This is a genomic window from Streptomyces sp. NPDC048057 (assembly GCF_040653095.1).
Taxonomy (GTDB): Bacteria; Actinomycetota; Actinomycetes; order Streptomycetales; family Streptomycetaceae; genus Streptomyces.
Window position 1 is genome coordinate 57,672 of record NZ_JBEZNF010000018.1, and the last position, 115,343, is coordinate 173,014.

Annotated in this window: 90 protein-coding genes, 1 pseudogene and 2 riboswitches (2 of these 93 cut by a window edge); of the genes and pseudogenes, 45 read left to right on the plus strand and 46 right to left on the minus strand. The window is 73.8% G+C overall.

Translation table 11 applies throughout. The features are described 5' to 3' along the window. On the plus strand, window positions 1-167 hold the 3' end of the coding sequence (locus AB0E05_RS21855; RefSeq protein ID WP_361965917.1) for a streptophobe family protein. Its footprint begins 1,123 nt before the window's first position; the window shows 167 of its 1,290 coding nt (coding positions 1,124-1,290); its start codon lies off the left edge, out of view; the stop codon is at window positions 165-167. Window positions 168-330: 163 nt separating this feature from the next. Here AB0E05_RS21855 and AB0E05_RS21860 read toward each other — a convergent pair whose 3' ends face one another. The 8 genes from AB0E05_RS21860 to AB0E05_RS21895 all read right to left on the minus strand — a co-directional run bounded on the left by AB0E05_RS21860 (window position 331) and on the right by AB0E05_RS21895 (window position 11,695). Continuing rightward, the gene (locus AB0E05_RS21860) at window positions 331-1,371 is read right to left on the minus strand and encodes a serine/threonine-protein kinase (RefSeq protein ID WP_361965919.1); all 1,041 of its coding nucleotides are present in this window, start codon (window positions 1,369-1,371) and stop codon (window positions 331-333) included. Continuing rightward, window positions 1,371-2,180 carry a hypothetical protein gene (locus AB0E05_RS21865; RefSeq protein WP_361965921.1) on the minus strand — a complete coding sequence of 270 codons (810 nt, stop codon included), beginning with the start codon at window positions 2,178-2,180 and terminating at the stop codon, window positions 1,371-1,373. The genes AB0E05_RS21860 and AB0E05_RS21865 overlap by 1 nt, the downstream gene beginning before the upstream one ends. A gap of 4 nt (window positions 2,181-2,184) precedes the next feature. After that, a complete protein-coding gene (locus tag AB0E05_RS21870) occupies window positions 2,185-4,524 on the minus strand; it encodes an FHA domain-containing protein (protein WP_361965923.1) in 2,340 nt (779 codons plus the stop codon). Between the two features lie 69 nt (window positions 4,525-4,593). After that, window positions 4,594-5,937 carry a 6-phospho-beta-glucosidase gene (locus AB0E05_RS21875; protein WP_361965925.1) on the minus strand — a complete coding sequence of 448 codons (1,344 nt, stop codon included), beginning with the start codon at window positions 5,935-5,937 and terminating at the stop codon, window positions 4,594-4,596. 15 nt (window positions 5,938-5,952) lie between these two features. After that, the gene (locus AB0E05_RS21880) at window positions 5,953-6,570 is read right to left on the minus strand and encodes a putative glycolipid-binding domain-containing protein (protein ID WP_361965927.1); all 618 of its coding nucleotides are present in this window, start codon (window positions 6,568-6,570) and stop codon (window positions 5,953-5,955) included. A 39-nt stretch (window positions 6,571-6,609) separates the two neighbouring features. After that, window positions 6,610-7,608 carry a methylmalonyl Co-A mutase-associated GTPase MeaB gene (gene meaB, locus AB0E05_RS21885; RefSeq protein WP_361965929.1) on the minus strand — a complete coding sequence of 333 codons (999 nt, stop codon included), beginning with the start codon at window positions 7,606-7,608 and terminating at the stop codon, window positions 6,610-6,612. Between the two features lie 11 nt (window positions 7,609-7,619). After that, window positions 7,620-9,818, minus strand: a complete 2,199-nt coding sequence (gene scpA, locus AB0E05_RS21890; RefSeq protein WP_361965931.1) for a methylmalonyl-CoA mutase — start codon at window positions 9,816-9,818, stop codon at window positions 7,620-7,622. After that, on the minus strand, window positions 9,818-11,695 hold the full coding sequence (locus tag AB0E05_RS21895; protein WP_361965933.1) for a methylmalonyl-CoA mutase subunit beta: 1,878 nt from the start codon (window positions 11,693-11,695) through the stop codon (window positions 9,818-9,820). Before AB0E05_RS21895 ends, scpA begins: the two co-directional genes overlap by 1 nt. Window positions 11,696-12,076: 381 nt before the next feature. Here AB0E05_RS21895 and AB0E05_RS21900 point away from each other — a divergent pair, with 381 nt between their 5' ends. The 5 genes from AB0E05_RS21900 to AB0E05_RS21920 all read left to right on the plus strand — a co-directional run bounded on the left by AB0E05_RS21900 (window position 12,077) and on the right by AB0E05_RS21920 (window position 18,383). After that, the gene (locus tag AB0E05_RS21900) at window positions 12,077-12,853 is read left to right on the plus strand and encodes a hypothetical protein (protein ID WP_361965935.1); all 777 of its coding nucleotides are present in this window, start codon (window positions 12,077-12,079) and stop codon (window positions 12,851-12,853) included. 148 nt (window positions 12,854-13,001) lie between these two features. After that, window positions 13,002-13,796 (plus strand): carbon-nitrogen hydrolase family protein, encoded by a 795-nt coding sequence (locus tag AB0E05_RS21905; RefSeq protein ID WP_361965937.1) that lies wholly within the window; start codon window positions 13,002-13,004, stop codon window positions 13,794-13,796. A 158-nt stretch (window positions 13,797-13,954) separates the two neighbouring features. Beyond that, a complete protein-coding gene (locus tag AB0E05_RS21910; RefSeq protein WP_361965939.1) occupies window positions 13,955-14,329 on the plus strand; it encodes a hypothetical protein in 375 nt (124 codons plus the stop codon). A gap of 206 nt (window positions 14,330-14,535) precedes the next feature. Then, window positions 14,536-15,927 carry an NADP-dependent succinic semialdehyde dehydrogenase gene (locus AB0E05_RS21915; RefSeq protein WP_361965941.1) on the plus strand — a complete coding sequence of 464 codons (1,392 nt, stop codon included), beginning with the start codon at window positions 14,536-14,538 and terminating at the stop codon, window positions 15,925-15,927. A 47-nt stretch (window positions 15,928-15,974) separates the two neighbouring features. Beyond that, window positions 15,975-18,383 (plus strand): phosphoketolase family protein, encoded by a 2,409-nt coding sequence (locus tag AB0E05_RS21920; protein WP_361965943.1) that lies wholly within the window; start codon window positions 15,975-15,977, stop codon window positions 18,381-18,383. Between the two features lie 32 nt (window positions 18,384-18,415). On the opposite strand, the gene AB0E05_RS21925 is transcribed toward AB0E05_RS21920, so the two are convergent. The 4 genes from AB0E05_RS21925 to AB0E05_RS21940 all read right to left on the minus strand — a co-directional run bounded on the left by AB0E05_RS21925 (window position 18,416) and on the right by AB0E05_RS21940 (window position 22,698). After that, a complete protein-coding gene (locus AB0E05_RS21925; protein WP_361965945.1) occupies window positions 18,416-19,696 on the minus strand; it encodes a globin domain-containing protein in 1,281 nt (426 codons plus the stop codon). A gap of 179 nt (window positions 19,697-19,875) precedes the next feature. Further along, window positions 19,876-20,658, minus strand: a complete 783-nt coding sequence (nagB, locus tag AB0E05_RS21930) for a glucosamine-6-phosphate deaminase (RefSeq protein ID WP_361965947.1) — start codon at window positions 20,656-20,658, stop codon at window positions 19,876-19,878. A gap of 213 nt (window positions 20,659-20,871) precedes the next feature. Beyond that, window positions 20,872-21,948 carry a hypothetical protein gene (locus tag AB0E05_RS21935; RefSeq protein ID WP_361965949.1) on the minus strand — a complete coding sequence of 359 codons (1,077 nt, stop codon included), beginning with the start codon at window positions 21,946-21,948 and terminating at the stop codon, window positions 20,872-20,874. A gap of 150 nt (window positions 21,949-22,098) precedes the next feature. Beyond that, window positions 22,099-22,698 (minus strand): TetR family transcriptional regulator C-terminal domain-containing protein, encoded by a 600-nt coding sequence (locus AB0E05_RS21940; protein ID WP_361965952.1) that lies wholly within the window; start codon window positions 22,696-22,698, stop codon window positions 22,099-22,101. 102 nt (window positions 22,699-22,800) lie between these two features. Between AB0E05_RS21940 and AB0E05_RS21945 the strand changes: the two genes are divergently transcribed. Further along, a complete protein-coding gene (locus tag AB0E05_RS21945) occupies window positions 22,801-24,291 on the plus strand; it encodes a carboxylesterase family protein (protein ID WP_361965954.1) in 1,491 nt (496 codons plus the stop codon). Window positions 24,292-24,342: 51 nt separating this feature from the next. Here AB0E05_RS21945 and AB0E05_RS21950 read toward each other — a convergent pair whose 3' ends face one another. Both AB0E05_RS21950 and AB0E05_RS21955 read right to left on the minus strand, forming a co-directional pair. Further along, window positions 24,343-24,564, minus strand: a complete 222-nt coding sequence (locus tag AB0E05_RS21950; RefSeq protein ID WP_361965956.1) for a hypothetical protein — start codon at window positions 24,562-24,564, stop codon at window positions 24,343-24,345. Between the two features lie 70 nt (window positions 24,565-24,634). Further along, window positions 24,635-25,546 carry a LysR family transcriptional regulator gene (locus tag AB0E05_RS21955; RefSeq protein WP_361965958.1) on the minus strand — a complete coding sequence of 304 codons (912 nt, stop codon included), beginning with the start codon at window positions 25,544-25,546 and terminating at the stop codon, window positions 24,635-24,637. Between the two features lie 176 nt (window positions 25,547-25,722). Between AB0E05_RS21955 and AB0E05_RS21960 the strand changes: the two genes are divergently transcribed. Next, window positions 25,723-26,394, plus strand: a complete 672-nt coding sequence (locus AB0E05_RS21960; RefSeq protein WP_361965960.1) for a DUF6817 domain-containing protein — start codon at window positions 25,723-25,725, stop codon at window positions 26,392-26,394. A 41-nt stretch (window positions 26,395-26,435) separates the two neighbouring features. On the opposite strand, the gene AB0E05_RS21965 is transcribed toward AB0E05_RS21960, so the two are convergent. The 6 genes from AB0E05_RS21965 to AB0E05_RS21990 all read right to left on the minus strand — a co-directional run bounded on the left by AB0E05_RS21965 (window position 26,436) and on the right by AB0E05_RS21990 (window position 31,493). Next, a complete protein-coding gene (locus tag AB0E05_RS21965) occupies window positions 26,436-27,086 on the minus strand; it encodes a class F sortase (protein WP_361965962.1) in 651 nt (216 codons plus the stop codon). Window positions 27,087-27,141: 55 nt separating this feature from the next. Next, window positions 27,142-27,954, minus strand: coding sequence for a hypothetical protein (locus tag AB0E05_RS21970; protein WP_361965964.1), 813 nt, complete (start codon window positions 27,952-27,954; stop codon window positions 27,142-27,144). Between the two features lie 140 nt (window positions 27,955-28,094). Next, the gene (locus AB0E05_RS21975; RefSeq protein WP_361965966.1) at window positions 28,095-28,505 is read right to left on the minus strand and encodes a PTS fructose transporter subunit IIA; all 411 of its coding nucleotides are present in this window, start codon (window positions 28,503-28,505) and stop codon (window positions 28,095-28,097) included. Next, window positions 28,502-29,110: a dihydroxyacetone kinase subunit DhaL gene (dhaL, locus tag AB0E05_RS21980; RefSeq protein WP_361965968.1), complete on the minus strand. Its 609-nt coding sequence runs from the start codon at window positions 29,108-29,110 to the stop codon at window positions 28,502-28,504. Before dhaL ends, AB0E05_RS21975 begins: the two co-directional genes overlap by 4 nt. Window positions 29,111-29,180: 70 nt before the next feature. After that, window positions 29,181-30,173 (minus strand): dihydroxyacetone kinase subunit DhaK, encoded by a 993-nt coding sequence (dhaK, locus tag AB0E05_RS21985; RefSeq protein ID WP_361965970.1) that lies wholly within the window; start codon window positions 30,171-30,173, stop codon window positions 29,181-29,183. 120 nt (window positions 30,174-30,293) lie between these two features. Then, entirely contained in the window at window positions 30,294-31,493 is a 1,200-nt protein-coding gene (locus tag AB0E05_RS21990) for a CapA family protein (protein ID WP_361965972.1), read from the minus strand. Between the two features lie 131 nt (window positions 31,494-31,624). Between AB0E05_RS21990 and AB0E05_RS21995 the strand changes: the two genes are divergently transcribed. Next, on the plus strand, window positions 31,625-32,923 hold the full coding sequence (locus AB0E05_RS21995) for a phosphoribosyltransferase family protein (RefSeq protein ID WP_361965974.1): 1,299 nt from the start codon (window positions 31,625-31,627) through the stop codon (window positions 32,921-32,923). A gap of 18 nt (window positions 32,924-32,941) precedes the next feature. On the opposite strand, the gene AB0E05_RS22000 is transcribed toward AB0E05_RS21995, so the two are convergent. Both AB0E05_RS22000 and AB0E05_RS22005 read right to left on the minus strand, forming a co-directional pair. After that, window positions 32,942-34,141: an amidohydrolase gene (locus tag AB0E05_RS22000; protein WP_361965976.1), complete on the minus strand. Its 1,200-nt coding sequence runs from the start codon at window positions 34,139-34,141 to the stop codon at window positions 32,942-32,944. 168 nt (window positions 34,142-34,309) lie between these two features. Continuing rightward, complete coding sequence (locus AB0E05_RS22005; protein ID WP_361965978.1) at window positions 34,310-37,498, minus strand: cytochrome P450; 3,189 nt, start codon at window positions 37,496-37,498, stop codon at window positions 34,310-34,312. A gap of 116 nt (window positions 37,499-37,614) precedes the next feature. On the opposite strand from AB0E05_RS22005, the gene AB0E05_RS22010 reads away from it, so the two are divergent. From AB0E05_RS22010 to AB0E05_RS22020, 3 genes are all read left to right on the plus strand, one after another. Further along, a complete protein-coding gene (locus AB0E05_RS22010; protein WP_361965980.1) occupies window positions 37,615-38,238 on the plus strand; it encodes a TetR/AcrR family transcriptional regulator in 624 nt (207 codons plus the stop codon). 91 nt (window positions 38,239-38,329) lie between these two features. Then, window positions 38,330-38,803 (plus strand): Rrf2 family transcriptional regulator, encoded by a 474-nt coding sequence (locus AB0E05_RS22015; RefSeq protein WP_361965982.1) that lies wholly within the window; start codon window positions 38,330-38,332, stop codon window positions 38,801-38,803. Window positions 38,804-38,928: 125 nt separating this feature from the next. After that, window positions 38,929-40,134, plus strand: coding sequence for an MFS transporter (locus tag AB0E05_RS22020; RefSeq protein WP_361965984.1), 1,206 nt, complete (start codon window positions 38,929-38,931; stop codon window positions 40,132-40,134). Window positions 40,135-40,141: 7 nt separating this feature from the next. On the opposite strand, the gene AB0E05_RS22025 is transcribed toward AB0E05_RS22020, so the two are convergent. Beyond that, on the minus strand, window positions 40,142-40,348 hold the full coding sequence (locus AB0E05_RS22025) for a hypothetical protein (RefSeq protein WP_361965986.1): 207 nt from the start codon (window positions 40,346-40,348) through the stop codon (window positions 40,142-40,144). Between the two features lie 996 nt (window positions 40,349-41,344). Here AB0E05_RS22025 and AB0E05_RS22030 point away from each other — a divergent pair. Then, window positions 41,345-42,859: pseudogene (locus AB0E05_RS22030) on the plus strand (SpoIIE family protein phosphatase); the annotation flags it as partial. 95 nt (window positions 42,860-42,954) lie between these two features. Continuing rightward, window positions 42,955-43,809: an SMP-30/gluconolactonase/LRE family protein gene (locus AB0E05_RS22035; RefSeq protein ID WP_361965988.1), complete on the plus strand. Its 855-nt coding sequence runs from the start codon at window positions 42,955-42,957 to the stop codon at window positions 43,807-43,809. Between the two features lie 12 nt (window positions 43,810-43,821). Here AB0E05_RS22035 and AB0E05_RS22040 read toward each other — a convergent pair whose 3' ends face one another. The 10 genes from AB0E05_RS22040 to AB0E05_RS22085 form a co-directional block, all read right to left on the minus strand. Beyond that, entirely contained in the window at window positions 43,822-44,673 is an 852-nt protein-coding gene (locus AB0E05_RS22040) for a fumarylacetoacetate hydrolase family protein (RefSeq protein WP_361965990.1), read from the minus strand. A 73-nt stretch (window positions 44,674-44,746) separates the two neighbouring features. Continuing rightward, window positions 44,747-45,775, minus strand: a complete 1,029-nt coding sequence (locus AB0E05_RS22045) for a hydroxyacid dehydrogenase (RefSeq protein ID WP_361965992.1) — start codon at window positions 45,773-45,775, stop codon at window positions 44,747-44,749. Next, a complete protein-coding gene (locus AB0E05_RS22050) occupies window positions 45,759-46,844 on the minus strand; it encodes a dihydrodipicolinate synthase family protein (protein WP_361965994.1) in 1,086 nt (361 codons plus the stop codon). The genes AB0E05_RS22045 and AB0E05_RS22050 overlap by 17 nt, the downstream gene beginning before the upstream one ends. Before the next feature lie 6 nt (window positions 46,845-46,850). Further along, window positions 46,851-47,921, minus strand: a complete 1,071-nt coding sequence (locus tag AB0E05_RS22055) for an NAD-dependent epimerase/dehydratase family protein (RefSeq protein WP_361965996.1) — start codon at window positions 47,919-47,921, stop codon at window positions 46,851-46,853. Between the two features lie 5 nt (window positions 47,922-47,926). Beyond that, window positions 47,927-48,892: a carbohydrate ABC transporter permease gene (locus tag AB0E05_RS22060; RefSeq protein ID WP_361965998.1), complete on the minus strand. Its 966-nt coding sequence runs from the start codon at window positions 48,890-48,892 to the stop codon at window positions 47,927-47,929. Between the two features lie 2 nt (window positions 48,893-48,894). Then, complete coding sequence (locus AB0E05_RS22065) at window positions 48,895-49,803, minus strand: sugar ABC transporter permease (protein ID WP_361966000.1); 909 nt, start codon at window positions 49,801-49,803, stop codon at window positions 48,895-48,897. Window positions 49,804-49,887: 84 nt separating this feature from the next. Continuing rightward, the gene (locus AB0E05_RS22070; RefSeq protein WP_361966002.1) at window positions 49,888-51,135 is read right to left on the minus strand and encodes an extracellular solute-binding protein; all 1,248 of its coding nucleotides are present in this window, start codon (window positions 51,133-51,135) and stop codon (window positions 49,888-49,890) included. Window positions 51,136-51,191: 56 nt separating this feature from the next. Beyond that, window positions 51,192-52,517, minus strand: coding sequence for a Gfo/Idh/MocA family oxidoreductase (locus tag AB0E05_RS22075; protein ID WP_361966004.1), 1,326 nt, complete (start codon window positions 52,515-52,517; stop codon window positions 51,192-51,194). A gap of 115 nt (window positions 52,518-52,632) precedes the next feature. Continuing rightward, a complete protein-coding gene (locus AB0E05_RS22080) occupies window positions 52,633-54,456 on the minus strand; it encodes a peptidase C14 (RefSeq protein WP_361966134.1) in 1,824 nt (607 codons plus the stop codon). Window positions 54,457-55,652: 1,196 nt separating this feature from the next. Continuing rightward, window positions 55,653-56,498: an IclR family transcriptional regulator gene (locus tag AB0E05_RS22085; RefSeq protein WP_361966006.1), complete on the minus strand. Its 846-nt coding sequence runs from the start codon at window positions 56,496-56,498 to the stop codon at window positions 55,653-55,655. A 312-nt stretch (window positions 56,499-56,810) separates the two neighbouring features. Between AB0E05_RS22085 and AB0E05_RS22090 the strand changes: the two genes are divergently transcribed. From AB0E05_RS22090 to AB0E05_RS22110, 5 genes are all read left to right on the plus strand, one after another. After that, window positions 56,811-58,148: an aspartate aminotransferase family protein gene (locus AB0E05_RS22090; protein ID WP_361966008.1), complete on the plus strand. Its 1,338-nt coding sequence runs from the start codon at window positions 56,811-56,813 to the stop codon at window positions 58,146-58,148. Beyond that, window positions 58,148-59,335, plus strand: coding sequence for a mandelate racemase/muconate lactonizing enzyme family protein (locus AB0E05_RS22095; RefSeq protein ID WP_361966010.1), 1,188 nt, complete (start codon window positions 58,148-58,150; stop codon window positions 59,333-59,335). Before AB0E05_RS22090 ends, AB0E05_RS22095 begins: the two co-directional genes overlap by 1 nt. Next, window positions 59,332-60,174, plus strand: a complete 843-nt coding sequence (locus tag AB0E05_RS22100; RefSeq protein WP_361966012.1) for an amidohydrolase family protein — start codon at window positions 59,332-59,334, stop codon at window positions 60,172-60,174. Before AB0E05_RS22095 ends, AB0E05_RS22100 begins: the two co-directional genes overlap by 4 nt. Before the next feature lie 84 nt (window positions 60,175-60,258). Beyond that, window positions 60,259-61,092, plus strand: coding sequence for an SDR family oxidoreductase (locus AB0E05_RS22105; RefSeq protein ID WP_361966014.1), 834 nt, complete (start codon window positions 60,259-60,261; stop codon window positions 61,090-61,092). Further along, window positions 61,089-62,030, plus strand: coding sequence for a GNAT family N-acetyltransferase (locus AB0E05_RS22110; RefSeq protein ID WP_361966016.1), 942 nt, complete (start codon window positions 61,089-61,091; stop codon window positions 62,028-62,030). Before AB0E05_RS22105 ends, AB0E05_RS22110 begins: the two co-directional genes overlap by 4 nt. 18 nt (window positions 62,031-62,048) lie before the next feature. Here the strand turns inward: AB0E05_RS22110 and AB0E05_RS22115 are convergent, their stop codons facing one another. After that, complete coding sequence (locus tag AB0E05_RS22115) at window positions 62,049-62,990, minus strand: N-acetyltransferase (RefSeq protein WP_361966018.1); 942 nt, start codon at window positions 62,988-62,990, stop codon at window positions 62,049-62,051. A gap of 168 nt (window positions 62,991-63,158) precedes the next feature. Here AB0E05_RS22115 and AB0E05_RS22120 point away from each other — a divergent pair, with 168 nt between their 5' ends. Continuing rightward, window positions 63,159-63,608, plus strand: coding sequence for a PPOX class F420-dependent oxidoreductase (locus AB0E05_RS22120; RefSeq protein ID WP_361966020.1), 450 nt, complete (start codon window positions 63,159-63,161; stop codon window positions 63,606-63,608). Window positions 63,609-63,692: 84 nt separating this feature from the next. Here the strand turns inward: AB0E05_RS22120 and AB0E05_RS22125 are convergent, their stop codons facing one another. Next, window positions 63,693-63,833 carry a hypothetical protein gene (locus tag AB0E05_RS22125; protein WP_361966022.1) on the minus strand — a complete coding sequence of 47 codons (141 nt, stop codon included), beginning with the start codon at window positions 63,831-63,833 and terminating at the stop codon, window positions 63,693-63,695. Beyond that, entirely contained in the window at window positions 63,833-65,089 is a 1,257-nt protein-coding gene (locus AB0E05_RS22130; protein WP_361966024.1) for a hypothetical protein, read from the minus strand. The genes AB0E05_RS22125 and AB0E05_RS22130 overlap by 1 nt, the downstream gene beginning before the upstream one ends. 667 nt (window positions 65,090-65,756) lie before the next feature. Between AB0E05_RS22130 and AB0E05_RS22135 the strand changes: the two genes are divergently transcribed. The 5 genes from AB0E05_RS22135 to AB0E05_RS22155 all read left to right on the plus strand — a co-directional run bounded on the left by AB0E05_RS22135 (window position 65,757) and on the right by AB0E05_RS22155 (window position 72,394). Continuing rightward, window positions 65,757-66,530, plus strand: coding sequence for a DeoR/GlpR family DNA-binding transcription regulator (locus AB0E05_RS22135; RefSeq protein ID WP_361966026.1), 774 nt, complete (start codon window positions 65,757-65,759; stop codon window positions 66,528-66,530). 104 nt (window positions 66,531-66,634) lie between these two features. Further along, entirely contained in the window at window positions 66,635-68,200 is a 1,566-nt protein-coding gene (locus AB0E05_RS22140; RefSeq protein WP_361966028.1) for an APC family permease, read from the plus strand. Continuing rightward, the gene (locus tag AB0E05_RS22145; protein WP_361966030.1) at window positions 68,197-69,630 is read left to right on the plus strand and encodes an FGGY family carbohydrate kinase; all 1,434 of its coding nucleotides are present in this window, start codon (window positions 68,197-68,199) and stop codon (window positions 69,628-69,630) included. The genes AB0E05_RS22140 and AB0E05_RS22145 overlap by 4 nt, the downstream gene beginning before the upstream one ends. Continuing rightward, window positions 69,627-71,084, plus strand: coding sequence for an NAD(P)/FAD-dependent oxidoreductase (locus AB0E05_RS22150; protein WP_361966032.1), 1,458 nt, complete (start codon window positions 69,627-69,629; stop codon window positions 71,082-71,084). The genes AB0E05_RS22145 and AB0E05_RS22150 overlap by 4 nt, the downstream gene beginning before the upstream one ends. After that, entirely contained in the window at window positions 71,084-72,394 is a 1,311-nt protein-coding gene (locus AB0E05_RS22155; RefSeq protein ID WP_361966035.1) for an FAD-dependent oxidoreductase, read from the plus strand. The genes AB0E05_RS22150 and AB0E05_RS22155 overlap by 1 nt, the downstream gene beginning before the upstream one ends. Before the next feature lie 99 nt (window positions 72,395-72,493). Here the strand turns inward: AB0E05_RS22155 and AB0E05_RS22160 are convergent, their stop codons facing one another. After that, window positions 72,494-73,147: a pentapeptide repeat-containing protein gene (locus AB0E05_RS22160; protein WP_361966037.1), complete on the minus strand. Its 654-nt coding sequence runs from the start codon at window positions 73,145-73,147 to the stop codon at window positions 72,494-72,496. 436 nt (window positions 73,148-73,583) lie between these two features. On the opposite strand from AB0E05_RS22160, the gene AB0E05_RS22165 reads away from it, so the two are divergent. Together AB0E05_RS22165 and AB0E05_RS22170 are read left to right on the plus strand one after the other, a co-directional pair. After that, on the plus strand, window positions 73,584-74,474 hold the full coding sequence (locus tag AB0E05_RS22165; RefSeq protein WP_361966039.1) for a universal stress protein: 891 nt from the start codon (window positions 73,584-73,586) through the stop codon (window positions 74,472-74,474). Window positions 74,475-74,836: 362 nt separating this feature from the next. Next, window positions 74,837-75,502: a class E sortase gene (locus tag AB0E05_RS22170; protein WP_361966041.1), complete on the plus strand. Its 666-nt coding sequence runs from the start codon at window positions 74,837-74,839 to the stop codon at window positions 75,500-75,502. A gap of 73 nt (window positions 75,503-75,575) precedes the next feature. Here the strand turns inward: AB0E05_RS22170 and AB0E05_RS22175 are convergent, their stop codons facing one another. Beyond that, complete coding sequence (locus tag AB0E05_RS22175; RefSeq protein WP_361966043.1) at window positions 75,576-76,622, minus strand: PHP domain-containing protein; 1,047 nt, start codon at window positions 76,620-76,622, stop codon at window positions 75,576-75,578. Between the two features lie 256 nt (window positions 76,623-76,878). Here AB0E05_RS22175 and AB0E05_RS22180 point away from each other — a divergent pair, with 256 nt between their 5' ends. Next, complete coding sequence (locus AB0E05_RS22180; RefSeq protein ID WP_361966045.1) at window positions 76,879-78,120, plus strand: aromatic acid exporter family protein; 1,242 nt, start codon at window positions 76,879-76,881, stop codon at window positions 78,118-78,120. 34 nt (window positions 78,121-78,154) lie between these two features. Here the strand turns inward: AB0E05_RS22180 and AB0E05_RS22185 are convergent, their stop codons facing one another. Beyond that, entirely contained in the window at window positions 78,155-78,928 is a 774-nt protein-coding gene (locus AB0E05_RS22185; protein ID WP_361966047.1) for a VOC family protein, read from the minus strand. A 269-nt stretch (window positions 78,929-79,197) separates the two neighbouring features. Between AB0E05_RS22185 and AB0E05_RS22190 the strand changes: the two genes are divergently transcribed. Then, window positions 79,198-79,449: a DUF6158 family protein gene (locus AB0E05_RS22190; protein ID WP_361966049.1), complete on the plus strand. Its 252-nt coding sequence runs from the start codon at window positions 79,198-79,200 to the stop codon at window positions 79,447-79,449. A 46-nt stretch (window positions 79,450-79,495) separates the two neighbouring features. Here AB0E05_RS22190 and AB0E05_RS22195 read toward each other — a convergent pair whose 3' ends face one another. Further along, window positions 79,496-80,518, minus strand: a complete 1,023-nt coding sequence (locus AB0E05_RS22195) for a hypothetical protein (RefSeq protein ID WP_361966135.1) — start codon at window positions 80,516-80,518, stop codon at window positions 79,496-79,498. Window positions 80,519-81,114: 596 nt separating this feature from the next. Here AB0E05_RS22195 and AB0E05_RS22200 point away from each other — a divergent pair. From AB0E05_RS22200 to AB0E05_RS22220, 5 genes are all read left to right on the plus strand, one after another. Continuing rightward, window positions 81,115-84,636, plus strand: a complete 3,522-nt coding sequence (locus tag AB0E05_RS22200) for a phosphodiester glycosidase family protein (protein ID WP_361966137.1) — start codon at window positions 81,115-81,117, stop codon at window positions 84,634-84,636. A 96-nt stretch (window positions 84,637-84,732) separates the two neighbouring features. Beyond that, the gene (locus AB0E05_RS22205) at window positions 84,733-86,862 is read left to right on the plus strand and encodes a SpoIIE family protein phosphatase (RefSeq protein WP_361966051.1); all 2,130 of its coding nucleotides are present in this window, start codon (window positions 84,733-84,735) and stop codon (window positions 86,860-86,862) included. 90 nt (window positions 86,863-86,952) lie between these two features. Next, window positions 86,953-87,867 (plus strand): zinc metalloprotease HtpX, encoded by a 915-nt coding sequence (gene htpX / locus AB0E05_RS22210; RefSeq protein ID WP_361966053.1) that lies wholly within the window; start codon window positions 86,953-86,955, stop codon window positions 87,865-87,867. Between the two features lie 67 nt (window positions 87,868-87,934). Next, window positions 87,935-88,531 carry a hypothetical protein gene (locus AB0E05_RS22215; protein ID WP_361966055.1) on the plus strand — a complete coding sequence of 199 codons (597 nt, stop codon included), beginning with the start codon at window positions 87,935-87,937 and terminating at the stop codon, window positions 88,529-88,531. 96 nt (window positions 88,532-88,627) lie between these two features. Next, a complete protein-coding gene (locus tag AB0E05_RS22220; protein ID WP_361966057.1) occupies window positions 88,628-89,818 on the plus strand; it encodes an acyl-CoA dehydrogenase family protein in 1,191 nt (396 codons plus the stop codon). A gap of 20 nt (window positions 89,819-89,838) precedes the next feature. Here AB0E05_RS22220 and AB0E05_RS22225 read toward each other — a convergent pair whose 3' ends face one another. The 5 genes from AB0E05_RS22225 to AB0E05_RS22245 all read right to left on the minus strand — a co-directional run bounded on the left by AB0E05_RS22225 (window position 89,839) and on the right by AB0E05_RS22245 (window position 97,171). After that, window positions 89,839-90,672: an ECF transporter S component gene (locus AB0E05_RS22225; RefSeq protein WP_361966059.1), complete on the minus strand. Its 834-nt coding sequence runs from the start codon at window positions 90,670-90,672 to the stop codon at window positions 89,839-89,841. Next, the gene (locus AB0E05_RS22230) at window positions 90,669-92,330 is read right to left on the minus strand and encodes an ATP-binding cassette domain-containing protein (RefSeq protein WP_361966061.1); all 1,662 of its coding nucleotides are present in this window, start codon (window positions 92,328-92,330) and stop codon (window positions 90,669-90,671) included. The genes AB0E05_RS22225 and AB0E05_RS22230 overlap by 4 nt, the downstream gene beginning before the upstream one ends. Then, the gene (locus AB0E05_RS22235; protein ID WP_361966139.1) at window positions 92,327-93,472 is read right to left on the minus strand and encodes a CbiQ family ECF transporter T component; all 1,146 of its coding nucleotides are present in this window, start codon (window positions 93,470-93,472) and stop codon (window positions 92,327-92,329) included. Before AB0E05_RS22235 ends, AB0E05_RS22230 begins: the two co-directional genes overlap by 4 nt. 73 nt (window positions 93,473-93,545) lie before the next feature. After that, a complete protein-coding gene (locus AB0E05_RS22240; RefSeq protein ID WP_361966063.1) occupies window positions 93,546-94,475 on the minus strand; it encodes a hypothetical protein in 930 nt (309 codons plus the stop codon). After that, a complete protein-coding gene (locus AB0E05_RS22245; protein ID WP_361966141.1) occupies window positions 94,475-97,171 on the minus strand; it encodes a prenyltransferase/squalene oxidase repeat-containing protein in 2,697 nt (898 codons plus the stop codon). Before AB0E05_RS22245 ends, AB0E05_RS22240 begins: the two co-directional genes overlap by 1 nt. A 205-nt stretch (window positions 97,172-97,376) precedes the next feature. Further along, window positions 97,377-97,506, minus strand: a riboswitch (cobalamin riboswitch). Window positions 97,507-97,629: 123 nt separating this feature from the next. After that, a riboswitch (cobalamin riboswitch) is annotated at window positions 97,630-97,705 on the plus strand. A 182-nt stretch (window positions 97,706-97,887) separates the two neighbouring features. Between AB0E05_RS22245 and AB0E05_RS22250 the strand changes: the two genes are divergently transcribed. The 3 genes from AB0E05_RS22250 to AB0E05_RS22260 all read left to right on the plus strand — a co-directional run bounded on the left by AB0E05_RS22250 (window position 97,888) and on the right by AB0E05_RS22260 (window position 103,323). Continuing rightward, window positions 97,888-99,273 (plus strand): prenyltransferase/squalene oxidase repeat-containing protein, encoded by a 1,386-nt coding sequence (locus tag AB0E05_RS22250; protein ID WP_361966143.1) that lies wholly within the window; start codon window positions 97,888-97,890, stop codon window positions 99,271-99,273. A gap of 190 nt (window positions 99,274-99,463) precedes the next feature. Next, window positions 99,464-101,692, plus strand: a complete 2,229-nt coding sequence (locus tag AB0E05_RS22255; RefSeq protein ID WP_361966065.1) for a serine/threonine-protein kinase — start codon at window positions 99,464-99,466, stop codon at window positions 101,690-101,692. A gap of 98 nt (window positions 101,693-101,790) precedes the next feature. Continuing rightward, the gene (locus tag AB0E05_RS22260; protein WP_361966067.1) at window positions 101,791-103,323 is read left to right on the plus strand and encodes an NAD(P)/FAD-dependent oxidoreductase; all 1,533 of its coding nucleotides are present in this window, start codon (window positions 101,791-101,793) and stop codon (window positions 103,321-103,323) included. A gap of 260 nt (window positions 103,324-103,583) precedes the next feature. Here the strand turns inward: AB0E05_RS22260 and AB0E05_RS22265 are convergent, their stop codons facing one another. Continuing rightward, entirely contained in the window at window positions 103,584-105,446 is a 1,863-nt protein-coding gene (locus AB0E05_RS22265; RefSeq protein WP_361966069.1) for a serine hydrolase, read from the minus strand. A 172-nt stretch (window positions 105,447-105,618) separates the two neighbouring features. Between AB0E05_RS22265 and AB0E05_RS22270 the strand changes: the two genes are divergently transcribed. The 8 genes from AB0E05_RS22270 to AB0E05_RS22305 form a co-directional block, all read left to right on the plus strand. Then, the gene (locus AB0E05_RS22270; protein WP_361966071.1) at window positions 105,619-106,737 is read left to right on the plus strand and encodes a nitronate monooxygenase family protein; all 1,119 of its coding nucleotides are present in this window, start codon (window positions 105,619-105,621) and stop codon (window positions 106,735-106,737) included. A gap of 6 nt (window positions 106,738-106,743) precedes the next feature. Continuing rightward, complete coding sequence (locus AB0E05_RS22275; protein ID WP_361966073.1) at window positions 106,744-108,375, plus strand: acyl-CoA synthetase; 1,632 nt, start codon at window positions 106,744-106,746, stop codon at window positions 108,373-108,375. 87 nt (window positions 108,376-108,462) lie between these two features. Next, window positions 108,463-109,563, plus strand: a complete 1,101-nt coding sequence (locus tag AB0E05_RS22280; RefSeq protein WP_361966075.1) for an ionic transporter y4hA — start codon at window positions 108,463-108,465, stop codon at window positions 109,561-109,563. A gap of 212 nt (window positions 109,564-109,775) precedes the next feature. Further along, window positions 109,776-112,382: a class III lanthionine synthetase LanKC gene (gene lanKC / locus AB0E05_RS22285; RefSeq protein WP_361966077.1), complete on the plus strand. Its 2,607-nt coding sequence runs from the start codon at window positions 109,776-109,778 to the stop codon at window positions 112,380-112,382. A gap of 38 nt (window positions 112,383-112,420) precedes the next feature. After that, a complete protein-coding gene (locus tag AB0E05_RS22290) occupies window positions 112,421-112,555 on the plus strand; it encodes a SapB/AmfS family lanthipeptide (RefSeq protein ID WP_361966079.1) in 135 nt (44 codons plus the stop codon). 136 nt (window positions 112,556-112,691) lie between these two features. Then, window positions 112,692-112,823 (plus strand): SapB/AmfS family lanthipeptide, encoded by a 132-nt coding sequence (locus AB0E05_RS22295; RefSeq protein WP_361966081.1) that lies wholly within the window; start codon window positions 112,692-112,694, stop codon window positions 112,821-112,823. Between the two features lie 136 nt (window positions 112,824-112,959). Then, window positions 112,960-114,714, plus strand: a complete 1,755-nt coding sequence (locus tag AB0E05_RS22300; RefSeq protein WP_361966083.1) for an ABC transporter ATP-binding protein — start codon at window positions 112,960-112,962, stop codon at window positions 114,712-114,714. Next, a protein-coding gene (locus tag AB0E05_RS22305) for an ABC transporter ATP-binding protein (RefSeq protein WP_361966085.1) crosses the window boundary here: on the plus strand, window positions 114,711-115,343 show its 5' portion. It continues 1,122 nt past the right edge of the window; only the first 633 of its 1,755 coding nucleotides appear in the window; the start codon lies at window positions 114,711-114,713; its stop codon lies beyond the right edge, outside the window. The genes AB0E05_RS22300 and AB0E05_RS22305 overlap by 4 nt, the downstream gene beginning before the upstream one ends.

Genomic DNA, 115,343 nt, shown 5'->3' on the forward strand with positions numbered 1-115,343 from the left:
TCGGCCTCGGCGACGTCGGCGGCGCACTCGCCGCCCGGGTGCAACTGCTGCCCCACTGGGGTACGGCGCTGGGCGCGGCGGCCCTGTGGGGACTGGTCACCGGGCTCCTGGCCGGGCTGCTCGTCGGCGCGGTCCGCCGCCGCTCGGCGTCAGGGGACAACGCGTAGGTCGTGGCCGCGTAGCCCCCTCTGCCCTTCGTGCCCTTGATCGCGCGGGAGGAGCCCGCGGGCCCGGGGGCTCCGCGCCTGTGGGCATGGCCGCCGTTGCACTGCGGGGAGCGTTGGGCCCCACTGCCCGGTGGTGGGCTGGTCGAGCAGTTCCCCGCGCCCGTCAAGGCAACGGCGCCCTGAGGCCGGGAAAGACCGGGCGCGCCCAAGCGGGTGGCGCCGGCGGAGCCCCGGGGCGCTCCGGCTCCTCGGCGAGGGGCACCACCCGCGACGGCGTCCGGTCGCCGCGGCTCGCCGCCGCCCGCAGCGCCGCGACGAACCGTCCGCAGGTGTCGTACCGGTCGTCCGGGCTCTTCGCCAACGCCCGTGCCACCACCGCGTCCACCGCGTGCGGCAGGTCCGGGCGGCGCGCCGTCAGCGGAGGAGGCGGATCGAACTGGTGCGCCCACAACAGGGCCATGTCGTCGTCGCGTTGGAACGGCGGCGCCCCGGCCAGGATCTCGTACACCACGCAGGCGAGGCCGTACACGTCGCACCGGCCGTCCACCGGGCGCCCGGAGATCTGCTCCGGCGCCACGTAGTCGAGGGTGCCGACGAACTGACCCACCGTCGTGAACCCGGTCAGCGACAGCGACTTCTTCGTCAGTCCGAAGTCCGTGAGGTACACGTGCTCCGGGTGGTCGCTGTCGGTGCCCTCCGCGACCAGCACGTTCCCCGGCTTCACGTCCCGGTGCACCAGGTCGTGGTCGTGAGCCGCGTCGAGCGCCGAGGCGACCTGGGCGGCGATCCGCATCGCCTTGGGGAAGGGCAGCGGCCCCTCCCGGTTCAGCAGGGCCCGCAGGTCCTGCCCGGGGACGTAGCGCATGGCGATGTACAGCAGGCCCTGCGTCTCGCCCGCTTCGAAGACCGGCACGATGTGCGGGTGGTCGATGGCCGCCGCCACCCGCGACTCATGGGTGAACCGCTTGCGGAACGTGTCGTTGCGGGCGAGTTCGGGCGCCAGCAGCTTCAGCGCGACCGTACGGTCCAGGTGCAGGTCCCGGGCCCGGTACACCACCGCCATGCCGCCGCGCCCGACCTCCTCGTCGATCCGGTAGCCGGCGATGCGCCGCCCGAGCAGCTCCGACGGCCGGCCGGACACCGGGTCGACGTCCCGCTCGGTGTCCCTGCCGACGGCCCTGCCGACGTCCCGGTCCCGGGCCATCAGGGCTCACCGCCCACCCGGGTGGGCGGGTGGCCGTCGGAGTCCGGGCGCCACGGCCGGGTCGGCTCGTCGCCGGCGGGGGAGCCCTCGTCGTCGGAGGACCAGTCGTCCGACCCGCGGTCGTGGTGATGGCGGTGGTCGTGCTCGTGCTCGTGCTCGTGGTCATCCGAGTCGTCGTCGTCCGAGGAGCGCCGCTCCTCCCACGACTGCCGCTCCTCCCACGACTCCTGTTCGTCCCAGGAGTCCTGCTCGTCGGTGGGCTCCCGGTCACGGGTCGGACCGTGCGCGTGCTCGCCCGCCGGTGGCGCCGAGACCGCGAACGTGCTCAGCCGGCTGCCGTCGCCGTACACCCAGCGCTCGTGCTCCGCCTCGTACAGCCAGACCGACTCCCCGTCGACCACCACCCCCACCCGCACCCCCCGGGTGCGGCGCCGGAAGGTCTCGCGGTCGATCCGCCCCTCCGCGAGGTCGTCCACGGCGCTGCGGTAGCGCCCGACGGCCTCGGCGACCTTCGCCAGCTGGGGACGCTGGTCGGCCGTGCGGGTCAACGGGCGACCGGTGGCCGGCGGCGCCTGGGGCACGGAGACGAGCAGCCGCCCGTCGACCCACGCCGACCAGCCGTTCGCACACACGATCCGGCCCCAGTCGCCCCGGCGGTCGGCGAGCCGCACCGGCAGCAGCGGGTCCAGGACGTCCGTGGGCCGGGAGTCGTCCGGGGTCTCCCAGGCGGACATGCCGTCGGGGGGCACCACGTGCGTGGGCTCGAAACCCGGCTCCCGGGCGCTGTGGGCGTGGTCGGCGGCGCACACGGCGCTACTTCCGCATCACCGTCGGCTCCTGACGGCGCAGGAGCACAGCGACCAGCCAGCCGTACAGCACGGCCAGCACCACCATCATGCCCATGTCCAACAGCCAGACCGACACGGAGTGCTCGAAGAGCGGATCCGCCGTCAGGCTCCCCGGCACCAGCCGGGACAGCCCGATCGTGGACGCCATCGCCCCCAGCGCCCACCGCGACGGCACCAGCCACGCCAACTGCTCCGCCACCGGCAGTCCGTCCAGCTTCAACAGCGCACCGCAGAACACCACCTGGACGATCGCGAGGAGCACCAGCAGCGGCATGGTGACCTCCTCCTTGCGCACCAGCGCGGAGATCAGCAGCCCCAGCATCATCGCGGTGAAGGACAGCAGGGCCACCGCGAGCGTGAGTTCCACCAGCGGTGGGAGGAGCACCCCGCTGCCGCCCGGCGCGTTCAGCGACACGCCCGCGAGGCCCACGAGGGTGAGCACCACCGCCTGGACCACGGTCACCGTGCCGAGCACCACCACCTTGGACATCAAGTACGCCGACCGCGACAACCCCACCGCCCGCTCCCGCTGGTAGATCACCCGCTCCTTCACCAACTCCCGCACCGCGTTCGCGGCGCCCGTCAGCACCCCGCCCACGCACAGGATCAACAGCGCGTTGAGCGCGGTCTGCGCCGTGAGCGCACTGCCCGCGAGCGCCCGGGCCATCGCACCCATCACGAACGGCAGCGCGATCATCACGACCAGGAACGTGCGGTCCGCGCTCAGCGCCCGCGCGTAGCGCCGCACCAGCGTCCACAGCTGGGCGCCCCAGCTCTGCGGCTCGATCGGCGGGGGCGGCGGTGCGCCCGACGTCCCGCCGACCGGGCCCCTCGGCTGCGAGGAGGCGTCGGTGACGTACCGGCGGTGGTACGGGGAGGAGCGGTACGCCCCCGCCCAGTCGCGGTCCCGGTCGTTCTCGAACGCCTCGAACGCCTCGGGCCACCGCTCGTGGCCGAAGTAGGCCAGCGCCTCGTCCGGCGGACCGTAGTAAGCGATCCGCCCGCCCGGCGCCAACACCAACAGCCGGTCGCACACGTCCAGGCTCAACACGCTGTGCGTCACGACCACCACGGTCCGCCCGTCGTCGGCGAGCGAGCGCAGCATCTGCATCACCGAGCGGTCCATCCCGGGGTCCAGACCGGACGTGGGCTCGTCCAGGAAGAGCAGCGACGGCTTGGTCAGCAGCTCCAGCGCGACGCTGACGCGCTTGCGCTGGCCGCCGGAGAGCGAGTGGACGTGCTGGTCGGCGCGTTCCTTCAGACCCAGTTCGCGGATCACCTCCAGGACGCGCTCGCGCCGCTCGGCGGGCGCCGCGTCCTGGGGGAAGCGCAACTCGGCCGCGTACCCGAGGGCCGCCCGCACGGTGAGCTGGGTGTGCAGGATGTCGTCCTGCGGGACGAGGCCGATGCGCCGGCGCAACTCCGCGTAGTCGTGGTAGAGGTCCCGGCCGTCGTACCAGACGGTGCCGCGGTCGGCGGGGCGCAGCCCGGTCAACGCGTTGAGCAGGGTCGACTTGCCCGCGCCGCTCGGACCGACCACCGCGAGCAGGCACTTCTCGCCGACTGGGAACGACACCGCGTCGAGCAGGGTCTTGCGGCCCCGGTCGACGGTGACGGTCAGGTCCTGCACGTCGAGGCCGATCTCGCCGGTGTCCACGTACTCCCGCAGCTCGTCACCGACGAGGCAGAAGGCGGAGTGGCCGATGCCGACCACGTCACCGGGGCCCACGGCGGCGACGGAGACGGGCTCGCCGTTGAGGAAGGTGCCGTTGTGCGAGTCGAGGTCGACGATCTCGTAGTTCCCGCCGGGGCGCGCCCGCAACTCGGCGTGGTGGCGCGAGACCGTCAGGTCGTGCACCTGGAGGTCGTTGTCCGTGGAGCGCCCGATCCGGACCGTGCGCGCCGGCAGTGGACGCACCGACGTCGGCGCGCGGAAGGTGCCGGTGGCCCCCGGCACCGCCACCGGCAGCCCGGCCTTGGGCGGGGGACGGCGCACCAGCACCGCGCGCGGGCCGTCGGCCGGGTTGCCGAACCGCAGCTCGCTGCCCGCACCCACCTCCCAGGACCGCACCCGGGCTCCGTCGGCGAACGTGCCGTTGGTGCTCTGCTCGTCCTCGACGGTCCAGTGGCCGTGTTCCGTCCGCAGCACCGCGTGGTGCCAGGAGACCCGGTCGTCGTCGATGACGATGTCGCTCAAGGGGTCGCGCCCGACGTGATAGACCCGACTCGGGCTCATCACCGTGGAACCTTCGTCCGTTTCGATGACGAGCTCGGGGGCGGCGGGCGCGCCGTGGCGCTCAGCCATGCCTCGATTCTATCGGCGCACCCCCCGCAGCGCCTGTGGGCGACCCCGCCGCCCACCGGCGCGGAAGGCTCAGGCCGTGAGGTACGCCAGCGTCGGATGGGCGGCCGTGTACGCGTCCACCAGCCGACGGGCCGCAGCCACCGAGTCGACCAGCGGATGCAGGGCGAACGCGGCCACCGCCCGGGCCCGCGAGCCGGTCTCCGCCGCGGCCAGCACCTCGCGCTCCACCGCCTTCACCGCGCCCACCAGGGCGCCGGCGTGATCGGGCAGCGGGGCCACGGCGAGCGGGTGCGCACCGTTCGCGTCCACCGTGCAGGGCACCTCCACCACCGCGTCCGCGTCCAGCAGCGCCAGGGCGCCCCGGTTGCGCACGTTGAGGATCAAGGAGGTGCGGCGGTCGTGGGCGATGGCGTGCATCAGGGCGAGGGCGACCTGCTCGTACCCCCCGGACTCCAGGTCCGCCCCGTCGCGCTCGCCCGCGCCCGCCGCTTCGCGGTTGTGCGCCATGTACGTGGCCTCGCGTTCGGCGCGGGTGCGGTCCCAGGTCGCCAGCGCCGGGGTGTCGGCGCGCTCCATCGCCGCGTAGAACCGGGCCTGTTGCCCGTCGAGGAAGGCCCCGCGGGTCTGCTCGGCCTCCCGGTAGGCCCGCACCGTCTCCCGGTTGAAGTAGTAGTAGTGCAGGTACTCGTTGGGGACCGCGCCCAGGGTGTGCAGCCACTCGGGGCCGAAGAGCCTGCCCTCCTCGAAGGAGCCGAGCAGCTCGGGATCGGCCAGCAGTCGGGGCAGGACGTCCTCGCCCCCGACGCGCACCCCGCGCAGCCAGCCCAGGTGGTTCAACCCCGCGTAGTCGAAGAACGCGGCGTCCGGGTCGACCCCCAGCACCCGGGCCACCCGCCGCCCCAGCCCCACCGGCGAGTCGCAGATCCCGATCACCCGCCCGCCGAGGTGACGGGCCATCGCCTCGGTCACCAGGCCCGCCGGATTGGTGAAGTTGATGACCCAGGCGTCGGGCGCGAGGGCCGCGATCCGCCGGGCGATCGCGCGGGCCACCGGGACGGTGCGCAGTCCGTACGCGATGCCGCCGGCGCCCACCGTCTCCTGCCCGAGCACCCCCTCCGCGAGCGCGATCCGCTCGTCGGCCGCCCGGCCCGACAACCCCCCGACCCGGATCGCGGAGAACACGAAGTCCGCGCCCCGCAGCGCCTCGTCGAGGTCACGGGTCACCGACACCGCGGGCGCGTCGGGCACCCCGGCCGCCTGGTCGGCGAGGACCCGCGCGACGGCGGAGAGCCGGCCCGCGTCGAGGTCGTGCAGGACCACCTCGGTGACCCGCCCCGCGCCGCGGTCGGCGAGCAGCGCCCCGTACACCAACGGCATTCGGAAACCCCCGCCGCCGAGGACCGTGAGCCTCATGCCGTAACCGCCCTTCTACTGCGCGTCGCCGCGTTCGCTGTGGCCGATGAGATAGGCCAGGTCCGGGTAGTCGACCACGAAACCGTCGCCGTCGACCTCGATGTCACGACGGAAGTCCCCGGAGGCGTACCGCAGCAGCGCGCCGCCGTCCTCCGTGGGCTCCAGCCGGGTGTACGTCTGGGCGGACGGGGAGACCGTCAGATCGGGCACCGACACCCACGCCATGAGGAACTCCCGCTCGACGCCGGACCTTTCGGCGCCGCCCGGACCGTCGACGAGGTGCAGTCCGTGTCGCAGCACGGGCATGGTGTTCGTCAGCGGGCAGAGCCCCAGATCGCAGTCGAGCGCGCCGTCGAGGTCCGGCCGCGGCTCGCCGTCGACGCTCCAGCGGCCGTCGTCGTCGCGCCGCAGCACCACGGTGCGCACCCCGTCCGCGGACTCCGCCGTCACCGTCAGCTCTCGGGTCACGAAGGCGGTTCCGGTGCGCAGCTCGTAGGAGATCCAGTACGGCTCGGGGGAGATGCCGACAGCCCGCCCGCGCGCCGTCAAGGCGCCGTCCGCCACGGTGACCCAGGCGGTCTCGTACCCCTGGTTGTCCACGACTTCCCAGGTCAGCACATGTGAGGTGGTCATGTGCCCAGACTAACGAGCTGGTGGCGGCAGCCGACGGCGTCAGCGGGGGCGCTCGAAGGCATCGAGGATCTGCTGCGCCGCCCGGGTGGCCGTCAGCGTGCCGTCGCGCACGCCGCGCTCCAACTCCGGTACGAGCTCCCGCACGGCGGGATGGCCGTGCAGCCGCTCCGTCAGCTCGTCGTGCACCATCGACCACGCCCAGTCGACCTGCTGGTCACGGCGCTTGGCCGTCAGCCGACCGGTGGACGACAGCAGCGACTGGTGCTGCTCCACCCGCTCCCACACGGCGTCCAGACCGGTGGACGTCCGGGCGCTACAGGACAGCACCGGCACCGTCCAGGCGGCGTCCGCCGGACGCATCAGGCGCAGCGCGCCGGCGAGTTCACGCGCGGCGGAGCGGGCATCGCGCTCGTGCGGACCGTCGGCCTTGTTCACCGCGATCACGTCGGCCAACTCCAGGACGCCCTTCTTGATGCCCTGGAGCTGGTCCCCGGTCCGGGCGAGCGTGAGCAGCAGGAAGGTGTCGACCATGTGGGCGACCGCGGCCTCCGACTGGCCCACGCCGACGGTCTCGACCAGCACCACGTCGTACCCCGCGGCCTCCATCACCACCATCGTCTCGCGGGTCGCCCGCGCCACCCCGCCGAGGGTCCCCGCCGACGGCGAGGGGCGGACGAACGCGGCGGGGTCCGTGGACAGCCGCTCCATCCGCGTCTTGTCGCCGAGGATGGACCCCCCGGTGCGGGTCGACGACGGGTCGACGGCGAGCACGGCGACCCGGTGGCCGAGCCCGGTGAGCATGGTGCCCAGGGCGTCGATGAACGTCGACTTACCGACGCCCGGCACCCCGCTGATGCCGATCCGGCGGGCCGTGCCGGTGTCCGGCAGCAGCTCGGTGAGCAACTCCTGGGCGAGCGCGCGGTGATCGGGGCGGCGGGACTCCACGAGGGTGACGGCCCGCGCCACGTACGCCCGCGACCCGGACCGCACCCCCTTCACGTACGCGTCGAGATCGATCTTCGCCGGCTTCACGGGCACCCCGCCGGCGCCTACGCGCCGTGGCCGAGCGCGACGGCCAGCTTCTCGACCAGGTCGTGCGCGGCGTCCGGGATCACCGTGCCGGGCGGGAACACCGCCGCGGCGCCCGCCTCGTGCAGCGTCGGCACGTCCTGCGGCGGAATCACCCCACCCACGACGATCATGATGTCCTCCCGGCCCTCGGCCGCCAGCTCCGCACGGAGCGCGGGCACCAGCGTGAGGTGACCGGCGGCCAGCGAGGAGACGCCGACGATGTGCACGTCCGCCTCCACCGCCTGCCGCGCCACCTCGCCCGGCGTCTGGAACAGCGGGCCCACGTCCACGTCGAAACCGAGGTCGGCGAAGGCGGTCGCGATCACCTTCTGCCCCCGGTCGTGCCCGTCCTGGCCCATCTTCGCCACCAGGATGCGCGGCCGACGGCCCTCCGACTCCTCGAACCGGTCCACCAGCGCCCGGGTGCGCGTCACCGACGGGGATCCGTCCACTTCGCCTCGATACACACCGGAGATGGTACGGATCTGTCCAGCGTGGCGTCCGTACACGCTCTCCAAGGCGTCCGAGATCTCCCCGACGGTCGCCTTCGCCCGTGCCGCGTCCACCGCGAGCGCCAGCAGGTTGCCCTCCAGACCGGCCCCGCCGCTGCCGGACGCCGCCGCGGTCAGCGCCCGCAGGGCGTCCTGGCACACGGCCTCGTCGCGCTCCGCCCGCAGCCGCCGCAGCTTCTCGATCTGCTGCGCCCGCACCGCGGAGTTGTCGACCTTCAGCACCTCGATCTGCTCGTCGGAGGCGACCCGGTACTTGTTGACGCCCACCACGGGCTGCCGGCCGGAGTCGATCCACGCCTGGGTGCGCGCCGCGGCCTCCTCCACCCGCAGCTTGGGGATGCCCGCGTCGATGGCCCGCGCCATGCCGCCCGCCTGCTCGATCTCCTCGATGTGCTGCCAGGCGCGGCGCGCCAGGTCGTGGGTGAGGCGCTCGACGTACGCGCTGCCGCCCCACGGGTCGATGACCCGGGTCGTTCCGGACTCCTGCTGGAGCAGCAGCTGGGTGTTGCGGGCGATCCGGGCGGAGAAGTCCGTCGGCAGCGCCAGCGCCTCGTCCAGCGCGTTGGTGTGCAGCGACTGGGTGTGCCCCTGGGTCGCCGCCATCGCCTCCACGCAGGTGCGGGTCACGTTGTTGAAGACGTCCTGGGCCGTCAGCGACCAGCCCGAGGTCTGCGAGTGGGTGCGCAGCGACAGCGACTTGGGGTTCTTCGGGTCGAAGGTGCGCACCAGCTTCGCCCACAGCAGGCGCGCGGCCCGCAACTTGGCGACCTCCATGAAGAAGTTCATCCCGATCGCCCAGAAGAACGACAGCCGGGGCGCGAACGCGTCCACGTCCAGCCCGGCGCCGATGCCCGCGCGCAGGTACTCCATGCCGTCCGCGAGGGTGTACGCCAACTCCAGGTCGGCCGTCGCCCCGGCCTCCTGTATGTGGTAGCCGGAGATGGAGATCGAGTTGTAGCGCGGCATCCGCTGGGAGGTGAAGGCGAAGATGTCGGAGATGATCCGCATCGAGGGGCCCGGCGGATAGATGTAGGTGTTGCGGACCATGAACTCCTTGAGGATGTCGTTCTGGATGGTCCCGGCCAGCTTCTCGGGCGGCACGCCCTGTTCCTCGGCGGCGACGATGTACAGCGCCAGCACCGGCAGCACGGCGCCGTTCATCGTCATCGACACGCTCATCCGGTCCAGCGGGATGCCGTCGAAGAGCTGGCGCATGTCGTAGATCGAGTCGATGGCCACCCCCGCCATGCCCACGTCGCCGGTCACCCGCGGGTGGTCGGAGTCGTAGCCGCGGTGGGTCGGCAGGTCGAAGGCGACCGACAGGCCCTTCTGACCGGCCGCCAGATTGCGCCGGTAGAAGGCGTTGGACTCCTCGGCGGTGGAGAACCCGGCGTACTGGCGGATCGTCCACGGCTGGTTGACGTACATCGTCGGGTACGGGCCGCGCAGATACGGCGCGACGCCGGGGAAGGTGCCCAGGAAGTCCAGCCCGGCGAGGTCCTCCTCGGTGTACAGCGGCTTGACCCCGATGCCCTCGGGCGTCTGCCACACCAGGTCGTCGGCGGCCAGGCCGGTGGACTCCTTGACCGCGGAGCGCCACTGGTCCTCGGAGGCGTTCGCGACGCCCGGGCCCAGGGGGATCCGGGTGAAGTCGGGGATGGTCATCACGCCACTCCGATCAGGTTCAGGGCACGGGTGAGGGTGTCGACGGCGTTGCCGCCCAGGGCGACGAACTCGTCCACCCCGGCCTGCTCCAGGGCTTCGCGCAGGTCGCCGGGGCGTCCCGCGAGATAGACCCGGCGGGCGCCGGCGTCCTTCAACGCCCGCGCCACCTCGGCCGCGTGCTCGGCGTACAGCGCGTCGCTGGAGCAGATGCAGGCCAGCTCCGCGCCGCTGGCGGCGAACGCGGCGCCCACGCCGGCCGCGTCCACGGAGACCGGGTCGTGGACGGCCTCCACGCCGCCCGCCTGGAACAGGTTGGCCGCGAACGCGGCGCGCGCGGTGTGCGCGGACGCCGGGCCGAGGGCCGCGAGGAACACCCGGGGCCGGGTGCCGGTGGCGGCCAGGTGCGCGTCCGAGCGGGCGCGCAGCGCTTCGAAGTCCTCGTCGCGCCGCACCCGCGGCAGCCCGCCCGACGCCGGCGCCGGTGCCGGATCGCGCTCCACGGCGGCCTGGTCGAGCAGCGGGAACTCGCTGACGCCCGTGATCGGTTCGCGGCGCTTGGCCAGCTTGCCGCGGCGCTCGCGCCAGGTCGCGTCGATCCGCTCGGCCACCAGCCCGGAGCGGAGCGCGGCGAGTTGGCCGCCGGCGCCCTCGATCTCCTGGAACCACTCCCAGGCGGCGTGCGCGAGTTCGTCGGTGAGCCGCTCCACGTACCAGGAGCCGCCCGCCGGGTCGATGACCCGCGCCACGTGCGACTCCTCCACGAGGACCGTGGAGGTGTTGCGGGCGATCCGACGGGAGAAGGCGTCCGGCAGGCCCAGCGCGTGGTCGAAGGGGAGCACGGTCACCGCGTCCGCGCCGCCCACGCCCGCAGCGAGGGAGGCGACCGTGGTCCGCAGCATGTTCACCCACGGGTCGCGCCGGGTCATCATCACCGTGGAGGTCACCGCGTGCTGCCGCTGGGCGCCCGCCGCCCCGGTCGCCCCGCACGCCTCGGCGACCCGCGCCCAGGTGCGCCGGGCCGCGCGGAGCTTGGCGATGGTCAGGAACTGGTCGGCGGTGGCCGCGTACCGGAACTCCAGCTGATCGAGGGCCGCCGCCACCGGGAGCCCCGCCGCGGTCAGCTCGCGCAGCGCCGTCAGTCCGCCCGCCAGCGAACAGCCCAGCTCCTGGGCGGCGGACGCGCCCGCCTCGTGGTACGGCAGGGCGTCCACGGTCAGGGCGCGCAGACCCGGGTGCCGCTCGTGGCAGCGCCGGGCGAGCGCGCCGGCCGCACCGAAGGCGTCCGGCACCGCGTCGTAATTGCCCGTGCGCGCGGCGTGTCCGAGCGGGTCGGCACCCAGGTTCCCCGCCGCCGGGGTGACGCCCCGCTCGTCGAAGAGCGCCAGCAGCGTTCGCGCGGCGTCGTCGAACGCGTCCCCGGCGTCCAGGACGACGGGCGCGAGGTCCAGCAGCACGCCGTCCAGGGCGGCGGGCAGGGCGGCGACCGGGACGCCGGCCGCCCCGACGGCGAGCCAGAGCGACGTGACGCCGTGCTCCAGGTCGGCGAGGACGGCCTCGTTGGTCGCGGCGGGGTCGGGGCGGTCGTGCCGCTGGCGCACGTCCCACCCGGACGTCGTGCCGCCGTCCGGCGTGCCGCCGCGGGTGAAGGGGGCGAAGCCGGGGAGCCCGGGGCTCGAAGGGCCGTGGTCCGCCGTGTAGAGCGGGCGGGTGGCGAGGTGTTCCTCCACCGTGGTGGCCAGTGCGTCTTCCGCCGCTTCGGGCGGCACGTCCCTGCCCGCCTTGCGCAGCACGCCGGCGACCAACTGCTGCCATTGCGCGTGCGTGGCGTCCGGGAACTCGGAGGCGAGGGCGAACCCGTCGTCGGGAAGCACGGTCATGGTCGGATGCTAGGCCATGGGCCTCAAGCCGCAGGAGGGCGCAAGGCTGTGACCTTGCCCTCTGGGGATACGTCCGCTTGCTCCCCGTTGCACCCCGTTGCGATCGGTGCATTTCTGTGCCTTTGCGTGGCTCGTCCGGTCGTTCCGGCCCCTCGCGGGGCCGCGGAATGGCCGGTTCCGGCGCTCTTTCCAGGGCCCCTGTTCTGCGGGCTGCTGCGCGCTGGAGGGCGCTCGGGCGAACGGCTCTGCCGCCGTCACCTCTTGGGCTGAACCTCCTGCTCCGGCCATTCCCGGCCGCTGACCGTCGGTGCTGTGCTGATCGCGTCCCTCATCGCGGACGGACCGCGAGAGGTCGCGACAGACAGAGGAAAGTAGGTCGTCATGCGTCTGCGAGGACGTGTCAGGGCCTGGTTGGCCGCCGCGGTCGGCGCCCTGGTGCTCGGGCTGCTGCCCGGCCCGGCCCACGCCGGGGCCGCCGCACCCGACCCGGGGCAGAGCGCGGGCCGGCAACAGCCCGAGGCGGTGCGCTATCTGAACCTGCACCAGTGCGTGTACTACGACAGCGGCACCATCCGCGGGCAGTGGCTCACCACCGCCGTGCCCAGCCGTGACGGGCGCTTCCTGGGCGGCACCAACGTCTCCAACACCGCCCAGACCGGCCCCGTCTGCGGCCCCGGGGACGGCCGCTACCTGATCGACACCCCGAACACCCGGATGGCGGCGCTCGACCTGAGCGCGGGGCGGTACCTCAACCTGCACCAGTGCGTGTACTACTCGCAGAGCCTCGACGACCACCTCACCACGATCGTCCCCAAGGGCTTCGACTTCTTCTCCACCGGCACCAACGTCTCCAACACCCCCGACACCGAACCCTGGTGCTACGCGGGGTTCAGCGACTGGCTCCTGGTGGACCTGTTCACGTCCGTGAAGACCATCGACCTGACGGCCGGCCGGTACGTCAACCTCCAGCAGTGCATGTTCTACTCCAGCCGGCAGGCCGACCACTTCACCACCTTCGTCAACAGCCGTGACGGGCGGTTCGCCGCGGGCACCAACATCTCGAACACCCGCGTCACCACCCCCACCTGCGGTCCGGGTGACGGCAACTTCCTCCCCGTACCGATCCTCTCGGGCTCCCTCCCGCTCGACCTCGCCTGACCTCCAACGACGCCCCTCAGCCCGGCCCCGCCCCCACGGGCGGGGCCGACGCCTTCGCCCCACCGGGACGGGGCGGCTCCCCGGCGTGCGGAGCGATGGCGCATCCTGGAGGCGAGACCAGGTCCGTCCGACACCCGTGGGGACGTCCATGCGCATCGCCCTGAGCCAGATCACCAGCGGTCCCGACCCCGTCGCCAACCTCGACCTGGTACGGGAACAGGCACGGCTCGCCGCCGACGCGGGCGCCCGGCTGATCGCCTTCCCCGAAGCCACCATGGCCTGCTTCGGCACCCGACTCGCACCCCTGGCGGAGCCCCTCGACGGGCCCTGGGCCACCGCGGTGCGCCAGATCGCCAAGGAGACCGGGCTCGTCGTGGTCGCCGGGATGTTCACCCCCGCGGCCGACGGGAAGGTCACCAACACCCTGCTGGCGACCGGGCCCGGCGTCGAAGCCTCCTACGACAAGATCCATCTGTACGACGCCTTCGGCTTCGCCGAGTCCGCCACCGTCGCCGCCGGGTCCAGCGTGGTCACCGTCGACCTCGCCGACGTTCGCGTCGGCCTCGCGACCTGCTACGACGTCCGCTTCCCCGAGCTGTTCCGGGCCCACGCCGACGCGGGCGCCCAGCTCACCCTGCTGCCCGCGTCCTGGGGCGCCGGCGAGGGCAAGCGCGAGCAGTGGGAGCTGCTGATCCGGGCCCGCGCCCTGGACGCCACCCTCTGGGTCGCCGCCGTCGACCAGGCGGAGCCCGCCGCACCGGCCCCCGACACGGCCCCGAAGGCGCCCACCGGCATCGGCCACAGCGCCGTCGTCGCCCCCGACGGGACCGTGCGCGACCGGCTCCAGGCCGGCCCCGGCCTGCTGGTCGCCGACGTCGACCTCGCCGAGGTGGCGGCCGTACGCCGTGCCGTTCCGGTCCTCGCCAACCGCAGGCTGCCCTGAGCCCAGGTGGCGCGTCGGTCACCGAGCCCCGGTGGTGGGCCCGGACACGCCCCAGTAGCGGCGCCCGACTCGCATCCGGGGCCGGTGCGGGCCAGCCTGGAGGGGGCGGGCGCCCGGCCGGCGCGCTCCGTGACACACGCCCTAAGCGAGGGATCACCGTGAACAGTGCGGACCAGCACCCCGAGCCCGTCGTGGTGACGATCACCGGCTGCACCAAGGAGGACGCACACGCCGTCTTCGAGGTGCTGCGCCGGTCCTACACCTGTGACCGCGCGGCCGGTGACCGGCCCGAGTACGTCTCCGTGGGCCATCCGACGGTGTGGACGGCGACCTTCGACGTCCAGCCCGCAGCGGCCACGACCGGCCCCGTGCCGCTGACCGACGCCGTGGAGGCGGAGATGCAGGGCGGCTACTGGGCGGTCGACCGGATGACGGAGACCCTGGCCGCCGCGTTCGACGTCCAACGGCAGGGCACGGCCGCCGGCGACCAGGAGAAGGACGTCCAACTGCGGCTGGTGAGCCGCGCCGGCTGAACGGCCCAGCCGCGCAGCGGCCGAATGCCCACCGCGATTGCGGCCCGGGCGGGGGAGGGCGAAGGTCGTAGGGGCGCCGTACGCACCGGGGGGCGCCCGCCGCCCGACGCGCGTATCCGGCCCGCCCCGACGGGCACCCGGTGACCGGGACCGCTCCCCGGCGACCGGGCCGCGCGGGGCGCCCAGGACCCAGGAGGACACGAACCATGCCCATCGCCACGGTGAACCCCGCCACCGGCGAGACGCTGAAGACCTTCGAGGCGATCGGAGGCGACGGGATCGAGGAACGGATCGCGTTGGCCCGCGCCGCCTTCGTCGGCCAGCGCACCACCGGCTTCGCCGACCGGGCCCGTCTGCTGCTGCGGGCCGCCACCCTGCTCGACGAGGACGCCGACCGCATCGCCCGCACCGTCACCACCGAGATGGGCAAGCCCCTCACCCAGGCCCGCGCGGAGGCCGCGAAGTGCGCCCGCGCGATGCGCTGGTACGCCGCCCACGCCGAGCAACTCCTCGCGGACGAGCACCCCGGCCCGGACGACGTCCGCGACGCCGGGGCAGCACGGGTCGTCGTGCGCTACCGGCCCGTCGGCGTGGTGCTCGCCGTCATGCCGTGGAACTTCCCCCTGTGGCAGGTCGTCCGCTTCGCCGCGCCCGCCCTGATGGCCGGCAACACCGCCCTGCTCAAGCACGCGTCGAACGTGCCCCAGACCGCCCTGTACCTGGAGGACCTCTTCCGCCGCGCCGGCTGGCCCGAAGGCTGCTTCGAGACCCTGCTCATCGGATCGGGCGCCGTCGAGGCCGTGCTGCGCGACGACCGGGTGGCCGCGGCCACCCTCACCGGCAGCGAACCCGCCGGCCGGGCCGTCGCCGCCGTCGCCGGCGACGAGGTCAAGAAGACCGTGCTGGAACTCGGCGGCAGCGACCCGTACCTCGTCATGCCCTCCGCCGACCTGGAGCGCGCCGTGGACACCGCCGTCGTCGCCCGGGTGCAGAACAACGGCCAGTCCTGCATCGCCGCCAAGCGGTTCATCGTCCACGCCGACGTGTACGACGCCTTCTGCGAGGGCTTCACCGCCCGGATGCGGGCCCTGGTCGTGGGCGACCCGATGGAGGAGACGACCGAGATCGGCCCGCTCGCCACCGAACAGGGGCGCACCGACCTCGAAGCGCTCGTCGAGGACGCCCTCGCCCACGGCGCCCGCGCCCGCTGCGGCGCCGGCCGGCCCGACGGGCACGACCGCGGCTGGTACTACCTGCCCACCGTCCTCACCGACGTCGACGCCCGCATGCGCATCCACCGCGAGGAAGCCTTCGGGCCCGTCGCCACCGTCTACCGGGCCGCCGGGCTCGACGAGGCGCTGCGGATCGCCAACGACACCCCCTTCGGGCTCAGCTCCAACGTGTGGACCCGCGACGAGCGGGAGATGGCCCGCTGCGTACGGGACCTCGAAGCCGGCGGCGTCTTCTTCAACGGCATGACCGCCTCCCACCCCGCGCTCCCCTTCGGCGGCGTCAAGCGCTCCGGCTACGGCCGGGAGCTGTCCGGACACGGCATCCGGGAGTTCTGCGAGGTCACCACGGTCTGGTACGGCCCCTGACCCGACCGGCCGCCCGGTCCCGCCCAGCACGCGTCGAGGAAACCGCCATGAACGACAGCACCGTGACCCTCCGCAGCCGCATCACCGACACCGAACTCGCCGCCCTCGACGCGCACTGGCGCGCGGCCAACTACCTGGCCGTCGGACAGATCTACCTGATGGCCAACCCCCTGCTCACCGAACCCCTGCGCCCCGAGCACATCAAACCGAGGCTGTTGGGCCACTGGGGCACCTCACCCGGCCTCAACCTCGTCTACACCCACCTCAACCGGGTCATCAGCGGCCGGGGCCTGGACGCGCTGTGCGTCTGGGGACCGGGGCACGGCGGCCCCGCCGTCCTCGCCGGCTCCTGGCTGGAGGGCACATACACCGAGACGTATCCGGACGTCACCCGGGACGCCGCCGGCATGGAGCGGCTGTTCCGGCAGTTCTCCTTCCCCGGCGGGGTGCCCAGCCACGTGGCGCCCGAGACGCCCGGCTCCATCCACGAGGGCGGCGAACTCGGCTACTCCCTCGCCCACGCCTACGGTGCCGCGTTCGACAACCCCCATCTGCTGGTCACCTGCGTGATCGGCGACGGGGAGGCGGAGACCGGGCCGCTCGCCGCGTCCTGGCACGGCACCACCTTCCTCGACCCGGTGCACGACGGCGCCGTCCTGCCGATCCTGCACCTCAACGGCTACAAGATCGCCAACCCGACGGTGCTCGCCCGACTGCCCCGCGGCGAACTCGACGACCTGCTGCGCGGCCACGGCCACGAACCCGTGCACGTCACCGGCGCCGAGCCCCAAGCCGTGCACCGGGCGATGGCGGCGGCCATGGACGCCTGCCTCGACCGCATCGAGGAGATCCAGCGCACCGCCCGCCGCGACGGGGTGCGCGAACGGCCCCGCTGGCCCGTGATCGTCCTGCGCACCCCCAAGGGCTGGACCGGGCCCGCGACCGTCGACGGCGTCCCCGTCGAGGACACCTGGCGCGCCCACCAGGTGCCGCTCGCCGGGGTCCGCGACCGCCCCGAGCACCTGCGGCAGCTGGAGGCGTGGCTGCGCTCGTACCGCCCCGAAGAGCTCTTCGACCCCACCGGCCGACCGGTCGCCCAGGTCCTCGGCTGCGTCCCGACCGGCCAGCGCCGCCTCGGCGCCACCCCGCACGCCAACGGCGGGCTGCTGCTGCGCGAACTGCCCCTGCCGCCGCTGGCCGACCACGCCGTCGACGTGGAGCGCCGCGGTGCCGCGCGCCACGAGCCCACCCGGGTCCTCGGCGACTTCCTCGCCGTCGTGATGGGCGCCACCGCCGAGCGCCGCGACTTCCGCGTCGTCGGCCCCGACGAGACCGCGTCCAACCGGCTCGACGCCCTCTACGGCGCCACCGCCAAGGCGTGGCAGACGCGCACGCTGCCCACCGACGAGCACCTGGCCCACGACGGCCGGGTGATGGAGATCCTCTCCGAGCACGTGTGCCAGGGCTGGTTGGAGGGCTACCTCCTCACCGGCCGGCACGGCCTGTTCTCCTGCTACGAAGCCTTCGCCCACATCGTCGACTCGATGGTGAACCAGCACATCAAATGGCTGCGCACCGCGCGCCGGCTGCCCTGGCGGCGCCCCGTCGCCTCACTGACGTACCTGCTCACCTCGCACGTGTGGCGCCAGGACCACAACGGCTTCTCCCACCAGGACCCCGGCTTCGTCGACCACGTCCTCAACAAGAGCCCCGAGGTCGTCCGGGTCTATCTGCCGCCGGACACCAACACCCTGCTGTCCGTCGCCGACCACGTGCTGCGCAGCCGCGACTACGTGAACGTGGTCGTCGCCGGCAAGCAGCCCTGCTTCGACTGGCTGACCATGGACGAGGCCCGCGCCCACTGCGCGCGCGGCGCCGGGGTGTGGGAGTGGGCCGGCACCGAGCACGGTCCCGCCGCGGCGGACGGAGCGGGCGGCGCCGGGCCCGACGTGGTCCTGGCCTGCGCCGGCGACGTTCCGACCCAGGAGGTCCTGGCGGCGGCCGAACTGCTGCGCCGCCACGCGCCCCGGCTCGCCGTGCGGGTCGTCAACGTCGTCGACATGGCCCGGCTGCTGCCGTACGACGAGCATCCGCACGGCATGACCGACTTCGAGTACGACGCGCTCTTCACCCGCGACAAGCCGGTGATCTTCGCGTACCACGGCTACCCCTGGCTGATCCACCGCCTCGCCTACCGCCGCGCCGGCCACCCCCATCTGCACGTCCGCGGCTACAAGGAGGAGGGGACGACGACCACGCCCTTCGACATGGTCGTCCGCAACGACCTCGACCGCTATCGCCTGGTGATGGACGTCATCGACCGGGTGCCCGGCCTCGGGGTGCGGGCCGCCGCCCTGCGCCAGAGCATGGCCGACGCCCGCTCGCGCCACCACGACTGGATCCGTGAGCACGGCACGGACCTGCCGGAGGTCGCCGACTGGACCTGGGGAGGCTGACGGGGAGACCACCCGGGCCCGGGCCGGGCCGCTCAGACCATGCTGCCCGTGCTCCCCGGCTGGAACGCCGGCGTCCGCAGCGGACGCAGCCGAGCGTCCGGGTCGATCCAGTTCACCCGCTCCGGCCCCAGGAACGACTCCGCGTGCGAGACGTGGGAGCGCCGGCCGCCCGACGGCGGCTGCGGGTCGCGGATCAGCGACTGCGGCGGCAGCCCGCGGGCGAGCAGCAGCTCCGCGGTCTCCTCGACGAACCCGGCGGGGCCGCACAGATAGACGATCTCGCCCGGGCGGTCGGGCCGCTCCCGCAGGTGCGCATGGAGCCGCTCGGCCGCCCGGGTGCGGCTGTCGTCGTGCTCCTGGCACCACCAGTAGGCGCTCAGCCAGGGGTGGTCGCGCAGCAGGTCGTCCAGGTGCGCCCCGTCGTAGAAGTGCGCCCCGGCCTTGGCGACCACGTCGACCCGGACGCGGGGGGTGGGCCTGCGGCGCAGCAGTTCGTCGAGGACGGACTTGACCGGCGCCCAGCCCGTGCCGGCGGCGAGCAGGGTGACGGCCGTGGCGTCGGGCGGCGGCGCGAGGGCCGAGCCGGAGGCGGCGCCCAGCCGCAGCGTCTGCCCCGGGCGGGTCCCGTCGCACAGCACGCCGCTGAGTAACCCGCCCGGCACCCGGCCCACGTGGAACTCCAGCAGGTGCTCGCGCTCGCCGCCCGCGACGGTGCCCGCCAGGGAGTACGGCCGCCACACCCCCGGCAGGTCCTCGTGCTCGACGGTGGCGTACTGCCCCGGGCGCCAGGGGTACGGGGTGCGCACCGCGGCCCGGACCACGGCCGTGTGGTCGCCGTGCAGCCGGTGGCTGACCACGGTGGCCTCCCAGAACGCCGGCTCCTGCGCGGTGATCGACCGGTGGGCGCCGGCCGTCATGAGGGTGGCGACCTCGTCGTACACCCGCCGCCACGCGGTCTCGGTGCGCTCGTCCCAGCTGGCGGGGGAGTAGCGGGCGATCGCCGTCAGCAGGCTGGCACCGACGGCGGCGTAGTCCTCGTCGACGATGCCGAACTTGCGGTGGTCGCGCCCGAGCCGCCGCAGGTGCTCGGGGAGGCCGGGGTGCCCGAGGTGGTCGACGACGTGCACGAGGGCGGTGAACAGCCGCTCGTACTGATCGTCCATCACCGCCGGGAAGAGCGGACGGAGATGGGGGTGGTGCCTGAACAGATGTGCGTAGAAGTGCCGGACCACGTGGCGTGACCGCCGCCTGACGCGTTCCAGGCTCGACCTGACGACGTCGATGTCGCCGGGAGCGGTGCTGTCGTCGTCCATGTCAGTTCCCCCGGTCTGCACGTCCGCACGCCGTCCCGACGCGCGACCGGTGCGCCGGGAGAGCGCACGGTATCAACTCATCGGCGTGGGCGAGCCGTTGCAGGCTGAATTTGTTTCGACCGGGACGGAATGCACCGTCCCGGTCACGGGGCGCAGCGGGCCGCGGTGCGCGGACGCCGTCAGATGCCCTGCCAGGCCGGCTTGGCGGCGTAGGTGGCGCGGAAGTAGTCCGCGAGCTTGAGGCGGGAGGCGGCGGCCTCGTCGACCACGACCGTGGCGTGCGGGTGGAGCTGGAGCGCGGAGGCGGGGACCAGGGCCGCGAGCGGACCCTCGACGGCGAGCGCGACGGCGTCGGCCTTGGCCTCGCCGGTGGCCAGCAGCACCAGGTGGCGGGCCTCCAGGATGGTGCCGATGCCCTGGGTGATCACGTGGTGCGGTACCTCGTCGATGCTGTCGAAGAAGCGCGCGTTGTCCTTGCGGGTCTGCTCGGTCAGCGTCTTGATCCGGGTGCGGGAGGCGAGCGAGGAGCACGGCTCGTTGAAGCCGATGTGTCCGTCGGTGCCGATCCCGAGGAGCTGGAGGTCGACGCCGCCGGCCTCGGTCAGTGCGCGGTCGTACGCGAGGCAGGCGGCGGCCACGTCGTCGGCGGTGCCGTCGGGGCCCATGAAGGCCGCCTCGGTCAGCCCGAGCGGCTCGACGACCTCCCGCAGCACGACCGAGCGGTACGACTCGGGGTGGCCGAAGGGCAGCCCCACGTACTCGTCGAGCTGGCATATCCGCGCCGCGGACGCGTCGACCTCGCCCGCCCGCACCTTCGCCGTCAGCGCCTGGTAGATCGGCAGCGGCGTGGACCCGGTGGCCACTCCGAGGAGTGCCTCCGGCTTGCGCCGCAGCAGGGCGGCCATGGCCTCGGCGATCAGTTCGCCGCCGGCGGCGGCATCCGGAACGATGACAACTTCCACGGGGGCCCCTGTCTGTGTGTGCGCACGCGTATCACGGCCTGCGCAGTGGTGTAGACCAATCTACCGGGTGGGTGGGGGTGCTGTCGCCCGAAGTGGGCAGGTCACCGCGGTGTACTTTGGCAAGCCTCACCAAATGGGGACCGAAGCCACGATGAACGGCTTCTCACCTGGGCGGGTACGTTCCCGCGCCCGGCGCAAGGCCGGGCGCGTGCATCACGATCGCGTGGCCGTGGCGCACTCCTCGTCCCGGGACTCCTTCCGCTCGGCGATCGAGGTGCTGCGGTCGTACGGGTCGACCTCGGGACCGCCTCCCGGCGCGGTCGACCGCGCCGCCGCGAACTGCGGGGTCAGCCGGCCGGTCGTGGGTCCGCAGCCGCCGTTGGTCATGTCGAGGGAGTACGAGACGAGGGAGAAGGTCCCCGGTTCGGTGATCACCTTCTTGGGGTCGTTCCAGTCCACCACGACCTCGCGCCGCACGATGGTCCGCGTGACCTCGTCGCCGCCGCCCGCCGGGGTGACGGGGTAGACGTAGGTGACGTCGGTCGTCACCCGCAGGGCGCCGTCCGCGCCCGCCGCGTAGCTGACGCGGCCCCTGGTCCTGATGTCGTCCCCGACGAGACGGGCCCGCTCGTCGAAGCGGCTGAAGAGCAGCAGCGGGTCGCTCTTCTCGTCGGGTGCGCTGAAGGCGGTCGCCAGGAAGTCCTGGACGTCCCTTTGGTGAGGGTTCATCAGCGCGATGGCCCGGGCGGGACGTTCGCCGCGCAGCACGCCGCGATCGAGGTTGGACGTGACGAGGAAGTCCCGCGTCTGCTGGAGCGCCTGCTGCACCTGCGCCGTGCTCATCCACCCGGTCGCCTTGGTCGCGGGCAGCGTGATCCCGTCCGCGCCGCTGGCCCAGCGCGCCGCGGGGGAGCCGCGGAACGGCTCCTCGCGCGTGGGCCGCGCCGCGACCTCCCGGGGCGGCGCCTGGGCGGGCTGCTCCGACTCCTGGGCGAGCGGCGTCCCGTCCGCGTCGTCGCCGCCGCCGAACCAGCCCGTCACCCGGTCCGGAAACAGCGCCACGACGAGCAGCGCGACCACGACCAGCAGGGCTACCGCGTACCAGCTCCTCCGATTCCGCTTCGGCCGGGCCGCCGGCTCCTTGGGGGCGTTCGCCGTCCCCTCCACCGACTCCTTGAGGAACCGATCCCACTCGTCATCAGGCACGGACGAACCGCCCTGTTCCCCACCCGCGTTCACTTGGCTCCCCGCCTGCTCCGTCACCGCGACGCCCCACGACGTCGAACGCATGATCGTATCGGACGTTCCGGGGGCGAGGGCTCTGCTCCCGGCCCGGTACCGCTCGATCCGCGAGGCTCGCAGGTTCCGTCCAGTGGCGCGGGCGGACCGGGTCTTGTGCGTGCAGACCGTCGCGCGCCCGGCGACTTCGACGGGGGCAGGTCACGCACCACTGAACAGCCGGCCCAGATGCACGTCGATCGCGGCGAGCGCGTCCTGGGGTTCGATCACGTCGAGTTCGATCAGGGCGGTGAAGCCGGTGAGGGCGAGGAGCAGGTTGGTCTCGGTCGCCGGGTCGCGGCCGGGGTCGATGTGCCCGTCGGCGATCGCCTGGCGGACCAACTGCTCGACGAGGGACCGCCCTTGGGCGAGGCCGCGGCGTGCCTGCTCGTGCACGGCCTGGTCGTGCAGCGCCTCCAGGACGTAGGCGGCGCTCATCCGGCTCGTCGCGCGGGCGTCGGCATGCAGGGGGAGCATTTCCGCGAGCGTCAGTCGCAGCACGTCACGGGGGTGCGGACTCTCGCCGAACTCTTCGAGCCCCTGGCGTACGCGCACCGAGGTCTGCTCGGAAGCGAAATCCATGGCGAAGGAGAGCATGGCGCTCCGGGAGGCGAAGTAGTGCTGCAGCTGCCCGAGTGACATGCCCGCCTCCTGCGCCACCACGCGCATCGTCAGCTGTGTGACGCCGCGCTGCTCCACCACCCGCCACAGTGCGCGGGCGATCGCTTCGCGGCGTCCGCGGTGATCCACCTGTTTGGGCATCGCCGACCCCTCCCTCGCATCCCGAGGACCGTTCCAATACAGTCGACATAATACAGCTGACCCATAACCCTGGAATCCACTCGGTCGAGGGAAGGAATCGGCATGTCCGAACAGCCGAAGGTACGGACCACGGAAGGTGTGGTGCAGGGGCGCCTGCGGCAGGGGCACGCGGTGTTCCGCGGCATCCCCTACGCCCGGCCCCCGGTCGGAGCGCTCCGCTTCGCCGCACCCGCGCCGCCGCACCGCTGGGCGGGGACGAGGCAGGCGGTCGAGTTCGGCCCTGTGGTGCCGCTGTCCCTGCCGATCGACGTGCCCCCGCAGGGCACCGACTGGCTGACGCTCAACGTCGGCACTCCGGATCCCGGCGCGGCGGGACTGCCGGTGCTGGTGTGGATCCCCGTGGGCGGCTACCTCTCGGCGGCGTCGAGCGACCCGATGTACGACCCGGCAGCGCTGGCCGAGGCGGGAGTCGTCGTGGTGACCGTCAACTGCCGCGTGGGAGCGGAGGGATTCGCGTTCCTCGACGACGTGCCGCCCAACCGCGGATTCCTCGACCAGATCGCGGCGCTGGAGTGGGTGCAGCGCAACATCGCCGCCTTCGGAGGCGACCCCGGCCGGGTCACCGTGGGCGGGGTGTCCGCCGGGGCGGGCTCGGTCGCCGCCCTGCTGACGATGGAGTCCGCGCGCGGCCTGTTCCGGCGGGCCATCGCCCATTCGGTGCCGGGGTTGCACAGCACCCCCGCGCTGGCGCGGCAGGTCACCGCCGCGTTCGCGGACCGGCTCGGCGCGGCGGCCCCCACCGCCGAGGCCCTGCGCGACATCGACCCGTGGCACCTGGCCGCCGAGCTCACCTCCTTCAACGCCGGCCTCCACGCGCACCGGGAGAGCTGGGGACGCCTCACGGAGGCCGGCACCGCGCTGTGCCCCGTCGTCGACGGCGAGGTCCTGCCAAAAACGCCCTGGCCCGCGCTGACCGGAGCGCGCGCGAGCGGGACCGAACTGCTCGTCGGCCACACCCGGGACGAGTTCCGGTACTTCAGCGTCATGAGCGGACGGTACGGCACCTTCACCGAGGAGGACGCCCACGCAGCCCTGGAACTGCACGCCCCGCAACCGGACGGCGCGCGGGCCTACCGTGCCGCGTTCCCGCAGGCGGGCCCGGAGGAGCTGGTGGAGACGGTGTACTCCGACGCCTTCTTCCGCATGCCGTCCCAGCAGCTGGCCGAGGCGAACGCCGCAGCCGGCGGCACCTCGTACCTGTTCGAACTGTGCTGGGTCGCCCCGGCCCTCGGCGGCATCCTGGGCGCCTGCCACAGCCTCGACGTGCCCCTGGCGTTCGGCACGCCGGACAGCCCCGTCGGCACCCAGCTCATCGGCGCGGAGCCGACTCCCGAGGCCGTCGCGCTCTCGCGCGAACTCCAGGAGGCATGGGTGCGCTTCGTCACCACCGGCGACGCGGGCTGGTCAGCCCACCGGCCCGGCGGGTACCTCACCCGCGTCCTGGACGCCGAGTCGAGGACTCTGCCCTACCCCGAAGAGGCATCCCGCCAGATCTGGGAAGGCCACTACCCCGCCCCCTTCGATCATGCGTGACGGTCCGGGTCGGCTCCTACGACCGCGCCGCCGCCCACGCGCACGCCGGCCTCAGAAGAGGGGCAACTGACCGGGGAAGGGCGGCGCTTCGTAGCCGTCGAGGGACGGCTGACGGGCGGTCTCGTACGGCGCCTGGAGGCGCGAGCCGGGGCAGGAGACCAACTCGACGCCCGTACGGGTGCGGGCGCCGGCCGGGTCGTGGCGGGCGAAGCGGGCCGCGACCACCGCGATCTCACGGCGGCACACCGGACACGTGCGGCGAGGAGCTGACATGCGGACAGTCTGCCCGACGGCACTGACAGGACCCGTAGTACGGCACGGCCCCGGCCCCGTCGGCTCCCGTTCACCGCCCGGCGGCAGCCGCCGCCCGTGCGCAACTCGTCGCCACCGTGTCCGCGAACGCCCGCGCCAGCGGTGGCAGCGCGTCCCAGCGGCGCACGGCCCACCCCACCGACAGCGGCGGCAGCGCGGGGATCGGCACGGTCCGCAAGGCGCCCGCGGTGCCCGGCGCCGGCAGGCCCGGCACCGCCGGCACCACGGCGTGCCCGAGGCCGAGTTCGGCCAGCAGCAGGGCCGTGTCCCAGTCGGCGACGCTGGTGTTCGACCCGGCCCGTACGCCCAACTCGGCGAAGGCCGCGTCCAGTCGACCGCCGGAGGTGGAGTTCGGCGGCAGCCGCACCAGCGGCATCCCCGTGAGATCGGCCACGTCGATGCGCGTGCGGTCGGCGAGCGGATCCCCGGCCCGCACCGCGAGCACCCACGGCAGGTCCACCACGGGCCGCTGCTCGATGCCGCGCTCCGGCCCGCCGATCGTCACCCACGCCAGGTCGAGATCGCTGGAGAGCAGGGCGTCGAAACAGCCGCGGCTGGAGGTCTCCGTACGGAACTCCAGGCTCACCCGCGGATGGCGCCGCCGGAAGACGACGATCGCCTCGGCCATGAAGTGCCGCACGGTCGTGCCGCCCGTGGTGACCCGCACCGCTCCGGAGTCCCCGCTGGCCAGGTCCCGGATGCGGCGCAGCGCCAGCTCCAGTCCGGCGATCCCCTCGGCCGCCGCGTCGCACAGGATCCGGCCCGCCGCCGTGGGCACCACGCCGCGCGGTTGACGCTCCAGCAGACTCACCCCCGCCTCCCGCTCCAGCCGCCGCACGCGCTGGCTCACCGCCGACTGCGTGCACGACAGGTCACGGGCCACGGCACTGAGGCTCCCCGCCCGACACACGGCCACGAACACCCGCAAGTCCTCCAGGGTCATGACCCCCAAGCTACTGCTTGGGGCAAGCGAGGAAATCCCAGGATTGACTGTGACCTGACGGCTCGCGATGATCGTCCCAGGGCCCAGGCGGCAACCCGTCCGGCGGCTCCCGCGGATCCGGACCGGGGGAGGCACCGGACGGGTGCCGACCCCCCGAGCGCCGAGAGGACCGGAACGTGCCTGATTCCCCCACACCCGCCCCCACGCCCGCCGCCACGTCGTTTCCCCGACCAGCCCGCGCCGCATCCCCCGCCCTCGCCGACCCGGTGCCCCACCGCGGGGTCGGCGACGTCGCAGCGGCCGACGGCGCACTCGCCCTGTTGAACGGCCTCGGTGCCGCCGCCATCGCCCACCCCGGCGGCAACCTCGTCGACCACCTCCAACGCGTCCGGTCGCAGCTCGCGACCTGGGGCGCCCGCCCCGCCCTGCAAATCGCCGGGCTCTGCCACTCGCTGTACGGCACCGACGGCTTCCCCGCGGTCCTGCTGCCGCACGAGCGCCGCGCCGAACTGGCGGCGGTCATCGGCGCGGAGGCCGAGGAAGCGGTGTACCTGTACGGCGCCTGCGACCGCGACCCCACCTACCGCGACCTCGCCCGCACCGACGCGCCCTTCCACGACCGCCTCACCGGACGGCCCCGCCCGCTCACCCCCGTGCAGCGCCGGGACCTCACCGAACTGACCGCGGCCAACGAACTCGACCTCGCCCGCAGCGACCTCGCGTTCCGCGAAGAGCGCAGCGCCGGGCTGCTGGAGCTGTTCACCCGCTGCCGCCATCTGCTGAGCGCCGGTGCGTGGCACGACTGCGTCGCCGTCCTCAGCGCCCCGGGGCACCCGGCGCCCAAGTGACTCCGTGGGCCGTACGGGAGGACCAGGGCCCTGAGCCCCCCTCAGCGCACCCCGGTCAGCCGGGCGGAGACGACCACGTTCTCCTCGTACCCCGTCCCGGCCGAGTACCGGCCGCCACAGGTGATCAGCCGCAGCTCGGCGCCGGGCACGTCCCGGTACACCCGGTCGGCCGGGAAGTCGTCGCGCGGGAACGCCTCGACGGCGTGGACGGTGAAGAGCGCCGTCCGGCCGTCCGCGCGCAGGACCTCCACCCGGGTGCCGGGCGTCAGCGAGCCGAGCCGGTAGAAGACCGCCGGCCCGGACCTGGTGTCGACGTGGCCGACGACGACGGAGGTGCCACGTCCGCCGGGGGACGCGGCGCCCGCGTACCAGCCCGCGAGGTTGCCGTCGTCGACGGACGGCGCCGCGATCGAGCCGTCCGAGGCGAGGTGGACCGCGGTGACCGGGGCTGCGACGCGCAGCGCGGGGATGACGATCCGCCGGGGCGGGGAGTGGGGGAGCGGGGCGACGTCAGGCGTACGGGCGACAGGTTCGGCACGGGCCGCCGACGCTGCGGGCCGCGGCGGACCGTCCGAGGTGGCCGCGCCCGCGGTGGCGTCGGCCGCCCCCGACCCCGTACGCAACAGGAACACCCCGAGCAACAGCACGCACAGCAGGGCGAACCAGATGCCGTGCCGCGGGGCGCGGTGCATGGGCGGGGGCACCGGAGGGGGCAGGGGGCCGGGCATCGCTAGCGTCCGCGCCGCTTCACCGCGCCGCGCCGCGCCGACGACGCATCAGCAGCAGTCCCGTGCCGACCGCGCCCGCGACCAGGGCGGAACCGGCCGCCAGTTGCGTCGGGCTGAGCTGGGGGAGGCTGCCGCCCCCGCCGGCCGTCACCCCGCCACCGGGCTTCAGCGCGGAGCCGGGCTCGTGCGCGGCCCCGGTGTCGTGGCCGCCGCCGTCCTGGGTCCCGGCGTCATGGGTGGTGCCGGTGTCGTGGGTGCCGGGCTCGTGCGCGCCGGTGTCACCGCCGTCGCCAGGAGGTACGACGGCCCCGTCCGCCAGTTGACCGGTGCTCTCGTCGACCGTCCCGTCCGCACCGCGGTCCGCCGTGGGACCCGCCCCCTCGACGACGATCTTGGCCGAGCCGCGCTCGCCCTTGCAGTCGAAGGTGACGACGTGTTCGACACCGGGCTCGGCCTCGTCGAAGACCCGTGCCGTGGCGGGCTGCCCGTCCGTGAGCGTCACCGTGTCGAAGACGCCGGACGAGGCGGTCACCGTCGGCACGGCGCACTCGGTCGCGTTCAGCGTCACCGTCCCGCCCGGGGCGACGGTCTGCGGGGTGACCGTGAACCCGAACGACGTCACGTCCGCGCCGGAGTCCTGAGTGAGGCGGTCCACCGGTGCCGTCGCCGGCGCCGGGACCGTGGGGACCTCCTCGTCCACGGGCTCCGGCAGTGGCGCCGACACCGACGCCCCGACCGTCGCCGGCACGGCCGCCGCGGCGACCGGAGCGGTGGCGGTGAGCACGGTCGCGGCACAGATCAGGGCGAGTTCCGCACGTCGTATGGCACGCATGGTCAGCTCTTTCGGTGGGGGACAGGCACCACGTCGAGACCGACGCTAGGAACGGGCCCGGGCCCCCGCCACATCTGCTACGCCGAACAGGCACGCCCCTCGCCCATCGGGACGACCCCGCAGCCCGCGCCCCGCCGGCGTCACTCCTTGCGGTACGCGTACGCCTCCGACGCCGCGTTCGCGACCGCGTCCAGGTCGCCGCCCGCCAGCGCCGTCACCACCGCCGCGACCGCCCCCTCCAGGAAGGGCGCGTCCAGCAGCCGGGCGCCGTCGGGGAGTTCGTCCCCCTCGGCCAGCAGGGACTTCACCGTCAGCACCGCGCTGCCCAGGTCCACCAGGAGCGCCACCCCCGCGCCCCGGTCCACCGCGTGCGCCGCCCGGGCGATGAGCTCGGAACTGGTGCCCACGCCCCCGTCGGGCGTACCGCCCGCGCCGATCACGGGCGCGTCGTCGCCCGCACCGGCGAGCGCCTTCGCCAGCGCGGCGCTCGCGTCCGCGACCTCACGGCTGTGCGACACCAGGACGACCCCCACGGGCTGCCGTCCGCTCATGACGCCACCGCCTGCGCCAGCGCTGCCATCAGCAGCGCCGACGACGCGGCGCCCGGGTCCTCGTGGCCGATGCTCCGCTCGCCCAAATAGCTCGCCCGACCCTTGCGGGCCTGCATCGGCACGGTCTCCAACGTGCCCTGCTCGGCCGCGGCCCGCGCCGCGTCGAACGAGGCGGTCGTGTCGTCGAGGGCGGCGACCGCCGGCTCCAGGGCGTCCAGCATCGTCTTGTCCCCGGTCCGTGCCCCGCCGAGCTGTGCGACGGCCGTGACCCCGGCCCGCAGCGCCACCGCGAACTGCGCGGGCGTCACCTCCGCCGCGTCGCCCAGCTCCTTGCCGGTGCGCCGCAGCAGCGTGCCGTACAGCGGCCCGGACGCCCCGCCCACCTTCGAGATCAGCTGACGGCCGGCCAACACCAGGACCGCCCCCGGGGAACCCGTCTCCTGCTCCGCCAGCGCCTCGGTCACCGCGGTGAACCCGCGCTGCATGTTCGCCCCGTGGTCCGCGTCCCCGATCGCGGAGTCCAGCTCCGTGAGGCGGTGCACCTCCCGGTCGATCAGCGTGGCCGCGTAACTCATCCAGCGGCGGCAGAAGTCGGCGTCGAGCACGTGCCCTCCCTGTGGCGGTGTTCGGTGGTTCGGACGATCAGTCGTGCGGTTGTTCTCCGGGAGTGGTCGCTCACCGGCCCCAGCGCAGCGCCGCGGTCTGCACCGGCGCGTCCCACAGCCGCAGCAGCTCCTCGTCGACCTGGCACAGCGTCACCGAACAGCCCGCCATGTCGAGGGACGTCACGTAGTTGCCGACCAGGGTGCGGGCCACGGTCACGCCCCGCTCGGCGAGCACCTTCTGCACCTCGCCGTTGAAGCCGTACAGCTCCAGCAGCGGGGTCGCCCCCATGCCGTTGACCAGCACCAGCACCGGGCCCGTCGGTGTGCGGTCCTCCAGCAGCGCGTGCACGGTGAAGTCGGCGATCTCCCGGGAGGTCATCATCGACCGCCGCTCCCGCCCCGGCTCGCCGTGGATGCCGATCCCCAACTCCAGCTCCCCGGGCGGCAGGTCGAAGGTCGGGCTGCCCTTCGCGGGCGTCGTGACCGCGCTGAGCGCCACGCCGAAGCTGCGCGAGCCCTCGTTGACCCGGCGGGCGATCGCCTCGACCCGCTCCAGCGGCGCACCGGCCTCCGCCGCCGCGCCGGCGATCTTCTCCACGAACAAGGTGGCGCCCGTGCCCCGGCGCCCCGCCGTGTACAGGCTGTCGGTCACCGCCACGTCGTCGTCGACCAGGACCTTCGCCAGCCGTACGCCCTCGTCCTCGGCGAGTTCGGCCGCCATGTCGAAGTTGAGCACGTCCCCCGTGTAGTTCTTGACGACGAGGAGCACGCCCTCGCCGCTGTCCACGGCCGCCACCGCGCGCACCATCTGGTCCGGCACGGGGCTCGTGAAGACCTCGCCGGGGCACGCGGCGGACAACATGCCGGGCCCGACGAAACCGGCGTGCAGCGGCTCGTGCCCCGAGCCGCCGCCGGACACCAGACCCACCTGCCCGGCCACCGGCGCGTCCCGCCGCACCACGACCCGCTGCTCCACGTCCACGACCAGGTCTGGATGGGCGGCTGCCATGCCGCGCAGGGCATCGGCGACGACGGTTTCCGGGACGTTGATCAACATGCGCAACGTAAATCTCCTGACGGCCGGTCCAGGTGATGCTCGGGCTCCCCGGGCAGGGGCGCATCGCTGCGCACCAGTATCGACGGGGCGCCCGTATCGCGCAGCCCTGGTGCGACGCCGAGCGGCTCACGCGCCATCGCGCCCGCCGTCCCCGCGCGCCGGTGAGCCGCCTTCCCCGCGCCCCTGTGCGGGCCGTGCGCCGGCGCGGTGGGGGCGGGCGGTGAGAACGCCGTCGCGCTCCCGCACCACCTGCACCCCGAAGCGCCCGCTGACCCGGGCCAAGGTGCGCTGGAGCCACGCCGCGTCCTCGTCCGGCGCGTGCTCCAACCGCAGCCGACGGGCGCGCAGCGGCACCATCCGGACCTGCCGGAACCCGCCGTCGGCGCCGAGCGAGACGAGGTGGAGCAGCCGCAGGTCGTCCCGGTACTCCTCGTGCCCCAAGATCCCCTCGTAGTCGTTCACCAGGTCGCCGCACCCGTAGAGGACGAGCGCGCCGCGATACGCCTCCAGGGGGCGGGGGTGGTGCGAGGAGTGCCCGTGCACGACGTCGGCGCCCGCGTCGACGAGGGCGTGCGCGAAGCGCCGCTGCTCGGCCGTGACGCCGTATCCCCAGTTCCCGCCCCAGTGGACCGAGACGACCGCCAGGTCCCCCGGCCGCTTCGCCGCCCGCAGCACGGCGGCGGGCCGGGCCGGATCCAGCGGCTCGTCGACGCGGGCGACCCCCGATCGGTGGGCCGTGGCCGCCCAGTCCTGCGGTACGCCGCTGGACGCCGTGCCGCACGCGAGCACCAGCAGCCGGTGCCCGCCCGGCAGGGGGACGACCGCGGGCGCCCACGCCTCCGTGGCACTCCGGCCGGCGCCCGCCCGGCGCACGCCGGCTCCCGCGGGCGGACCGAGCGCGTCGAGTGCGTCGAGGGTGTCGCTCAGCCCCGACCGCCCGAAGTCGAGGACGTGGTTGTTGGCCAGCGCGCACACGTCGGGGCGCACGGCGGTCAGCGCCGGCAGATTGCCGGGGTGCATCCGGTAGTGGATCCCCTTGCCGACGACGCGCTCCCCGCCCCGGGTCACGGAGGTCTCCAGATTGAGGATCCGCACGTCGGGCGCCGCGGCGTCGAGCACCTCCAGCGCCACCCCCCACGGCCAGGAGTACGGCGCCGGGCGGGGCACCGGGCCGTACGCGGCCTCCGCCAGCCGCACATAGGTGCGGGCGTCGCTGACGTACGCCTCCGCGAGCGCGGGGTCACCGGGGTGCGGCAGGATCTGGTCGATGCCGCGTCCCAGCATGACGTCACCGCAGAGGAACACGGTGACGCGGTCACCGGTCACGGCTCCCAGGGTAGTGCGACGGCTGCGCGTGGTGACCCGGCTCCGTCCGGCCTGGCGATCGCCCGTGCGGGTGGGCGACAATTGATCACATCGGCCCCCGGCGCGACGGCAGCACGAGGGGAGCGGTGGAGATGACGTACGAGCACTACGCGAACCGGGACGCCGCCGGACGGCTCCTGGCGACCCGGCTCGAACACCTCAAGGGACGGGACGTGGTCGTCCTCGGGCTGCCCCGCGGCGGGGTGCCGGTGGCGGCCCGGGTCGCCCGGGCCCTCGACGCCCCCCTCGACGTGTGCCTGGTGCGCAAGCTCGGCGTGCCGTTCCAGCCCGAGCTGGGCATGGGCGCAATCGGTGAGGAGGGCGTACGCGTCGTGAACGACCGGGTGGTGCGGATGTCCGGGGTGCGCGACGACGAGCTGGCCCGCGTCGAGTCCCGCGAGCGCGCCCTGCTCGCCGAGCGCGCCCGGCGCTACCGGGGCGAGCGGACGCCCGAGCCGCTGAAGGGCCGCACGGTCGTCGTGGTCGACGACGGCGTGGCCACCGGCTCGACCGCCCGGGCCGCGTGCCGGATCGCCCGGGCGCGCGGCGCGGCCCGCGTCGTCCTCGCGGTGCCCGTCGCACCGCCGGGCTGGACCGAACTGCTCGCGGCCGAGGCCGACGAGCTGATCTGCCCCGACACGCCGGCCGACTTCAGCGCGGTGGGCCAGTTCTACGTCGACTTCGCGCAGACGGAGGACGACGAGGTGGTGGCGATCCTCAAACGCGCCGCACACCGAACCCCCGCGGACGGGCCGGCCCCGACGGATCGGGAGGTGAGGATCCCGGCCGGCCCGGGCGAGCACCTGGCCGGACACCTCACCGTGCCCCGCGGCGCACGCGGCGTCGTGCTCTTCGCCCACGGCAGCGGCAGCAGCCGGGCGAGCCCCCGCAACCGCCACGTCGCCGACGGACTGCACGCCCACGGCCTCGGCACCCTCCTGTTCGACCTGCTCACCGAGGCGGAGGCGGACGACCGGGCCAACGTCTTCGACACCGGCCTGCTGGCCGGGCGCCTCACCGCCGCCACCGACTGGCTCCGCGCCCGGCCCGAGGCCCGCGGGCTGCGCTTCGGCTACTTCGGCGCGAGCACGGGCGCCGCCGCGGCGCTGTGGGCGGCGGCGGAACCCGAGAACGACTGCGCGGCCGTGGTGTCCCGCGGCGGGCGGCCCGACCTCGCCGACGAACGCCTGCCCGCGGTCACCGCGCCCACCCTGCTGATCGTCGGCGGCGCGGACCTGCTGGTCCTCGACCTCAACCGGCGGGCGCAGCTGCGCGTCGGCGGTGAGTGCGAGCTGGTGGTGATCCCCGGCGCCGGGCACCTCTTCGAGGAGCCGGGCGCCCTGGACGCGGTCACCGACGCGGCGGCCGGCTGGTTCGTGGACCGCTTCTGACGGCTTCGGACCCCGCCGTCACACCAGCTGCCCGTCGCGGGCGATCACCCGACCGCCGCGTACCACGGCGCTCGGCACCGGACGGTCCACGACCGCCGCGGGCAGCGACGGGGCCGCCACGAGGACGAAGTCGGCCGGGTCGCCGACGGCGAGCCGGGAGGCGGGGAGCCCCAGCAGCGCGGCGCCCCCCTGCGCCACCACCTCGTAGCAGGCGGCGAGTTCGGCGTCGGTGCGGGCGTCCGTGCGGTAGGCGAGCAGATGCGCACGGTTGATCATGTTGCCGTCGCCGAAGGGCGACCAGGCGTCGCGCACGCCGTCGGAGCCCGCCGCGACGAGGACCCCGCGCCGGGTGAGCGCGTCGGTGGGCAGGACCGGGTCCGCGCCCAGCGCGCAGGTCGTCAGGTGCACCCCCGCGTCGGCCAGGACGTCCGCCGTCCGCGCCAACGCGTCCCCGGAGAGTTCGGCCAGAGCGAACGCATGGCTCACGGTGACCCGGCCTTCGAGGCCCGCGGCCACCGTGCGCCGGGCGATCTCGGTCACCTGGCGCAGCCCGTCGTGGCCCCCGTCGTGCAGATGGACGTCGAGCGGGACGCCCTGGCGCACCGCGGTGTCGAAGAGCCAGCCCAACTGCCCGTCCAGGTCGCCGTCCACCCCGATCGGGTCGAGTCCGCCGAGGACGTCGACGCCCTCCGCGAGGGACCGTTCGAGGAGTTCGGCCGTGCCGGGCCTGCTGAGCAGCCCGAGTTGGGGGAAGGCGACGATCTGGACGTCGAGGAGGTCGCGCCGGGCGTCGGCGGCCTCGCGCACTCCGTGCACACCGGACAGGCCGTACACCGGGGCGACGTCGACGTGCGCGCGCATGGCGCGGGTGCCGTGCGCGACGGCGTTGTCCATCAGGGCGCCCGCGCGTTCGGCGACCGGGGCGGCGATGCTCGAACGGGTCCGCACGTCGCCCTCGATGAGGTCCTTGAGGGAGTGCGCGGGCTCCCGGCTCAGCCAGGGCCCGCCCCAGGTCGTCTTGTCCGGGTGGATGTGCGCGTCCACGGGCGACGGCAGCGCGAGGGCGCCGTCCGCCGGCACGGTCACGCACCCGGCGGGCAGCTCGGCCGGGTCGTGCGCGGCGATGCGGCCGTCGACGACCAGCAGGTCCCCGAGGCGTCCCCCGTCGGTGCGGACGGAGGTGAACAACACGGGCGGCAAAGGGGTGTCCGGGGCCATGGCCGCGTACTCCTCGGGTGTGTCGATGACGTCGCCCCACCGGTGTGCGGGGCGCCTGCGCCGGCGTCGGGCCGGTCCTCGTGGGGCCGGCCCGGTGGCCCTGGCGATCATCCCAGACGTCCGTACGGGCCCGGCGCGGCGCCCGTGCCGCCCGGCCGGTCGCGGTGCTCAGCCCGCCCAGACGTCCTCCACGTACCGCTCCTCGGCCATCAGCTCCGTCAGCCACGCCTCGGCGGCGGCCTGGTCACCGCCGGTGTGCCGGGTGTGGATGCCCCGCAGGGCGTCCCGCACCGCGGGGGCCATCGCGCGGCCGTCGCCGCAGACCCGCATGTGGGCGCCGGCCGCCAGCAGCTCCCACACCTCGGCGGACTCCCGCAGCAGCCGGTGCTGGACGAACCGGGCGCCGTCCTCGGGGGCCCGGGAGTACGTCGGGCGCAGGCTGACCGCCCCCGCCTCCTGCGCCGCCTCGAACTCGGCTCGGTGCAGGAAGTCGACGTCCGGGTGGTCACAGCCGACGTAGGCCAGCAGCGGGGCCCGGTCGCCCCCGGGAGCGGCGACGCGGTCGGCCACCATGCCGCGGAAGGGCGCGAGGCCGGTGCCCGCGGCGACGAGGACCACGGGGACCGCGGGGTCGACGGGCAGCCGGAAGGCGTCCCGGCAGGGGGAGATCCGGCCGTACACGGTGTCGCCCGGCACCAGGCCCGCCACATAGGCGGCACCGGCGCCGAGGAACGTGCCGTCGCCGTCCCGGTGCGGCACCGGATGGGCGGCCACCATCAGTTCGGCCCGGTCGGGAGCGACGGCGGGGGAGGACGAGATCGAGTAGTAGCGCGGGTTCATCGGGGCGCACACGTCGAGGAGCGCGGGCAGGTCGGGCCGGCAGGAGGGGTGCTGCTCCAGCAGGTCCGGCACGCTCGCCCGACCCGGGGCGAAGGACTGGAGGGCCGCCCGCTCCGGGGGGCACGGCGCGTGCGCGGCGAGCGCGGTCGCCTGCCGGGCCGTCGCCGGCCGGCCGAGGTCCACGAAGTGCGTCAGCAGGGTCCGTACGGTCAGCGGCCGTCCCGTCGGCAGCGGGCCTTGAGCCCCGCCCGCCGCCGTCAGCACGACGACCCGGTCCGGGGTGAGGTCCAACAGCCGCAGGGTGCGGTCCACCAGCGCGGACGGGTTCGTCGGGCGCACCAGCAGATGGTCACCGGTGCGGTACGCCACGCCGTCCGGCAGCGCCAGGCTCAGCCAGCGCTTGGAGCGGCCGAGCGGGTGGGCGAGGTCGACCAACTCGCCGGTGGCGGCCACTGAAAGCGGCACCAGCCCCGCCGCCTCGGGCACGGCGTCCACGAATCCGTCGTCGGCGGCTTCGGCGACCGCGTATCTGCTGGTGGCGGGGGGCGCCGCGGCCGTCTCCTCGACGGCCGTGCCGTAGCGCTCCAGCAGCGCCTGCCACACGCGGGCGCTCCAGCGCGCGACGTCGGCCGCCACGTCCGTGGAGACGTCGACTTCGGCGCGTTCGACGAGGGCCTTCGCCCCGGCGTCCGCGAGCTGCCGGTCGATGAGGGCGGGGACGCGCTGGTACGTCGCCGACCAGTTGCGGTCCCCGATGCCCAGCACCGCGTACGGCAGGCCCGCCGGCACGTCGGGGCCCTGCCCGAGCCACGCCACGAAGCGTCCGGCGTCGTCGGTGGGCCGCCCGTTGTACGACGAGGCGACGATCAGCACCGGCTGCTCGGCGTCGAGCGCTGCGACGGCGTCGTCGAGGGGCGCGACACGGGTGGTGAAGCCGTGCCGGGCGCCTTCGTCGGCGAGGTCGGCCGCGAGGCTGCGGGAGGTGCCGAGGTTGGATCCGTGCAGCACGGTGAGGGCCGTTCCCGGTGCACGCAGGCCGGTCGTCGTCGGCACCGCGGGAGCCTGTTCGCCGGCTGCGGCCGGGCCGGGCAGTGCCGCGGTCCGCCGGCGCTCCTCGGTCCGCCGGCGAACGGGGGTGAGGGTGAGTCCCTCCGGCTTGAGGGTCAGGGTCTCCTTGACGCGCAGCCGGTAGTCGGCGTGGTCGAGCAGCCGGTAGCGGTGGACGATCAGTCCGAGCAGCAGGGTCGCCTCGTGGAGCGCGAACTGCCGGCCGATGCAGGAGCGCTCGCCGTTGCCGAAGGGCTTGAAGAGATGGCCCGGCCGGGCCTCGACGCGCTCGGGGTCGAACCGGCCCGGGTCGAAGAGCTCGGGGTTGTCGCCCCAGCCCGGGTCGCGGTGGAGCATCGGCGTGAGCACGGTGACCGGCTGCCCCCGGCGCACCGGATAGCGCCCGCCGATGACGGTGTCCGCCAGGGGCTCCACCGCGAAGGCGGGTGCGGTCGGCCACAGTCGCAGGCTCTCGTTGAGGACCTGGCGCAGATGGCGCAGCCGGCCCACGTCCTCGTAGGACGGGTCGGGGTCCTCGGACGGCCCCCACAGTGCGTCGGTCTCGGCCTGGGCGGCAGCGAGCACCGCCGGGTTCTTCAGGAGGTAGTGGAGCGCGAAGGAGAGCGCGCCGCTGGTCGTCTCATGGCCGGCGATCATGAAGGTGAGCATCTGGTACCGGATGTTGGTGTCGTCCAGGCGCTCGCCGGTGTCCTTGTCCCGGGCGTGCAGCATCAGGCCGAGCAGGTCGTCCCCGGGTTCGGCGGAGGCGTCGGCGCGGCGGGCGCGCACGATCTCGTCGGCGAGCCGGTTCATGGTGCGGACGTCGGCGCGCTGGCGCTGCTCGGCCTTCGCGTACAGGAAGTCGAGGCCCGGGACGAACCCCGTCTTGCGCTGGGCGTGGTCGAGCGCGCGCACCATCGCGGCGACGAACGGGTGCTCCTCGGCCCGCTCGAAGCAGCCGAAGTCGTAGCCGAAGCCGCACAGGCCGATGGTGTCCAGGGTCAGTCGGGTCATGTCGGCGGTGACGTCGACCGGCGAGCCCGCGCCGGCGTCCCAGGCCGTCAGCAGCCGGCGGGCCACCGTCAGCATCGTCGGGTGGTACGCCTTCAGCGCGTTGAAGGCGAACGCCGGCAGCAGGACGTTGTGCGCCTTGCGCCAGTTGGGCTCGTCGCCGTCCGCGGTGAACAGGCCGTCCCCGGCGAACTCGCGCACGGTGACCAGGGGCTTGGTGGACTTGCGGAAGCGGGACTCGTCGCACACCTCGGCCACCAGGTCGGCGCCCGAGACGATCAGGTTGTCCTCGTCGAAGAAGCGCAGGTTGAAGATGGGGCCCAGCGCCCGGGCCTCGCGCATCGCGTACTGGGTGAAGGCGTCGGCCGGCACGCTCAGGGCGTGCCCCAGCAGCGGGAGCGGGGTGCGCTGCGGTACGGCGCCGGTCCGGGCTGTGCGGCGGAGTGCTGTCGGGTTCATCGACCTGCCCCTCAAGTGACCTCGGTGTCTGACCGTCCGCTCCACCATACGCATGACTTGGTCACCTGACAAAGTCGCATGACATAGCCGTACGACTCGGTCGATATAGTGGGCGCATGGCTCATGTCAGCGCCGCGGAGCGCCGCCCCCAGCTCATCGCCGCGGCCATCGAACTCATGGCGCGCGAAGGGGTCGCGGCCGGCAGCACCCGTGCGATCGCCGCGGAACTGGGCGTCGCCCAGGCGACCGTGCACTACACCTTCGGAACCAAGGCCGATCTGTACCGCGCCGTCCTGGAGACGCTCACCGCCGACCTGGTGGCGCACGTGGGGCCGGCGATCGAAGGCGCCGTCGATCTGGAGGGCGCACTGCATTCCTTCGCCGACGCGGTGTGGGCCGACTTCGGCGACCGCCTCGAACTGAACGTCCTCTGGCTGGAACTGGTCGCCTTCTCGCTGCGCACCCCCGAGCTGCGCGAGGTGGTCGACCGGTACTACCGGGACACCACCGACATCGCGACGGCAGCCCTCGTCGAGATCGCGGAGCGCACCGGCCGCACCTATGCGCGCCCGCCGCAGGAGCTGGCCCGCTTCCTGCTCGCCGGCATGGACGGGTTGTGCCTGCAGCGCGTCGTCGGCGGCGACGATCCGCAGTGGGGGCACATCCGGCGCTCACTGGACCAACTGGTCGTCGCGACCTGCGCCCTGGCCGACGGCGCCGGGGAGGTTGCGCGCGCCTGACCCCGGGCATCCCGCATCGCCCCGCGGTTCGGTGGGGCCCGCGAACAGGGAGGCCCCGGTAATCGGGATGTGTAGTATCTCGATTGTGTTGATGGGTGAAGGCGTCGAGTGGGGTCTGCACTGCTGCTTGGCCCTGGCATGGCTCGAAGACCGGGTGCCGGTCTCCGCCGGGCGGCTGGCCGAGTTCTTCGAACTGCCACCGGCGTATCTGAAGAAGCAGCTCCAGCCGTTGGTGCGGGCGGGGATCCTCTCCTCCACGCCCGGCGCGCGCGGCGGGTACGCACTGGCCCGCCCGCCGGCACAGATCACCCTGATGGACGTGGTGTCCGCGGTCGAGGGGCGGGAGGAGGCGTTCCGCTGCACCGAGATCCGGCAGCAGGGGGCCGGCGCCGAGGCCGCGCCGTCGGAGTTCGGGCGGCCCTGCGGGGTGGCCCGGGCGATGCGGAAGGCGGAGCTGGCGTGGCGGCGGGAGCTGTCCGCGCAGACCGTCGCCGACCTCCTCGCGGTGAGCCCGCCGACGGCCCCGACCCGACTGCGCCGGTTCCACCAACGGCTGTCCGGCTGACCCGCAGCGCTCCGCGCCCCACCCCTGCGCGGGCGCCTCCCGTACGTCCGTCCCGCACGCCCCGCACGAGAAGCGATCCGCTGCGCCCGGCCGCCCGGCCGGGCTTTCTTGAAAGGTAATTCGGGATGTTAAATGTCTCGATAACGTCGAGGCGGTCCGGTGGCCTCGGACGCACCCTGGTGCTGGCGCTCGGCACGTTCGGCGTGGGCACCGACGCGTTCGTCCTGGCCGGGTTCCTCCCGGACATGGCCGCCTCCCTGGACGTGTCGACGGCCGCCGCGGGCCAGGCGGTCACGGTCTTCGCCGTGGCGTACGCGGTGGCCTCGCCCGTGGTGGCGACGCTCACCGCCCGGGTGCCGCGCCGGCTCCTCCTGGTGACCGCGCTCGTGGCGCTGGGCCTGGCGAACGCGGCCTCGGCGCTCGCCCCGAACCTCCCCGTGCTCCTGGTGACCAGGGTCCTCGCGGCCGTCGCAGCCGCCGCCTACACCCCGACCGCCGGCGCGGTCGCCGCCCGACTGGTGCCGCCGGAACAGCGGGCCCGCGCGCTGGCCGTGGTCGTCGGAGGGCTCACGGCGGCGACCGCACTCGGCGTCCCCCTCGGCGACGCGATCGGCGCCCTGCTGGGCTGGCGTGCCGCGCTCTGGCTGGTGGCCGCGCTGTGCCTGGTGACCGCGGTGGCCGTGGCCGCCCTGACACCGCCGCTGCCCGGCGCCGCCCCCGTACCGCTGACCGTACGCCTCGCAGCGCTGCGCCGCCCCGGAGTGCTGGCGGTGCTGCCGCTGACCGTGCTCGGGATGGCCGCCGCGTACACCGGCTACGCCTTCGCCGAACCGGCGCTGGAGACCGTCGGCGTCACCGGCTCGGGCACCGCGTGGATGCTCGCGGCCTACGGACTCGGCGCCATCGCCGGAAACCTGGCCGCCGGCGTCGCCGCCGACCGGATCGGCCCGGCCAAGGTGTTGACCGTCGGTTACGCCGCGATGGCCGCGACCATGACGGCCTTCGCCCTGCTGTCGGCCACCGACGCGCGCTCGCTGCCGACCGTCGCCGCGCTGGCCGCCGCATGGGGCGCCGCCAGTTGGTGCCAGACCCCGCCGCAACAACACCGCCTGATCGGCGCGGCCCCCGACCAGGCCCCGCTGCTCGTCGCCCTGAACTCCTCCGCGATCTACCTCGGCATCGGCGCCGGCACCCTCGTCGGCGGCCTGACGATCCCCACCGGGGCGGGCGCGATGTTCACCGTCGCGGCCGTGCTGGCGCTGGCCGCACTGGCCTGGCTGACCACCACGACCCGTGCGACGACGCCCGACGGCGTACCGCGCGAGACGTGAGCACGGGTCAGGTGCCGACCGCGGCGACGAACACGGCCGCGCCGGTCAGACACACCATCAAGGTGGCCGCCGCCGCACGACCGGCTGCCGCGACGCACTCGGGGGCCGTGGCGCCGCCCCAGCGGGCGACGGCGCCGGCCACGGCAGCGGCGCCGGCCGCGGTCAAGAGCACCAGGGCCAGAGCGAGCAGCAGAATCGCGGTACGGGCGGGCACGGGGGCCTCCTGGGCCGTCGGGGACCGGTGGGCCACCACCATCCGACGGAGCCCGACCCGGGCGGCGGGGCGGGAGATTGTCCCGGGGACAACGTGGGGTTGTCCCCGGACAACCGGACGCCTCCGGGGCCACCGGGATGCCCGTGGGAGGGTGACGGCCCGACGAAGGAGGAACACGTGGGGGGAATGAAGCGGCCGGGGCGGCCGTGGGCGCCGGCACGCGGAACGGACCGGGAGACCAACGAACTGGTGGCCATGGTCCGCGGCTGGCTGGACGGCGCCGGGATCTCGGTGCCCCAACTGCACCGCCGGCTGACGGCCGAACACTTCACCGGCGGACACGTCCCGGAGCTGCGGAAGCTCCGGGACCGGCTCTCCGGACCGGGGCTGACGTGGGACCTCGTCGAGGCGATCGCCGACGTGTGCCTGCCGGACGAGGCGAAGGCCGCGGAGTGTCGCGGGGAGGCACGTCGCCTGTGGGACGCGGCGCGCGCCGCGCCCACGCCCCTGCTGCCCCAAGACGCCGTCCCTGCCCGCGATCTCGTGGCGGTCCAACAGCGCACCATCGCCGCGCTGGAGGAACTGTCCCGGGTGCGCCAGGCGTACGAGACCAGTGAACGGGCGCGCGCCCAGGCCCTCCAGATGGCCATGCTCCTCTTCGGCATGCTGGGACAGGCCCAGGAGCGCGTTGCCGAGCTGACCCGCCGACTCGACGCGCTCGCGGCGACCGTGCCGCAGCCCGCGGAGCTCGCCACCACCCGCAACCAACTCGGCCGCGCCCAGGGCCAGGAGGCCGATCTGCGCGGGCAGCTCGAACGCGCCGAGGCGGAACGCGACCGCGCCCAGCGCCTCGCCGACCACGCCGCGCGCCGCATCCAGGAGTTGGAGGCACAACTGCGCGCCGGTCGCGGCGCACCGACCCAGTCGAGCGGCACCCTCGCCCTGCCGGACGTCGCCGACGGCAGCGGCGACGAAGCGCTCGACGAGGTCGACCAGGTGCTGGAGAAGGCCAGGGAGGTCCTGGACCGCCAGCACGAGGCGGTGCAGAACGCCGCGGACGACCTAGGGTGGCAGGGCACGGCTGGGGCTGTGGGCGACGGGGCGACCCGCGTCATCCGCGACGGACGCGTGGAAGCGGGGTTGTCCCGGACAACGCCGGACAACTCGCTGACCGCCGGGGCGACGTCCGACACCGTCAGGTTCCTGGGGTCGGCAACGAGGCGGATCTCCCGTGGGATCGACCTCGACGAGATCGTGCTGGGCCTGTGCCGGGCCACGGTGCCGACCTTCTCGGACGCGATCCTGGTCTATCTGCGCGACCCCCTGCCGGTGGGCGACGAGCGCCCTGTCTCGCCGTTCCTGCTGCGCCTGCGCCGCACCGACCGGCGGCGTGCCACGGCGGAGAAGCGGGGGTCCGTCGGGACGGACCTGCTCCCCTTCGTCGAGCAGCAGGAGGACGAGTTCGTCCCCCTGATCGAGCAGTGCGAGGTCCGTTCCGGGAGCGCGCTCTCGGAGGTGCTGCGCGGGGTGCGGCCCGTCTTCGGCGACGGCGCTTCGGTGCGGGACCGTGATGCCCTGGTGGAACTGGCCGGCTCGGGACCGGACGTGCGGAACCGGCACCGCGTGATCCTGGCACCGCTGCGCGGGCGGCGCCGGGTGATCGGTGCTGCCGTCTTCCTGCGCCGCCCCGACCGGCCCGCGTTCGAGCCGAACGACCTGCTCGTGGCGGCCCAACTCGCCACGCACACGGCCCTGGGCATCGACAAGGCGGTGCTGTACGGGCGCGAGGCGTACGTTGCGGACGAACTCCAGCGCACCATGCTGCCGGACTCCCTGCCGCAGCCGACCGGGGTCAAGCTGGCCTCGCGCTATCTGGCCGCGTCGGAGACGGCGCGGGTCGGCGGCGACTGGTACGACGCGATCCCGCTGCCCGGCAGCCGCGTCGCCCTCGTCGTCGGCGACGTCATGGGCCACTCCATGACCTCCGCCGCGATCATGGGCCAGCTTGGCACCACGGCGCAGACGCTCGCCGGGCTCGACCTGCCGCCGCAGGAGGTCCTGCACCGCCTGGACGAGCAGGCCCAGCGCCTGGGCACGGACCGGATGGCGACCTGCATGTACGCGGTGTACGACCCGGTCTCGCACCGGATCACCATCGCCAACGCCGGCCACCCGCCGCCCATCCTGCTCCACCTCGGCGGCCGGGCAGAAGTCCTGCGCGTACCGCCCGGTGCCCCGATCGGCGTCGGCGGCGTGGACTTCGAGGCCGTCGAACTCGACGCCCCGGCCGGCGCCACCCTCCTGCTCTACACGGACGGGCTGGTGGAGTCCCGGCTGCGGGACGTGTGGACCGGCATCGAGCAGGTGCGGAAGGTCATGCACGTCCTCGGCCGGCTGAGCGGCGCCGACCAAGCGCCGCCGCTGGAAGCGCTGTGCGACACCGTCCTCGACGAACTGCTCGGCGCCGGCGACCGGGACGACGACGTCGCGCTCCTCGGGGCCCGCTTCGAGGCGTGAACGGGCTCCGCACCGTCGCCCGGCCATTCGATACGATCGCGCCACCGTGGCGGAAACGGCCCAGACGGGCCCGTGGGAAAGGGGCGGCCGTGCGGGCCGAGCAGTGGAGCGGGGTCGTCACCCACCACGGGGAGGGCCCGGGCTGGGACCCGTGCGCCGGGCGGCTGCGGGTCGTCGACCAGATCGCCGGGGACCTCGTGACCTTCGCCGGCGACGGCACCGTGGCCGAGCGCCGGCACGTCGGGGACGTCCTCGCGGCCTGGCGGCCCCGCAGCGCCGGCGGACTCGTCGTCGCGGTGGAACGCGGCTTCGCCGTACTCGCGCCGGACGGCGCGGTCACGGCCGGTCCCGAGCTGTGGCGCGACCCCACCGTGCGGATGAACGACGGTGCGTGCGGCCCCGACGGCGCGTTCTACTGCGGCAGCATGGCCTACGACGCCCGGCCCGGCGCCGCCGACGTGCACCGGCTCGCGCCCGACGGGACCACCTCCGTCGTCCACACCGGCGCCACCATCTCCAACGGTCTCGTCTGGGCGGCCGACGGCGCCTTCGCGTACTACGTCGACACCGCCACCGGCTGCGTCGCCAAGGTCACCGTCGAGCCGTCGACGGGACGCTTCGACGCCGTGGCGCCGTGGGTCACGATCGCGGCGCACCACGGCGCCCCCGACGGCATCGCGCTCGATGCCGAAGGGGGCGTGTGGGTCGCGCTCTGGGGCGGCTCGGCCGTCCACCGCTACACGGCGGACGGCCGCTTGGACGCCGTCGTCGAGGTGAACGCCCGTCAGGTCACCGCCTGCGCCTTCGGCGGTGCCGACGGCTCCACGCTGTACGTCACCACGTCCCGGCAGGGGCTTCCCGACGACCAGGACCCGGCGGCGGGCGCGGTGTTCACCGTGCGCCCGGGCGTCACCGGCCGTCCGCTGCTGCCGTACGCGGGCTGAGACGGCCCGGGCTCAGGCGTCCACGAGACGGTTGCGGTGGCGGCCCAGGCCCTCGATCTCCAGCTCCATCACGTCACCCGCGCGCAGATAGGGGAAGCGGCCGGAGAGCGCGACGCCCTGCGGGGTGCCGGTGTTCACCAGGTCGCCCGGGTCCAGGGCGACGTACTGCGACAGATGGCGCACGATCTCGGCGACCGTGAAGATCATGTCCGCGGAGGTGGAGTCCTGCCGCGGCTCCCCGTTCACCCAGGACCGCAGCCGCAGCGCTTGCGGGTCGCCGACCTCGTCCGCCGTGACCAGCCAGGGGCCGAGCGGATTGAACGTGGGGGAGATCTTCCCCTTGGACCACTGGCCGCCGGCGGCGCCGAGTTGCACCGCCCGCTCCGAGACGTCGTTGCTCAGGACGTAACCAGCGACGTACGCGAGGGGGTCCTCGTCCGGGGTCAGCCGGTGCGCCCGACACCCGATCACCACCCCCAACTCGACCTCCCAGTCCGTCTGCTCGAAGCCCGCCGGGATCAGGACGTCGTCCTCGGGCCCGGCCAGCGAGTTCGGCCCCTTGTAGAAGAGGATCGGCTCGGCCGGCGGCTCGGCGCCCGACTCGGCCGCGTGGGCCGCGTAGTTCTGGCCGATGCACAGCACCGCGCCGGGGCGGGCGATCGGCGGCGCCACCCGCACTCCGCCCACCTCGATCGGCGGCAGGGCGCCGGCGCGGTGCGCCGCCGCCACCCGGGCCGGGCCGTCCGCGGCGAAGAACTCGGGGGTGAGGTCGTCGGTCAGCGCGGACAGGTCGTAGTGCCGGCCGTCCGCGTCGCGCAGGACGGGCCGTTCGCTGCCGGCCGCGCCGACACGCATCAATCGCATGGTGTTCCGTTCGTTCCACTCGGGGATGTGCAGGAAGGCAGGAAGCCAGGAATGCAGGAAGGGGAGGGGCCGGTCACTCGACCCGGGTCAGCGACTCGGGGCCGACCGCGTGCAGAAGGCGCCGCCCGCCGAGGAAGCGCTCGACCTCGTCGACGGTGCTGTCGCCGAGCGCCCACCGGCCCTGGACCGTGGCCGCCGCCTGGTGGGGCGTGAGCAGGACGTTCGCAAGACCCCGCCACGGGTGGTCCAGCGGCAGCGGCTCCTGGTCGAACACGTCGAGCGCCGCGTCGAGCCGCCCGCTGCGCACCTCGGCGAGGAGCGCGGACTCGTCGACCAGCCAGGAGCGGGCGGTGTTCACCAGCCCCGCGCCGTCGGGCATCAGGGCCAGTTCACGGGCGCCCAGCAGATGCCGGGTCTCCGGCAGCGCCGGAGCGTGCACCGCGACGATCCGACTGGTGCGCACCACCTCGGCCAGCGGCGCGACGGACACGCCCAGTCGGCGGGCCTCGTCCGCCGTGAGGTACGGGTCGTACGCCGACACCCGCGCGCCCAGGGCCCGTACCAGTGCGATGTACGCCCGGCCGGTCCGGGACGCGCCGATCACCCCGATCGGACAGGCGCGGATCTCGTGCCGCGGCGGGGCCTCGCTCGCCACGGCCCACTCCGCCCCGCCACGCAGGGCGTGGTCGAAGCGGTGCACCCGGTGCAGCAGGCTGAGGGTGAAGGTCAGTGCGACCTCGGCGACCGGCGGGCCCATCGCCGCACCCGCCTGGGTGACCTGGACGCCGCGGTCGAAGACGTCCCGGGTGACGAACCGGCTGACCGCGCCGCCGGTGTGCGCGACGAGCCCCAACGCATCGGCCGACGCGAGTAGTTCGGCGTCCAGGACGGGCGCGCCCCACGCCGTCACCAGCACGTGGGCGCCGTCCAGCGCGGCGGCCACGGCCGCCCGGTCGTCGTGCGCGTCCACCACGGTGACCTGCGCGAGCGAGCTCAGCCGGCGCCAGGCGTCCGCGGTGAAGAACTCCGCCCGCAGCCGCGGCGGCACCGCGACCACGATCCGCCGCGCCCCGGGCGCCGACCTGTCAGCGGAGCCAGTCATCGAGGTGCTCCCGCACGAAGTCGTCGTCGGTGAGCCAGGGGTACGCGGCGCCGACGCGCGCGATCTCCTCGGCCTGGCCGGGCGAGAGCCGCTCGTCGGGGCTCAGGCACCAGGTCCCCGCGAGCAGCCCCTGCGCCCGCAGCACCTCGTGGACGCCGGCGATGCAGCCGCGGAAGGCGTTGGCGACGTCGAACACGGCCGCGTTCGCCTCGCTGAGTTGGGGCGCGCGCCGCAGCAGGTCCGTGGTGAGGGCGTGGTCACCGGCGCGGGCGGCCCGCACCTCGTCGAAGAGGTGCACCGCGGCCCGGGTCCACACCGCCCACTGGCCGAGCAGCCCGCCGGCGAACCAGCGCAGCCCGCGCGCGGTGCGGTAGGGGGTGAGCAGGTCCTGGATGATGGCGTCGTCGTTGCCGGTGTAGAGCGCGACCTCCTCCGCCCGGTCGGAGGCGGCGACGGCCGCGATGACCTCGGCGGTGCGGTAGCGGTCGAAGGGCGCCGTCTTGATGGCGACCACGGAGGGGATGTCGGCGAGCGCCCGCCAGTAGTCGGGGGACAGATGGCGGCCCCCGACGGCGTCCTGGAGGTAGAAGCCGATCACCGGCAGCACCTCGCCGACCGCGCGGGTGCGCTCCAGCAGCCCGGCCTCGTCCGCGCCGGGGACGGCGGGGCTCAGCAGGACGGCGTCGTATCCGAGGGACGCGGCGAGTTCGGCCTCGGCGACCGCCTGCGCGGTGTAGCCGCAGGCACCGGCGACCTTGACGACCGGCCGGCCGCCGGGCTCCGCCGCGCCGTGGGCGCCGATCTCCTCGGCGGCCAACTCCAGCACCGGGCGCAGCAGTCCGACGGCGGGTTCGCGGATCTCGAACTGGGTGGTGTGCACGCCGACCGCGATGCCACCGGCGCCCGAGGCGAGGTAGTAGCGGGTCAGGGCGCGCTGCCGGCGCTCGTCGAGGCGGCGCTCGGCGTCCAGCGCCAGCGGATGGGCGGGGACGACCGTGCCCGCGGCGAGCACGTCGAGCGGGCCGGGGGCGGCGGGCGCGGACGTGGGGGAGGACGTGGGGGTGGACACGGTGCGTCAGAACCTTCCGTCGCGGACCTGGAACTTGGTGGGCTTGCCGGATAGTGGATGGCCGCGCCGGATCCACTCCGCCTGCCAGGACACCAGGGTCCGCAGCGACAGGGCGGGGTAGCCGAACAGGGCGTGGCACAGGGAGGAGTCGGACAGCAGAGCGGTGCCCGACTCCTCGCCCGCGAACAGCGCCGGGCGGTCGAACTCCGCGGCGAAGAGCTGCGCCAGCCGGCGTACGGACGCGGTCTCGGGGCCGCTGAGGTTCAGCGTGAAGGGGGTCTCCCCACCGGACGCGTGGGCGAGCGCGCGCAGCGCGACCTCGTTGGCGTACCCCTGCCACACCGCGTTGAGGTGCCCGGTCGTCAGATCGACGGGGGCGCCGGAGTGCACCGCGGTCGCGATGTCCGCGAGGACGCCGTACCGCAGGTCGACGGCGTAGTTGAGGCGGATCACCGCGAGCCGCAGCCCGTGCTCGGCCGCGTGGTAGCCGAAGACCCGCTCCCGGCCGAGGCAGGACATCGCGTACTCGCCGACCGGCGCCACCGCGTCCTCCTCGGTGCTGCCGGCGGAGGCCGTGGACACCAGCGGGTAGACGTTGCCGGTGGAGAACGCGGAGATCCGGGCGGTGCGGTAGCGGCGCGCGACCCGGTCCGGCAGGGCTGAGTTCACCGCCCACGCGTGCGTCGGACTGCCCGCCGAGCCGAACTTGGCGCCGACCATGAAGACCACGTTGCCCGCGTCCGGCAGGGTCGCCGGGTCGCCGTCGAGCAGGTCGAAGGGGACGGGCGCGACCCCGTCGGCGGCCAGCCGGTCGGCGGCGGCGCGGTCCGTCCAGCGGGAGACCGCGTGCACGGTCAGGTCGCTGCGGCCGGCCGCGTCCAGGGCGCGCCGGGCCAGCCGGGCCAGGCTCGGCCCCATCTTGCCGCCGGCGCCGAGGATCACCAGGTCCCCGTCGAGGTCGGCGAGGTCGGCGACGAGCCCGGGGGAGGGGGCGGCGAGCAGCGCTTCGAGGGCGTCCTGTCCGTCCGGGAACACCGGCGGGGCGGACGGCGGAGTGTGCGTGGGTGAGATTGGCATGGGCGTCATCCCTTGACTGCGGAGCCGGTGATGCCTTCGGTGAAGTACCGCTGACCCACGAGGTAGGCGCTGAAGATCGGCACGAACGCGACGACGGAACCGGCGAGGACCTGGTTGAGCGGCACCTGTTGCTGCTGGAGCGAGGCGATGCCGACGGTGAGCGTGCGCATCTCCGTGCTCTGGCCGATGACCAGCGGCCACATGAAGTCGTTCCAGTGCCACAGGAAGACGAAGGTGCCGAGGGTGGCGAGGATCGGTTTGAGCAGCGGCAGCACGATGCGGAAGAAGATCTGGAGCTCGCTCGCGCCGTCGAGCCGCGCCGCTTCGAAGAGTTCGTCGGGCAGTCCGAGGATGAACTGCCGCATCAGGAACACCGCTTGGGCGTTGGCGAGGGTGGGGACGATCAGACCCCAGTAGCTGTCCACCCCGCCGAGCTTCGCGATGAGGATGAAGGTCGGGATCATCGTGACGTGGTACGGGACCATCACCATCGACAGGAACGACCAGAACATCGCCTCCCGGCCGGGGAAGCGCTTCTTCGCGAAGGCGTAGCCGGCGAGCGCCGCCAGCAGCAGCGTGCCCACCACGGACACCAGCGAGTACACGAGGGTGTTGAACAGCCAGCGCGGCACGTCCTGCGAGCCGAGGACGTCGCCGTAACTGCCGCCGTCCAGGGGCCACGGGAGCAGGCTGCCGGGCAGGTCGACCGCGCCCTCCGGCTTCAGCGACAGCACGACCATCGCGTAGAACGGGAAGAGGGTGACGACCGAGGCCAGCGCCAGCAGCACGCCGCGCACCAGCTTCCCCCGGGTGCGCATGCGCAGGGCGCTCGGCAGGGTGTCCCGCTCCCGGGGCTCGCGCCGGCGCCGGGGGGCGGTCTTCGTCGGGGCGGTCGTCGCGGTGGTGACGGCGCCGGTGGGACGGGGCGCGGCGGCCACGGTGCTCTTTGTGGTCTCGGTGGTGTCGCTCACGGTCACTGCTCCTTTCCGATGACCAGCCGCTGGATCCCGGCCACCACGAGCGTGAGGACGAACAGGACGCAGCCGATGGCGCTGGCGTAGCCGAGGTCGAAGTACTTGAAGCCGGCGTCGTACAGCTGGAAGACCAGGCTGTAGCTGGAGTTCGCGGGCCCGCCGCCGGTCATCATGTAGACGGCGTCGAAGACCTGGAAGCTGGCGGTGGTCTCGATCACGGCCAGGAAGAAGAAGGAGCCCTTCAACTGAGGGGCCACGATGTACCGGAAGCGCTGCCAGGGGCCCGCGCCGTCCATCAGCGCCGCTTCCTCCAACTCCCGCGGCACCTCCTGGAGCCGGGCGAGCAGGATCAGCATGCCGTAGCCGCAGCGCGACCAGACGCCGACGATCGCGATCGCGGGCAGCACCAGTGCGGAGTCGGTGAGCCAGGACTGGTCGGGCAGGCCCAGCCACCCCATCACCGTGGACCACGGCCCGTCGGTGGAGAAGATCCAGATGAACACCGTGGACGCCAGGATCAGGCTGGTGACCACGGGCAGGAAGAACACCGAGCGGAAGAGCTTGGAGCCCAGGAAGGCGCGCCGGGTCAGCAGCGCCAGCCCGAGGGAGAGCCCGATGGTGACGGGCACCGCCATCACGGTGTACAGGACGGTCACCTTCAGGGCCGACCAGAACACCGGGTCGTCCATCAGGCGCTGGAAGTTCTCCAGGCCGGTGAAGCTGGTCTCGGCGCCGAGGGTGTAGTCGGTGAAGCCGAGAAGGAGGCCCGCCGCCGCGGGCCCGAAGCGGAAGGCGAGGAAGACCAGGAGCGCGGGCAGGACGAACAGCAGCCCGATCCGCGCCTCCCGTCGGGCATGCGGCCCGCGGCGGACCTTGGTCGTGCGGGGTCGTTCCGCGACTGCGGCCACGGGACCTCCTTCGTACGGCGGTGCGATGGGACAGGGGTGGACGGGACGGTCAGGACGGGGGCGTCACGGGCACGGCGGCGCAGGTCAGCGCTTGCGGGCGATGAGCTGGTCCGCCGCCTTGGCCGCCGCGTCGAGGGCGGCCTTGGGGCTCTTCTGGCCCAGCAGCGCGCCCTGGATCTCCGGGGCGAGCACGCCCATCACGTCCCGCGCGGCCTTGTTCAGCGGCCCGACCTGGGTGGTGTCCAGCACCTTCGCGGTCTCCTGCTGCTGCGCGTCGGTCGGGTACAGGTCGGCGGCGGTGGTGCGCGGCGGGAAGTAGCCCATGGGCTTCTGGAGCCCCGCGCTGTTCTTCTCCTGGGAGACGAAGGAGACCCACTTGCCGGCGGCGGAGGTGTTGCCGCCCTTGAAGACGGCGAGGGTGCCCACCGTGCCGTACGCGACCTGGGCGTCGGCCTTCAGCGCCGGACGCACCACGATGTTCTCCTTGCCCCAGAAGGGCTCCACCTCGGAGGCGGAGTTCTGCCAGGTGCAGGCGACCTTGTTCTTCGCCAGGTCGGTCTGCTCCATCTTCGGCGTGGTGGTGACCAGGTCCTTCGGCGCCCAGCCCGCGTCGATGAAGGTCTTCAGCCAGGTCAGCGCCTTGACGCCGGCGTCGCTGTTGAAGGCGGCCTTCTTGCCGTCCGCGGCGAAGACGTCCCCGCCGGCCTGCCACAGCAGCGGGTAGAAGGTCATGTTCAGCGTGGCGGTGGTGTCGCCGCTGTAGCTGGTGGCGTAGTACCCCTTGGACTTGAGCTGCGGCGCGAGCGCGCTCAGCTCCTCCCAGGTCGTCGGGTACTTGTCCGCCAGGCCCGCGCCCTCGAACACCTTCTTGTTGCAGAGCAGCGGATACGCCGACATCAGCACCGGCGTGGCCATCGGGGTGTCGTCGACGGTGACCGCCTTCAGCGCGGCGGGGCGCAGCGCGTCGCGGTCCGCCTTTGACAGGTAGTCGTTCGCCGGGACCAGGTTGCGCTGGTAGGCGGCGAGCTGGTCCGGGATCAGATACGCCACGTCCGGGCCCTTGTTGGCGGCCAGCGCGGTGGCGAGGGCGGTGTCCCGGTTCGCCCACGGGTAGGTGGACACCTTCACCTTGACGTCCGGGTTCTCCTTCTGGAACGCCTTCACCATGCCGTCCCAGTACGCCTGGTTGGCCTTCTCGTCGGCGATGACCGGGTAGACCCAGGTGTTGACGGTGCCGCCGCCGGAGCCGGAGTCGCCGGAGCCGCAGGCGGTGAGCCCGACGACGGTGGCGAGGGCGAAGGAGGTGCACGCCAGCGTTCTGCTGATTCTCATGGTGTTCGATCTCCTGATGAGGGTGTCTGGGAAAGTTCGGGGGGCGGCCGGGCCGCTCAGTGCTCGGGGACGCGCTCGACGGTGCCGAGGTGCCGGGAGCGTTCCGCGGCGAAGGCGGCGAGGTGGCTGCTCAGGGACTCGGCCGGGCCGGACCGGATGAAGGAGCGGTCCCCGGTGGCGAGCGCGGCGACGAAGGACGCGATCAGGACGGTGTCGCCGCCGCCGTGCCCGTCCGCCGCGTTGGAGCCGGTGGCGGCCGTCTCGTGCACGGTCACGCTGTCGTCGCGGAAGTCGTGGACGGTGACGCGTTCCCCGTCGCCGCGCAGCCAGCCGTGGCTGCCGAAGATCCGGGTCTGCCGGTGCGTCTGCTCGGTGAACGCGGTCATGGTGAACGTGCCGGTCAGTCCGCCCGTCAGCTGCATCGCCACGACCTGGTTGTCGACCACGTCGTTGTCGGTGCGGTACACACAGCGGCCGTACGGGCCCGAGCGCAGCGCCTCGGTCAGCACCGCCTCGTCCGCGGGCCCCGCGGCCCGGTCCGTGACGTGGCTGACGGGCCACTGGCCCCCGGTGCGGCGCAGCGCGGGGTAGTACAGCTTGCGGGCCGAGTAGGGGCAGTCGGTCTCGACGCCCGCCGGGCAGGTCAGACAGTTGTCGGTGGAGCCCTCGGGCGCGTTCTCCGGACGGAAGTGGGCCAGCGAGCCGAAGCTGGCGACCGACTCGATCCGACGCCCCGTCACATAGGTGATCCAGTCCAGGTCGTGGCTGGACTTCGCGAGGATCATCGGGGACGACTCGTCCTGGCGCCGCCAGGGGCCCCGTACGTAACTGTGGGCGTAGTGCCACCAGCCGACCGGCTCCAGGTGCTCGATGCCGGTGAGGGTGCCGAGCACCCCGCTGTCGACCACGCCCTTCACCAGGTCGGTGTAGGGCGTGTAGCGCAGGACGTGGCAGACGGCGAAGGGCACGCCGGTCTCCCGTACGCCCGTCACCAGCGTGCGGCACTCCTCCTCGGTGGGCGCGAGCGGCTTCTCCGTCAAGATGGCGTAGCCCGCGCGGGCCAGCGCCAGGACGGGCTCGACGTGGTCCCGGTCCTGGGTGCAGACCATGACGGCGTCGGCGATCCGCCCCCCGGTGGGGGAGGGCGCGAGCAGCGCGCGCCAGTCGTCGTACGCGGCCACCGGTCCGACGGCGCGTTCGGCGGCCCGCGCACGGGCGCGCGGATCGGGGTCGGCCACGGCGGTCAGCCGGGCCCGGGCGGGGTGGTCGTGGATCCAGTCGGTGTAGGTCAGACCCCGGTTGCCCGCGCCGACGAGGGCGATCTGGACGGGCCGGTCCTCGGGGATCGGGCCGGCGAGGGGCGGGGTGGAGGCATCAGACATGGTCGGTCCCGGGTGTTCGGGGAGAACTCAGGCGGGCAGGGGGTACGGAGAAGGGGGGTAGGGAGAAGGGGGCGCGGGCACGGCGACCCGCGCCCCGGCACCAGGTCGTGACTCCCTAGCCGAGCAGCAGGTTTCCGGCCTCGTGTCGGATCCGGTCGCCCTCGGGCGGCATCGCGGTGCGTCTCGTGCCGTCCTCGACGCAACCGCTGTGCAGCAGGTGCCCGGAGCCCGCGAAGGCGCCGGCGGCCAGCTCCAGACGCCCTCCGGTGAAGGTGGAGTTCGACGCCTGGTAGCGGTTGGTGCCCTCGGTGATCTTCAGATGGGCGGTGCCGGAGACGGTGGTCTCGCCCTGGAAGCCGTCCAGTCGCCAGCTGACGGTGCGCTCGCCGCCGGTGCGGCCGAGCAGCACGCCGGCGCCGTTCGTCCCCGAGAAGCGCGCGCCGCCGTCGAGCCGGATCTCCTGGTCCTTGCCGGAGTTCAGGACGAAGCCGGTGTCGCGGTAACGGCCGCCGCTGACCGTGGTGGAGGGGTGCGCCAGCGAGCTGGGCGCGGACTTGTCGGACGCGCCGGTGAAGACGCAGCGGTCCAGCACCAGTTCACCGGTGCCCTTGAAGGCGGCGCCGTCGAGCCCGGTGAGGGTGACCCGCTCCAGATGGACGTCGGCGCTCACGTTCTCCTGGGTGACCACCGAGCCCTTGCCCTGGTGGAAGATGGAGTCGGCCACCACGTTGGCGCGCCGGGAGAGCTTGGACGCCTGAGTGATCACCAGGGGGCCGGATGCGGTGCAGCCGCGCATCTGCACCCCGTCGGCGTTCACCCAGATCATGCCGGAGCCGGACTGGGCGTTGCCGATGACCCGCAGGTCCTCCAGGGTGAGGTCGGTGACCTTCACCCGGGCCACGAACCAGGAGCACACGTGCTGGCGCACGGTGATCCGCTTCGCCGCGGAGCCCCAGGCGGCGCCCGAGTTGGCGAACGTCATCAGACCCGAGTTGCCGGTGTACACCAGGTCGTGCTCGAACTGGCCGTGGGTGACGAAGGGGCCCTGGTCGTCGCCGTCGCCGTGGCAGTTGGTGACGTAGCCGTAGGCCGAGGCCGTCCAGTCGTTGAGGTGGCGGGCGTTGGACGCGTGGCAGTCCTCGACGTGGCCGTACAGACAGTAGATCTGCTGGGTGAGGTAGCCGGCGCCGCCCCAGGTGACGGACGCGGGGTTGCGCAGCTGGCACTGGTAGGTGTGGAAGTAGGTGCACCAGCGGCGCATCACCACGGGCCAGAAGGTGTCCGTCGCGTCGATCCCGGACACGTCGCAGGAGACCGCGTACTCGTACGCGACGGGGTGGGAGCCGGTGTACTGGTCGCCGCCCTTCACGCCCTCGAAGACCATGTTGCGCACATGGGCGCGCTCCACGGGCTCGACGCGGGTCCAGCGGAAGGTGCGGCCGGCGGCCAGCTCCCAGCCGATCTTGTAGTTGACCCGGACGTGCGTTCCGTCGACCTTCTGGGTGATCTGGACGAGCCGCTGCACCTCGCGCTCGTACTTCCCGCCGCCCTTGACGCCGTCGATCTCCACGGCCCACCACTGGCCGACCTCGAAGGCGCCCGAGTCGGGCACCTCGAAGACGTCCGCGAGATCGGGCATCGGCGCCGACAGGGTGGCCGTGACCTTGGCGTCGGTGACCTTCCCCTGGAAGAGGAGGACCGCGCCGAAGGGGTTGTCGGCGGTGTTGCGCTCGATGCCGGTGGTACGGACCCGGTGGCCGCCGAAGTCCAGCTCGATCCCGGACCGGGCGAAGGTGTGCCGCCGGGTGAACAGCAGGTCCGTGTGCGCCTCGATCCGGTGCACGGAGTCGTCGTTCACCAGCGCGTCGAGCGCGGCGTCCGCGGGGGCGCCGTCGTCGAGGTGGCCGAAGGTGCGGAAGTCGACGACGCCCTCGTGCAACTGGAGCCAACGGCCGCGGGGGCCGGGGGCGGCGGGGGCGGCGGGGGCGAGCACGGTGCCGCCGTTGTGGGCGGCGGTGGACGAGGCGTCCCAACGGAGGGACGCCCCGCCGCCGTCGCCCGCGGTGCGGTAACCGGCGACGACGGCGACCTCGCCGTCCTCCAACTGCTTGGGCGAAAGGGCGCACAGGGAGGCCACGTCGGTGACGGCGCGGATCCGCGCCGCGCCCTTGGGGCCCTTGGCCTTGCCGGGCGCCGCGCCCGGCGCGGCGGTCGCGGTGGCGGTACCGGCCGCGGTGGCGGCGATGAGCAGCCCGCCGATGCCACCGGCGCGCAACAGATTGCGGCGCCCGGTGCCGTCGGGGGCGGCGGGGGTGTCGGGAGCGTCCGGAAGCGGACGCGCGAAGGGGCGGGGCACAGAGCTCACGGGGTCCTCAGCCTTCGAGAGGGTGGGCAAGTGAGGTGAGGGGGGTCCCGCGGCGAGAGCCGGAGCACCGGACGTACCGGTGCGTCACACAGGCGGATGGCTGAAAAGAGATGGTGATACGAGAGGGGGTGCGGTGGCCGGGGGAGCAGCCCCGGGGGATGGAACACCAGCGACCGTGGGGCGAGCAGTGTGATCCGCTCGACACGCCAGGAACTTAAACCGGCCGTGCGGAGTGGGTCAACCCTTCCGCTTGGCCGATTTCATCCGCCGTTCGCCCACGCCGGGTTGCCGGCCGGCGCCCCGTCTGCGGCGCATCCCGCCCCTGCGGCCCTGGCCGGAGCCCCTGCGAAGCCTCGCCCTCCGCGGCCCGCCGCGCAGTCCCGCGCCCTACGCCCAGAGGGCGTGGGGGGACCCCAACGCCCCTAAAAACTCCGCGCCGTAACCCTGCGGGTGTGCAGTTCCCTGCGGGCCGGTGGTGGGTTGTTCGTGCAGTTCCGCCCCCTGCGCCCTGAGGTCACGGGGGCACCCCCAGCGCCCCTGATGTGCTGACCCCCGCCAATCGTCTGCGGGTCAGGGGCAGGCTTTCAGGGGCGCTGGGGGTCCCCCCACGCCCTCTGGGCGTAGGGGGCGGAACTGCACGAACAACCCACCACCGGGCTGTGGTCGCCATGATTGCTTGGTCGTCCATGGCGGGACCGCGCACGCGTGCGAGCAACCACGCACGGGCCGTCCGCCGCGGGGCGCCGCAGACGCGCTCCCGGGCGCGCGGGTCAGGAAACGGGGGCGTAGCCCAAGGCGCGGCTGATGCGTTGCGCCGCGTCAGCCACCTCGCGTCCGATCTCCTGGAACCGCCAACTCGGCTGGTCCAGCTTCAGCCCCGTGACGCTGATCGCCCCCGCCGTCCCCCCGCGGTGGTCCCGCACCACGCTCCCCACGCAGAAGATGCCCTCCGCGTCCTCCTCGTCGTCCAGTGCGTACCCGGACATCCGGATGTCCCGCAGATGCGTGATCAGGGTCTCCTCGTCGGTGATCGTGCGGGAGGTGCGCCGGCGCAGCCCGGTGCGGGCGATCAGCGCGCGCGCCTCGTCCAGCGGCATCTCGGCGAGCAGCGCCTTGCCGAGTCCGGAGCAGTGCGGCAGCTCGCGCGTGCCCATCCGCAGGTCGAGCCGGGGCCCGTGCTCCAGGTCGACCTGGTCGATGACGACGGCGTGGCCCGCTTCGAGCACCGCCACTCGGGAGGCCATCCCGGTGGCCGCGGTCAGCTCGAGCAGCACCGGCCGGGCGACGTCCCGCAGCGAGACCTGGGAGCGGGCCCGGTCGCCCAGCCGGGCGAGGGCCATCCCGAGCCGGTAGCGGCGGTGCATGCCCTCGCCCTCGTCGGCGACCAGACCGTAGTGGCGCAGCGTCTGGAGGATGCCGAAGGCGGCGCTCTTGGAGATCCCGCACGCCTGGCCGACCTCGGTGACGCTCATGCCGTTCCCGGGCCCCCGGGTGGCGAGCGCCTCCAGGATCTCGGCGCCCCGCCCGACGGTCTTCACCCAGTACTTGGCGCGCTCGGCGGCCTCGGCCCCGGCGCCCGCCGTGCCGACCTGTTCCTCGCTCTGACTGTTCTGCATATCCGAACAGGATAGTGCGATCGCGGGGTGTGCGGTGGCGAAACGACTCTTGACGGCGGAGAAACGGCGATCTACAGTGAGCGCACTGTTCTGCTATGTAGAACAGCGTTCTGAAAAAGCGAACGGCGCGGAAACGTCGCCCGCCGCAGGCTTCGGAACGACCACGGAACGCGCTCACCGAGGCGAGGCGACTCGACTAGACCGGGCGCGGTCCACCAGCACGCGACGACTGCCCGGGCGGATGGCACCCGCGACCGGTGGCTGTGCAGAGCCACCGGTCCGACCGACAGCAATCGACGCAAGGAGCACCGCATGACGCTCGCCGAGCGCGCCCGCCGGGTCATCCCCGGAGGTGTCAACAGCGGCCAGCGCAGCATCCCCGGCTTCACCGATCTCGTGATCACCCGTACCAGGGGCGCCCGCTTCTGGGACCAGCACGGCCGGGAATTCACCGACTACCACGCGGCCTTCGGGCCCGCCCTGCTCGGCCACAACGACCCCGACGTGGCCGCCGCCACCGCTGCCGCCGGCGCCGGACTCGCCCTGCCGGGCGTGGCCGTCACCGACGCCGAGGTCACCCTGGCCGAACGCCTCACCGACCTGCTGCCGTCCCTGGAGAAGGTGCTGCTCACCAGCACCGGCAGCGAGGCCACCTTCCACGCCCTGCGGGTGGCCCGCGCGGCCACCGGCCGCCGGCTGGTCGTCAAGTTCCAGGGCTGCTACCACGGCTGGCACGACTCCGTGAGCCTCAACGTGATCTCCGCGCCGGAGCGCGTCGGGTCCCACGACCCGACCTCCACCGGCATCCTCCCGGAGGTCCTGGACGCCACCTTGGTGCTGCGGTTCAACGACGTCGCGGCCGTGCGCCGGGTCTTCGCCGACCACGGCGACGACATCGCCGCCGTCATCCTGGAACCCGTGCCGCACAACGTCGGCGCGATCCTGCCCACCGACGACTTCCTGCGCACCCTGCGCGAGGAGTGCACCAGGGCCGGCAGCGTGCTCGTCTTCGACGAGGTCATCACCGGCTTCCGGCACGCGCTCGGCGGCTACCAGTCCATCTGCGGGATCACCCCCGACCTCACCACCCTCGGCAAGGCCATCGCCAACGGCGCCCCCATCGGCGCCCTCGGCGGCCGGGCCGACCTGATGGACCTCTTCTCCACCCGCCCCGGCGGCCCGGCCTTCTTCGCCGGCACCTACAACGGCCACCCGCAGGTCGTCTCCGCCGCCATCGCCACCCTGCGCAAGCTCACCGACGAACCGGTCCACGAGCACACCTTCCGGCTCGGCGAACGCGCCCGCACCGAACTCGCCGCGCTCTACCGCCGGCTGGAGGTGCCCGCCGTCGTCACCGGCTTCGGCTCGGTCTTCGTCACCTACTTCATGGCCGGCGAGCCCCCGCGCTCCTACGACGACCTGCTCGCCAACGACGCGGCCCGCTTCATCGGGGTGCGCCGCAACCTCACCGAGCACGGCATCTTCGAACTGCCGCTGAACCTCAAGCGCAGCCACATCTCCTACGCCCACACCGACGCCGACATCGACCACCTGGTCGAGGCCACCGAAGCCGCCGTGCGCAAGACCCTCGCCGAAGGCGGCCCCGACGACCTCGCCCACACCTCCACCATGGGCGGAGCGCAGCGCTGATGCTCACCGTCAACACCACCAGACCGGCCGGGCCCGCCGGACGCATCACCCGGGTTGAGACCCTGGTCCTCGGCACCGCCTGGCGCGACTTCGGCTACGTCCGGATCCACACCGACGAGGGCCTCAGCGGCGTCGGCGAGATCACCCATCCCTACCGCGTCGCCGAGACCTGCCAACTCGCCGAAGCCATGGGCCGGCGCCACCTCGTCGGCGCCGACCCATTCGACGTCGAAGAGATCTGGCTGCGGATGTACCAGGGCGACTTCCTGCGCGGCGGTGACGTCGGCGGCGTCGTCGTCTCCGGTGTCGACCAGGCGCTGTACGACCTGATGGGCAAGGCGCTGGGGCTGCCCGCGTACCGGCTCACCGGCGGCGCCGTCCGCGACCGGGTCCGGGTGTACGCCAACGGCTGGTACACCGGCGAGCGCGACCCCGAGGTCTTCGCCGCCAAGGCCCGCGAAACCGTCGCCAAGGGCTACTCCGCGCTCAAGTTCGACCCCTTCGGCGCCGGCCTCACCCATCTGGAGAAGGCCGAACTGCGCCGCTCGGTCGACCTGGTCGCCGCGGTCCGCGCCGCCGTCGGCCCGGACGTCGACCTCTTCATCGAGGGCCACGCCCGCTTCGGCACCGGCACCGCCCGCCGTCTCGTGCACGACCTCGCGCCGTACGACATCGGCTGGTTCGAGGAGCCGATGCCCTGGACCCACATCGAGCGCTACGCGGAGCTGCGCGCCGTCGCACCGTTCCCGATCTCCGGCGGGGAGCACTTCCACAACCGCTACGAGTACAAGCAGCTCTTCGCCACCGGCGCCGTCGACATCGTCCAGCCCGACCTGTCGATGGCCGGCGGCTTCACCGAACTGCGCAAGATCGCCGCCCAGGCCGACGCCCACGGCATGACGGTCGCGCCGCACAACTCCAACTCGCCGCTGTGCACCACCGCCTCCGTGCACGCGGCCCTCGGGATCCCCAACTTCCAGATCCTGGAGACCTTCGACGGGCTGCTGGAACCGTACGTCTTCGACGCCGTCAAGGGCGCCCTGCCCGTCGTCGACGGCCACGTCGAACTGCCCACCGCCCCCGGCCTCGGCATCGAACTGGTCGACGAGGTCTTCGCGGAGCACCCGCCGAGCCACCGCTTCTGGAACATGTTCGCCGAGGGTTGGGAGAAGAGGAACCGCACGTGATCGTCGATGTGCACTCCCACCTCTTCCGGCACAGCCACGACTTCGACGACGCCTTCCGCACCGAGTCCGCCCGCGCCCACGCCGGCGAGGTGGACCTCACCGTCCGCTTCGAGGAGTACGCCGCCACCGCCCCCGACGACACCCGCACGGTCGTCGTCGGCGGCAAGGCGCGCCGCAGCGGGCTCTGGGTCGACGACGCCGCCGTGGCCGAGTACGTACGGGCCCGCCCCGACCGGCTCATCGGCTACCTCTCCGTCGACCCCACCCAACCGGGCTGGCAGGACGAACTGCGCCACGGCCACCAGGACCTCGGCCTGCGCGGCATCAAGATCATGCCGATGTACGCCGGGTTCAACCCGGCCGACCCGGCGTACGACGACCTCTTCGCGTACGCCGAACGGCACGGGCTGCCGATGCTGGTCCACACCGGGACCACCTTCGTCTCCCAGGCGCCGCTGGAGTACGCGATGCCGCGGCACCTGGACCCGGTCGCCATGCGCCACCCCGAGCTGCGGATGGTCCTCGCCCACCTCGGCCACCCCTTCGAGGGCGAGTGCATCGCCGTCATCCGCAAGCACCGGCACGTCTACGCCGACGTCAGCGCCCTGCACTACCGCCCCTTCCAGCTCTGGCACAGCCTGCGGCTGGTCCAGGACTACGGCGTGTGGGACAAGCTCCTCTTCGGCAGCGACTACCCCTTCACCACGGTGAACGACTCCGTCGAGGGACTGCGCCGGATCGCCCGCGTCCCGGGCATCCCCGGGCTCGACCCGCTCGACCAGGACGCGGTCGAAGCCCTGATCCACCGCCCCGCGCTGGAGCTCCTCGGCCTCGACTGAGCCGGCCAGGACCGGGCCCGGGCGCCTTCCCCGCGCCCGGGCCCCTCGGACCTCCACCCGCCCGACCCACCAGGAGCGTTCCCCATGCACCGCTTCGACCTCACCGGCCGCACCGCCCTGGTGACCGGTGCCGCCCGCGGCCTCGGCCGGGCCTTCGCCAGCGCGCTCGCCGAAGCCGGCGCCGACCTCGTCCTCGTCGACCTGCCCGGCGCCCCGGGGCTCGCCGAGACCGCCGACCTGGTGCGCCGCACCGGCCGCACCGCGCACCCGTACGAGCAGGACCTCGCCCGCACCGACGAACTCGCCGCCTTCGCCGACCGCGTGCGTGAGGCCGTGGGACCGCTGCACGTCCTGGTCAACAACGCCGGCGTCGCCGCCCTGGAACGCTTCAACGAGATCACGCCCGAGAGCTGGTTCCGCGTCATGCGGGTCAACCTCGACGCCGTCTTCTTCCTCACCCAACGCATCGCCGAACACATGGTCAACGACCGGGTCGCCGGCCGGATCATCACCGTCACCTCCAAGAACGGCCTGGTCGCCGAGGCCGGACTCGCCCACTACAACGCCTCCAAGGCCGCCGCCGAACTGCTCAGCCAGACCCTCGCGATCGAACTCGCGCCGCACGGCATCACCGTCAACACCCTGGCGCCCGGCATGGTGGAAACCCCCATCGACGGCGAGTTTCCCTTCGACCGGGACGCCTTCGAAGCCGCGTACCGCGAACGCATCCCGCTGGGGCGCTACGCCCGACCCGAGGAGTGCACCGGGGCGCTGCTGCTGCTCGCCGGTGACGAAGGCAGCTACCTCACCGGCAGCCGCATCGTGGTGGACGGCGGAGTCCTCGCCGACCAGATGCCCCGCACCCGCTTCATGCCGCCCTACCGCAGCACGCTCCCGTCGGCGGACCCCGCGCCATGACGCCCGCGTACCGCACCGCCCGCCCCGACGACGAAGCCGCCTTGGGCGCGCTGTGGACCACGGCCTTCACCGGCGCCCCCGTCGAGCAACTGTGGCGGCTGGCCCCCGAACGCCACCGGCGCACCCTCGTCGCCGTCGACGGCGACGACGTGGTGTCTGCCCTGCACTACCAGCCCCGCCCCCTGCGCTCGGCCACCGGAACGGTCGAACGCGTCGGGTGCGTCGGCTCGGTGGCGACCCTGCCCCGGGCCCGCGGACGCGGCCACGTCCGCGCCCTGCTCGCCGCCGCCGTCCACGCCATGACGGCCGACGGCTGCGCCTGGTCGCTGCTGTTCACCGACACCCCCGGGGTGTACGAGGGCGAGGGGTGGCAAACCTTCTCCCGCCCCACGTGGCACGGACCGCCCGCCGGCCCCGCCACCCGACCCGCACCCGAGGTGCACGTCAGACCGGCCCGGGCAGCCGACCGGGCGCCGCTCGCCGCGCTGCACGACGCGTACGACGCACACCGCCCGCTCACCACGGTCCGCACCGCCGACGACTGGGCGCACCGGCTCCCCGCCTGGTACGCCCCCGTCACCACCGACACCCTCGTCGCCGAGGACGCCGCCGGGCGCCGCGTCGGATACGTCGTCCTGCGCCGCCACGACGACGGCACGACGGACCTCGACGAGATCGCGCTCGGCGCCGCAGCTCCGGCCGAACCCCTGGCCGGGGCGCTCTTCGCAGCCGCGGCCGAGCGGGCCGGGCCGGGCGCCGTCCGCGTGCACCTGCCCGCCGACGGCGCGGTGCTGGCCGCCCTGCCCGCCCTCCTGGCCGAAGCGTGGGTCACCGACGACCGCACCGGCATGGCCCGTCCGCTGCACGCCACCACGGCGGCGGTACGGGCCACGGTCACCGCGCCCGGTGCGACCCACTGGCACGGCGACTCCTTCTGACGCCGCGCCGGTCGGCAGCTACCGCGGACGGTGCGTCCAGCCGCGGGCCGTCAAGGTCAGCTCCTGGAAGCCGAGCGAAGCCAACAGGGCCCGCTCCGCCGGCTCGTCGTCGTCGGCGTAGGCGAGCAGCCGATCGACGCCGGCCAGCGCCAACCAGCGGCGGGCCTCCCCGAACAGCCACTCCGTCAGCCCCGCCAGCGGCTCGTCCGGCAGATCGAGGTCCGCGACGTCCGCTGTGCCGCCGGAGCGGGCGAGCCGCTCGGGACGGTCGAGTTGGGTGTCCAGTTCGACGTACGCCACGTCCGCACCGTCGAGCCGGGCGACCAGCCGGGTGCCCAGCGGGCCGAGGACCCGGCGGACGGTCAGCCCCGGCAGCGGCGCCGGCCCCGGGGCGGGGAGGGCGTCGACCGGGGCGAGCAGGACGACCTCGACGTCTCCGGTGTGGACGAAGCCGGCGCGCTCGATGACGGCGCGCACATGGGGCCAGACGTCGGGGACGCCGTACACCCCGGGCACCGGCAGCCGGCCGTCGACGCCGCGGGTGCGGACGTGCCAACGGCTGAACTGCGCCAGGCACGCGGACATCAGCACCTCAGCGGCCGTCGAGCCCGGGGCCTCGCCTTCGGCGCCCTCGGGGTCGGCGGGGTCGGCGGGCACATGCAGGAACCACTCCACCAGCCCGGCATCGCGGTAGTCCTCGCCGACGTCCGGGGCGTTGCGGTAGCGCAGCAGGTGCGCGGCGGCCACGACGCGCTGCCGCTCCTGCGCGACCAGGGTGACGCGCTCGGCCACCCACGGATCGGTGACGTACTCGTCGGGGTGGCGCTCCATGCTGCTGAGGACGGTGTTCACCGACGCGACGGCACCGGGGACGACGGCGGCGGCGTGCGCGTTGACGAGCGCGGTCAGCTGATCGCGGTCCTCGCGGTGGAAGGGGCGCACGTACACGGAAGAAGACACGACAGGGCCTCCGGAGAAAACGGTCGGGGGAGGCCGCCATGAGGTGCGGTACCCGGTCACCGTAACACCTCACCAAGACCCCGGCGCTGTCGGGAACCACCCGAACCGGCGCGCCCCAGAGCCTAGGGTGAAGCCCACAAGATCAGTCGGCTGACCGAGAGGTGACGCATGAGTGCGATGAGTCCGCAGATCAGGGAGCGGGTCGACGGGGCGTTCTTCTGGTTCGTGGCGACCGTCACGTCCGACGGCGCGCCCCACGTCAGTCCCATGTGGCTGGGGAGCAAGGGCGACCTGCTGCTGTTCAACACGGCCCACGGCCGGATCAAGGAGCGCAACCTGCGCCACGACCCCCGCGTGTACCTCTCGAACGTCGCCCCCGGCGACCCGTACGACCGGGTGCAGATCCAGGGGCGCGTGGTGGGCTTCGTCGACGGCGCCGAGGCGGACCTGGACATCGACCGGCTCGCGCAGAAGTACCTGGGCACGGACTTCTCCGAGCTGCGGGTGCCGGGGGAGCAGCGGGTGAGCGTGCTCATCGAGCCGCTGCGGGCCCGGCACATCGTGGGTGTGGAGAAGTTCCCCGAGGGCGTCCTGGGACAGCAGGCCGACCGGGGCTGACGGCCCGTGGGGACCGGAACACGGGCGCCCGCACGTCCAGCGGGCGCCCGTGGGCCGATCTCCCCTTCGGCTCTTTGCCGTCGCTCAGCCCCTCGGCACGGAGCGCGGTTCGGAGATCTCCGGCAGGGACGGCTGCATCCGTCGGTGCGTGGGCAGGTCGACGAGGTCGTCCGCGGACACCGGGGGGTGCGTGAGCGGGTGTTCGCCGCGTCGTGGGGTGTCCATCAGCGCTCCCTCACCAGCCACGCGTACTTCCCCGACGCCCCGATGGGGATCCTGGTGCGGTGCACGGCGCTGCACGCGAAGCCGGTCAGGTCGCTGGTGAGCTTCTCCAGCGCGGTGCTCGCCGCGTCGTCCAGCGGAGCGCCGTCGAACGTGGTGTACCGCAAGGTCGCCTCGCGCGGCCCGGTGGTGCGCAGTTGGCTGAGGAAGATCCGGGGCGAGGCGGCCGTGACGCAGGCGTCCAGGTCGCCCTGTGAGACGGGGCCGTCGGCGGTGGGCAGCAGTTCCTTCTCCCGGCCGCAGAACTGCACGACCTTGGCGGGGTCGGGGCTGTCGTCCGTGGTCCGCACGCAGTCCCCGGAGCGGTAGCGCACCAGCGGCATGTACGGGTTGCGGACGCTGGTGACGATCAGGCCGTGCAGAGCGCTGCCCGGGGCGAGCGGCACCAGCTCGACGCTCATCCGGTCGAGGTGGGGGTGGTACTGCCCGGTCGCGTCGCTGTAGTAGAGGTAGCCGAGTTCGGTGCTACCGAACAGGTCGACGACCGGGCAGCCGAGGTGGTGCTCCAGGTACTGCCGCACGTTCGCGGGGGTGTACTCGTACGCCGTGACGACGCTTGCGGGACGGGGGAAGTCGTCCCAGACGCCCCACGCGAGGGCCTTGCGCACCAGGTGGGCCAGGTGCAGGCCCGAGCAGTCGAGGTGGTACCAGCCCCGGGGGTGGACCCGGCGTTCCGAGCGGATCTCGCCGACCATCCGCTCGATGTCGTCGCGCTCCCACTGCTCGGGATCGAGACGGAGGTTCAGATAGACCGTGCGGTCGTCGAGGCGCCGGTCGGCGAGCGACGGCAGCGGATCCGGGGTGGCCCCGCGCTTTGCGGCGTTCACACGGGCGACGTGCTCGGTCGCCAGCACCGTCGTCAGCGACACCCGGCGGCAGTCCTCGCGGAAGGTCCGACCGATGTCCGGGTGGTCGTTCCACAGCCGGTAGTAGGTCTTCAGCAGGAAGTACGGCGGTCTGATCAGCCGCATCCGGGCGTGGTTCGTGCCCGTGGAGAGCACGTACTCCGCCTCGCCCCGCTTCAGCGCCGCCGCCAGCTGGGGCGTCATCCAATTGTCCGGAAATCCCCGGGCTATTTCCGATTTCTCAAGAATGGGGAACCATCCGCGTTCGATGGAGTCCCGATAGATGGGGATGTCCCGGATCTGGTCGATGACGTCGGTGGTGGGTTGACCGTCCGTGTGCGCGCTTTCGGGCATGTTCGTGACCACATTTCGCCGTTTCGCGGTTTCGCGATTCATCTCGGGGGCGAGCGCGCCGCGCCGACGGGTCTTGCACGGGGACCGGGCGGCGGTCGGAGGGCGCCGCCCGGTCCCCGCGGCTCGGTGCGCCGTGGGACGGGACCGGTCAGGAGACGCTGCCGGCCTGGGCCATCTTCTTGATGAGTTGATCCATGTCGGCCTCCATCGGTCGGGCGGCGCGGAGGCCGCTTTTTCCGTTGTCAGGAAGCTATGGAATGTGACGCTCCACTGTCAATCAAATTCCCTATTCGCTTGATGAGAGACTGTTCATGAAAACCTTGATGAGAGTATTCATGAGAAGAATTTCATGACGAAATTGCCTGGGGCGTCCTTGGCTCCACCGCGGAACCGGCGAACCGGTGAACCGGCGAACCGGTGAACCGGTGAACCGGTGAACCGGTGAACTACGGAACTCTCGGACTGCGGTCCGCGGACCGCAGTCCACGTTCGGCGGGAGGGGATCGCTCGCCGCCCGACGTTCGACCGTGCATGGTGCAGCCCTCGGAGCGGGGTGCCGCTCGACTTTCGCTCGACCTCTTGACGAAGCTTCGGTCATCAATCCACACTTCCAGTCAAGCTCGGTCAGATCCGGGCGGTCCAGAGCGGCCCCAGTCAGGAGGTTGTGATGCTTCCAGCAGAGCGCCATCGCCGCATTTCCGCCGTGGTCGACCGGGTCGGCACCATCAGCACGGAGGACCTGGCGGACCAGCTGGGCGTGTCGGCGGAGACCGTCCGCCGAGACCTCGGCCAGATGGAGCGGCGCGGCGTCCTGCGCCGCGTCCGCGGCGGTGCCGCCTCCCTCGCCGTCGTCCAGGGCGTCGGTGGCGAGGAAGCCTCCTTCGCCGATCGCGCCACCTCCCAGACCGAGGCGAAGGCCGCCATCGGCCGGGCGGCGGCCGACCTGGTGCGCCCCGGCATGACGGTCGCGATCGACGTCGGCACCACGGCCGTCGAGATCGCCCGCGCCCTCGCACCGGACTTCCGCGGCACCGTCGTCACGCCCTCCCTCCAGGTGGCCGGCATCGTCGCCGCCCTGCCGCAGGCCGTCGTCCTGCTGCCCGGCGGCCGGGTGCGCGGCGGCGACCTGGTCTGCTCCGGCCCGGGCACGGTCCGCTTCTTCGCCGACGTCTTCGCCGACCTTGCGTTCATCGGCTCCGGCGGCATCGACGCGAGCGCCGGCGTGACCGACTTCCACTACGAGGAGATCGCGACCAAGCAGCAGATCCTGACCAACAGCGCCCGCGCCTACGTGGTGGCGGACGGGAACAAGTGGGGACGCGTCGTCGGGCACCGCGTGTGTGCCGTCGGCGACGTGACGGGGGTGATCACCGACGCGTCCGCGGACACCGACCTCACCGCGGTCGTGAAGGACACCGGGTGCGAGGTGGTGGTGGCCTGACGACGCGCCCCCGGCGCGCGCGGCCACCCATGCCCGCACCACGGACTTCAGCCTCATCAGCTTCCGCTCGCCACCGAGAGCGGGGTCGTGAAAGGAAACGCTCCATGGCCACCCAGGAGTCAGTGAGCACCGACGGCGCCAGACCGCAGGGGTCCGGCGCCCGGCCGGAGATGAAGCGGGAGCTGACCCGCTACGCCTCCTTCGCCATGGCGTTCGGCTTCGTCTCGATCGCCACCGGCATCTTCACCACCTACGGATCCGTGCTGAACAGCTCCGGTCCGCGCGGCATCTTCGCCTGGCCCATCGCCGTCCTCGGGCAGCTCTCCGTCGCCCTGGTCTTCGGCGCGCTCGCCGCCCGCATCCCCATCAGCGGCTACGCCTACCAGTGGGTCTCCCGCCTGGTGAACCCGGTGTGGGGCTGGATCATGGGGTGGATCTCCTTCTCCTTCCTCGGCGTGGTCGTGGTCGCGGTCGACTACACCATCGCCTCGACGATCCTGCCGGAGCTCTTCCAGTACCAGGGCACCCAGCAGAACGCCTGGGCCATCACCGCCGTGGTCGTCCTCCTCCAGGCCGTCCTGGTGGCGAGCTCGACCCGGGTGACGCACTCCGTCAACAAGACCGCGGTCACCATCCAACTCGTCGGCATGATCGCCCTGACCGTGCTGCTGTTCGCGGTCGGAGGCTTCAGCGGCAAGCTGGACTTCGGCACCCTCTTCCAGACCGCGCCCGTCGCCGAAGCCGGCTACTACAGCCTCGGCACCGCCGGTCACGTCGGCCCCTTCGCCCTCGCCTTCCTCCTCGGCGCCTTCACCATCGTCGGCTTCGAGTCCGCGGCCAACCTCGCGGAGGAGACCCGCGACCCGGCCCGCGTCATCCCCAAGGCCATGGTCCAGGCCGTGCTGTCGCTGGGCGTCCTCGGTTTCCTGTTCCTGATCGCCATCACCGCGCTGATCGAGGACCCGGCGAAGCTCGCCCAGTCGGACACCCCCGTGGCCACCGTCATCACCGCGGTCCTCGGCTCCGGGATCGGCAAGGGGCTCCTGGTCCTCGTGGTGATCTCGATCTTCTCCTGCGGCCTGGTCATCACCATGAGCGGTACGCGCCTGGTGTGGGCCATGTCCCGGGACGAGCGCTTCCCCGGCTGGCGGGCGCTGCGCAGGATCCACCCCCGCCGCGGCACCCCGCTGAACGCGACGCTCTTCATCTTCCTCGTCGCCCAGGCGGTCCTGGCGAGCTTCGCGATGACGACCGACGCCCTGTTCTCGCTGTTCTCCGCGGCCACCCTGCTGCCCGCCATCATCTACGCGGGCACCGTCCTGATGTACGTCGTCAAGCGCAAGTCCCTGCCGCCCACCCAGGGCTTCTCCCTGGGCCGCTGGGAGATCCCCGTCATCGTGGTGGCGTCCGTGTGGCTGGTCTACGAGCTGTTGATCTTCCGCGACGCCTCCTTCCGCGACCCCTGGCTGTACGTCCTCGTGCTGTTCGCCATCGGCGCGGTGTACTTCGCCTTCCTGCTGGTGCGCCGCGGCGTCGCCGGGCTCACCATGCCCGACATGGCCGACGTCGACCGCGCGCTCGACGACACCGACGCGAACGCCGCCCCGGCGACCGTCCCCGCCCCCACATCCGCCCCCGCGGACGAAACGACCGAGGTGTCCGACCGATGACCGTCGTCCTCGCCATCGACCAGGGCACGTCCGGCACCAAGGCGATCGTGGTGGACGGCGCCGGCCGCACCCTCACCATCGCCGAGGCCGAACTCCACCCCCGCTACGGCGAGGGCGGCCTGGTCGAACAGGACCCCGCGGCCCTGCTCGCCTCCGTCCTCGACACCGGGCGGCGCGCCGTCGCCGACGCGGGGCGCCCGATCGACGTGGTCGCCCTCGCCAACCAGGGCGAGACCGTCCTTGCCTGGGACCCGCGCACCGGGGCGCCCCTGTCGGACGCGGTCGTCTGGCAGGACCGCCGGGCCGAGTCCGTCTGCGCGGAACTGGGCGAGCACGCCGCGATGGTCGCCGCCCGCACCGGCCTCGTCCTCGACTCGTACTTCTCCGCGCCCAAGATGGCCTGGCTGCGGCGGAACGTCACCACCGAAGGCGTCGTCACCACCGTCGACACCTGGCTGCTGCACCACCTCACCGGAGAGTTCGTCACCGACGTCGCGACCGCCAGCCGCTCCCTGCTCCTAGACATCGACCGGGCCGACTGGGACCGGGAGCTGGTCGACCTCTTCGGCCTCGGCGGCGAGCGGCTGCCCCGCATCGTCGCCTGCGACGAGGTGATCGGCACGACCCGCGCCTTCGGCGGCGAGGTCCCCGTCGCCGGGCTCGTCGTCGACCAGCAGGCCGCACTGCTGGCCGAGGGGTGCCTGGACGCGGGGGAGGCCAAGTGCACCTTCGGCACCGGCGCCTTCCTGCTTGCCAACACCGGCGCCACCGCGGTGCGCTCCACCTCGGGGCTGACCTCGTCCGTCGCCTGGCGGGCCGCCGGCGCCACCCCGTACTGCGTCGACGGACAGGTCTACACCGCCGCGTCCGCGGTCCGTTGGATCCGCGACCTCGGCTTCATACGGACCGCGAGCGACCTGGACTCCGCGGCGGCGAAGGAGTCCGACGGCACGCTCTGCGTGCCCGCCCTCGCCGGGCTCGCCGCCCCCTGGTGGCGCCCTGACGCCACCGCCACCTTCACCGGCATGACGCTCTCCACCGGCCCCGGACACCTGGTCCGCGCCGTCCTTGAGGGCATCGCCGCCCAGGTCGCCACCCTGTGCGACCTGGTGGCGACCGACCTGGGGGCGCCGCTGACCCGGCTGCGTGCCGACGGCGGCCTGACCCGCAGCGCCACCCTGATGCAGGCCCAGGCCGACCTCGCGCAGATGCCGGTGGACGTCTACCCCTCCGCCCACGCCACCCCGCTGGGTGCCGCCGCACTGGCGCGCCTGGCGCTCGACCCGCACCTCACCCTCCGCGAAGCCGTCGGGCAGTGGCAGCCGTCGGCCGGCTACGAACCCGTGTGGTCGGCGGAGCGGGCGGCGCAGTTCCGCAGTACATGGACGGCGGTCGCCGAGGCCACCGTCCGCAAGGGAGATCTGACATGAGCAAGACCCCAGGCAGCACCAACGCCCCGGGGACCGATGCCGCCACCGTCCACGACGTCGTCGTGATCGGCGGCGGGATCGTCGGCGCCGCCATCGCCCGCGACCTGGCGGGCCACGCGGTGACCGTCGCACTGGTCGAAGCCCGGTCCGACGTAGGGGACGGCACCAGCAAGGCCAACACCGCCATCCTGCACACCGGGTTCGACGCGACGCCCGGCACGCTGGAGTCCCGCCTCGTCCAGCGCGGCTACGAACTGCTGTCGGACTACGCCCGGGACACCGGCATCCCCGTCGAACACACCGGCGCCGTCCTCGTCGCCTGGAACGACGAGGAACTCGCCGCCCTGCCCGCCCTCAAGAAGAAGGCCGAAGCCAACGGGTACCACGCCTGCGCGCTCATCGGCCCCGACGAGGTGTACGGGCTCGTCCCCGCCCTCGGCGACGGCGTGCTCGGCGGCCTGACCGTCCCCGACGAGTCCATCATCTGCACCTGGACCACCAATCTCGCCCTCGCCACCGACGCACGGCGGCGCGGCACCACCGTCCTGCTCGACCACCCCGTCACCGGCGTCACCGTCGACGAGGACGTCACCACCGTGCACACCGAGGCGGGCCCCGTCCACGGCCGTTGGGTCGTGAACGCCGCCGGTCTCGGCGCCGACCGCCTCGACGCCCTCTTCGGGCACCGGCGGTTCACCGTCACCCCGCGCCGCGGCGAGCTGTTCGTCTTCGACAAGCTCGCCCGCCCCCTGGTCGACAGGATCGTGCTCCCCGTCCCCACCTCCCGCGGCAAGGGCGTCCTCGTCTCGCCCACCGTGTACGGCAACGTCATGCTCGGCCCCACCTCCGAGGACCTGACCGACCGGGGCGCCACCGGCACCTCCGAAGACGGCTTCGCCTTCCTGTTGGAGAAGGGCGAACGGCTGATGCCCCGCCTCCTCGACGAGGAGGTCACCGCGACGTACGCCGGACTGCGCGCCGCCATCGACCACCCGGACTACCTCATCGAGGCCGACGCCGACCAGCGCTACCTCCTCGTCGGCGGCATCCGCTCCACCGGGCTGACCGCCGGCATGGCCATCGCCGAACACGTCCGCGGACTGCTGGCCGGGGCCGGCCTGGTCCTCAAGGAACGCGACGACCTGCCCGAGCCGCCGACGATGCCGTACATCGGCGAAGCCGCCGTGCGCCCCTACCAGGACGACGAGAAGATCGCCGCCGACCCCGCGTACGGAGAGGTCGTCTGCTTCTGCGAGCGGGTCACCGCGGGCGAGGTCCGCGACGCCTGCCACGCCGAGCTGCCCGCCCGCACCCTCGAAGGGCTGCGGCGGCGCACCCGCGCCATGAACGGCCGCTGCCAGGGGTTCTTCTGCGGCTCAGCCGTCCAGCAGCTCATGAACGACCACCGCACCGGGCAGGGTTGCACCCGCCCGTGCCACGAGGTGACCACCTGATGACCGACCAGACCGACCAGCTCCAGCCGGCCACCCCCACCACGGCGCGGCCCGCCCCCGCGGGACGCACCCTGACCCCGGACGTCCTCGTCATCGGCGCCGGCCCCGCCGGACTCACCGCCGCCACCGCCCTCGCCCCGCGCACCACCGGCGACGTCCTCGTCCTCGACCGGGAGAAGGAAGCGGGCGGTATCCCCCGCCACAGCGACCACACCGGCTACGGCCTGCGGGACCTGCACCGCGTCCTGACCGGCCCGGCGTACGCCCGACGCCTCACCGACGCCGCCCTCGCCGCCGGCGCCGTCGTCAAGACCCGGGCCACGGTCACCCACTGGGCCGGGGACCTCGCCGTCGACGTCACCAGCCCCGAAGGTCGCTTCCGCGTCGAACCGAAGGCGATCGTGCTCGCCACCGGCGCCCGCGAACGTCCCCGCAGCGCCCGGCGCGTCCCCGGCGACCGGCCCGCCGGCGTCTACACCACCGGACAGCTCCAGAACGCCGTCCACCTCCACCACCAGGACGTCGGCCGGCGCGCGGTCGTCGTCGGCGGCGAACTCGTCAGCTGGTCCGCCGTCGTCACCCTGCGCGAGGCGGGTTGCGCGGTCGCCCTGATGGCCAGCGAGTACGCGCGCACCGAGTCGTACGCCGCCTTCGTCCTCGGCGGCCGGGCGCTGCTGAAGGTCCCCGTCGCCCATCGCACCCGGGTGGTGCGGATCATCGGCAAGCCCCGCGTGGAAGCCGTGGAGATCGAGCACCTGGACACCGGCCGGCGCCGCACCGTGGAGTGCGACACCGTCGTCTTCACCGGCGACTGGATCCCGGACCACGAACTCGTCCGCAGCGGCGGACTCGACCTCGACCCGGGCACCCGCGGCCCCCTCGTCGACACCGCGCTGCGCACCAGCCGCCCCGGCGTCTTCGCCGCCGGCAATCTGCTGCACCCCGTGGACACGGCCGACGTCGCCGCCCTCGACGGCCGGCACGTCGCCGACCAGGTGGCGTCCTGGCTCGCCTCCGGCGGCGCCCCCGCGGAGGCCGCCCCGGTGCGGCTGCTCGCCGAGGCCCCCCTGCGCTGGGTCTCACCGGGGCTGCTGCGCCCGGGCGACCCGGCGCCGCCGCGCCGTCGACTGCTGCTGTGGACGGACGAGTTCGTCCGCGTGCCGCACGTCACCGTGAGCCAGCAGGGCCGGGTCGTCGCCGAGCGCCGACTGGCCTGGCCGGCCGCGCCCGGGCGGATGTTCCGCGTCCCGTGGTCCGCACTGCGCGGGATCAGCCCGCACGGCGGCCCGGTCACCCTCGGACTGCGCTGACCACCGCTTGCCCGCCCGACGGCCGCCGCGACGGCCGTCGGGCCGTACGCCCCCGTCCCGTACGCCCCCGTCCCGTACGCCCCCGTCCCGTACGGGGGGTCAGCGGTCCTGTACGACGATGCCGAGCGTCTGGGCGAACAGCGGGGCGAAGTCCAGCAGTTGGCCGGTGCTGATCGTGGCGCCCTTCAGCGACTCCACTCCGGCGCTGATCCCCAGGCGCTCCGCGCCCCGCAGGTCCACGTCCTTCATCCGCGCCTGCGGGAACCGGGCGTCCTCCAGGGCGGAGCCGGGGAAGGAGACCCGGGTCAGTTCCGCGCCGGCGAAGTCGACGTCCCGCAGCAGACAGTCGACGAAGGTGACGTCCCGCAGCGTGGTGGACCGCAGGTTCACGGAGTCGAGCTTGCACTGGTGGAAGGTGACCCGGTGCAGTTGCGAGCCGAACATCTCCAGCCCGGCGAGCGAGCCCGCCACCACCTCCGTGTCCATCCAGTGGGTGTCGACCAGGTCCGTGGCGACGAACCGCACGGTGTGCATCCAGACGTCGTTGAAGCGCGCCCGGCGCATCCGCCCGCCGGTGAAGGCCGTCGAGGTCAGCGCGGACTCCGTGAAGCGCACGGCGCCGCCGTCGAACGCGTCGTAACTGCCTCCGTCCACGTGGACGCAGTCGAGGTCGTCCTCCTGGCGCAGCTCGCCGTCGAGCGGCCGGAGGTGTGCCGCGTACGGAAGTTGGGACAGGGCGCGGGGTGCGGGCATGACGGGGCCTCACAAAGGGCTCGGCTCACGGAAGGGGCAGCGCGGGCACAGCGCAGGTGCCACCGGCGGCACTGGCGACCGCCTCGGCGCGCCCCTCACGTTACCCCAGGTCAGAGCGGCGAAAAAGCGCATCTTGAAGGTTTCCGAGAGGGTGCCGGGACGGCTCTCGGTGGGGTCGTGTGCGGCCTTTTCGGCGTCGCCCCACGGGTGGCTTGCGGGCGGTGTGCGTTCGTCGCTCACAGGGCCGCGTGGGCGTTTTGGGCTTCGCGGGGACGGAGGGGCTCGTGAAGGACTTCGGGCCTGGCCGGTCGGCCCGGAGCACGGGACCTGTGGGGGTGCGCTCCGGGACCTCGTGCCCCTCGCACGCGCGCGCACGAGCACCCATGCTGGAAAGCGGGATCACCGACGATCCCGCACGTTCCAGGAGGTGTGCAGCATGCCCAGCACCAGCACCAGGCCCGTCACCGTGGGCCTCGACGGCTCCCGCGAGAGCCTGGCCGCCGCCGAATGGGCGGCCCGGGAGGCCGTCCTGCGCGGACTGCCGCTGAAACTGGTCAACGTCTGGGAGCCGGTGCCGATGGCCGCCCGAGCCACCTTCCTCGGAGTGGAGAGCCAGCAGCACTGGGTGGAGCGGGTGCCGCGCGAAGCGGCCGAAGGGGTACGGGCCCGCCACGGTGAGCTGGACGTCGCCATCGACCAGCTCACCGGCCGCCCGGGCGACGTGCTGCCGAAGGTCGCCGACGAGTCGGCGCTCCTCGTGCTCGGCTCCCGCGGGCTGAGCAGCTTCGGCGGCTTCCTCGTCGGCTCCGTCGGCCAGGCCGTCCTCGCCACCGCCCAGAGCCCCCTCGTCTTCGTCCGCGCGCCCGAGGAAGGGGCCGACGAGGAGACCGCCGACCAGGGCGCGGGGACCGTCGTTCTCGGCCTGGACGCCAACGAGCCCGACGACGCCCTGATCCGCTACGCCTTCGAGGACGCCGAGCGCCGGAGCGCCGCGCTGCGCGTGGTGCACGCCTGGTCGCTGCCGCCGTACTTCGCCTACGGACTGCCGCCGGACCCGGTGCTCGACGCCGAACTGGAGAAGCAGGAGACCGCCACCCTCAAGGAGGTGCTGGCTCCTTGGCGGGCCAAGCACCCGGGCGTCACGGTCGACGAGGCGCCCACCGTCGGCAAGACCGCGGACGTGCTGGTCGCGGCGGCCGAAGGGGCGACCCTGCTGGTCGTGGGCCGCCGCATCCGCAAGGCGCCCTTCGGCGGTCGCATCGGATCCGTGGCCCACGCCGTGCTGCACCACGCGACCTCCCCGGTGGCCGTCGTCCCGCACGCCTGACCGCCCCTCGGCCCCGGCCGGCCGGGACGCCGTTGCCCCGGCACCCTTTGCAGACCGCAAAGGGTGCCGTCAGCACTGGATGAAGCCGGTCCGCAGGTGATCGACGAGGGCAGCGAATCAGGGGCGCTGGGGGTACCCCCAGCGCCCCTGGGGCGGAGGGGGCGGAACGGCGCGACCAGCCCACCACTGGGCCGCGGACGCCGTCACCGCACACCCGTCACGGTGCCGCCGCGCCCGCGGGGGCGACCGCTCCCACCCGTCGCCGTCACGCGTACGGCCGTATCCTGGACGGAACGGCCGTACGCCGACGAGCACGGCACGGCGCGGCCGCAAACCGCAGCCGTCGACGATCCGGACCCGCCATGGCGAAGTTCCGCACCGCACTCGTGACGCTGGCGGCAACGTTCCTCGCCCTCCTCGCCACGTGCACCACCGCGCTCGCCACCGGCACCGAGCCGCGCGAGCGCCCGCCGGTGGCCCTCGCGCCGTCCGTACCCGGCCCGGCAGGACCCCGTACGGTCGCGACGGACGCCGACGCCACCGTGTCCATCCCCGCCATCGGCGTCGACGACCTCACCGTGGTCCCGTACGAGGGCACCACCGACGACCTCGCCGGCACCCGCATCCAGGACGGCGGAGTGGCCGCCAGCCCCCGCGGCGACACCGGGGGAGTGGGCCCGGGGGAGATAGGGAACTACCTGGTCACCGCCCATCGACTGAGCGCCGGCGGCCCCCTGCACGACCTCCCGGAGCTGCGCACGGGCGACGTCGTGACCGTCGTCGAGGACGGCCGCACCTACCGCTACGAGATCACCGGGACCCGCTGGACCTCCTTCCGCTCCGAGCGTTCGCTCGCCGAACAGCGCGCCGCGGTCCCCGGCCGCCCCGAAGAGCGCCCCACCGAGGCGATGATCACCCTGTCGACCTGTGCCACGCCCGAGGACGACGCCGCGGGCAACTACTGGCGCGACGACCTGGGCAACCCCGAGCACCGCATCGACAAGGTCGGCGTACTGATCGATGACTGACTGCCCATCCCCCGGCTAGGGTCTTTCGTTTGGATCAGGTTGGATCGACGGGCGGCCCGCAACGACGCGTCGCTCACCCGGCGACCCAGGCGAGCAGTTCGTCCGCGCCCCAGGTGTTGATCACCCGCTCGGCGGGCACCCTGGCCCGCTCCGCCCGGGCGCAGCCGATGACCTGCCAGTCGAGCTGGCCGGGGGCGTGCGCGTCGGTGTCGACGGCGAAGTGGACGCCCGCCCCCACCGCCTGCTCCAACAGCCGCATCGGCGGATCGAGCCGCTCGGGGCGGCTGTTGATCTCGACGGCCGTGCCGGACGCGGCGCACGCCGCGAAGACCTCCGCGGCGTCGAAGCGGGACTCCGGCCGGGTGCCGCTGGTGGTCGACCGGCCCCGGCGGACGTGCTCCCGGCCGATCAGCAGCCGTCCGGTGCAGTGCCCGAGCACGTCCACCAGCGGGTTCTCCACGGCCTTCACCATCCGTCGGGTCATCCGTGCGGCGTCCATCCGCAACTCCGAGTGGACCGAGGCCACCACCACGTCCAACGCGTCGAGGAGCGCGGGTTCCTGGTCGAGGGAGCCGTCGGGGAGGATGTCGCACTCGATGCCGGTCAGCAGTCTGAAGGGCGCCCATTGGCGGTTCAGCTCCGCCACCACGGCCAGTTGCTCGCGCAGCCGCCCGGCGTCCAGCCCACGGGCCACCGTCAGCCGCGGCGAGTGGTCCGTGAGCACCGCCCAGTCGTGCCCGAGGGCGATCGCCGTACGCCCCATCTCCTCGATCGGGCTGCCGCCGTCGGACCAGTCGGAGTGCAGATGGCAGTCGCCGCGCAGCAACGAGCGCAACTGCTCGCCGCCGTCCGCGAGCGGCGCCGCGGCCTCGTCCTCCAACTGCCGCAGGTACTCCGGCACCTCGCCCGCGAGGGCCTGGGCGACCACCCGCGCCGTCTTGGGGCCGATGCCCTTGACCGACTCCAGCGCGCGCGGGGACGCGGCGCGCCGCCGCACCTCCTCGGGCGACATCCGGGCCACCACGGCGGAGGCGGTGCGAAAGGCCCGTACCCGGTACGTCTCCGCCCGCGCGCGCTCCAGCAGGAACGCCACCCGGTCCAGCGCCTCCACGGGGTCCATCGCCAGCTCCCTCGCCCGCCGCCCGCCTCGTCCCCTGCCCCAGCGCTGCGGGCGCCGCGCCCGGGGCACGTCCCACTCTCGCCCCGGACGCCGCCCGCGGCACGCCGGGCGTTCCCCCGGACGGGTCATGGAAGCGTCGCGTTCGCCCGAACATCCTGCCCCGTCCGTGCCTCCAACGGCCTCAGCGGGCACTCCCGTGGCATGAGCCACTTGCACCGCGCCGTGGGCCGTGGGGGCTGAACGGCGCCCGCCGACGGTGCGTGCCATCGTGCGGGCGGGCACGGACTTCGTACGGGCGCACCACCGCGACCCGGTCGTGGGCCAGACGCTGCGCTCCGCCGCCGCGGCCACCCTCGCGTACGTCGTCGCGCTGTGGCTCAGCAACGAACCGGCGCCGCTCACCGCCCCCCTCACCGCGCTGCTGGTCGTCCAGGTGACCCTGTACTCCACGCTCACCACCGGCATCCGCCGGGTGAACGCGGTGGTGGCGGGGGTGCTGATCGCCAGCGCCTTCAGCCTGTGGGTGGGGCTGAGCTGGTGGAGCCTCGGCCTGATCATCCTGCTGTCCCTGGTCGTCGGGTACGTGGTGCGGGTCAGCGAGTTCGTCCCCGAGGTCGCGATCAGCGCGATGCTCGTCCTCGGCGTCACCCGGGTGGCCGACACCGCGTGGGACCGGGTCCTCGAAACGCTCATCGGCGCGGTGGTGGGGCTGCTGTTCAACGTGCTCTTCGTGCCGCCTGTGTGGGTGAGCACCGCCGGCGACTCCATCGAGGGCCTGGCCCGACGCATGCGGCTGCTGCTGCTCGACATCGGGGAGGAGCTGAGCACCCCCACCACCGTGGCGACGGCCGCGGCCCGACTGCACGAGGCGCGCCGGCTCGACGACGACGTGGCCGACGTGGACGAGGCGCTGCGGCAGGCGGAGGACAGCCTCAGGCTCAACCCGAGGGTGCGGGAAGGGCTGCTGAACCGGGTGGTGCTGCGGACCGGGCTCGACACCCTGGAGATCTGCGCGGTCGTGCTGCGGGTGCTCGCCCGGACCATGACCGACCTGGCGAAGGAGCACGGCGACGAGGGGCTGTTCCCCCGCGAGACGATCGGGCGGGCGCTGGAAGAGCTGCTGGCCCACGTCGCCGACGCCCTGGTGGACTTCGCCGTCCTGGTCACCACCCAGGTCAGCGAGGACGCACAGGAGGCGGAGGAGCGGCTCGCGCGCGGGCTGGAGGACGCCGCCGCCAGCCGGGAACGGGCGGCGGAACTGCTGCTCGCGGCGGTGCGCAACGATCCGCGCGACTGGCAGTTGCAGGGCGCGCTGCTCACCGAGATCGACCGCATCCTCGCCGAACTCGACCCCGAGCACCGCTCGCGGCGGCTGATGGAGGAGTTGGACCGCCGGGTCCAGCAGGAGCGGGAGAAGTTCCCGCGGGTGGCGGCGGCCCGGCAGTGGCTCGGTGAGCGCCGCGGGACACGGACCACGTCCCACGGCGACGGCGCCTGAGCGCCGGACGAGCGCGTACGTGCGACGAGCGGGGTCAGACGTGGGTGGTGATGGTGAACAGCGCGCCGTCCGGATCCCGTACGGTCGCCTCCCGCGCCCCTTCGAACGTGGTGTGCCGCTCCAGGACCGTCCCCCCGTGCTCCACGGCCGCCTCCGCCGTGGCGTCCACGTCCTCCACCGGGAAGTGCACGTCCCAGCGCGGTCGCAGCAGCGGGTCGGCGGCGGCCCCCGTGGCACCCGAGCTGAGCCGCGCCAGCACCCGGCCGAGGCTCACCAGCACGACCTCGTCGTTCTCGAAGCCCACGTCGCAGCAGCCGGGGCGCTCGTTCGCCCAGTCCAGCACCTCGCCGTAGAAGATCGCCGCGTCGAAGGCGTTGCGGGTGCGCAGCAGCAGCCAGGCGGGCGCGTCCTTGTGGCCCGACTGCCAGTCGGGGATCAGTGCGCCCTCCCAGATCCCGAACACGGCCCCGTCGCGGTCCGCGGCCAGCGCACCGCGCCCCAGCGAGAACGCGAGCGGTCCGACGGCGACCGTGCCGCTGCGCTCCCGGATCCGGGCCGCCGCAACGTCCGCGTCCTTGGTGGCGAAGTAGGGCGTCCAGGCCACCGCGACCTGGAGGCGGGGCGCGAGCGCCCCGATCCCGGCGACGGGCGAACCGTCCCGCACGGCAACGGCGAACTCGTCGCCGAGCCGGCCCTTGTGGAAGTCCCACCCGAGGACGGCGCCGTAGAAGTGCTGCGAAGCGCCGAGGTCCCGGGCCATGAGACTGACCCAGCACGGCGCGCCGAACTTCTGGGCACTCGACGTCATGCCCGGCACGGTGGGTGGTCGCGTCTCGTTGTCCATGGCCCTCGTGTCCCTGAGTCCTGCGGAGCCCGCCGCGGCAGCCCGCAGCGCGCGGCCGGCACCGGCACGCTCCCCATCCTGCGCCCGCCGGGCCCGGGACGCGAGTCGCGCTCGCTCCGCGTGGTCGCGGGGGCACGCAGCGCGCCCCGGGTTGCGGCCCGGCCGGAGAAGAGGCCGGATGGTCACACCACGCGGTACGAGGAACGACGGAACACGGAAGGAGCCCGGCTGCCATGACACGGGCCGACCAGGAGCACCGCGGCGTCGACGCCGCCCGCCTCGGCGAGCACGAGCTGATCCGCGAGCTGGAGAACATCCACCGCAGCCGCCACGACACCCTGCTCCACGGCTCCGCCGCCGCGCTGGCCGCCCACACCGCCCGGATGGCGGAGCTGGAGGCGGAGTATCTGCGCCGCCACCCCGACCGCCAGGTCTCCGCGGCCCGCACCCGCGAGGGCGCCCGCGCCCGCGATGCGCAGCGCTGACGCCCTCGGTCCGTGCCGCGGTGCCGCGGAGCGCGGCGGCGCCGAACTACGTCCTGCTGCCCTGCGCGTCGAACATCCGCTTCACGCTGTCACCGAAGTACGGGCTGCGGTTCCAACTGCCCGCCCCGGTGCTCGTGATCCCGTTGACGTGGCCGAGCTGCGTTGACTGGTTGTAGCCGCGCAGCCAGGGGCCGCCGCTGGAGCCCCCGCCGAAGCCGCAGTTGAGTTCTATCCGGCCGTCGGTCAAGCCGACGCGGCGTGTGGTCCCGGAACACACCCACTGGACCTCGCCCGACGAGTGGTTCCCGGGATAGCCGAAGACGGTCACCGACTGGCTGCGGTCGTAGTTCCACGCCAGGCCGTGGCCGCCGGTCACGTTCACGATCTTCTTGCCCGCCCGGGGCCACAGGGTGACCATGGCGGCGTCCCAGTGGAAGCTGCTGTCGTTGATCCAGCCGTTGAACGCACGGAACTCCTTCGCCGAGAACGTGCCGAAGGGACGGCTGCCCTGCCGGTAACGGGGGACGTACGTCCAGTTCGTCATCCACCGGCCGGGGTTCGCACTGCTCGTGCCACCGGTGTTGACGCAGTGCCCCGCGGTGATCACCATCTGCTTGGACGGGCTGTTCAGCGCGCTCGCCGAACACACGTAGTCACGCCCGTTCGTGGGGTTGCGGTAGAAGACCTTGCCCGCGGTGGCGGCCTCGTCGATCGCCACCGAGCCGCCCTGCGCGGGCGGCTGCTCGGGACCCGCCGGCGGGACCTCGCCAGGCTGCTGCGCCGCGGGCTCCTCAAGGGGAAGGGGCGGTGGCGTCTGCCCTGCGGCCGGGGGCGTCTCGGCCGGGACGGCGTTCGCCATCCGCTCTGCGGTCCAGTACGCCTCGACGCTCGCGGCGTCCTGTTCCGAGTCGACGGGCGATCCGTCGGCCAGTTGCGGGATGGAGCTGGACGTTGCGGAGTCGACGACAGACGCAGGCGGTGGTGCTCCGTTCGACTGTGCCGCTGAAGGCTGGCCGACGGCGGTCACCAAAAGGGCGACGGCCAGCGAAGGGAAGAGATAACGACGCATTCTGCTCACTGAGGATCCTTGTCAGATACAGGTATGCCTTTGATGAAGTGACGGCACGGCGCTGTTCCTGGAAACGTGATGGTTCAGTGGTGCGGACATCAGAGCTGACGGCTGAGGCCGGAAGCCTAACGAGGAGCGCGCCGAACCCGCTCCGAAAGGGCGTCGTGATATTTGATGAAAGGCCGTCAGGAAAACTGCACGGCACGCCCTTTCATTTCTCGAAGCCGCCTGTGAGGGCCGGTCGGCAGCGGTGTGATGTGGCCGTGGAATCCTCGATTCGGGCCGCGGGAAGTGAAGGAATCACCAGGTGATCACGTGCGGAATTGGGCGGAGTTCCGCAACGGTGCATCGATCGCCGCGCTGTGGTCGTGCGGGCCCGTGACCCCCCTCGTACACGATCGCGACGCCCCCCGTTCCGCCCGGCGACGGCGGTAGGAGCCGTCGTGCTGGGTACGTTCACCGCGGCGTCGTCGCCCCCACCCGTCAGGACGGCGCCCGCTGCGTGCTCAACCAGCCGTCACCCAGGAGACGTTGTGGACCGAGGCAGAGCGAGAAGCAGAGCGACGACGAGACGTGCCCTCCTCCCCGTGGCGACCGTGTTCACGGCGCTCGCCGCGACCGTGGCCGGGGCGCTCACCCCGGCCGTCGCCGACACCACCACCGACCCCCGACCCCGTACCGCCGCCGAAGTCCTGCGGCCCCTCGCCCCACCGCCCGCCAGCAACCCCGGCGGCCTCGCCCCCGCACCGCCGGTCACCCCCCGCGCGGTGGACACCGAGGGCATCGAGACCGCGCGGGAATCGCGGCCCGTGGCACCGGGCATGACCCTCACCTCGTACGACCGGCTCGAAGCCCGCGCCTGGCTGCGCGTCGACACCCTCTCCGTCGACCTCGGCGCCGGCTCGACAGCCGTCGACTACCTCTCCACCGGCAAGGTCGCCGACCGTGCACCGCTGAGCCGGCTGGCCGCCGAACACGCCCCCGGACCCGGGCGGCGCACCGTCGCCGCCGTGAACGCCGACTTCTTCGACATCAACCAGACCGGTGCGCCGCTCGGCCCCGGCATCCGCGACGGCGCCCCCACCCAGTCGCCGGCCCCGGGCGCCCACCGGGCCGTCGGCTTCGGCCCCGGAGCCGCCGGCCGCGTGCTGGAGTTGTACTTCGACGGCACCCTGACCCTGCCGTCCGGCCCCGGGCCGCTCGCCGCGTACAACGCGGCCGACGTGCCGGTCGACGGCGTCGGCGCCTACACCTCCGCCTGGGGCGCCGCCGACCGGGCGCTGGCCGTCGACGGCTCCGGCGTCCGCGCCGAAGTCGCCGTACGCGAGGGCCGCGTCGTCTCCGTCACCGACCGGCCCGGCAGCGGGCCGATCGCCGACGACACCACCGTGCTGCTCGGCCGGGAGGCCGGCGCGACCAGGCTCGCCGCGCTCCGCCCCGGCGACCCGGTGTCCCTGGCGTACCGGCCGCGCACCGACGGCGGCCCCCTGCCGCGCACCGCCGTCGGCGGCCGGGAACTCCTCGTCGTCGACGGCACGGCCCAAAGCCACGAGGGCGCGCCCAACAACACCGCGGCGCCCCGCACCGCCGTCGGCTTCTCCCGCGACGGGCGGACCATGCAGATCGTCACCGTCGACGGGCGCCAGGCCGACAGCGGCGGCGTCACCCTCACCGAACTGGGGCGGATGCTCCAGCGCGCCGGCGCCCACAGCGCCCTCAACCTCGACGGCGGCGGCTCCTCCACCCTGCTGGCCCGCGCCCCCGGCAGCGACGCCCTCCGGGTCGAGAACAGCCCCTCCGACGGCAGCGAACGCCCCGTGCCCAACGGTCTCGCGCTCACCGCACCCGACGGCAGCGGCCGGCTCCACGGCTACCGGGTCGCCACCCGTACGTCCCCGCTCGACGCGCCGACCGCATCGCCCGTCAAAGGCGGCCGACCGGACCGCGTCTTCCCCGGGCTGACCCGCGCGCTCACCGCCGCCGGGTACGACGAGACGTACGGTCCCGCCGCCGGCGCCCCGACCTGGCGCTCCGGCGCCCCGTCCGTCGGTACCGTCGACCGGCGCGGCGTCTTCCGCGCCGGCCGCAGCGGCACCGTCACCGTCCGCGCCGAGCGCGGCGGCGCCCAGGGCAGCATCCCGCTGACCGTGCTCGGCCCCCTCGCCCGCGTCGAACCCACCACCCGCCGGGTCTCCCTCGCCGACGCCGGCGCCACCGGCACCTTCGGACTCGTCGGCCGCGACGCCCAGGGCAACAGCGCGCCCGTCGAGCCCGCCGACGTACGCCTCGACTACGACCGGCAGCTCTTCTCCGTCACCGACGACGGCGCAGGGTCCTTCACCGTCGCCTCGCGCACCGGCACCGGAGCGGGCCGCATCACCGCCACCGTCGGCGCCGCCACCACCGTCCTCGCGGTCAGCGTCGGCCTCGCCGAGCAGCCCGTGACCGGCTTCGACGACGCCGCCGGCTGGACCTTCAGCCAGGCCCGCGCCGACGGCTCCGTGGCCCCGACCGACGCCGGGCACACCGGCACCGGCCTGGAGCTGCGCTACGACTTCACCCGCTCCACGGCGACCCGCGCCGCCTACGCCAGCCCGCCGGGCCGCATCGGCGTGCCCGGCCAGCCGCAGTCCTTCACCCTCTGGATCGACGGCGACGGCAACGGCGCCTGGCCCACCCTGCACCTCAAGGACGCCGCCGGCTCCGACCACCTGCTGCGCGGCCCGTACGTCACCTGGACGGGCTGGCGAAAGGTCACCTTCGCCGTGCCGCCGGCAGCCGCGACCCCGCTCGCCGTCCACCGCTTCTACCTCGCCGAGACCGCGGCCACCCGGCAGTACACCGGGAAGGTCGTCATCGACTCGCTCACCGCCCAGGTCCCGCCCACCGTCGACCTGCCCGCGCCCCCGCGGCCCGTCGATCCCCTGATCGACTCCGCCGCCGGGACGGGGGAGCGGGACTGGCGGTTCGCGGTGGTCTCCGACGCCCAGTTCGTGGCGCGCGCCCCGGACAGCGACATCGTCCGCCAGGCGCGGCGCACCCTGCGCGAGGTCCGGGCCGCGCAGCCCGACTTCCTGCTGGTCAACGGGGACCTCGTCGACGAGGGCTCGCCCGAGGACCTGGCGTTCGCCCGGCGCGTGCTGACCGAGGAGCTCGGCGACGCCGTGCCCTGGTACTACGTGCCCGGCAACCACGAGGTCATGGGCGGCCGGATCGACAACTTCACCGCCGAGTTCGGCGCACCGTCCCGCACCTTCGACCACCGCGGCACCCGCGTCGTCACCCTCGACACCTCCAGCCTGTCGCTGCGCGGCGGCGGCCTCGCACAGATCCGGAACCTGCGGGCGGCGCTCGACGGCGCGGCGCGCGCCGAGGACATCGGCTCCGTCCTCGTCGTCGAACACGTACCGCCGCGCGACCCCACCCCGCAGCAGGGCAGCCGGCTCGGCGACCGCAAGGAAGCGGCGCTGATCGAGGGCTGGCTCGCGGACTTCCGCCGCACCACCGGCAAGGGCGCCGGCTTCGTCGGCAGCCACGTCGGCGTCTTCCACGCCGACCGCGTCGACGCCGTCCCGTATCTGACCAACGGAAACGCGGGGAAGTCCCCGGCCGGCCCGGCCGCCGACGGCGGCTTCACCGGCTGGTCCCTCGTCGGGGTCGACCGGGTGTCCGCGGCCGATGCGCGCGCGGCCCGCGGCCGGCCCTGGGCCGCCGGCCCCGACTGGCTCTCCGTGCAGACCCGGGCCCACGTCGACGCCCTCGCCCTCGACGCTCCCGCAGCCCTGGCCACGGGCAGCACCGCCGAGGTGCGGGCCACGGTGACCCAGCAGACGCGCACCGTCCCGGTGGGCTTCCCGATGAGCGTCGACTGGACGGCGTCGAAGAACGTCCACATCACGCCCCGGGCGGCGGGCCGGCCGCAGCCGGTCGGCTCCGCCGCGGCCGTCTTCGACCCGGCGACGGGTCGGCTCACCGCGCTGCGAGCAGGCACGATCACCCTCGCGGTGACCGTCTCCGGACAGCGCCGACAGGCGGAGGTCCCCATCGCGGACGCGGCCCCGGCCGGCCGCCGCGGAGCCGACCGACCGCAGTCGGTCACCGCGCACGCCACCGGGTGACACCGCATCGGTCACCCTGCCCGCGACCCCTCGCCATGCGGGCGCGGCCGAACGCGGGCAGGGTGGTCATGAGCGTCACGGAGGAGGTGGTGCACCGTGGGCGGTCCACGCGCACCCAGAGCCGTGGCCACGGACGGGGAGGGCCAAAGCGCCCGACCCCCGCTCGCCCGGGCGCTCACCGACGTGATGGCCGGCATCGGGGCGCACTCCGGCGCGGTGTACCTGCTGTCGCCCGACGCCCAGGTGCTGGAGATGGTGGTGAAGGCCGGGCTGCCCCGGTCGTTCTCGGCGCCCTGGGAGCGGGTGCCGCTCGGCGCGCAGATGCCGGTCGCCGACGCGGTGCGGGAGAGCCGCCTGGTGTGGATCAGCAGCGAGGAGGAGATGGCCCGCCGCTACCCGAGGATCGCCGTCGTCCTGCCGTACCCGTACTGCCTGGCCGCGGTGCCCGTCGTCCACGACGACACCACGTACGGAGCGGTGTACGTCACCTGGCCCGGCTCCCACCCGCCGGTGCTGCTGCCGCCGGAGCGCACCGAACTGCTCGCGGCCTGCGACCGCATGGCCCGCCGCCTCGGCGAAGCCGCCGCGGCGGGCGTCTCCGTCGTCGCGGACGGCGGGCCCGTCGAGGCCGAACCCATGGTCATGGCCCGCACCGGCGCCGCGGAGGAGGCCGTGCGGATGCTGGCGCGGATGCCCGACGGGCTGTGCGCCCTCGACGTGGAGGGCCGCGTCGTGTACGCCACCCCCGCCACCGGCCGGCTCCTCGGCGTCCCCGTCAGCCGCCTCATGGGCCGACGGCTGTGGAGCGCGCTGCCCTGGCTGGACGACCCGGTGTACGAGGACCGCTACCGTGCCGCCATGCTGAGCCAGCGCACCACGTCCTTCACGGTGCTGCGGCCCCCTCAGGAGTGGCTGGCCTTCCGGCTGCACCCCGGGCGCAGCGGGGTCAGCGTCCACATCACCCAGGCCCGTACCGCGGTGCCCGGGCCGGCCCCCAGCGCCGCGGGCGAGCAGCACGGCAGCCTGGTGTCGATCTCCCACATCCTCAGCCTCGCCGGCGCGCTCACCAAGTCCGTCGGCGTCGAGGACGTCATCGAGACCGTCGCCGACGTCATCATGCCCACGCTCGGCAGCGACGCCCTGGCCATGCTCGGCGCCGAGAACGGCCGGCTGCGGGTGCTCGGCCAGCGCGGCTACCGCGACCCCCGGGTCGTCAACCGCTGGGACGGCACCCCGCTGAGCGCCCAGATCCCCGGGGCACAGATCCTCTCCACCGGAGTGCCCTCCTTCTTCGAGTCCCGGGCCGAGTTGGAACGCGTCTACCCGGCCCGCTACGCCACCCCCGACGGCATGGCCTCCTGGGCGTACCTCCCGCTCATCGCCTCCGGAAGCCCCGTCGGCACCTGCGTCCTCGGCTACGCGCACGAACACCGCTTCCCGCCCGAGGAGCGCGCCGTGCTCACCAGCCTCGGCGGCCTCGTCGCCCAGGCCCTGGAACGGGCCCGGCTCTACGACGCCAAGCACCGCCTCGCCCAAGGGCTCCAGGCCGCGCTGCTGCCGAGCTCGCTGCCCGCCATCGAGGGCCTGGAGGCCGCCGCCCGCTACCTCCCCGGCACCCACGGCATGGACATCGGCGGTGACTTCTACGACCTCGTCCGGCTCGGCGACACCACCGCCGGCGCCGTCATCGGCGACGTCCAGGGCCACAACGCGACCGCGGCCGGGCTGATGGGCCAGGTCCGCACGGCCGTGCGCGCCTACAGCGCGGTGGGCCAGGGGCCCGGCCAGGTCATGGCGAGCACCAACCGGCTGCTCATCGACCTCGACGCCGAACTGCTCGCCAGCTGCGCCTACCTCCACCTGGACCTGCCCGTCCGCAGCGCCCTGGTCGCCCGCGCCGGCCATCCCCAGCCGCTGCTGCGGGAGCCCGACGGCCGGGTGCGGGCCCTGGAGCTGCCCGGCGGGCCGCTGCTCGGCGTGGCGGGTGACGCGGTGTACCCCGTCACGCGCGTACCGCTCGCCCCGGGCTCCGTACTGGCCCTGTACACGGACGGACTCATCGAGCAGCCCGGGACCGACCTCGACGAGGGGCTGGCTGAGCTGGCCGGACGACTGGCCGCGGCCGAGGGCTGCCTGGAGGACGTCGCCGACGCCCTGATGGACCGCGCCGCCGCCGACCAGCGCGGCGACGACACCGCGCTGCTGCTGCTCCGCCCACTGCCCTGAAGGAGCACAATCGAGAGAGGGGAGCCAGAGGACCACGACGACCAAGGACGGCAACGAGCGCGCGACGGGGGACACGCCGGAGGTGATCAGATGGCCAGGCGGCCTCGGTCCCGCTACGCACCGGACCAGGGACTCACCACCCGCATGGTGACGACGATGTTCCTGATCGGGCTGTTGTACGTCGTCTTCGTGGGCGTGCTGCTCGCGCTGCTGCGCGGCGCGTGGCCGCTGATCCTGCTGATCGCGGGCGCCCTGTTCATCGCCCAGTTCTGGTTCAGCGACCGCATCGCCGCGTACGGCATGGGCGCCCGGGAGGTCACCCCCGAGGAGGCGCCCCAGCTCCACGGCGCCGTCGACCGGGTCTGCGCGCTGGCGAACATGTCCAAACCGCGGGTGGCCATCACGGACAGCGACGTGCCGAACGCCTTCGCCACCGGCCGCAACGAGAAGACGGCGCTGGTGTGCGTGACCACGGGCCTGCTCAGACGCCTGGAGCCGGAGGAGCTGGAGGGCGTCCTCGCCCACGAGCTGTCCCACGTCGCCCACCGCGACGTCGCGGTGATGACGATCGCCTCCTTCCTCGGCGTGCTCGCCGGGATCATGGTGCGCGTCAGTCTGTACGGCGGACTGGGGCGCGCCGGGCGCAGCAACAGCAACACCGCCCTCGCCGTCGCCCTGATCCCCCTGGTCAGCGCGGCCGTCTACGTGATCAGCTTCCTGCTCACCCGGCTGCTGTCGCGCTACCGGGAGCTGTCGGCCGACCGCGCCGCGGCGCTGCTGACCGGCCGCCCCTCCGCGCTCGCGTCCGCGCTCACCAAGGTGACCGGAGAGATGGCCCGCATCCCGACGCAGGACCTGCGCAAGGCCGAGCCGTACAACGCCTTCTGGTTCGCCCCGGCCTTCTCCTCCCGGGAGAGCCTGGGCCGGCTGCTCTCCTCGCACCCGACGCTGGAGCAGCGCCTGGAGCAACTCGCCGCGATCAGCGCCCAGCTCGCCCGCCCGTGACCGGCATGCGACCCGTGACCGGCGTACGACCCGTGCGCCGCCCGCACCGTCGAACGGGGGACTTCCGTTGAGATTCCTCGACGTCATCCTCGGCCGCAGCAAGCCCGTCCGCCCCGACCTCGACCAGCTCTTCGGGCTGCCGTCGGCCGCGATCACCCTCCAGGCGGGCGCCGGCTTCACCCCGACCGGCGCCGGCTCCGTGTGCTTCGCCACCACCGAGGGCGGAGCGTTCGGCCGCATCCAACAGGACGTCGGAGAACTCCTCGACGCCGACTCCGGGCGCAGCGCCCCCGTCACCTTCAGCCAGGACGCCTACGGCTACACCTGGGTGCTCGTCACCCGGCCCGCGGACGACACCGCGGCCCTGGTGAACGACCTGCACGCGGTCAACACCCTGCTGGAGGACGGCGGCTTCGGACCCCAACTGCTCTGCTCCCTGGTCGCCTTCACCGACGGACCGGGCGACGATCGACCTCTGGCCCTCGTCTATCTGTACAAACGGGGCACGTTCTACCCCTTCGCGCCCGTGCCCGGCGCCGCCGAACGCCGGGACAACGCCCTGGAACTCCAGGTCAGGGCGCTGCTCGCGGACGACCTACGGATGGAGAAGGACCTGTCCCGGTGGTTCCCCGTCTGGGGCGCCCCCGGCCTCGCCGCGCACTGACGCCCCGAGCGCGGAGGGCCACGCCCCTTCCGGATTCCTGCAACGCGTTCTACCGTGTGCGCCGCGCCCGGGACGGACCGAGACCCAGGAGGGGCCGTGCACCTCGCCCACACGCCCGAACAGCAGCGGCTGCGCGCCGAGTTGCGCGCCTACTTCGCCGAACTCGTCCCCGACGGCGCCCCGGCGCGCCACGCCGACCCCGCCGCACAGAAGCGCTTCTACCGCACCACCGTGCGCCGCCTCGGCGCGGACGGCTGGCTCGGGGTCGGCTGGCCCACCGAGTACGGCGGACGCGGCCTCGGCGCCGCCGAACAGTTCGTCTTCTTCGACGAAGCGGCCCAAGCCGGCGTCCCGCTGCCGCTGATGGCGCTGAACACCGTCGGCCCGACGATCATGCAGTTCGGCACCGCCGAACAGAAGGCGTACTTCCTGCCGCGGATCCTCCGCGGCGAGATCGACTTCGCCATCGGCTACAGCGAACCCGGCGCCGGCACCGACCTCGCGGCCCTGGCCACCCGCGCCGTGCGCGAAGGCGACCCGGACACCGGCACGTACACCGTCAACGGCCAGAAGATCTGGACCACCAACGGCGACACCGCCGACTGGGTCTGGCTCGCCGTGCGCACCGACCCCGACGCCCCGCCGCACAAGGGCATCACCATCCTGCTGGTGCCGACCGCCGACCCCGGCTACTCCTGCACCGTCATCAACACCCTCGCCTCCCACTCCACCACCGCCAGCTACTACGAGGACGTCCGGGTGCCCGCCACGCACCGCGTGGGCCCCGAGAACAAGGGCTGGCGCCTGATCACCAACCAGCTCAACCACGAACGCGTCACCCTCGCCGCCCACGGCACGATGGCCGTCCGCGCCCTGGCCGACGTCCAACGCTGGGCCGCGGCGACGAAGCTGGCCGACGGCCGCCGCGTCCTCGACCTGGGCTGGGTCCGCACCCGCCTCGCCCGCACCCACGCCCGGCTCGACGCCATGAAGCTCCTGAACTGGCAGATGGTCAGCGCCGTCCAGCACGGCACCCTCACCCCCCAAGACGCCTCGGCCGTCAAGGTGTACGGCTCCGAGGCCCGCCGCGACGCCTACGCCTGGCTCCTGGAAGTCCTCTCCGCCACGGGCCCCCTCAAGGAGGGCTCCCCGGGCACGGCCCTCCACGGCGACCTGGAGCGCGGCTACCGCTCCGCGGTCATCTTCACCTTCGGCGGCGGGAACAACGAGATCCAACGGGAGATCATCGCGTGGATCGGCTTGGGCATGCCACGGGTCCGCCGCTGACGCGGCCGGGCGGCGCGCGGTCACCCGCCGGACTCGTCCGCGCGCCCCGTCCGCGGCCCCGGTGCGAACCTCACCGGGGCCTCGAAGCGGGCCTTGCGCGCCGCGCGGCGCAGGACCGTGAGGACCGCGGGGCCCGCGAGGAGGATGCAGACGAAGTTGGTGACCGCGCGGCCGGTGTCCCAGCCCAGCGAGGTCGCCAGGTCGAAGGCGAGGTAGCGCTGCCACTGCTCGGTGAACGGCAGGCCGGGGAGGTAGGCGATGGAACTGCCCGGATCGACGGAGAAGGGCCAGAAGGAGAGGTTGAGCAGGAAGCCGAAGAGGAAGCCGGAGAGCGAGCCGTACCCGGCCAGCAGCAGTACCTCCCGGCGGCCCGACGCCCGGGGGAGGAGGCCGGCGAGCATCCCCACGAAGGCGCAGCCGAACATCTGGTACGGCATCCAGGGGCCCACCCCGCCGGTGATCAGGGCCGAGGCGAACAGGGACGTGCAGCCGAGGGTGAAGCCGAACCCGGGGCCGTACACCCGGCCCGCGAGGACGAGGACGAAGAAGACCGTCTCCACGCCCGCGGTGCCCGCGCCCAGCGGGCGCAGGGCGGCGTTCACCGCGGAGAGCACGCCCAGCATGGCGAGCGCCTTGGAGTTGATGCCGCCCTCGGCGATCTCCGAGATCACCACGCACAGGACGAGGACCAGCAGCGAGCCGAAGATCAGCGGCGGGGCGTAGTGGGAGGCGAAGGCGCCCGGTGCGACGACGAACGGCCAGAAGAAGGCGACCAGTCCGACGAAGGCCGCGAGCGCGATGACGACGCCGGCGCGCGGCCCGATGCGGATGGCGTGCGGCGTACGGGCGCTCACGGCCGGCTCCCCTCGGCGACCTCGGCCGGATCCGCCAGCGCGGACGCCACCTGGCGCACCGTGAGGTACGGCAGCGGGGCGACGACCTTCGCCACTTGGGGCGCGAAGACGGGCGACGCGACGACGACCTCCTCCGTCGGGCCGTCGGCGACCACGTCGCCCTCGGCCATCACCACCACCCGGTCCGCCGCCCGGGCCACGAACTCCACGTCGTGGGTGGCGATCACCACCGAACGGCCCTCCGCGGCCAGCGCGTCGACGATGCCGATCAGCTGCTCCTTCGCGCCGTAGTCGAGGCCGCGCGTCGGCTCGTCCAGCAGGAGCACCCGGGGCGCCGCGGCCAGTTGGATCGCCAGCACCAGCGCCAGCTTCTGGCCCTCGGACAGGTCGCGGGGGTGGGTGGCGCCGTCGACACCGGGCGCGAGCCGGTCGAGGACGGCCCGCGCCGCGGTTCGCGGACCGTCGCCGTCCGGTGCGGACTCCCGGTCGGCCTGGGCGAGTTCCTGGTCGACGCTCTCCAGGTACAGCAGGTCGGTCGGGGTCTGCGGCACCAGGCCCACCAGTCGACGGGCCCGGTCCGCCGGCAGCTTCTGCGGATCGCCGCAGGCGCCGTGGCCCTCGACGCGCACCGAGCCGGTCCGGCGCGGGCCCGAGCCCTGGAGCGCCCACAGCAGGGACGACTTGCCGGAGCCGTTGCGGCCCATCAACGCGGTGACCTCGCCGCCGCGCAGGGACAGCGACACCTCCCGTACGGCCGGGACGCCGCGGTACGCCACGGTGACGCCGCGCGCCGTCAGCAACGCGGCGCCGGGCACGGGGCGCTCACGCGCGGGCGGCGGGGGAGTGCCGGCCAGCCGCTTCCGCAAGGGGCGCGCCGCACGCCGGGCGTCCCGGATCGACAGCGGCAGTGGCGCCCAGCCCGCCGTCCGCCCCAACTCCACCACCGGCGGCGCGATCGTCGAGGTGCGGAACACCTCCGCCGGCTCCCCGGCCACGACCCGCCCGTTCCCCGGCAGGTGCAGTACCCGGTCGGCGTACTGCACGACCCGTTCCAACCGGTGCTCGGCGATCAGCACGGTCACCCCCAGGTCGTGCACCAGCCGGGTGACGGCCGCCAGCACCTCCTCGGCCGCCGCCGGATCCAGCGCCGACGTCGGCTCGTCGAGGACCAGCACCCGGGGGTGCGCGGTGAGCACCGACCCGATGGCGACGCGCTGCTGCTGCCCGCCGGAGAGCTCGTACAGGGCGCGGTGGCGCAACTCCGCGAGGCCGAGCAGGTCCAGGGTCTCCTCGACGCGCTTGCGCATCGTGGCGGGCGGCACGGCCAACTGCTCCATCGCATACGCCAACTCCTCCTCCACCGTGTCGGTGACGAAGCCGTCCAACGGGTCCTGGCCGACCACCCCCACCACGTCGGCGAGCTCCCGCGGCGGATGGTGGGCCGTGTCGCGGCCGTCGACGGTGACCCGGCCGTGGAGGGTGCCGCCGGTGAAGTGCGGCACGAGCCCGTTGACCGCGCCCAGCAGCGTCGACTTGCCGACTCCGGTGCGGCCGGTCACCAGACACAGCTCCCCCTCCTCGACGGTGACGTCCACCTCGCGGAGCACGGGCTCGGCCGCATCGTCGTAGACCACGCTGACCTGGTCGAAGGTGATCACAGGGCGTCCTCGGTACGCCGCGCGGCAACGCGTTCGCCGGGCGGGGCGGGCAGGGGAGCGGGCGCCGTGGGAGGCGGCGCGAGGAAGCCGGCGGCGCCCGCCAGCAGGATCGCGCCCGCCGGCACCGGCGGCAGCGCGGGCCAACTCAGCGGGTGGAAGGTGGGGTTGAGCTGCGCCGCGTCGAAGCCGGTGCCGGCGAACAGCAGGACGGCGGAGAGCACCCCGCACCCGGCGACCGCCCACTCGGCGAACCGCCAGGGGTCGGGACGGTAGACGGTACGGGTGACCCGCCGCCCGCCCAGCCGCAGCCCCGCCACGCACAGCACGCCGCCCGCGGCCATCGCCGGCAGCCCGAGCCAGCGCGGCGCGGTCGCGTCCAACAGCCCGTACGCCCCCGCGCACAGGCCGCACATCCCGAGCAGCATCAGCGCGCCCGTCAGACGGCGGGACGCACGGGTGGCCGAGCCCGCCCGGCCGTAGCCGCGCGAGTCCATCGCCGCGGCCAGCCGCAGCGAGCGCTCCAACGCGTCCTCCAGGACCGGCACCACGATGCCGCGCAGGGCCCGCAGGCCCTTGGTGCGGCCGGCGCGCAGCCGACGGGCCCGGTGCACCCGGCGCACGCTCTGCACCAACTGCGGGGCGACGCTGATGGAGACGGTCACGGCGACGCCCAACTCGTACAGCGCGCCCGGCAGCACCCGCAGCGCCCGCTTGGGGTTGGCGAGGGTGTTCGCCGCACCGATGCAGCACAGCATGCAGGCCAGCCGCAGGCCCTCCGTCGCCGCCGACAGCAGCGCCTCCAAGGAGACCGGACCGCCGATCCGGATGCCCGCGTACCAGTCGGGCGTGGGGATGTGCGGCAGCGAGAACAGGAACGTGTCGTCGGGGGTGATGCCGGTGGCGAACACCGCCCGGAAGACGACCCGGATCGCGACCACGACCAGCGCCAGCCACAGGTAGTAGTGGAAGCCACGCGCCCACGGCGCCTCGGTGCGGCGCGCGGTGACCACGTACCCGAGGACGGCGAGGACGAGGAAGAGCAGCAGCGGGTTGTTGGTGCGGCTGACCGCGGTGGCCAGGGCCAGCGCCCACAGCCACCACGCCAACGGGTGCAGGGTGCGCGGCAGCCGCCGGCCGCTCAAACCGGGGGACGCCGACGAAGCGGCGGACGGGTCGGTGGCGAGTGCGGTGGTACGGGACGTCGAACGGTCCTTGCTACCGGGCACGGCGGCGCCGTCTGGCCGTGATCACGGCCGCCGCGCCGAGCGCCGCGACCAGCCCCACCGTGGCGAGCACCGGGACGATCGAGCCCGAGTCGTGCTCGGCGTCGGCCGCGGGCGCCGCGTCCACCACCCTCGGACCACTGCTCGGCCCCGCCAGCGCACCGGGCGTGGTGCCATCGGACGGCGACGGCGCGGTGGCCGAGGGGGAGGCGGTGGGGCTCGACGACGAGGACGACCGGGACGTCGGCGGCGGCGATGCCGGCGCGGACGGGGGCGCCGTACGGGTGGGCGCGGGACCAGTGTCCGTGCCGGGTGGCGGCGGGGCGGCCCGCTCGGTGGACCGCGGCGGTGCCGCGGCCGTGCCACCGCCGGTCGGGGCGGTGTTGCGGGCGCGCAGTTGGTCCGGGGTGACCTTGGGCCGCCCCTTGGTGCCCCCGACGTCGGTGCCGCCGAAGATCCACAGATCGACGCTGCCGGGCTTCGGCTCGTACAGCATCGCGCCCAACTGGCTGTACTCCCAGGTGTTCTTCCCCGGGTCCGCGTGCCAGTACGACCAGTAGGCTGAGGCGGGCGGGGTCAGGATGCAGTCCTCCTGCTCCGGCGGCGGGAACTGCCTGCCCCCCTTGTGCCCGCTGTAGCCGATCCGGCAGATGAACGCCGGGCCGTCGTGTCCGGTGCCCGTGGTGCGCCAACCGCCCTGGTTGAGCAGTTCGTGACCCGTGGTGGGGGTGGTCCCGCAGGACCGGTAGATCGGGCCGCCCCAGCGGCTGAAGTCCACCGCGAGCACCACGCCCGACGAGGTCGTGCAGCGCCCCATCGGCTGGGGCGCCGCCGCGACGGGGGCGGCCGACGCTCCGAGGGCCGCGCCGAGCAGCGCGAGCGCGGCCACCGCGTGCGCCACGGCCCGTACGGTCCGGGGCATCACAGGACGTGCCCCTTCCCGGGCGCCGCCCGCCTGCGGCGGGTGACGACGGCGGCGAGCAGTCCGACGAGCACCAGAGCGGTAGCCGTCGCCACCAGCCACAGGACGGGGGCACCGGTGGACGCGAGCCGGCCGCCGTGGGAGTCGCCGTGGGCGTCCGGGCCGCCAGTGGGGTCCACCGGAGTGACGATGTCGGGCACCTTCGGGTCCTGGCCCTGGTCCGGGCCGGGGTCCGGCTGCGGCGAGGTCCCGTCCAGGCTGCGGGTGAGCGTGCCGAAGGAGATCCCGGTGGTGCCGCCGACGGCCTGGGTGGAGGCCCGTACGTCCGAGCCGCGCTGGCCCTCCTTGGCCACGTCGAATCCGCCGTCCGGGTTCTGCTGCGCGGCGAGGAACGCCCGGGCGCGGGAGATCCGTTCGCGGTGCGCGCCGGCGTCGAGGGACAGGCCCTGGACGGCGAGTGCCGCGGAGTTGGTGGAGGTGCCGGCGGCGCCGGGGAAACCGCCGTCCGGCAGTTGCTTGCTCGCGATCCAAGTCAGCGCCCGGTCGACGGCCGCGTCCGCCTTTGCCCCGCCGACCAGGTCCAGGGCCATCGCGGCGATCGCGGTGGAGTCGACGTCCGCATCACCGGTCGGCGGGACCAGGCTCGGCCAGGCGCCCGACGGGTGTTGGAGGGAGAGCAGATACGCCACCGGGGCCGCCGCCGCGGCCCGCTCGCCCGCCCGCAGTTGGGCGATGACGCCCAGGGACTGGCCGAAGACGGACGGCGCGTGGGTGTAGGCGCCCTTGGCGGGGCACGAGCGGTCCGCGCCCGGGCTCGGGGTCTTGCAGACGGCCTTGCCCAGGGCGGCGATCAGATCACGACCGCCGAAGTTGCGCGGGTCGCGCTCCACGACCTGGGCGAGGACCGCCGTCTTGGCGAGGGCGCCGCCCACGGCCTGTCGACCGCCCGCGCCGGTCCAGTCGTGCACCGCCCGGCCCTCGCCGTCCTTGCCTCCGCGGTCCAGGAAGTCGACGATCCCGCGCAGCTTGGCGTTGTTCAGGCCGGTGGCCGCCAGCGCGTACGCACCGTCGATGGTGAGGCCGAAGTCGGCACGCGGCGAAGCGGGACCCGAGGTGTAGTAGCGGCCACGCACCAGCCGGTCGGCGTGGGTGAGGTATGCCACGCCCTTCTTCAGGTCAGGCCCCTCGCCCGGGTCGCCGTCACCGGGCCCGGGCCCGGGGCCTGGCCCTGGACCCGGGCCAGGTCCAGGCCCGGGCCCGGGCGTGTCCGGCTTCTTGACCACGAGGGTCAGCAGGTCGGTGTCCTGTCCCGCGAGCACGGCGGGCGCCGTCGCGTACGCGGACGCCTCGCTCGCCTCCTCGTCGAACCCGAAGCCGCCGAGGGAGAACTGCTTGCCCGCGAGCCAAGCGACCGCGGCGTCGGCGCGCGCCGCGTCCCCGAGGGCCCGCAGGGCCTGCGCCGCGTATGCGGTGGCCACCGTGCTCGCGTTCGGCGCGCCCGTGTAGACGGGGAACGCGCCGTCGCTGCGCTGCTGCCCGGTGAGGTACGTGCGCGCCCGGGCCACGTCGGCGTCGTGGCCCCCCGCCTGGCGGAGCGCCAACGTCACCAGGCCCGTGGCGTGCGGTTCGCCGTCGCACAGCTCCCCGGGCGCGATCAACAGGCTGGTGAAGCCGCCGTCGGCGCAGGCGAGTTGGGTCAACCGGGTCACCGCGTCGGCCGGTGGCCGCACCCCGGCGCGCAGCACCGCCAGCACGGCCAGCGACTGCCCTTCGGCGGACGAGGCGTGGCGGAAGTCGCCCCGGGCGGTGCAGCCGGGGGTGGGGCGGGCCGGGTCCGGATCCGTCGCGCACACGTTGTCGACCAGGTCACCGACGAGGTCGTGGCCGCCGAAGTCGCGCGGGTCCTCGCCGACGACCTGCGCCAGCAGGGCGAGCCGGGCCGCCGCGATCGCGTCCGGAGCGGCGTCCTTCCCGTCCCGGTAGGCGTAATCGGTGGTACGGGCGCGCAGGTAGGCCGTCACCTTGTCGAGCGCGGCGCTCTTGCCGCTGCCCGCGGCCAGCGCGTACGCCGCCTCCGTGGTCAGCAGGTAGTTGGGGGTGCCCGGGCCTTCGTTCGCGGGGTCGACGATCCGCTCCCCGTCGGTGAGCCGGCTCCGGAACCAGTCCGCGGCGGCCTTGGCCCGCACCTCGCCCGGTCCGGCGCCGGCGCGCACCTGATCGGGCGTGAAGGACGGCTTGCCGCCGCTGCCGCCGATCTCGGTGGCGCCGAAGACCCACGCGTCCACGTCGCCGGGCTTCAACTGCCTCCCCATCGCGCCGTACTGGCTGTAGCGCCACTCCTTGTCGGTCGGGGCGGCGACCCAGTACGACCAGTACGCCGACGCGGGCGGGGTGTGCTGGCACTTCTCCTGCTCCGGGGCGGGGTACTGCTTCCCGGCGGCGACCTCGGGGTGGCCGATGCGGCAGATGAAGCCCGGGCCGTCGTGGTCGGTGCCGGCGGTGGTGAACCCGCCCTGCCGGAGCAGTTCGTAGCCGGTCTTCGCCCCGGTCGCGCAACCGCGCTGGACGGGTCCCCGGAAACGGCCGAAGTCGACCGCGACGACGGAGCCCTTGGCGGGGGTGCACGCATCCAGCGGTTCGCCGGCAACCACGGTGTCCGAAGGGGCGGCGACGGCGGCGGGCGCAACGGCGAACACCGCGCTCGCGCAGCACGTCAGCACCGCCACCACCAGCGGCAGCAGGGCCCTCGGCCCGGATCTGAACCCGTCTGTGCGTCCCGTCCCTGCCACCGCGACCCCTCGTGTCGTCCGGGCGGACCGGGGCGTGGCGGGGCGGGGTCCACGGGCAGGACGCACCGCGGGACGACCGGTCGACCACGCCGTAGTCCGCGACGGCGCTTCTCGCTGTGCACCCACTCCAGGCAGTCCGGCTCACCCGTCCTCGGACGGGTCCACGGTTGCGGGTCAGCGCCGGGATTCGACCGGCTTCCCCTGGACGTGAGCGTGTATCAGCCGGATTGGAACACGTGGCCGAAGTGAGCGTCAAGATGCCCCCGCACGGCGCTGGTCACCCGCTGTGGATCCCCCTCGATCCCCGCAAGGCGGCCTGCTGGCGCGCCAGTTGGCGCTCGGGTAGCGTCCAGGGCTGTCACACGGGGGAATCCGGTGGGAGTCCGGAACTGACGCGCAGCGGTGTGGGACGGCCGAGGGCCGTACCGAGTCCGAATGCCCGTGCGGCACGCACCACCCAGGAAGCCGTTACCTCGCGTTCGGACGGCGGCCCCACCGTCTTCTCCGCGGCCCCGGTCCCCGCAAGCACCGCGGCCGGGCAGGGGCGGGACCGGTCGGCGTCCCCCACCCCAGGAGCAGGCCATGTCCCGTACTCGATCCCCGCAGCGCGCCGCCCGCGGCGGCTGCGCCTCCTCGTCACCGCGCCGGCGGTCGCGGGCGCCCTCGCGCTGGGCGCGTCGCCCGCGTCGGCCACTTCGACGCCCGCGCAGATAGCCGCGTCGAAGGCGATCGGCGTGACGTATCTGAAGTCCCTCCAAGCCGCGGACGGTTCGTACGCGGGCTCCGGCCTGTCGAACGAGTGGGCCTTCAGCGCCTTCGCCGCGGCCGGCACCGCCGCGGTGGACGTCACCCCGGGCGGCGACGCCAGCAAGAACGCCCGGACCGTGTACCGCAACCTGCTGACCACCCCCGGCTGGCCCTCCGCCTCCCCCCGCGTCACGGACTACGAGCGCGGCGTCCTCAATGCGTACGCCGCCGGCATCGACCCGGCCCGGGTCTCGGAGTCCCGCAACCTCATCGCCGACGTCTACGGCTTCTGGCAGAGCGCCGAGCCGGGCTACTTCGGCCCCTCGGCGACGTACAACGGGACCGTGTTCGCGGGCCTCGCGCTCGGTGGGGCGAGAACCCAGTCCGGTGCGCAGCGCGTGCCGCAGGCCCTGCTGGACGCGGTCGTCACCCGCATCCGGGCCAACCAGCACGACGACGGCGGCTGGGACTACCAGAAGGCAGAAGGCGACCCGGCGCGGCTGGCGGCGCCCGGGGACGTCGACATGACCGGTGCGTCGATGGCCGCGCTCTGCGCGGCCGGCGTCCCCAACACGGACCCGGACGTCGTCCAGGCCAGGACCTTTTTGAAGAACAAGCTCGACGCCGCATCGGGCGCCTTCAACGCGATGTTCGGACAGAACACCAACTCCAACGGCTGGGCCGTCTCCGGGCTGCACGCCTGCGGCATCAACCCGCAGACCGGGGACTTCCTCACCAGCAAGACGCCGGTCGACTTCCTGATCGCCCAGCAGTTCAAGCCGGGCGGCGGCTTCCGCTACCTGCCCACCGACACCGCACCCTCGGCGTACTCCTCCATCGACGCGCTGCGGGCGGTCGCGGGCGGCGGGTTCACCGCCGCCCCGCCCACCCCGACGACGGCCGGCGCCCCGCGGTGGGTGGGCGCGAGCTCCTTCACCGCCGGGACCGCGACCGAAGTGGCGCTCAGCGTCGACGACGGCGCCGGCGGGCTGAAGGTCTGCTCGGTGCCCTTCACCCCGACCGGTGCCACCACCACCCTCGGGGACGTGCTGGCAGCCGCGAGCGCGGCGGCGGTGCCGGCCGGCTGCGTCACCGGCGTCACCCCCTCGTCCGGCAGCGGCCCGATCACCTCGCTCAACGGCAAGGCGAACAGCGGCTCGTCCATCTGGAAGGCCAGCGTCGACGGGGCCGCGTACGCGGGCGCGGCCCGCGAGAAGGTCGTGAACGTCGGCGACACCATCGCCCTGCGCTGGGGCGTCTGATCCCACCCGCGGTCGCGGGTCGGCCACGGCGCTGACAGCGCCGCCCCGCGACCGCACGGCGCCGCATTCGGCGCCCGATTGCCCGTCCATGACCACACGCCGGACCCACCCCGTACAAACTCCACGGCCACGGCCCCATACTGGACGGTGCGGGGAGGACGGGGCACGGCGACGGGGGCGACGGCGCAAGATGGCGGAGAGCAGGCTGATCCAGAGCCGGTACCGGCTGCTGGACCTGATCGGGCGCGGCGGCATGGGCGAGGTGTGGAGCGCCGTCGACGAATCGCTGGGGCGACGCGTCGCGGTCAAGTGCCTCAAGCCCATCGGCCAGGACCACGACGCCTCCTTCTCCGCCGTACTGCAAGAACGGTTCCGTCGAGAAGCCCGGGTCGCCGCCGCGCTCCAACACCGCGGGGTCACCGTCGTCCATGACTTCGGCGAGTACGACGGGGTGCTCTACCTGGTCATGGAGCTGCTCCAGGGCCACAACCTCAGCCAGCTCCTGGACGAGAACGAACAGCGGCCCCTGCCGGTCGACGAGGTCGTCGACATCGCCGTCCAGGTCGCGGACGCCCTCGCGTACACCCATGAACGCGGCATCGTGCACCGCGACCTGAAGCCGGCGAACATCATGCGGCTCGTCGACGGCACGGTGAAGATCTGTGACTTCGGCATCGCCCGCCTCGGCGAGAACATCGGCCTCACCTCCCGCCTCACCAGCACCGGCATCGCCATGGGCACCCCGCACTACATGTCGCCGGAGCAGATCGGCGGCGGCCAGGTCGACCACCGCAGCGACCTGTACTCCCTCGGCTGCGTGCTGTACGAACTGGCCACCGGCGTGCCGCCGTTCGACCACGAGGACGCCTGGGCCGTCCTGGTGGGCCACCGCGACACCGTTCCCCAGCCGCTGAGCGTCCACCGGGCCGACATCCCCGACCACGTCGAGCGGACCGTGCTCGACCTGCTGGCCAAGACGCCCGACGGCCGGCCGTCAAACGCCACCGAGCTGCGCCGGCGCATGACGCAGGACCAGCCCGCCCTGGCGTCGTCCGCCGCCGCGGCGACCGGCCGGCCCGGCACGCGGGCGCCCGCCGCGCTGCCGGCATGGGGCCGCCGGATGACCGGCGGGCACCAGGCGACCGCGACCGCGCTGCGCCCGGTGGTGCCCGACCACACCGCGGGGCTCACCGGCGAGTGGACCACCGGCGCCGCGCCGCGCGGCGCCGACCTCGCGCCGGCCACGTCCCGGCCCGAACGCCCCACGCCCTCGCCGGAGGCGCTGGCCGTGCTCGCCAGCCGGCACAGCGCCGGCCTCAGCCTCGCCCGGCTCGGCCGCTGGGAGGAGGCGGGCGAAGTCCACCGCGCGGTGGCCGCCGAACGCGAACACGCCCTCGGCCCCGACCATCCCGACACCCTCGCCAGCCGGTACGAGGTCGGCCTCACCCTCAGCCGCACCGGGCGCGCCGACGACGCGCTGCGCGAGTTCCGCCGGGTGGCCCAGGGCCGTGAGCGCGCCCTGGGCCCCGACCACCCGGACACGCTGGCGGCCCGTCAGGAGACGGCGTACGTCCTCGGACAGCTCGGCCGGCACTTCGAAGCGCACGACGCGTACGCCGCGGTCCTCGCCGCCCGTGAACGCACCATGGGCCCCGACCACCCCGACACCCTCGCCTGCCGCCACAGTCTCGCCTTCAACCTGAGCCGGCTGGGCCGGTTGGAGGACTCGTTCACGCTGGCCTGCGAGGTGGCCGCGGCCCGCACCCGGGTGCTCGGCGCCGACCACCCCGACACCTTGGTCACCCGTTACGAAGTGGCGTACGCGCTCGGTCAGTTGGGGCGCTGGCCGGAAGCGCTGAGCACCTACCGGGAGGTCGCCGAAGCGCGTGCCCGGGCGCTGGGCCCCGACCACCCGGACACCCTGGCCGCCCGCCACGAGGTCGGCATCGGACTTGGCCGGCTCGGGCACGGCACCCAGGCCGTGGAGCTGTACCGCTCCCTGGTCGCCGACCGCACCCGGCTGCACGGCGCGAACGACCCCGAGACGCTGCGCGCCCGCCACGGGCTCGGGGTGAACCTCGGCAGGCTGGGCCGTTGGGAGGAGGCACTGGAGGAGGCGCGTGAGGTCAGCGCGGTGCGTCAGAGCGTCCTCGGCCCCGACCACCCCGATACCCTCATCAGCCGCCGCGAGGTCGCCGTCGGTCTCGGCTGGCTCGGCCGCTGGCCCGACGCCCTGACGGTGTACCGGGAGGTCGCCGCCGCCCGCGAACGCGTCCTCGGCATCGACCACCCCGAAGCGCTCGCCAGCCGCAACGACGAAGCGCACTGCCTGGAACAACTCGGCCGGCACTCCGACGCCGTGGAGCTGTACCGACGCGTCGCGGCCCTGCGTGAACGCCGCAGCACCCGGGGACGCTGACCTGCGCCGCCGCTGACCGGGTGCGGCCCGCGGGAAGGCCCCGGACACGGGTCACGCACGGGTGTCGCGGCGGGGACGGCAGCGGTTAGTGTCCGGTCATGCCCGCACTCACCTCGTACGACGCCGTCATCGTCGGCGGCGGCCACAACGGCCTGGTCGCCGCCGCCTACCTGGCCCGGGCGGGCCGCTCGGTCCTGGTGCTGGAGCGCGCCGGCGCGGTCGGCGGGGCGGCCGTCTCCACCCGCCCGTTCGCCGGGGTCGACGCCCGCCTGTCGCGCTACTCCTATCTGGTCTCCCTGCTGCCGCGGAAGATCGTGGACGAACTCGGCCTGGACTTCGCCGTCCGCCGGCGGACCGTGTCCTCCTACACCCCGTACGGCACGGGCGGACTCCTCGTCGGCGCCGGCCGCACCGAGGAGTCCTTCGCCGCCCTCACCGGGGGCGACGCCGAGTACGCGGCCTGGCGGGAGTTCTCCGCGCTGACGGGCGAGGTCGCCCGGCGCGTCTTCCCGACCCTGACCGAGCCGCTGCCGACGCGCGAGGAGCTACGGGCCCGGGTCGACGACCGGGCCGCGTGGCGGACGCTGTTCGAGGAACCCGTCGGCCGGGCGATCGAGGCCCGGTTCCAGCACGACCTGGTGCGCGGCGTCGTGCTCACCGACGCCCTGATCGGCACCTTCGCCGACGCCCACGACCCGGGCCTCGTGCAGAACCGCTGCTTCCTCTACCACGTCATCGGCGGCGGCACCGGCGACTGGAACGTGCCCGTGGGCGGGATGGGCGCGCTCACCGACGCCCTCGCCGCCGCGGCCCGCGCCGCGGGCGCCGAGATCGTCACCGGCCACGAGGCGGTGCGGATCGACACCGACGGCACGAACGCCGAGGTGGGATACGCGCACGAGGGGAGCGAGGGCACGGTCGCCGCCCGCCGGGTGCTGGTGAACGCCGCGCCGCGGGAGTTGGCCCGGTTGCTGGGCGAGGCACCGCCCGCGCCGGTCGAGGGCGCGCAGTTCAAGGTGAACATGCTGCTGCGCACGCTGCCGCGGCTGCGGGACCGCTCCGTCGACCCGCGCGAGGCGTTCGCCGGCACCTTCCACGTCTCCGAGGGGTACGGGCAGCTGGCGCGAGCGTACCGGGAGGCGTCCGCGGGCCGGCTGCCGAGCGCACCCCCGTCGGAGATCTACTGCCACTCGCTGACGGATTCGACGATCCTCGCGCCCGACCTGGTGGCCCGCGGGTACCAGACCCTGACCCTCTTCGGGCTGCACACCCCGGCCCGGCTGTTCGCCGCCGACAACGACCGGACGCGGGCCGAACTGCTCGCGGCGACCCTCGCCGAACTCGACGCGCACCTGGAGGTGCCGATCGCGGACCTGCTTGCCGTGGACGCGCACGGCGAACCGTGCATCGAGGCGAAGACGCCGCTCGACCTGGACCGGGAACTCGGGCTGCCCGGCGGGCACATCTTCCACCGCGACCTGTCGTTCCCGTACGCGACCGAGGACACCGGGCGGTGGGGCGTGGAGACGGCGCACGCGAACGTGCTGCTGTGCGGCGCGGGCGCGGTCCGCGGCGGCGGCGTGAGCGGAGTGCCGGGCCACAACGCGGCGATGGCGGCGCTGGGACGGTAGGGAGCGCTGCTCTCGGGTGGGAGCCCCACTCTCAGAGGGGAGCACTGCTCTCGGTTCGGTGCGGTGTTCTCGCGCGGGAGCGGTGTTCTGGGAACGGTGCGCTGCTCTCGCACCAGTGCGGTGCTCCGCCACGGGGGCACTGCTCTTTTACCAGTGCGCTGCTCTTGAGCGGGTGCGCCGTTCCCGTAGCGGCGCGGTGCTCTTGTCCCGGAGCACTGCTCTCGCATCAGTGCAGTGCTCCGGGAGGCGCCGCAGACGCGTCAGTCGACGGACGCGACCCAGCCGTCCGCCACGATCCTCGCGGCGTCGCGCGGCCTGGACTCGTCGAAGACCGGGCGGCCCCCGACCTCGACGCGCATCCCCGTGACGTACGCCCCGCGGCCCACGTACCGCGCATCGGTGGCGTACCGCCAGCGCAGTCGCAGCTCACCGCCGCGCCACGGCGAAAGATCCGCTGTCAGCCGGTGCCAGCGGCGCCCGGACCAGCCCGTCACCGAGCCGGTCGGACGCTCCTCGGGCCGTTCGTCCTCTCGTACGGTCGTGAACGGCACCGGCCGCCAGGTCGTCCCGCCGTCCGCCGAGCCCTCCAGGAAGAGCGCGTCGGCGGTGGGCTCCGTGTCCCACCACAGGGCGCACTCCAGCCGGGTGCCGCCGCGTCGCGAACCGATCGACAGGGCGGGCAGGTCGAGCGTGGCCGTCGTCGCGGACGCCATGCCGGAGAACCAGGCGCGGCGGCCCCGTTCGGGGCGTACCGGGACGGCGCGCGCGAGGTTGTTCGCGGCGGCGACCCGCGGCGCGCTGCCGGAGCGCCAGGTGCGGACCGGGTGAACGGAGTTGCCGAGGACGACGAGGAACGTGTCCGTGCTCGGGTCCAGCACGAGGCTGGTGCCGGTGAAACCGGTGTGGCCCGCGGAGTTCGGGGTGGCCATAGCGCCCATGTACCAGTGCTGGTTCAGCTCGAATCCGAGGCCGTGCTCGTCGCCCGGGAAGGCGGTGTTGAAGTCGGTGAACATCAGCTCGACGGAGTCCGGGCGCAGGATGCGGGCGGTGCCGTACGCGCCGCCGTCGAGGAGGGTGCGGGCGAGGACGGCGAGATCCCAGGCGCAGGAGAAGACGCCGGCGTGGCCTGCGACGCCGCCGAAGGAGAAGGCGTTCTCGTCGTGCACCTCGCCCCGGACCATGCCGCGGTCGAGACCGGACCACGGCGGCCGGGCGTCCTCGGTCGCGGCGATCTTCGGCCGCCAGGAGAGCGGTGGGTTGAAACGAGTGCGGCGCATCCCGAGTGGAGCAGTGATCTCGTCGTGGAGCAGGCGGTCCAAAGTGCGACCGGTGATCTGTTCCAGGATCAACTGGAGCGAGATCAGGTTCAGGTCGGAGTAGAGGTACGTCGAGCCGGGCGGATGCGCCGGCGCCTCCGCCCACACCAGCTTGAGCTTGCCCTCTCGCGTCGGCTCCCGGTACAGCGGGATCCAGGAGCGGAATCCGGAGGTGTGGGTGAGCAACTGGACCACGGTGACGTCCTGCTTGCCCCCGCCGCCGAACTCCGGCAGGTACGTCGTCACCCGCGCCGCAAGCTCCAGGGCGCCCCGCTCGATCTGCTGCACCGCCAGGATGGAGGTGAAGAGCTTGGAGACCGACGCCAGGTCGAAGACGGTGTCCTCGGCCATCGGGACCTGTTGCTCGGCCGGCAGCTCCACGGCCGTGTCGGTGCGTTCGTCGTACGCGGAGTAGCGCACGGCCATGCCGATGGGGCGGTGCAGGGCGACGGTGTCACCGCGGCCGGCGAGCAGCACCGCCCCCGCGTACCAGGGGTGCACGGGGGAGGGGTCGAGGTAGGCGCGGGCGTCGGCGACCAGTCGGTCCAGGTGTGCCGCGATCAGCCCCGCGCGCTCGGGCGAGCCGCGCCGCAGGGTGCGCCGCCCGCCGGCGCCCGCGCCCGACCCTGCGCCGCCGACGGTGCTCGCGCCATCATCCGGGCCGGTCCCGGCCGCCTGGGCGAACGGGATCGGGGCGAGCGCCAGCGCACCGCCCAGGGCCAGCGCCCCGCCGCCCCACCTCCGTCTGCTGATCCCTCTGCCCTCCGTCGCGTTCCGATCCGCGCCCCGCGCCGCGTCCTTGGTCACCCGTACCCCGCTTCCTGAAAGTATCTTTCGAAACGTCGGTCAGCAGTGAAACTTTCTTGCGGTACTGAAGGGCTGTCAACCGTCCGTTGACCTTCGAACGCCCCCACCAGAAAACTGACGCAGCATCAGAAAATCTCTTCCCTCGATCGGACGGCTGCGGCATCCTGCGCCCATGGAGACGGAGCTGAGCAAGTCCCTCGGGGTGGCGCACGCCCTCTTCGGCTTCACGCCGTTCCCGGCCGTGGCCGCGGCCATCACCCGCGCGGGCGGCTTCGGCGTCCTGGGCGCCGTCCGCTACACCGCCCCCGACGACCTGCGGCGCGACCTCGACTGGCTGGCCGAACACAGCGACGGCCTGCCGTACGGACTCGACGTCGTCATGCCCGCCCGACGGGCCGAGGTGCCGGGCACCGCCACGCCGACCGAGGCGGAGGTGGAGGCGCTGATCCCCGAGGGCCACCGGCAGTTCGTCCGCGACGTCCTCGCCCGGCACGGCGTCCCCGAACTCGCCGACGGCGAAGCCAGCGGCTGGCGCATCACCGGCTGGATGGAGCAGGTCGCCCGCACCCAACTCGACGTCGCCTTCGACTACCCCGTCAAGCTGCTGGCCAACGCCCTCGGTCCGCCGCCCGCCGACGTCGTCGCCCGCGCCCACGACCACGGGGTGCGCGTCGCCGCCCTCGCCGGCAGCGCCCGCCACGCCCGCCGCCACGCGGACGCCGGCATCGACGTCGTCGTCGCCCAGGGGTACGAAGCCGGCGGCCACACCGGTGAGATCGCCTCCATGGTCCTCACCCCCGAGGTCGTCGACGCCGTCGCCCCGCTGCCGGTGCTGGCCGCCGGCGGCATCGGCAGCGGGCGGCAGATCGCCGCGGCGCTCGCCCTCGGCGCCCAGGGCGTCTGGCTCGGCTCCCTCTGGCTCACCACGACCGAGGCCGACCTGCACTCCCGCGCCCTGACGGAGAAACTGCTCGCGGCCGGCTCCGGCGACACCGTCCGCTCCCGCGCCCTGACCGGCAAGCCGGCCCGGCAGCTGCGCACCGAGTGGACCGATGCCTGGGACGACCCCGCCGGGCCCGGTGCGCTCCCCATGCCGCTCCAGGGCCTGCTCGTCGCCGAGGCCGTCACCCGCATCCAGAAGCACGACGTCGTACCCCTGCTCGGCACCCCCGTCGGACAGATCGTCGGCCGGATGACCTCGGAACGGTCCGTGCAGGAGGTCGTCGACGACCTGACCCGCGGCTTCGAACGGGCCGTCGCCGCCGTCAACCGCAGCGCCGGAAGGGAGTGACGCCCCATGAGCCCCGTGAACCCACCACGTCCGGAGATCCCGGCAACGCCAGTGGCCCCGGCGACCCCACCCAACCTCCCGCCTGCGAGCCCCGACCGGCCCCAGGGCTTCTGGGCCCAGGCGACGGCCGACCCGGACCGCACCGTGCTGATCGCCCCCGACGGCGAGAGCTGGAGCGCCGACCGGCTGCACCGCGCCGCCAACCGACTCGTCCACGGGCTGCGCGCCGCCGGCCTCCGGCGCGGCGACGCCTTCGCCACCGTGCTGCCCAACGGCGTCGAACTGCTCACGGCCCACCTGGCCGCGACCCAGGCCGGGATGTACCTCGTCCCCGTCAACCACCACCTCGTCGGACCCGAGATCGCCTGGATCGTCGCCGACTGCGGCGCCCGCGTCCTCATCGCCCACGAGCGGTACGCCGAAGCCGCCACGGCCGCAGCCGACGAAGCCGGCCTCGCCGCGGACCGCCGCTACGCGGTCGGGGACGTCGACGGCTTCCGCCCGTACGCCGACCTCCTCGACGGTCACCCCGCATCACCGCCGAACGACCGCACGCTGGGCTGGGTCATGAACTACACCTCGGGCACCACCGGACGGCCGCGCGGCATCCGCCGCCCGCTGACCGGCAAGCGGCCCGAGCAGGCCCACCTCGGCGGCTTCCTCGGCATCTTCGGCATCCGGCCCTTCGACGGCAACGTCCACCTGGTGTGCTCGCCGCTGTACCACACGGCCGTGCTCCAGTTCGCCGCCGCCTCGCTGCACATCGGGCACCCACTGGTCCTGATGGACAAGTGGGCCCCCGAGGAGATGCTGCGGCTGATCGACGCGTACGGCTGCACCCACACCCACATGGTGCCCACCCAGTTCCACCGGCTCCTCGCCCTGCCCGACGAGGTCAAGGCGCGCTACGACGTCACGTCCCTGCGGCACGCCATCCACGGCGCCGCGCCCTGCCCCGACCACGTGAAGCGGGCGATGATCGCCTGGTGGGGGACGTGCGTGGAGGAGTACTACGCGGCGAGCGAGGGCGGCGGCGCGTTCGCCACCGCCGAGGACTGGCTGAAGAAGCCGGGCACGGTCGGCCGGGCGTGGCCCATCAGCGAACTCGCCGTCCTCGACGACGACGGCAACCGCCTGCCGCCCGGTGAGCTGGGCACCGTCTACATGAGGATGACCACCGGCGGCTTCCGCTACCACAAGGACGACACGAAGACCGAGGCGACGCGCGTCGGGGACTTCTTCACCGTCGGCGACCTCGGCGTGCTCGACGAGGACGGCTACCTCTTCCTGCGCGACCGCAAGATCGACATGATCATCTCGGGCGGCGTCAACATCTACCCCGCCGAGGTCGAGGCGGCGCTGCTCGCCCACCCCGCGGTCGCCGACGCCGCCGTCTTCGGGATCCCGCACCCCGACTGGGGCGAGGAGGTCAAGGCCGTCGTCGAACCCGCCGACGGCCAGCGGGCCGGCGAAGAGCTGGCGGGCGCACTGCTCGCCCACTGCGCGCAGCGGCTCGCCGGGTACAAACGGCCCAGGAGCGTGGACTTCCTGCCCGTCATGCCCCGCGACCCCAACGGCAAGCTGTACAAGCGCCGGCTGCGCGAACCCTACTGGGCGGGCCACGACCGCCCCCTGTGACCGGGCGGGGGCGGCCACGGCACCGCGGGACCCCCGCCCGGCTCACCACGACGGGCGCATCCCGCCACCTGCTGGCAGCGTGTCGGTATGAAGACCGGCACCGCGGCGCACCTGTCGCAATGGACCACGTGGGCGCCCCTCGTGTCGGTGGTGGCTCTCGTCGTCGCCTGGGGGCGCGAACTGTCGGGCTTCGCCGTCGCCCTGATCGCCCTGTGCCTGATCGCCGCCGTGCTCGCCGCGGTCCACCACGCGGAGGTCGTCGCCCACCGCGTCGGGGAGCCCTTCGGGTCGATCGTCCTCGCCGTCGCCGTGACCGTCATCGAGGTCGGGCTGATCGTCATGCTGATGGTGGGCGGCGGGGAGAAGTCCGCCACCTACGCCCGGGACACCGTGTTCGCCGCCGTGATGATCACCTGCAACGGCATCGTGGGGCTGTCCCTCACGGTGGCGACCCTGCGCAACCGGATCGCCGTCTTCAACGCGGAGGGCTCCGGCGGCGCCGTGGCCACCGCCTGCACCCTCGCCACCATGACCCTCGTCCTGCCCACCTTCACCACCAGCAAGCCGGGCCCCGAGTTCACCGGACCCCAACTCGCCTTCGCCGCGGTCGCCTCCCTCCTGCTGTACGGCCTGTTCATCGGCGTCCAGACGGTGCGCCACCGCGACTACTTCCTCCCGGTGCACACCGACGGCTCCGCCATCGGACCCGACGAACACGCCGAGCCGCCGACCCTGCGCGAAACCCAACTCAGCCTCGCCCTGCTGCTCGTCGCGCTGATCGCCGTGGTCGGCAACGCCAAGCTCGTCTCCCCGTCCATCGAGCGGGGCGTGGCGTCCGCCGGGCTGCCGATCTCCGCCGTCGGCGTGGTCATCGCCCTGATGGTGCTGCTGCCGGAGACCGTCGCCGCGGCGCGGGCCGCCCGCAGCGGTCGGGTGCAGACCAGCCTGAACCTCGCGTACGGCTCCGCCATGGCCAGCATCGGCCTGACGATCCCGGCCATCGCCCTGGCGTCCCTGTGGCTCTCCGGCCCGCTGATCCTCGGTGAGGGGCCCACGAACATGGTCCTCCTAGCCCTCACCGCCGTCGTCAGTGCCCTGACCGTGGTGCCCGGCCGTGCCACCCTCCTCCAGGGCGGCGTCCACCTGGTGCTCTTCGCGGCCTTCGTCTTCCTCTCCTTCAGCCCCTGAGGGCCGCCGGCCGCCGACGCACGGCCCCGGCGAACTCCCGCGCACACCGCCTCCGTCACACCGCCTCCGTGCACACCGGTGTGCAGCGTGCACACCCCGCGCACGTGCGGAGCACACCCGTGAGACGTGACATCGGGGACTGTGCCGCCGCGGTCGCTGGTGGAAACCTCGTCGAGGTCGAAGCGGCCACGACGAGACCGTGAGGAGCGCGAGTGAATCCGGAGTACGCCGCGTACTGTCAGACGGACGGTGACTTCTACGACGCACCGCTGCGTCCCGCCGACGCCGACACCCCGGACGCCGCCCTGTACGAGGCCGCCCGCGCGCCCGTCCCCGAAGGCTGGACCACTGCCCGTTCCGGCGACTGGCTCTCCTTCTCCCCGGCCGGCGTCACCCTCCCTCCCCAGGGCTGGAAGATCCACGTCTCCGCGGCGGCCGACAACGCCGAGTCCGTACTGCGCCGGGTCCACGCCCTGTGCCTGGAGCGGGGCGTCCCGCACAAGTTCGTCCCCGGGCCGCGTCTGCTGAACCTGCGCAACGCCAAGTACGCGGACCGCGCCGGCAGCGGGAAGTTCCTCACCGTCTACCCCCTTGAAGGCACGGACGGCACGGACGACGCCTCCTTCCCGCAGCTCTGCCGGGACCTGGCCGACCTGCTCGCCGGGGAGCACGGCCCGTACGTCCTCAGCGACCTGCGCATAGGCGACGGACCGGTCCACGTCCGCTACGGCGCCTTCGCTGCCCGCTACTGCCTCAGCGCCGACGGCCGGCCCGTCCCGGCGATCGCGGACCCCGACGGCACCTTGGTGCCCGACCCCCGCGGGCCCCGGTTCACCCTCCCCCAGTGGGTGACCCCGCCCGCCTTCCTCCGCCCCCACCTCGAAGCCAGGGCCGCCGTCGGCACGACCGACATGCCGTACGAGATCCAGGGCGCCCTCCACTTCTCCAACGGCGGCGGCGTCTACCGGGCCCGCTCCACCCGCACCGGCGAGACCGTCGTCCTCAAGGAGGCCCGGCCGTACGCGGGCCTGGGCACCGACGGCGCCGACGCCGTCACCCGACTGGACCGCGAACGCGTCGCCCTGGAACAACTCGCCGGGCTCGACTGCGTCCCCGCCCTGCTGGAGACCTTCGACATCGGGGACCACCGCTTCCTCGCCCTGGAACACGTCCCCGGCCTCACCCTCAACACCGTCATGGCCCGCCGCTACCCCCTCTCCTTGGCGAACCCGACCCCCGAGGCGCTCGCCGAGTACGCCGCCTGGGCGGAGCGGACGTACGAACGCGTGGAGCGGGCCGTGAGCCGGATCCACGCCCGTGGACTGGTCTTCAGCGACCTGCACATGAGCAACATCATGGTCAGCGACGACGGCGAACGCGTCACGCTCCTCGACTTCGAAGCGGCCTTCCCCGTCGAAGAGGACCAACGCCGGCAGGTCGTCGCCAACCCGGCCTTCGTCGCCCCCGCCGACTGCACCGGCATCGACATCGACCACTACGCCCTGGCCTGTCTGCGCCTCGCCCTGCTGCTTCCGCTGACCACGCTCTTCATGGTCGACCGGGGCCGCGCCCCGCGCCTGGCCCGGTACGCCGCCGAGACCTTCCCGGTCGCCGAGTCCGCGCTGCGCCCAGCCGTCCACCGGATCCAGCGCGGCGCACCGAGCGGGGGCGCCCCGGCCGAAGTGCCCCGGCCCGACGACTGGCCGCGCAGCCGGGACTCGATGGCCCGCGCCATCGCCGCCTCCTGCACCCCCGGCCGGGACGACCGCTGCTTCCCCGGCGACATCGCCCAGTTCAGCAACCCGGCCGGCGGCCAGTCCTTCGGCTACGGAGCCGCCGGCGTGCTGTACGCCCTGCACGAGACGGGCGCCGCCACCTGCCCCGAAGCCCTCGCGTGGCTGCTGGACCGGGTGAAGGCACCCGCGCCCGGCACCCTGCCCGGCTTCCACGACGGCCTCGCCGGCATCGCCTGGACGCTCGACCGCCTCGGACACCCCGCCCAGGCGGCCGAACTCGCCCACCTCGTGATCCGCCAACCCCTGGAGCACCTGCCCTCCGACCTGCACGGCGGACTGGCCGGCATCGCCCTGGCGCTGTACGACCTGGCGGGCAACAGGACCGGGTCCGAGGCCGCCGAACTGGCCGCAGCCGCCGACCGCTGCCTCGAACTCGCCGCCCGCGCGCTGACCGACGGCCCGCCCACGGCCCGCGCCGGACTGCTGCACGGCGCCAGCGGCCTCGCCCTGCTGTTCGTACGGCGGTACGAGGCGACCGGCGACCCCGCCCTGCTCGACCTGGCCGCCACCGCGCTCCGGCGCGACCTGGAGCGCTGCAAGCCCGCGCCCGGCGACGGCCTGCACGTCGTCGAGGGCCGACGGCTGATGCCGTACCTCGGCGCCGGCAGCGCCGGAGTGGCCCTCGTCCTCGACGACTACCTGGCCCACCGCCCCGACGAACAGTTCACCACCGCCCGCACCGCCATCGAGCCGGCGCTGCGCTGCGCGTTCTACATCCAGCCCGCGCTGTACCGGGGACTCGGGGGCTTCGTCCTCCAACTCGCCCGCACCCCCGTGGGCGACCCCGCCGAACGCCGGCGCGCCATCGACCGGCACCTGAGGCTGATGGACCTCCAGGCCACCCCCTACCGGGGCGAGTTGGCCTTCCCCGGGGAGCAGTTGATGCGCCGGTCCATGGACCTGGCCACCGGCACAGCCGGCTGCCTGCTCGCCCTCGGCAGCGCGCTCGGCGACCGCCCGATGTCGCTGCCGTTCGTCCCACCGCTCACCCGAGCCCACGAGTCGGCCCCAGTCAGGGGTTGAGCACAAGCACCACACCGTCCCCATGGAAGGAGCACGTCATGGCACTTCTCGACCTGCAGACCCTGGAGATCGCCGAGACCGAGGAGCAGGCCGTCGGTGAGCTGGAAGGCGTCAGCAGCGCGAGCCTGCTGGTCTGCCAGGGCAGCTCCCTCAGCCTCATCCAGTGCTTCTGAGCCGCTGAGCCGCTGAGCCGCTGAACCGCTGAAGCTCTGCAGCACCGACCGTGTGACGCTCGCCGTCACACCGCCCAGCCCCGCCCAGGGGTTGAGCACCGCCAAGAAACATCCGTCCCCGTGGAAGGAGCACGTCATGGCACTTCTCGACCTGCAGACCCTGGAGATCGCCGAGACCGAAGAGGCCGTCGGTGACCTGGAGACCGTCAGCAGCGCGAGCCTGCTGCTGTGTCAGGGCAGCTCCGTCAGCCTCATCCAGTGCTTCTAGGGTCCGCACACCCTCGAAACACGGAGCTGAGCTGTTGAGGCGCTGACGAAGCGCTGCACCACGGACCGGTCCCGGGCTCACCCGGGACCGGTCCCGCACGACCCAGGTCGTGCCCGGACCCATGAGGAAGGCCCCCATGCCGAGCAGCAGCCCGACGGAGGGACCCGTTCCGCACGGGCGCCCGGGCCTGGTGCTCCTGGTGTCGTGCGCCACGGGTGGGGCACTCGCCGCACTCGCCCTGCCCGCCGTGCTCGGCGACACCCTGGACCGGGCGGTCACCGACGGCAACGTCCCGTGGACCGCCGTGGCGCTGTGCGCCGCGCTGACGGCTACGGAGGCCGCGTTCGACGCCCTCGTCGTCCTCCTCGGCGGCACCCACACCGCAGTCCGCGCCGCCCGGCTGCGCACCGCGCTCCTTCGCCGGCTGCTGCGCACCGAGCCCCGCCACGCCGAAGCGCACCCGCCCGGTGACCTCACCACCCGCCTCACCGCCAACGCCGCCGAGGCGGCCACCGTGCCCGTCTCCGTCGCCACCGTCGTCTCCGGCGCCCTGGTGCCCGTCGGCGCCGCCGTCGCGCTGTTCCTCATCGACCCCTGGACGGGCCTCGCGCTGCTCGTCGGCTTCCCCGCCTTCGTGGTCCTGCTGCACCTGCTGGTGCGCCGCACCAGCGCCGCCGCGGCCGACTACCAGCACGAACAGGCGCTCATCGCCACCCGGCTCACCGAGACGCTGGAGGGCGCCGCCACCGTACGGGCGGCCGGAACCGCCCGGCGCGAACACGCCCGGATCACCGAGCCGCTCGGCCGGCTCGCCGCACACGGCCGCCGCACCTGGGACGTCCACGGCCGGGCCACCGCGGGCGCGGCCGTCCTGCTGCCGCTGCTGACCGTGCTCGTCCTCGCCGTCGCCGGCCTGCGGCTCGCGGCCGGCGCACTGAGCGTCGGCGACCTGCTGGCCGTCTCGCGCTACGCCGTCCTCGCTGTCGGACTCGGCGTCCTCACCGGCGCCCTGAGCGCCATCGCCCGCGGGCGCAGCGCCGCCCGCCGGCTCGACCCCCTCCTCGCGCTGCCCGCCGTGCCCCACCGCTCGCTGACCCTGCCGTCCGACGGCCCCGGCACCCTCGAACTGCGCGGTGTCCACGTGGTGCGCGAGGGCCGGCAGCTGCTGACGGACGTGTCCTTCACCGTGCCCGGAGGCACGTCGGCCGCGGTGGTGGGCCGCTCCGGCGCCGGCAAGTCCCTGGTGGCCGCCGTGGCCGGCCGGCTCACCGACCCCGACACGGGGCGGGTCCTCCTCGACGGCGTCCCCCTCGACGGGGTCGCCCCCGACGCGCTGCGCCACGTCGTCGCGTACGCCTTCGCCCGGCCCGCACTGCTCGGCACGACCGTCGAGGACGCCGTCGCCGTCGGCCCGAGCCGACCCTCGAAGCAGGCCCTGCGCGACGCCCTGCGCGACGCGTCCGCCGACGGCTACGTGTCACTGCTTCCGCTCGGCGCGCACACCCCCCTCGCCGACGCGCCGCTGTCCGGCGGCGAGTACCAGCGCCTCGGACTGGCCCGGGCGTTCGCCCGCGGCGGACGCCTCCTGGTGCTCGACGACGCCACCTCCAGCCTCGACACCGTCACCGAGGACCGCATCCAGCGGGCCCTGTCGCGCCGCGCCGGCAGTTGCACCCGTCTCGTCGTCGCCCACCGCGTCTCCACGGCCGCCGCAGCGGACCGCGTCGTCTGGCTGGCGGACGGCACCGTACGGGCCGTCGGCCGCCACCGGGACCTGTGGCGCGACGCGGCCTACCGCGAACTGTTCCAGCCGGCCGAAGCCGAATCCAGTGCCGAAGTCGACGTCGGCGAGTCTGCGCCCGGCGACGCCCTGGACGAGGTGCGGCCATGAGCCGGGCCACCGCCGCGGAGACCGGGGCGCTGCGGCGCGTCGTCCGTGAAGGGCTGCCGTTCCTCCGCGCACGGCGCCGCGTGTTGCTGCGGCTCACGGGCTGGTCGCTGCTGGAGTTCGGGCAGACCTTCGTCACCGGCTTCGCCATCGCCCGCGCCCTCGACGACGGTTTCCTCGCGGACGCGCCCACCACCGGCCTGGTGTGGTTGGCCGTCGCCGCGGTCGCCGTGGTGCCCGCGCTCTTCGCCGCCCGCGGCGTCTTCGGCGGGCTCGCCGACCTGGTGGAGCCGCTGCGGGACGGGCTGGTGCGGCGGGCGGTGGCCCGGGCCCTTGGCGCCGGACTGAACCGCGCCACCGCCGCCACCACCCACTCCGTCTCCCAGGTCACCCACCAGAGCGAGATCGCCCGTGACGGCTGGGCCGGACTCACCCTCGCGACCAGGGGGTTCGTCTTCACCTCCGCCGGCGCGCTGAGCGGGATGGCGACCCTGTCGCCGCGGCTGCTGGTCGTCGTCCTGCCGCCACTGCTGCTCGGCACCGCGCTGTTCCTGGCGACGCTGGTGCCCATGGGCGCCCGTCAGCGTGCCTACCTCGACCTGGACGAGGAGTTCGCCGCGCACGCCGGGCAG

Excerpts from the sequence above, each read along its gene's own strand:
- AB0E05_RS21860 (WP_361965919.1), bottom strand. The coding sequence starts at position 1,371 with ATGGCCCGGGACCGGGACGTCGGCAGGGCCGTCGGCAGGGACACCGAG.
- AB0E05_RS21870 (WP_361965923.1), bottom strand. The coding sequence starts at position 4,524 with ATGGCTGAGCGCCACGGCGCGCCCGCCGCCCCCGAGCTCGTCATCGAA.
- AB0E05_RS21875 (WP_361965925.1), bottom strand. The coding sequence starts at position 5,937 with ATGAGGCTCACGGTCCTCGGCGGCGGGGGTTTCCGAATGCCGTTGGTG.
- AB0E05_RS21880 (WP_361965927.1), bottom strand. The coding sequence starts at position 6,570 with ATGACCACCTCACATGTGCTGACCTGGGAAGTCGTGGACAACCAGGGG.
- scpA (WP_361965931.1), bottom strand. The coding sequence starts at position 9,818 with ATGACCATCCCCGACTTCACCCGGATCCCCCTGGGCCCGGGCGTCGCG.
- AB0E05_RS21895 (WP_361965933.1), bottom strand. The coding sequence starts at position 11,695 with ATGACCGTGCTTCCCGACGACGGGTTCGCCCTCGCCTCCGAGTTCCCG.
- AB0E05_RS21900 (WP_361965935.1), top strand. The coding sequence starts at position 12,077 with ATGCGTCTGCGAGGACGTGTCAGGGCCTGGTTGGCCGCCGCGGTCGGC.
- AB0E05_RS21905 (WP_361965937.1), top strand. The coding sequence starts at position 13,002 with ATGCGCATCGCCCTGAGCCAGATCACCAGCGGTCCCGACCCCGTCGCC.
- AB0E05_RS21915 (WP_361965941.1), top strand. The coding sequence starts at position 14,536 with ATGCCCATCGCCACGGTGAACCCCGCCACCGGCGAGACGCTGAAGACC.
- AB0E05_RS21920 (WP_361965943.1), top strand. The coding sequence starts at position 15,975 with ATGAACGACAGCACCGTGACCCTCCGCAGCCGCATCACCGACACCGAA.
- AB0E05_RS21925 (WP_361965945.1), bottom strand. The coding sequence starts at position 19,696 with ATGGACGACGACAGCACCGCTCCCGGCGACATCGACGTCGTCAGGTCG.
- AB0E05_RS21935 (WP_361965949.1), bottom strand. The coding sequence starts at position 21,948 with ATGCGTTCGACGTCGTGGGGCGTCGCGGTGACGGAGCAGGCGGGGAGC.
- AB0E05_RS21940 (WP_361965952.1), bottom strand. The coding sequence starts at position 22,698 with ATGCCCAAACAGGTGGATCACCGCGGACGCCGCGAAGCGATCGCCCGC.
- AB0E05_RS21945 (WP_361965954.1), top strand. The coding sequence starts at position 22,801 with ATGTCCGAACAGCCGAAGGTACGGACCACGGAAGGTGTGGTGCAGGGG.
- AB0E05_RS21950 (WP_361965956.1), bottom strand. The coding sequence starts at position 24,564 with ATGTCAGCTCCTCGCCGCACGTGTCCGGTGTGCCGCCGTGAGATCGCG.
- AB0E05_RS21955 (WP_361965958.1), bottom strand. The coding sequence starts at position 25,546 with ATGACCCTGGAGGACTTGCGGGTGTTCGTGGCCGTGTGTCGGGCGGGG.
- AB0E05_RS21965 (WP_361965962.1), bottom strand. The coding sequence starts at position 27,086 with ATGCACCGCGCCCCGCGGCACGGCATCTGGTTCGCCCTGCTGTGCGTG.
- AB0E05_RS21970 (WP_361965964.1), bottom strand. The coding sequence starts at position 27,954 with ATGCGTGCCATACGACGTGCGGAACTCGCCCTGATCTGTGCCGCGACC.
- AB0E05_RS21975 (WP_361965966.1), bottom strand. The coding sequence starts at position 28,505 with ATGAGCGGACGGCAGCCCGTGGGGGTCGTCCTGGTGTCGCACAGCCGT.
- AB0E05_RS21995 (WP_361965974.1), top strand. The coding sequence starts at position 31,625 with ATGACGTACGAGCACTACGCGAACCGGGACGCCGCCGGACGGCTCCTG.
- AB0E05_RS22000 (WP_361965976.1), bottom strand. The coding sequence starts at position 34,141 with ATGGCCCCGGACACCCCTTTGCCGCCCGTGTTGTTCACCTCCGTCCGC.
- AB0E05_RS22005 (WP_361965978.1), bottom strand. The coding sequence starts at position 37,498 with ATGAACCCGACAGCACTCCGCCGCACAGCCCGGACCGGCGCCGTACCG.
- AB0E05_RS22010 (WP_361965980.1), top strand. The coding sequence starts at position 37,615 with ATGGCTCATGTCAGCGCCGCGGAGCGCCGCCCCCAGCTCATCGCCGCG.
- AB0E05_RS22015 (WP_361965982.1), top strand. The coding sequence starts at position 38,330 with ATGGGTGAAGGCGTCGAGTGGGGTCTGCACTGCTGCTTGGCCCTGGCA.
- AB0E05_RS22020 (WP_361965984.1), top strand. The coding sequence starts at position 38,929 with ATGTTAAATGTCTCGATAACGTCGAGGCGGTCCGGTGGCCTCGGACGC.
- AB0E05_RS22040 (WP_361965990.1), bottom strand. The coding sequence starts at position 44,673 with ATGCGATTGATGCGTGTCGGCGCGGCCGGCAGCGAACGGCCCGTCCTG.
- AB0E05_RS22045 (WP_361965992.1), bottom strand. The coding sequence starts at position 45,775 with ATGACTGGCTCCGCTGACAGGTCGGCGCCCGGGGCGCGGCGGATCGTG.
- AB0E05_RS22055 (WP_361965996.1), bottom strand. The coding sequence starts at position 47,921 with ATGCCAATCTCACCCACGCACACTCCGCCGTCCGCCCCGCCGGTGTTC.
- AB0E05_RS22070 (WP_361966002.1), bottom strand. The coding sequence starts at position 51,135 with ATGAGAATCAGCAGAACGCTGGCGTGCACCTCCTTCGCCCTCGCCACC.
- AB0E05_RS22075 (WP_361966004.1), bottom strand. The coding sequence starts at position 52,517 with ATGTCTGATGCCTCCACCCCGCCCCTCGCCGGCCCGATCCCCGAGGAC.
- AB0E05_RS22085 (WP_361966006.1), bottom strand. The coding sequence starts at position 56,498 with ATGCAGAACAGTCAGAGCGAGGAACAGGTCGGCACGGCGGGCGCCGGG.
- AB0E05_RS22090 (WP_361966008.1), top strand. The coding sequence starts at position 56,811 with ATGACGCTCGCCGAGCGCGCCCGCCGGGTCATCCCCGGAGGTGTCAAC.
- AB0E05_RS22095 (WP_361966010.1), top strand. The coding sequence starts at position 58,148 with ATGCTCACCGTCAACACCACCAGACCGGCCGGGCCCGCCGGACGCATC.
- AB0E05_RS22105 (WP_361966014.1), top strand. The coding sequence starts at position 60,259 with ATGCACCGCTTCGACCTCACCGGCCGCACCGCCCTGGTGACCGGTGCC.
- AB0E05_RS22110 (WP_361966016.1), top strand. The coding sequence starts at position 61,089 with ATGACGCCCGCGTACCGCACCGCCCGCCCCGACGACGAAGCCGCCTTG.
- AB0E05_RS22120 (WP_361966020.1), top strand. The coding sequence starts at position 63,159 with ATGAGTGCGATGAGTCCGCAGATCAGGGAGCGGGTCGACGGGGCGTTC.
- AB0E05_RS22125 (WP_361966022.1), bottom strand. The coding sequence starts at position 63,833 with ATGGACACCCCACGACGCGGCGAACACCCGCTCACGCACCCCCCGGTG.
- AB0E05_RS22130 (WP_361966024.1), bottom strand. The coding sequence starts at position 65,089 with ATGCCCGAAAGCGCGCACACGGACGGTCAACCCACCACCGACGTCATC.
- AB0E05_RS22135 (WP_361966026.1), top strand. The coding sequence starts at position 65,757 with ATGCTTCCAGCAGAGCGCCATCGCCGCATTTCCGCCGTGGTCGACCGG.
- AB0E05_RS22140 (WP_361966028.1), top strand. The coding sequence starts at position 66,635 with ATGGCCACCCAGGAGTCAGTGAGCACCGACGGCGCCAGACCGCAGGGG.
- AB0E05_RS22145 (WP_361966030.1), top strand. The coding sequence starts at position 68,197 with ATGACCGTCGTCCTCGCCATCGACCAGGGCACGTCCGGCACCAAGGCG.
- AB0E05_RS22150 (WP_361966032.1), top strand. The coding sequence starts at position 69,627 with ATGAGCAAGACCCCAGGCAGCACCAACGCCCCGGGGACCGATGCCGCC.
- AB0E05_RS22155 (WP_361966035.1), top strand. The coding sequence starts at position 71,084 with ATGACCGACCAGACCGACCAGCTCCAGCCGGCCACCCCCACCACGGCG.
- AB0E05_RS22160 (WP_361966037.1), bottom strand. The coding sequence starts at position 73,147 with ATGCCCGCACCCCGCGCCCTGTCCCAACTTCCGTACGCGGCACACCTC.
- AB0E05_RS22165 (WP_361966039.1), top strand. The coding sequence starts at position 73,584 with ATGCCCAGCACCAGCACCAGGCCCGTCACCGTGGGCCTCGACGGCTCC.
- AB0E05_RS22170 (WP_361966041.1), top strand. The coding sequence starts at position 74,837 with ATGGCGAAGTTCCGCACCGCACTCGTGACGCTGGCGGCAACGTTCCTC.
- AB0E05_RS22175 (WP_361966043.1), bottom strand. The coding sequence starts at position 76,622 with ATGGACCCCGTGGAGGCGCTGGACCGGGTGGCGTTCCTGCTGGAGCGC.
- AB0E05_RS22185 (WP_361966047.1), bottom strand. The coding sequence starts at position 78,928 with ATGACGTCGAGTGCCCAGAAGTTCGGCGCGCCGTGCTGGGTCAGTCTC.
- AB0E05_RS22190 (WP_361966049.1), top strand. The coding sequence starts at position 79,198 with ATGACACGGGCCGACCAGGAGCACCGCGGCGTCGACGCCGCCCGCCTC.
- AB0E05_RS22195 (WP_361966135.1), bottom strand. The coding sequence starts at position 80,518 with ATGCGTCGTTATCTCTTCCCTTCGCTGGCCGTCGCCCTTTTGGTGACC.
- htpX (WP_361966053.1), top strand. The coding sequence starts at position 86,953 with ATGGCCAGGCGGCCTCGGTCCCGCTACGCACCGGACCAGGGACTCACC.
- AB0E05_RS22240 (WP_361966063.1), bottom strand. The coding sequence starts at position 94,475 with ATGCCCCGGACCGTACGGGCCGTGGCGCACGCGGTGGCCGCGCTCGCG.
- AB0E05_RS22255 (WP_361966065.1), top strand. The coding sequence starts at position 99,464 with ATGGCGGAGAGCAGGCTGATCCAGAGCCGGTACCGGCTGCTGGACCTG.
- AB0E05_RS22260 (WP_361966067.1), top strand. The coding sequence starts at position 101,791 with ATGCCCGCACTCACCTCGTACGACGCCGTCATCGTCGGCGGCGGCCAC.
- AB0E05_RS22270 (WP_361966071.1), top strand. The coding sequence starts at position 105,619 with ATGGAGACGGAGCTGAGCAAGTCCCTCGGGGTGGCGCACGCCCTCTTC.
- AB0E05_RS22275 (WP_361966073.1), top strand. The coding sequence starts at position 106,744 with ATGAGCCCCGTGAACCCACCACGTCCGGAGATCCCGGCAACGCCAGTG.
- AB0E05_RS22280 (WP_361966075.1), top strand. The coding sequence starts at position 108,463 with ATGAAGACCGGCACCGCGGCGCACCTGTCGCAATGGACCACGTGGGCG.
- AB0E05_RS22290 (WP_361966079.1), top strand. The coding sequence starts at position 112,421 with ATGGCACTTCTCGACCTGCAGACCCTGGAGATCGCCGAGACCGAGGAG.
- AB0E05_RS22295 (WP_361966081.1), top strand. The coding sequence starts at position 112,692 with ATGGCACTTCTCGACCTGCAGACCCTGGAGATCGCCGAGACCGAAGAG.
- AB0E05_RS22300 (WP_361966083.1), top strand. The coding sequence starts at position 112,960 with ATGCCGAGCAGCAGCCCGACGGAGGGACCCGTTCCGCACGGGCGCCCG.